The sequence below is a fragment of the Rhizobium grahamii CCGE 502 genome, from assembly GCF_000298315.2.
Taxonomy (GTDB): domain Bacteria; phylum Pseudomonadota; class Alphaproteobacteria; order Rhizobiales; family Rhizobiaceae; genus Rhizobium; species Rhizobium grahamii.
In genome coordinates this window covers 55,019-168,859 of record NZ_AEYE02000013.1, presented here as the reverse complement: position 1 = coordinate 168,859, position 113,841 = coordinate 55,019, and the positions used below count along the sequence as shown (strand labels likewise).

The following is a 113,841-nucleotide window of genomic DNA, read 5'->3' as shown; positions in this document are numbered from 1 at the left end:
TGCATTATCGCGGCGTGCGGGATGTTCCTGCTGTTTACGATCGGCAAGCATCTGTTGTTTGGGTGACCGCAACCAATAGTGGCTTCAGGTTGTGGCGTTAGTAATATTCTCCTTGAAGATGTGTTTAGAGTGTGACTATTCTATCCCCAGGCGCAGGGTTGGGGGATCAGATGGCGGCGGTTTTCGAAAGAACGAACCAGTATTTCAATGCTCGGTCGCAAGCTGCGGAACGCAATCGGCATGCCGTACTGCTCCTCCAAGTAGGAGCAGCTGCAGTGCTTCTAACCCTTGCCTTCGCGGGTATTGCGCAAGCCGGCGGCCCGGTTGGAGGCTTCGGGGTCGGGGTGCTCATCGTCTTTGCGGGGATCGCGATCGGAGGGCTATTGGGGTTCCTCTTCTCCGTTCCTCGCGTTTTGGCGAAAGACAATTCGATAACCCCCACAGTAGCTGCAACCACATCGACGACCGCGGGAACCAGTCCGAGAGCCGCGGCCCTCGACGATCAAAATGTGAGCGGCAAGGAGCGGCTGCTGGGGTCAAACACGAATCTGGAACGCATCTCGGAGTGGCTGACGACGATGCTGGTTGGCGTCGGGCTTACCGAGGTCGACTCGCTTGGAGACAGCTTCCGCAGTTTCAGTGATTTTCTGGCGGAAAGGGCGACACTCGCCGGTGGATCCCAATCTGCCGGCATTTTGCCAACGGTTGGGCCGTTTCTGCTGATCGCAGGTTCCGTGAGCGGTTTTATATTCTTCTATCTGTATACTCGTCTCTATTTGTCGCCGCTGTTCTTATATGTCGAAACTTTGCTAACCAACCCTGGGGCGGCGGAGCTGAAAACGGAAGTAGCGGAAGAGGTCAGGCATCTTGCGACATCCTTGCCGCAGAACGATCCGATGATTAGCTACGCGTCCCGGGCGGCTAGCCTATCGGTCAGTGACAGTCTCAACGTCATTGCGAGCCAGCTCTATCAGAGCGACGGATATGACAAGGCAATAGACCTCGGCAACAAGCTGGCGGCAACGCCCGCCGCCAAGCTGTCGCGCTACTGGTTTTTGATGGCTGCCGCATACGGGCAGAAACATCACTATTTGCCGAGTGATGCATCGGCAGAAGAGCGCAGGACGACCCGAAACTCTGTGTTGAACGCGGCCCACAAGGCGGTTGAGCTGAGCGATTCCGCCAGGTCCAGCCTCAAGGCGCTGACGGACCGGGACGCGATCGACAACGACCTGCAGGACTTCGCGAACGACCCTGATTTCAAGCGGATCGTCGAATAGCGCTACGCAAAACTGCGGCGCTTGCGGGAAACCGCTTGGGTATCCTCGACAGCCGGAACGGTCTGCAGCACGCGCTTGGCAGGCAGGATGGCGATGACTTCGGTGCCTTCGCGCAGCTTCGATTTGAGGATGAACTGGCCGTCGTGCTTGGCGAGGATCGCCTGAACGATCGGCAGGCCGAGGCCGGTCCCTTGTTCCGCGCTCTTGATGGCGATCGAGCCCTGGCCGAAAGCCGACAGGACCACCGGAATTTCATCTTCCGGAATACCGGGGCCGTTGTCCTTGATGGAGATGTATTGGCCGCCACCGGCGGTCCAGCCGACCTTGACGTGGATTTCGCCCGATTGCGGCGTGAACTTCACGGCGTTCGAAAGCAGGTTGAGGACGACCTGGCGAAGCGATTTCTCATCTGCCCAGACGGCGGGCAATTCAGGCTCGAACTGCTGCGAGATGGTGATGTTCTTGCCCCGAGCCCGCAGTTGCACCATGCCGATGCAATCTTCGGAGATGTTCAACAGCGAAATCGCTTCCTCGCTGAGCTCGTATTTACCGGCCTCGATACGCGAGAGGTCGAGGATCTCGTTGATGAGATTCAGCAGATGCTCGCCCGAGCGGTGGATGTCGCTGGTGTATTCCTTGTAGGTCGGGTTGTTGAGCGGACCCATGACCTCGGCGGACATGACCTCGGAGAAGCCCAGGATGGCATTGAGGGGCGTTCTCAGCTCATGCGACATCGAGGCGAGGAAACGAGACTTTGCGAGGTTTGCTTCCTCCGCCCGACGGCGGGCCTCATCCGACATCGATTTTGCGACTTCGAGTTCGGCGATCAGGTCGTCCTTTTCTGCCTGATAGGCGAGGATCTTGAGGTTGGATTGGAAGAGCCGGTCGCCGATGTAGTTGAAGAAAATGACGGTGGTCGTGAAGATGGCGGTCAGGCTGACCTCAAGGATCTCTCGCGACAGACCGGCCTTGGCGACCAGGCCGAGGACGACAGGGGCGAAGGTTATCAGCACCGACGGTGTCAGCATGAAGTTTGACATGGCCGTCACGGAAAGTGCGATCAGTAGCGTGGCGCCCTTGTAAAGCAGGAAGCTCGACGGTTCGCATACGGCGCAGTCCTGCAGAGCGAACACTGCCCAGCAGCAGCCGACCATGAGTTGGCCGAGTAGGAGAATGCGGCGCCAGCTGCGCGCGGTTGTCCCGTTGATTTCCTGGCTGCGGGCGCGGCGCGCGATGAAGACGTTTGCCGCATGGGCTGTCAGTGTCAGCAGTGCCCACAGAAAGATCTGCGTGTCTTCGGTGAAGTAAACCCCGAATGCCGCAATGATGATGACAAAGAGCGGGACGATCGAAGCGCCCTGCAGGACGGCATTGACATACATCACCAATACGTCGCGATCGAACCCGCCGCTCGCGGCGTGGCTCGATTGCAGGCGTTCCCGCGTCAGCCGAACAGCCTTCGATACAGGCTTGTTCCGGTGACTGCGTGACTTGTCGACGATGTTCTTATCGGTCGATGTGCTAACGCCAGTACTCATTGTGCACGTTGAAACTTGATCCGCGGGTCTCTACACCCTAGAGCGCAATCCTTAAGATGATGTTAGCCATCTTTGCGAAGGATTTGTTTCTGAAGGAGGCGAAAGCGTGACGCGCGGTTGGCGGGTGATGCGCGACGGCGTGACGGCGCTGGCTTTGCTGGCGTTCCTGTGGCTGATTGCGGCGAAGTTGAACGACAAGACAGAAACGGTCCATTCCGGCCGATTTCATGCAGCGGATGGTGACAGTCTGAATCTCGGCAATGAGCGGATGCGGCTCTACGGCATCGATGCACCCGAGCTCAGCCAGGCATGCGAACGGGCAGGTGGCGTATGGACCTGCGGTCAGGAGGCGAAGCGGGCATTGCAACGTCTTGTTGGGGCGGCCGATACACAGTGCGCTGGAACGGAGCGGGACCGCTTCGATCGCCTGCTTGTGATCTGCCGGGCTGCGGCGTCGATTTGAACGCCGTGATGGTGCGGAGCGGCATGGCGGTGTCCTATGGCGCTTATGGTGACGAGGAGAGGCAAGCGAGAATGGAGAAGGTCGGGCTCTGGGCTGGGACGTTTGAGATGCCGCGCAGTGTGCGCGAGCATGCGCCAAGATCGAATGTGCGGGGAATTGCGGGATTGCTCGGATGGTGACAGACGAAGGCGCGCCGGACGAGCGCACGCTGGATCGCCTTCGGCAGGAGATTGCCGCCTGTCGGATCTGTCGTGACGCACCGTTTGGTGGGCCTGGTGCGCGCTTGCCACATGAGCCGCGGCCGGTCGCGGTCATCTCTTCCAAGGCGAGGATATTGATCGCGGGGCAGGCGCCGGGGCTCAAGGTCCACGAGACGGGTCTGCCGTTCAACGACGCATCCGGTGACCGCCTGCGCGATTGGCTGCAGGTCGATCGGGAGACGTTCTACAACCGCGATTGTTTTGCCATTGTGCCGATGGGTTTTTGCTTTCCTGGTTACGACGCCAAGGGAAGCGACCTGCCGCCGCGGCGGGAATGTGCGCCGCATTGGCGGAGCAGGGTGATTTCGGCAATGCCGCAGATCGAACTGGTGATCGTGGTCGGCCAATATGCGCAGGCTTGGCACATGGGCCCGGAGCGCCGCGAGAATATGACGGAGACGGTGCGGGCTTGGCACACGGCCCTTTCGCGTCCGGGCTCGCCGGTCATTTTTCCGCTGCCGCATCCTAGTTGGCGAAACACCGGCTGGATCAAACGCAATCCTTGGTTCGCAGCAGAGTTGCTGCCGACGTTGCGCGAGCGGATTGCGGCACTGCTGTCTGAAACAAAATTCTTTTAAACTCCCGGAATCGCGCTATACAGAGAAAATAATTCGAAGGGGCTTTGCTGTATGGACCGTCTCGACCGTAAGATCCTGCGTCTCTTGCAGGAGGATTCGACTTTGGCTGTGGCCGATCTTGCCAAGAAGGTCGGGCTCTCCACGACACCTTGCTGGCGGCGCATCCAGAAAATGGAAGAAGACGGCGTCATCAAGCGCCGTGTGGCCATCCTCGATCCGGAGAAGGTCAACACCAAGGTCACGGTGTTTGTATCGATCCGGACGGCAACGCACTCGATCGAGTGGCTGCGACGCTTTTCGGAGGTCATCGCCGACTTCCCCGAGGTCGTCGAGTTCTATCGCATGAGCGGCGATGTGGACTATCTGCTGCGCGTCGTCGTGCCTGACATCGCGGCCTATGACGCGTTCTACAAGCGGATGATCGCGAAGATCGAGATTCGTGACGTCTCGTCTGCTTTTGCCATGGAACAGATCAAGTATTCGACGCAGTTGCCGCTCGACTATATGATCCTCGACAACGCCAAGTCGAACGAGGACTGAGGGCTCCTCAGCTACTCGCTCTGGCGGAGATTTCTGAGCCGGTCGAACAGAACCGCGAGTACGATCGCGCCACCGATGAAGGTGCCTTGCCAGAAGGCGTTGATCCCCAATAGTCCAAGGCTGTTGCGGATCACTTCGATCAGTGCCGCGCCAACGATGGCGCCGAACGCAGTGCCGACGCCACCGGCGAGATTGGCGCCGCCGATGACGGCTGCGGCGATAACTTGTAGCTCCATGCCCGCACCGATGTTCGTGGTCACGGCGCCAAGCCAGCCCGTCTGGATGATGCCGGCGACCCCAGCCGAGAGTGCCGAGATCATGTAAACGGCGACCTTGATCTTTCTGACGGGCACGCCCGTCAGCGTTGCGGCGTGCTCGTTTCCACCGATGGCGAACACATAACGACCAAACCGGGTCCACCGCAGCACGAAGCCGGTGAGGAGGGCCAGCACTGCCATATAGAGCACCGGATTGGCTATGCCGAAGAACCATGCGCCGCCGCCAAGCGCCAGCAGCTTGTCGTGGTCCGGGCCAAACTGGAAGACAACGGTGTTGTTCGAGGCAACCATCGCGAGGCTGCGGGCAATCGACAGCATACCAAGGGTGACGACGAAGGGCGGGAACCCAAGATAAGCGATCAGGAGCCCGTTGAAGGCGCCGACGACGAGCGCCGTGCCGATCGAAGCCGCAATGCCGGTTCCGATGCCATAGCCGGCATGCATGGTGACTGCCAATACCATGCTGCAGAGGCAAAGCACCGAACCGACCGAGAGGTCGATGCCACCGGTGACAATCACAAGCGTCATCCCGAGCGCGATGATCGCGACAAAGGTGACATTGCGGGTGATGTTGTAGAGGTTGGTGGGGGTGGCAAAGGAGCTCGTGGCGAAGGACAGGAAAATGCAGGCGAGAACGACGGCGATGAGGACCCAGAACGTCTGGCTCGCAAAGACTGACGACAGCCAGTTACGCTGTTTCTGCGCTATCGTTTGATCGAGGGTTATTGCCATGGTCGACCTTCGTTCGCTTGCATCCGGTGCTTGTTCACACCTGTTCGATTGCGCCTGTTATGAGCCCCGTGACTTCCTCCGGCGAGCTTGCCCCGATCTGCTTGTCGGCAACCTTGCGGCCGCGCCGCATAACGATCACCCGATCCGCTACCGAGAAGACGTCGGGCATGCGGTGGCTGATCAGGATGACGGCGATGCCGCGATCGCGCAGTTGCCGGATGAGGGAGAGGACCTCGGCAACCTGACGAACAGAAATGGCAGCCGTCGGCTCGTCCATCAGCACAAGCTTCGCCTCGGCCAGCATGGTGCGCGCGATCGCGACGGCTTGGCGCTGGCCGCCCGACATCTGCTTCACGAGGTCACGCGGGCGCGTCTCCGATTTCAGTTCCTTGAAGATTTCGCCGGCGCGCTTGTACATCGTCCGGTAGTCAAGAATGCGCAGCGGGCCGAGGCCACGGCGGAGTTCGCGGCCAAGGAATACGTTGGCAGCGGCGGTGAGGTTGTTGCAGAGCGCAAGTTCCTGATAGACGATCTCGATGCCGCGCTGTCTCGCATCGATCGGCTTGTGAAGGATGAGATCCTGACCATCAAGCCGCATCGCGCCATGACTCGGCCGAAAGTTGCCGGCGATCATTTTCACGAGTGTCGATTTTCCGGCGCCATTGTCGCCCATGAGCCCAACGACCTCTCCCGCTTCCAGTGAAAACGAAACGTCGTTGACAGCCTGTATGGCGCCGAAGTGTTTTGATATGTTGGCGAGCTCGAGAACTGCCACCAGCCGTCTAGCCTCCTAAAGCCGAAACCCCTATTTCGGGCCGCGATGTGGCTCGCCAGTTCCTCCCTCGCGAGCCGTTGCAACATTACCCAGAACCGCGCGAAACCGTCAATCGGATGCTGCTAATTTACGGGCTCCGTTACAATTATTCGTTTTGTACTACAATTCGATTGACGCGCGTAGGTGTCTGTATATTAGCTATTGGTGGAGGAGAGTATGCTGATCCTTGTCACCGGTGGAACGGGCAAGGTCGGGCAGCACTTCATCGCTGGGCTGCTCGACGATCCGCGATTTTCAAAGGCGCGCATTCGCGCGCTTTGTCATAATCGCTTGTGCCCAGAAACCGAGCGGATCGAAACATTCCGAGGCTCGATCAGCGATCGCGAGACGGTAACCAAGGCGCTTGCCGACGTCACACATGTCGTGCATTTGGCGACATGCAAGGAAACGCCTGAGGACGTCATGGACGTCACCGTCAAGGGACTTTTCTGGTTGCTCGAGGCATTCAGGACGAGCGGCACTGCGCGCCAGTTCATTCTTATCGGCGGTGATGCCGGAATCGGCCATTTCTTCTATCGCCATGAAGCGCCGATCACCGAGACCACGCCGCACCAAGCCTATCCCGGGTGCTACGCGCTGTCGAAGGTTCTGGAAGAGGTGATGCTGGAGCAATTCCAGATCCAGTACGGCATCAATGGCTGCTGTCTTCGTGCGCCCTGGATCATGGAGAAGGATGATTTCAAGTTCACGTTGTCGTTCGGTGATGACGTATTCGGCGGGCCGGACTGGAAGACGCTTGTTCCGGCGAGCGACGCTGTGCGTTATGCGCGGGAACAGACGATCCCGCTCCTGCGTGACGCTGACGGTCGCCCATTGAAGCGCAATTTCGTGCATGTGGATGACCTTGTCTCCGCGATCCTTGCGGCGCTCGACAATCGGCGCGCCAAAGGCCAGCTCTTCAACATCTGCATGGACCGTCCAGTCGACTATGGCGAGGTCGCCGCCCATCTGGCGCGCACGCGCGGGCTCAACTCGGTCGACATCCCAAGCCAGTTCCATTCGAACTGGATGGACAATAGCAAGGCCAAGTACCTGCTGGGATGGCGGCCCGTCTACGATCTGGAAATGCTAATCGACTCGGCCTGGGGGTATATGCGTTCGGAGGAGGATCCTCGCATCGTCTGGTATCCGGGTTGATCATGTGGCGGGCGATGGCGTCCGCCATTTTTAAATGGGAGGAAGCTATGAGGAAGGCATTATTGCTTACAGCCGCGGTGCTGGCGCTGACGGCTGGACAGGCCCTTGCCGCGAAGAAACAGCTGGTCATTGTCGTGAAGGGGCTCGACAACCCGTTCTTCGAGGCAATCAACCAGGGTTGCCAGAAATGGAACAAGGAAAACCCGGACTCCGAATATGAATGCTTCTACACCGGTCCCGCATCGACTTCCGATGAAGCCGGCGAAGCGCAAATCGTTCAGGACGTATTGGGTAAATCCGAAACGGCGGCCATCGCTATTTCTCCGTCAAACGCCAAGCTGATCGCGCAGACGCTGAAGACGGCAAATCCGAAGGTCCCTGTCATGACGCTCGATGCCGACCTTGCTGCCGAGGATTCGGCACTGCGCAAAACCTATCTCGGCACCGATAACTATCTGATGGGCGCCCGCATCGGCGAATACATCAAGAAAGCCAAGCCGAAGGGCGGCAAGATCTGCACGATCGAAGGCAACCCCGGCGCCGACAACATTTTGCGTCGTGCGCAGGGAATGCGTGACACGCTGACCGGCCAGAAAGGCCTGACGGCGCTGAAAGGCGAGGGTGGGTGGACGGAAGTTGCCGGTTGCCCAGTCTTTACCAATGACGATGGCGCCAAGGGCGTTCAGGCCATGACCGACATTCTCGCCGCCAATACCGATCTCGATGCCTTTGGCATCATGGGCGGTTGGCCGCTGTTCGGCGCACCACAGCCCTATCGGGATCTCTTCAAGCCGATGGCCGACAAGATCGGCAAGAACGAGTTCGTGATCGGTGCGGCCGACACGATCGGCGATGAAGTCGCGATTGCCAAGGAGGGCCTCGTTACGGCGCTCGTCGGCCAGCGGCCTTTTGAAATGGGTTACAAGGCACCGTCGGTGATGATGGATCTGATCGCCGGCAAGACCGTCCCGGATCCTGTTTTCACCGGTCTTGATGAGTGCACGAAGGACACGGTCGATACGTGCATCCAGAAATAGTTGGGCAGAAGGAACGGCGGGCGGACGAAGATTCTCCGTCCGCTGTTTTCAACACAAGTGAGGCGCCGGTCATCGGTCGGCGGACTTTCGTTCCACCCTGGCAATGACCTTCTCGCTTGTCAGTTCCCGCACGGCATCCTTCCCGATCCAGCGCGCGGTCCGGTCGCTGGATGCGGCGAGGCTTTCCGCGACCGCAAGTGCCTTCGCGTGGCAATGCGGATTGCGTTTGCCGATGTTCCTCAGCGCCCAGTTCACCGCCTTGCGCACGAAATTGCGTGGATCGCCGGCATGCAACTCAATGAGAGGAAGCCACGCCAACAGGGTTTCGTCCGGTTCCTTCTTCATATGAACAGCAGCGCTCGCGATCATGGCAAAGGCGGTTCGTCGAACAAACTCACGATCGTCGGCCGCGAACTCCGATATCAGCGGCTCGAGACGGGCTTCGACATAGAGGTCCGCCGCCGTGTCGACGATCTCCCACGAGGCGAAGTCATCGGACCATGTTCTTGCGAGGTCCGGCGTAAGCCTCTTCGGTTCGGCCGTATAGAGCGCCAGTAGGCGCGCCTCGCGGATGTTGCTTTGCCAAAGCTCGAGCGAGCGGGGATGACTTCTCTTCACTATCCTCGCGATCTTCTGCAGATCCGGATTGGAGATCCCAAGCGCGGTTTCGGTGACGATCCCGAAACGGGCCATGCCTGATATGCTTTCCTCAGAGCGCAGCGTCCGCAGATGTGCGATGAGCTCCGCTGCGCTGGAGGAGGGGGCGATCATTTCTCCAATCGAGCCAGCAGCGAGGACGTATCCCAGCGATTGCCGCCCATGGCCTGAACGTCACCGTAGAATTGGTCGACGAGGGCTGTCACCGGCAGCTTCGCACCGTTGCGGCGCGCCTCGCTGAGGACGATGCCGAGATCCTTACGCATCCAGTCGATGGCGAAGCCGAAGTCGTACTTGCCCGCGTTCATGGTCTTGTGGCGGTTCTCCATCTGCCATGAGCCGGCCGCGCCCTTGGAGATGACCTCAACTACCTTCTCGATATCGAGGCCGGCGCGCTTGCCGAAATGAATGCCCTCAGCAAGTCCCTGCACGAGACCGGCTATGCAGATCTGGTTAATCATCTTGGTGAGCTGGCCGGCACCGGCCGGCCCCATGAGGCCAACCATGCGTGCATAGGCATCGATCACCGGCTTCGCCTTGTCGAATGTGGTTTCTTCACCGCCGCACATGACGGTTAAAACACCATTCTCGGCACCTGCCTGTCCGCCCGATACCGGAGCGTCGATGAAGGCACAGCCCTTTGCTTTCGCGGCGGCATCGAGCTCGCGGGCAACTTCCGCGCTTCCAGTCGTGTTGTCGATGAGGATAGCGCCCGGCTTCATCGTCAGGAGAACGCCGTCCTCGCCCGTTGTCACCGAGCGGAGATCGTCGTCGTTGCCGACGCAGGTGAAGACGAAGTCCGCATCCTTCGCCGCTTCTGCCGGCGTTGGGGCGGACTTGCCGCCGAATTTCTCCACCCAGGCAGCCGCCTTTTCCGTGGTCCGGTTGTAGACCGTGACATCGTGGCCGCCTTTCACCTTGAGATGGCCAGCCATGGGGAACCCCATCACGCCAAGACCGATGAATGCGACTTTTGTCATGTGTCTATCCTTTCCTGAATGCAGGGCATGAGGATTAACCGAAAGCACGCCGCCCGGAAAGCCGTCGGAAGAGCCCGGCAACCTCGAGACGGAAAAATTTTCCCTGAAAGAGCCGAACGCTGGTTCGGATAATCCCGCAAGCGCCAAAAGATAATAAATATAAAGGTCGATCGATTTAATAGAGTTTATCAAGATTGAAGCATCGAAACGCGGGACCGGCGAGAGACCAGGCCGACTCCTAAGGAGGGAACGACGATGATTTCACGACGTCAGACATTGGGGCTTTTTGGCGCGGCAGCGGCAACGGCGTTGCTGCCCGGGGTCAAGGGTGCACGTGCGGCAGCGACCGAATTTCGGATTGGCTGGCAGAAAAATGGCGTTCTGGCCTTGGCCAAGCGCCGCGGCGCGCTGGAAAAGCGGCTGGCCGACCGAGGCATCACCGTCAGCTGGTCAGAGTTCACCTCGGGCCCACCCCTGCTTGAGGCGCTCGGCGCCGGTGCGCTCGACTTCGGCGCAACGGGCGATGTCCCTCCGCTTTTCGCGCAGGCCGCCGGTGGTCAGCTGTACTATGTTGGACTTTATCGAGGCAGCCCGGCCGGCTCGGCGATCCTTGTCAGAAAGGACGCCCCCTTCAAGTCGCTGGAAGATTTGAAGGGCAAGAAGGTTGCCTTCAAGCGCGGCTCGAGCGCCCACAACGTCACGGTGAAGGCACTGCGCAAGGTTGGGCTGACGCCTGAGGATATCGAGGGCGTCGATCTCAGCCCGGCGGACGCCGCAGCCGCTTTCAAGAATGGCAGCATCGACGCTTGGTCGATTTGGGATCCATATCTCGCGATCGCGGAGGCGGATCCGGAAACGCGCATCCTGACAACGGCCGAAGGCATCGTCGACTCCTACAGCTTTTTCCTGGCGAATGCCGAATTCACCGACGCAAACGGCCAGGTCATCACCGATGTGCTTGATGAACTGAAGCAGGTCGGGCGGTCTGCGCAGGGCAATCTCGATCAGACAGTCAAGGAGCTCTCCGAAATCACCGGCGTGCCGCCCGAAGTGACGCGTGTGACGCTGACGCGAGCTGGGGCCGATCTCGGCAGTGTTTCCGGCATTACGGACGCGGCTGCGGCTTACCAGCAGGGGCTGGCCGATGAGTTCTACAAGCTCGGCATCGTTCCGAAGCAGTTGAACACCGGCGACATCGTCTGGCGCGCCAAGGCAAGCTGATTTCCATTCCGACTAGAAGGCATCATTCCATGACCGGCAAACACGATCCCATCAATTTCCTATGGTTCATCCCGACCTCGGGGGACGGCGCCTATCTCGGTTCGAACGAGCAGACGCGTGCGCCCGAGATCGGCTATCTCACCCAGATCGCCCAGGCGGCCGATCGACTTGGCTACTCCGGGGTGCTGCTGCCGACAGGCGTTGCCTGTGAGGAATCCTTCGTGACGGCAGCAGCACTTGCCGCCAAGACCGAGAGGCTGCAATTCCTGGTCGCCATCCGCCCGGGCACAGCGTCGCCGGCTTACTACGCCCGCCTGGCGACAACGCTGGACCGCATCTCGAATGGACGCCTGCTGCTTAACATCGTCGTCGGCGGCAGTCCGGCGGAGCTTGCCGGCGACGGCATTCATCTCGCCCATGACGAGCGCTATGCCCATGCCGATGAGTTCTTCACGGTCTTCGAAGAGCTGCTCGAGAAAGGTGTCGCAAGCTATGACGGCAAGTACATCAAGGCAACGAATGCGAAGCTTGGTTTTCCCTCAGTCCAGAACCCGCGTCCGCCGCTCTATTTCGGTGGTTCGTCGGATGCCGGCATCGACTTCTCTGTCGGCCGCGTTGACAAGTACCTGACCTGGGGCGAACCACCTGCACAGGTCGCCGAAAAGGTCGAGAAGGTGCGCGCGGCCGCTGCGAAAAAGGGCCGCGAGGTGAGCTTCGGCATTCGCCTGCACTTCATCGTCCGCGAGACAGATGAGGAGGCATGGGCGGCGGCCGATCGCCTGATTTCGAAGCTCGACGATGAGACGATCCGCGAGGCACAGGAGCGCTTCGTCAAGGAATCCGATTCCGTCGGTCAGAAGCGCATGGCAGCATTGCACGGCGGCAGGCGCGACAAGCTGGAAGTTTCACCGAACCTGTGGGCCGGTGTTGGCCTGGTGCGCGCCGGTGCAGGAACGGCACTGGTCGGCTCGCCGAAGACCGTGGCCGCGCGGCTGCGCGAATATCAGGACGTCGGCATCGATACCGTCATCGGGTCCGGCTACCCGCATCTCGAAGAAGCCTATCGCGTCGCCGAGCTGTTGTTCCCGGAACTCGGGATCGCCCGCGACGAGCAACGGCACGGCTTCCAGACCGATTTCGCCAAGCATCAGGCTTTCGGTGGCGGCAGCCATGGCGGAAACCTGAAGGTGGTTTCCGGCTCCTAACCCGCCAGACGGCGCCGCCCGCAATCGGGCGGTGCTTCTTCATTGATGACCACGCCCCCATGCCTCTCCGAAGTTGAGGTGGAGCAAGCCGCGAGGAAAAACCTTCATGTCGACTTTCGATACGCCGATTGGGCGGACACTGACCGACCGCGTTGAACGCAAGGGAAATATCCGTCTGCCTCTTCCGGGGCGAGATAAGCTGTTGCCCTTCCTCGTGCCCGTGGCGATCATCGCCGTGTGGCAACTGGCTTCTTCGGCCGGTTGGATCTCCTCCCGCATCATGCCGTCACCGGCTGATGTAGCCGTTGCATTCTGGTCGACAACCGCCACAGGGCAGTTGCCGCACGATATCCTCGTCAGCGCCGGCCGAGCCTTTGCCGGCCTGTTGGTCGGCGGCTCGATCGGTTTCCTGCTCGGCATCGCCAACGGCGTCTCGAAAATCTCGGAGCAACTGACGGATACGACGCTGCAGATGCTGCGCACGATCCCGCATCTAGCCATGATCCCACTGGTCATCCTCTGGTTCGGGATCGGCGAAGAATCCAAGTTGTTCCTGACTTCGCTCGGCGTGCTCTTTCCGATCTATCTCAACACCTATCATGGCGTCCGCAACGTCGACCGTGACCTGATCGAAATGGGTCGCGTCTATGGTATGGGAAGCTGGACGTTGTTCAGGAAGGTGATCTTTCCCGGCGCCTTGCCGTCCATCTTCGTCGGCCTGCGCTACGCACTCGGCATCATGTGGCTGACCTTGATCGTATCGGAATCGATCGCTGCTTCATCCGGTATCGGTCACATGGCGAACAACGCGCGCGAATTCATGATGACGGACATCGTGGTGCTGGCGCTGGTGATTTACGCCATCCTCGGCAAGCTTGCCGATGTTGTCGCTCGGGCGCTCGAACGTCGGGCGCTCAAGTGGAACCCGGTTTATCAGAAGTAGGAGAGGCGTCATGACCATCATTGCGCATGAACGTTTTCAAGGGACCGCTGGCGAGTTCGAATACGAGTCCGATCGTACGACGCCAGAACGCACCGGGGCCGCGACGATTACCATGAGAGCACTTGAGAAGAGCTTCGGCGGCAATCGTGTGCTGCGCGGCATCAATCTCCACATTCCGGCCGGGCAGTTCGTCGCGGTCATCGGCAAGAGCGGCTGCGGCAAGAGTACGCTCCTGCGCATTCTAATGGGGCTCGATGAGCCGACGAGCGGTGAACTGCACTTTGAAAACGCAGACGGCGCGGATGCCCAAGGGAACGCGAGGATCGTGTTTCAGGAGCCGCGCCTGCTCCCTTGGTTGAGCGTTGCCCAAAATGTGGCGGTCGGGCTGGGGGATGGCGTCGACAAAGGTGTCGCCCTTGGGGAAGCCGAGGCGGTGCTTGCCGAGATGCAGCTTGTCGAAAAAGCAAACGAATGGCCGGCCCGTCTCTCAGGCGGACAACGGCAGCGTGTCGCGCTGGCGCGGGCACTGGTGAGCAAGCCGGGCGTACTGGCGCTCGATGAACCGCTCGGGGCACTCGACGCGTTGACCCGGATCAGCATGCAGGAGTTGCTCAATCGCGTCTGGCGGGAATTGGGCTTTACGGCCGTGCTGGTCACGCATGATGTCAGCGAGGCAGTGCATCTCGCCGATCGTGTGATCGTGCTCGAAGAGGGGCGCATTGCGCTCGATCTGGCGATTCCCTATCCGCATCCGCGCAGACACGGCAATCCCGCACTGGCAGAGATTGAAGGGCGGCTGTTGGCGGCGATCCTGGGAACAGAGACCGCTCGGTGAATTTTGACCACGGCGTCCTCAAGGGCGACTAGAACAAAAATCTAGCGGCGGTAGCAATCACCAGAAAGCCTAGGACGACCCAGGCCGCTGCCCATGCGACCGTGTGGTTGGCCCTTGCCAGGACTTCGGGTCTAGGCTCGCGCTTGGGATTAAACTTGTGCCGCCTTTTCGGGGCGGTTCCGGTTTGGGAAGGCCTCTTTCCTGCGCTCATGCCGTCTTACTCGCAGCCGTGGGATTGCTCGGACGGCAATCTAGCATGAAAGCGGCTTAGTGTGTGGTGCTGCTCTCACGTTCGACATAGGCCTGGATGCGGTCGACCAGAATCTCGGTTCCGTGCCGGCGGGAACCGCCGTCGGTGTAACCGTCAAGGAAGACCACCTGCTCCGTGAAGAGCATGGTTGTCCCTGATGGCGTCGCCTCGAAGGTGATTGTTGCGAGAGATGCCGAAATGCGTGTTTCGCCGAGCTTCATGTCATAGGCGTAGATGATGCGCGCCTGCGGCACGATATCGAGATAGCGCGCCTCATAAACGTGCGGAACTCCATCGCTGTCGGCGACGCGGTTTCGCTCCTGGCCGCCGACGCGGAAGTCGAGGCTGTATTCGAGGGACACCCATTCATCGTGGCAGGCGAACCACTGGCGCTTGGTGTCCGGATCGGCCCAGGCGGCAAAAACGCGTGAGAGCGGCGCCCGCATCTTTCGCTCGATCGCAAATGTCGCATGCATGGCGGAATGCTTCGTCATGTCGTTCTTCACTCCGGTTGCTCATCTGCCAGGAACTGTTCCAGGCGATCGAAAGCCCTGTTCCAACCCGCCTTATGCGCTACGAGCCAGCGCTCCATCTCCGCCAGCGCGTCCCTTTGCAGTCGATATGTCCGCACACGGCCGCTCTTTTCCGATCGGACAAGGCCGCTTCGCTCAAGGACTGCTAGGTGCTTCATGACTGTCGGGAGCGCCATTGACAACGGTTCGGCCAGTTCGGATACCGAGGCAGGGCCGTGCCCGAGACGGTCGACCATGCCGCGTCGACTGCGGTCCGAAAGCGCATGGAACATCTGATCGAGAGCGGCGGGCTCGTGCATCATTTTGCGGCTTCATCTGGCCGGAAGCGGGCAGGCAGCCGTTCACGATAGGGATAGAACTTGAAGAATGGGCGCGCCTCCTCAAGGACCCGGGCGAAGGAGGGGCGGGCCAGAAGCCTGTCATAGTAGCCCTGCAGCCTCGGCTGGTCCACGAAAGGAACCAGTGTCTCGGCGTAGAAGAGGGCGGGAGCGGCCGCACAATCGGCCATGGTGAAGCTGTCTCCGGTGATCCACAGGCAATCGCCAAGCTGTCGCTCGATCATCCCGTAGGCTTTGCGTAGCGCCGCCTCGGCGTCCGCCACGCGGCTCGGATCGCCGCCGCCACGCAGCCGCTCCGCGACGATCTGCTGCATCGGTTCCTGCACGTGCAGGTCGAAGAGCCGATCCCACAGCCTGACTTGGAGCGCTTCATCAAAATCGTTCGGGATAAGCGGTGTTGCGCCCGGATAATAGCGATCAAGATACTCTATGATGATCGTCGTTTCCGGCAAGGTGCGGCCCCGCGTTTCGTCGCGCAGTACCGGCATTTTTCCGAGCGGCCAGACACTGAAGAAGGCCGCTCTGGACGCCTCGCTCCCGAGATCGACGTGCACAGCCTCAAACGGCGTGGCGTTTTCGTAGAAGGCGATCAGGACCTTGTGGCAGAAGGATGCAAGCGGATGACTGTGGAGGAAGAGCGACATGCGGTCAGCCTTTCACGCTGTTTTGAAACTTGCGTAATTGGCTAAGTATCAGGTCGTGGCACTGTATTCAATGACAAAGTTGCGCGTTTAGCTAACTATTGGGGGTGCGGGGACTGCCGGGCCATTGTCCAACCGCTTCGAGCGATTGCCAAGGTCATCCGACATTTCCTGCCAGATGCGGCGCAGGCGACGGACATGGAGATCGTCGGCGATCCATCCGATCAGGTGCTCGACACAAGCCTTCGTTGTCGCTGGATTCTCGGTGATGGTTCGGCAAGCCCAGATAAAGTATTCATCGATAGTTGCCGCTTGGATGGGCGGAAGAGCAGATGCCGAAGGACTGTCTCCTTGTACTGGCGAACTTGTGGGTTCATTGCGTATGATGAACGCGTTCAGGCCGCCGAGTTCGCCGATCTTGCGCGCGTCTGCGGTAACGGCAAAAAGAACGCCCGCATAGATCTTGTCGAATTCGTCAGGCCCTGCTCTTTCCGTAGCCGTAACGTCCCGTCCTCCGTAATCGATCGCGCGTTCCAGATCGAAAACAGTGCGGACGTTTAGTTGCTTCAGCATCAGATACTTAGGGAGGCCGAGCATATTGCACAGCTGCGCCTGACCGACCCAGTCAATCGTCTGATAGATGCCGTAAGGCGACTCGATGTGGAGCTGGATTGGATTGTAGGTGGCAAGGTTCTGGACGTCGTAGATGCCGCACTCTTCAAGCCTGAAACGAGTGGCGTAGTCGATCCCGTCGAGCACATCCAGAGGGGTGACACGCGTCACCGGATAGAAGCGGTCGTCGTCCATCTTTATCCACGAGATGATCGACTGCATCTTGATGAGCAGGAACTTGGTCGCGCTCTGCGGCGCTAGACCCAGCAAGGGAGCAAGTGCCAGCCACACCCAAGAGATATGGGTACAATCGCGTGTTCCGTCGTCGCCCATGCCCAGCGTTCCCAGCAGGCGTGTCGGATCGGTGAAGGCGACATAGAGGAAGATTACGATCGCCACGGAGGCAAATATCTCCGCTGTCTGCCAGATAATTGTGTAGGCGGAGAGGTCAAAGACTGCGAGGCTGCGAATGAACTGGCGGATCGCGGCGATAAAGGCGCCGGCGAATGCCAGCGTGCCTATGATCCGGATCTGGCCCAGGAACGCGTTCGGTGGGCAGCACGTGGTTGTTGCGCCACATATTGGGGCGCCGTCGACACCAGCAACCTGCAGCCCGGTTTCAAGCGCCTTGAGCAAGCTGCCAAAGCCGAAATAGCAAATGACCATAAAGCCGAGCGCGGAAAGAAACAGCCGGAGGTCGCCCGCATTGCCGATGATGCGCGACGACCGCATCCGCCTTTCGATCTCCTTGATCAGGCCCTCGGAACCGAGCCGGATCGGTTGGTCGTCCGGTTCGCGCAGATCGGATAAATATTTCGATGTCACAAACTCGAGGGCTGGATTGCTGCCCGGCCTGTCCGATGGAACGCCGGCCCTCGCTGGGTCCTGGTCCCGCGTCGTCGGATAGGAGGCTATGAAGTCCGAAATGATACGCAGGCGTCGCACGCGGATGTCATTGCGCGCGTAGATGAGCAGCAGGGGGATAAAGACTGCCAAAAGCAAAACCGGCCACTGGATGTCCAAGTCGTGCAATTCCGAATGGAGCCAGTGTAGGAAGTTAGCGATGTTGAATGGTTGCGACTCTCCCATGCGACCTCTCCCCAGGGTTGCCCGGAGAGATTCAGCCTCAAATGGTCACTCGTCTACCAACGAGGTGCAATTAGTGATTGTATTTTACCGCAAAACCACGTGTCGCGTGGACATTTCGCGACTGCCATCAGCCACGTCGCGCAATCACCAGATGGCCTGGGCTCGGAAGGCCTTCTTGCATGCGGACGTTGATCTCCCTCATTTCGACGAGCGTGAAGCCGGTTGCCGCCAGCCTTTCGCGGATATACGTCGCCGAATGGAGGAAGCGCTGGTGAGGTCCGACCATATACGGCTGGCCGTTTCCGGAAGCCTCGGAAAGTTCCTCCGATGAGAAGATGAAGAAACCATCCGGGTTCAGATTTTCCGCCGCGCCGAAGAACAGCGGTTCGAGCGCGCCGAGATAGGGCAGGACGTCCGTTGCGGTGATGAGGTCGAACGGGTCCTCGTCATTGTCGTCCAGGAAATCTTCTACCTCCGCGACGAAGAGCGTTTCGTAGAGCTCCTTTTCGTGGGCGATCTCGACCATGTTTTCGGAGATATCGATCCCAGTCATATCTTCGCAGAGATCAGCGAGCGCACCGCCGGTGAGACCGGTGCCGCAGCCGAGGTCGAGCATGCGCTTGAAGGGACCGAGCTTCAATTCCTGCAGCCGTTGGCGGACCATCATCGGCACGTGGTAGCCGAGCTGTTCCACGAGGACATCCTCGAAGACTTCGGCATGCTGGTCGAACAGGGTCTCGACATAGGCGTCCGGCGCCTTGGTCGGCGTTTCGCCGCGGCCCATGGAGGCGATCCGCACGGCGGCACCGCCATGATCTTCGGGATCGATGGCGAGGACCTCTTCATAGGCCTTCACGGCGGCGTCAACGTCGCCCTCCTTCTCGAGTGCAAGTGCCCGGTCATAGGCTTCCGCGAGTGCGTCTTCGTCGATCTTCTTGGCCATAGCAATTCACCATCGTTTTTATTCCAAAGCTGCGTCTACGGCGACTGAATGTCTTTTGCAATGGCGACGTTGGAGGAGCAAAATAAGCGTCCTCTAATGGATAATAACAAAATGGAGGAAATGCCATGGTCGCCGAAATCAGCAAGGCGAATTTCGAGAAGGAGTTGGATAGTCTGCGCCCGGCGCTGCCGGCAACTCCAGGCGAGATCACGAATACGCTCAGCCACTACTACCGCGGTGAGCTCGGCCGGATGATCAGCTGGCGGGATCGCATCGACCGCACATCGAATTGGGCGATCACCGTGGCGGCGGCGCTGCTTTCGGTTTCACTTTCGACACCGAGTTCGCATCACGGCGTGCTGCTTTTCGGGATGATGCTGATTACGTTGCTCCTTCTCATCGAGGCCCGTCGCTACCGTTTCTTCGACATTTATCGTGCCCGCGTACGGAAGCTTGAGCGAGGCTATTTCGCACAGATCCTGGCGCCGAATGGCGATTTCAAAGCCGATTGGGCCGGCGCGATTGCCAAGAGCTTGCGCAATCCGCAATTTCTGCTGAGTTACTACGGGGCGGTAAAGCGTCGACTGCGGCGAAACTATTGCTGGATGTACCTGATCCTGCTGCTCGCATGGTGCTTGAAAATCACGACGCCCAAGCTACAGACCGAAGGCAATCCGCTGACGCAGACGCATTCCTGGACCTATGTGGTCGAGAACGCGGCACTTGGGCCAATTCCCGGCTGGGCAGTGCTCTGCGTCGTTGGGTTGGCCTATGCCGGCATCCTCTATGGCACACTGCACCGAGAGATGGACGAAGACGAGTTCGTCAAAGGGGAGGCTCATGTCTGACCGGCCGTGCGGCCCGATCAGTTGATTATGAATTCACCCCTGAGCGCGCGCCATTCGGTGGCCGAGATCAGTTTGCGGTGAATGTACCGCACCGAATGCAGCGGCCCGTCAAGCTTCTCCTGCCAGAACTTCAGGAAACTGCGCATCTCGGGAAAATCCGGGGCAAGGTCGTAATCCTGCCAGATATAGGTCTGGAGGATCGTTCGGTGATCCGGCATGCGGTAGATAATTTGGGCCGTCGTCAGGCCGTAGCCTTGCAGCTGCCTTTCCATGTCCTTGTGCATCGTCGTCTCGCTTCTGGTTCCAATGATCGCGTATTAGCGATCCTTGAAATGGAACCACGACAAGCTTAACCCAAGCTTGGCGAATTGCTAGTGTCTCATGGATTTGTCTTTTAATTTCAAGTCGTTGGCAGCTATCGGCGGTGAGTGCTGCCAAGCTCTTCAGCGCTTCAGGTGGCGGGTGAGGCGGCGCTCGATCCAAGCCCAGAGATGGCGCAACGCTTCGACCATGGTGAGGTAGAAGATCGCCGCCCAAAGGTATGTCTGGTAATCGAAGGTGCGCGAGAAGGCGTAGCGCGTTTCACCCATCAGGTCGAGAACGGTGATGATCGCGACGACCGCTGAGCCCTTGATCAACAAGATGATCTCGTTGCCGTAGGGGCGTAGGGCGACAATCAGCGCCTGCGGCAGGATGATCTTGCGGAAGGCGATGACCTTGTGGATTCCGAGCGAAGCCGCGGCCTCGTGCTGGCCGCGCGGAACACTCTGGATGGCGCCGCGCAGAATTTCCGCCTGATAGGCGGCGGTGTTGATGGTCATTGAAAACAGACCGCAAAACCATGCGTCGCGGAAGAACCACCAAAGTCCGACCGCTTCCAATTGCGGCCGGAAGCCACCGAGGCCGTAGTAAATGAGGAAGAGCTGGGCGAGCAGCGGGGTGCCGCGGAACACGTAGACGTAGCAATAGGCGATGCCGTTGACGACCTTGTTCTTCGACATGCGAGCAAAGGCCAGCGGCAAGGAGAGGATGGCACCAAAGAAAACCGAGATCACCACGAGCATGATCGTCGTGTACAGGCCATGCAGATAGCGGGGACCGTAGCGGGTAAATTTTTCCGGATCCCAACCGCTGACCACCATTGCAATCAGCGCGGCGGCAAGAAGGATCCAGAGAGCGACGACGACGTAACCGGTGATCCGTGCAACGGTGATCGGCTTGTGCGCTTGCTTCGGCGCCGGCTGCGCCGGAATGAGGGTCTGGGCATGGCTCATCGGCTGATCTCCGAGCGCTTGGCCCACCGCTCGATGTAGCTGAGCCCGAAGGAGGAAATAACCGCGAGACCGAGATAGAGAGCGCAGGCAACGGTATAGAAGAGGAACGCCTGCTTGGTGACCTTAACTGCGACGCCCGTTTGGCGCAGGATATCCGCAAGGCCGATGATCGAGACGTAGGACGTGTCCTTGAGCAGGATCATCCAGAGGTTCACCAGGCCGGGCAGGGCGATGCGCACCAGCTGCGGCAGCACGATAAGGAACAGGGTGCGGCCGCGATGGAAGCCCAAGGCGTCGCCGGCCTCGTATTGGCCCTTGGGAATGGCGCGGAAAGCCGACAGCAGCACTTCGGAGCAATAGGCGGAGAATACGACCGAAAGGGCAATCATGCCCGCGAAGAAGGCATTGATCTCGATGCGGCCCTCGTATCCGAAGGAGGCGAGGACCGACTGAATCAGGATCTGCATGCCGTAATAGATAATGAATAGCGTCAGCAGTTCCGGCAGGCCGCGGAAGATCGTGGTGTAGATGCCGGCGGCCAGGCGGACCGATTTCTCTTCCGACTGCTGGCCGAGTGCCACGAGAAAGCCGATGATCAATCCGATCGGCAGCGTTACCAGAGCGACTGCAACGGTGACCTTCAGGCCGGCGGCGATCTCATCGCCCCAACCAGTGTCGCCGCAGGCCAGGATCGTCGAAGAGCCGAACCAGGTGAAGAGTCCTGCAGGTCCGCAAAGCGGATCGAAGATATGCCCAATCCAGGCCCACAATGAGCCCAGCGCGGAAAATAATCCGCCCATGCCAGTTTTCCCCTCGCGGTTTGTACCGCTTTGATCTTTCCATCCTTGTCAAACAAAAATGGCGGAAGAGCAAGCCTTCCGCCATCAGCTTTATGAGCGACCTACAGCTTTTCTTATTCGCCGTAAACGTTGAAGTCGAAGTACTTGTCCTGGATCTTCTTGTACTCACCGCTGGTGCGGATCGCAGCGATCGCAGTGTTCAGCTTTTCGCGCAGCGCGTCGTCGCCCTTGCGGACGGCAATGCCTGCACCAACGCCGTTGATTTCCTTGTCGACCGGGAGCGGCGTCAGGATCTTGCAGCATGCGCCGGCATCCGACTTGACCCACTGCGACAGCACGACGATGTCGTCGATGACGGCGTCAACACGGCCGTTCGCGATGTCGAGCTTGTATTCGTCTGCCGTCGGGTAGAGCTTCAGCTCGGTGTCGGGCAGGTGCTTTTCAGCGTAGTTCGAGTGGGTGGTCGAGGTTTGCGCGCCGATCGTCTTGCCCTTCAGGCCGGCAACGTCGGTGATGGTCGAATCCTTCGGCACGGCGATTGCCGGCGGGGTGTTGTAGTACTTGTTGGTGAAGTCGACGAGCTTCGAGCGCTCAGGCGTGATCGACATGGACGAGATGATCATGTCGAACTTCTTGGCCTGGAGTGCTGGAATGATGCCGTCCCAATCGCTGCTGACGATGGTGCAGTCGGCCTTCATCTCGGCGCAGAGTGCGCGGGCGATATCCATGTCGAAGCCCAGGAACTGGCCACTGGCGTCAACATATTCGAAGGGCGGATAGGTCGAGTCGGTGCCGATGACATACTTCTCACCATCAGCCATGGCGGCGCCTGCGAAAAGAGACATCGCGGCGACAGAAGCGGCGGCGAGAATACGGGTGGAGATACGCATGTTAGTCCTCTCTGTTGGTGCTGCCGCTCGTGTTCTTCTTTTGGACGGCGGCTGAGCAGGGCGGCGCTGGGCGCTGCCTTGGCGCGATACTCAAACCTTTTTTTGAGGAATTGCAACTGGAATCGCAGGGGGCGCGGCGAACGGTCAACTATGGCGAAGATGAACAATGCCGCACTGCCACATTCATACCGGGTTAATAGTCCAGTTCCTAAGACTCGTGGAACAAATGCAGTCCCCGCGCGGTTTTCGCCGTGGGTGAATGCCCCAAAATCGGACGCGGCCACGACTGCGTCTCAAGAACATAAAGTACAACGAGGAGCCCCTATGGGAATGAAATCCAGATTGTTTGCCAGTGCCGCCTTTCCGCTGTTGTCGCTGTCGCTCGTAATCCCTCCAGTACATTCCTTTGCAGCAGTTGCCAGCGTTGAACAGGTTCGCACAGCGCCGCAAGCAGTCGCGGGCAGCTTCGAAGTTGCACAGGATGCGCCCTCCGACGAAGAGCTTCTGAAGAAGCACCACAAGCAGCACGGCGGCGGCGGTGAAGAACAGGCGCCGGCCTCCCAGGAGCAGCCACAGCAATCGCAGGAAGCGCCTGCCGAAAAGCCACGCAAGCAGCGCGAGCCGGCAGCAGAAGCACAGCCCGCGCCACAGCAAGAGCCTGTCGTCGAACAGCAGTTGCAGGAGGCAGCCCCCGTAGAAAAACCGCGCAAGAAGCGGCAGCCGGCCGCGGAGCAGGCAGAGCCCGCGGCTCCGCAGGAGCAGATAGCCCCGGCCCAGGAACAGCAGTTGCAGGAAGCAGCCCCTGTCGAAAAACCGCGCAAGAAGCGGCAGCCGGCCGCCGAGCAGGCAGAGCCCGCGGCTCCGCAGGATCAGATAGCGCCGGCGGCCCAGGAACAGCAGCCTGCGGAAAGCCAGGAAAAGCCGCGTCGCAAGCGTGACAAGCAGCCATCGCAGGAAGAGCCAGCGCCACAACCGCAGACCGAACAGGCGGCCCCGCAGCAGGAGCAGGCGCAGCCGCAGGCTGAAGAGCCGCAGCCAAAGGGCAAGGCAAGCAAGCAAGCCACGGATGGCTCGGAACAGCCGGTGAAGCCGCGCAAGAAGTCGGCTCAGCAGCAGGAGGAACCGCAGGCACCGGCCGCGGAAAAGACGCCTGTTCCGCAGGAGTCGCCCGCACCTGAAAAGGCTCCTAAGCCGCAGGAAGCGCCTACGGCCGAAAAGCCGTCTGTTCCCGCACAGGAGCCGGCAACCGAGGCCCAGCCCGGCGGCACGCAGCCAGCTCAGCAGCAGGGTGAGCAGGCTCCCGCGCTTCAGCCAGCTGAGCCCCCTGCGCAGCAGGGCGAACAAATCCCGGCGCAGCCGACTGACCAGCCTGCAGCGGGTCAGGCAGAGCAGGCTATCCCTGCTCCGGAGAAAGTCACGCCTAAGGAGCTTGAGCGTCGTAAGGAGATTGCTGCGGATCCGAGCAAGAGCACGGAAACCGTCGTTCTTCCGGTTGAAAACGGTGCTGCCGTTCTCGATAGCGACAAGGACGCCGATCGCTCCGGTGGGGTCCAGTCGCGCCGTGACCGCGACAGGCAGCGTGGACAGGAGCAGAACTTCCGCGTCCCGAAGTCCGATGCCGACGCCCAGATCATAACCGAAGGCGCCAAGGCCGCTCCGATCAAGATCGAAGCCGTCACCAGCGAAGAGGGCCGGCGCCTCGACAGGCGTCCGCAGTTCGACAGGCCGGAAGGTGCACGTTTCGGTGAGCGCGGCGACGACAATCGCGTGATCATCCAGATCAACAACCAGACGATCGTTCGCGGCGATGACGACAGGCGCTTCCTGCGGGATGGCGAACGTCCGATTTACGAGCAGCTGCCGCGGGATCGCTACCGCGAGACCATCGACCGTGACGGCTATCAGATCGTGACGATCCGCAATCGCTATGGCGATATCATCCAGCGGTCGCGCCTCGACAACCGAGGCCGCGAATCGGTTCTCTACTATTCGCCTGACCTCTACGAAGATCCGGACCGTGGCTACTTCGAAGATCCGGGTCGCGACCTGCCGCCGATGCGCCTGCGCATTCCGCTCGATGACTACATAATGGACACGAGCAGCGATGATGGCCGCGACTACTACGACTTCCTACGCGAGCCGCCGGTGGAACCGGTAGAGCGTGTCTATTCGCTTAATGAAGTGAAGTACTCGGCACGTATCCGCGACAAGGTTCGCCGCATCGACCTCGATACGATCACCTTTGCGACGGGCAGTGCCGAAATCCCGATGAGCCAGGCGCGCAGCCTGCGCAAGGTTGCAGATGCCATCAATGAGGTCCTGCGCAAGGATCCGTCGGAAACCTTTCTGATCGAAGGTCACACGGACGCTGTGGGGTCTGACCAGAGCAACCTCGTCTTGTCGGATCAGCGCGCTGAATCCGTCGCGAACGTCATGACCGACGTTTACGGGATCCCGCCTGAAAACCTGGCAACGCAGGGCTACGGCGAGCGTTACCTCAAGGTAAATACGCAGGGACCGAACCAGGAAAACCGCCGCGTTACCATTCGTCGCGTGACGGCGCTCGTTCGCCCGGTCGCTTCGCGCAACTGAGCTGACAGCCAAGAGCTGATGGGAAGCCGCCGGGAGACCGGCGGCTTTTTTCTTTTGCTCACGCTGCAATGTTGGTGGCGGTTGCCGAGCCTCAGGTCGTAAAGCGAGCGTCGACGATTGGTGTTGCAAGCCCGCAAAGAATACCGGGAACGAGGCGGAGGCTGCAGGCCTCAATCATCCGGCGTGAAATGATGTTGTCAGCGTGGACGAACTCAACCACTTCGTCTGCCCCCAGCGTTTCGAAGGCCGCTCTGACCGCTAGGGCATTGACAAGCCGACCAAGTCCCTTTCCACGCTGTTGCGCCGCGACGGCGATCAAACCGACCCAGGCGGTGCCTGAGTGTTTGCTGTGGGTGTTGAAAGGAATATTCGCATGAGCGGTTGCGACGACATGACCTTGAGCGTCAGCGAGGGCGATGGTGACCGCGGGGACTATGTTGCCAGCCAGCATGGCGCCTGAAAATGGCGCTATGCCATTTTCCGCCATGCATGTCTGCACAGCTCTGACAGCGTCGTCGCCGGGATCGGCCGTCAGATTGACACGCGTTAAGCCACCGGGAATGTCATCCTCCAGGATCGCGGTGCAGGCTCGCGTCGCCGCCGTGCGATCCGCCCTGCAGACACTCCACACGTCAACGCGATAGGACGGCCCCAGCTTCAGACGGATGTCCTCGATGCATGTCGCCGACATCATGCGGAAGCCGAAGACGCCGTCCTGGGCGAGGCGCTCGTCGACAAATGCCCAGTCGATGAGGTCGAAGTTGTCGACCGAGAAGAACCGCCCGGCTTGCACAAGGCCCGGCGTGGCAGCGATTTTAGGCTGCGCCTCGTCGGACTGACGCTGCAAGCGCTGCTGCTTTTCCGTGCCGTAGTAGGTCATTGCTCCCTCGCAACAAGGTTTTCTACTTTGCAGGTAGTTCCACTATGCCCGAAATGAAATCTGCGATCGCCCCGGTGTCGTCCAGATTGAAGACCGGCAGAAAGCCTTCGGCGATCGGGTGATCGGTCGCAATGGCGACGATGAAAGGATCCGTCGGCGCGAGAGGTTCCTGGTTCGCGGAGTCAAAACGACGGGCTTCGATCTTTGGAATCGGCTCGCGCTTATAGCCCTCGATCAAGACGAGGTCACAGGGCGCGATGCGGCCAAGGATTTCTTCGAATGTCGGCTCCGGGGCGCCGCGCAACTCATGCATGATGGCATAGCGCGTCCCGGAAACGATGGTGACTTCTTGCGCGCCGGCCTGCCGATGGCGGTAGCTGTCGGCGCCGACCTTGTCAATGTCGAAGTCATGATGGGCGTGCTTGATCGTGGAAATGCTGTAACCGCGGCTGGTGAATTCCTCGACGAGGCGGACGGCCAAGCCCGTCTTGCCAGAGTTCTTCCAACCGGCGATGCCAAAGACCTTCGGCTTGTCCATCAGACCAGCACCTTCAGCCAGCGTTCCGCCTCTTTGAGGTCGTCGGGCGTGTTGACGTTGAAGAACGGATCGAGGAGGCTCGCCCGTGTCGGACGCAGTGGGAAGTCAACTTCCCTTACGTCATGCCGTAAGAGGAAGTCCCGAACGCGGCGTTTTTCATCGGTGGCAATCCAGGCTTCGAGATCACCGGCAAGCTTAACGGGCCATAAGCCGAACACCGGATGGCTGCGGCCTTCCGAGGCGGCGATAGCAATCTTCAAAGGCGCATCGATGGCGCCGGCAAGCCAATCGACGAGGTCGTTGGGAAAGAACGGACTGTCGACAGAAACGCTCATCACGTGCGTCACCCCCGTCAGCGTTGAGCCGTAGGCCATCGCCGCGTGAATGCCAGCCATCGGTCCCGCTTTGCCGGGAATTATATCAGGAATGAACAAATGCCGGCAATTTTCCGGCGCCGCATCGGCATTGACCGCAAGGGTGCTCACTTGGGGCTCAAGCTGTTCGATGACGCGCTCGAGCAGGCTGCGGCCGTTGAGGCGCACGGAGGCTTTGTCGCGGCCCATGCGGGAAGAGCGCCCGCCCGCCAGGACCACACCCGGTATATTGGATCTATCTAGCGCAAAATCGTTCATGATTGCCTCAGACGGGTGTTCTCGGCTCGGATTCCTGGGCGACGGGCGGCACATGGCGCTTGGCCTCACGATAGAACGTGTAGAGGCCGGACGCTATGACCACTGCAGCACCCGCCAGCGTCCAGAGATCGGGAAACTCCGCGAAGAAGACGAAGCCCAGCAATGTCGAGAAGATCAGGCTGGTGTAGCGGAATGGCGCCACGAAGGAGATTTCCCCCGTTCGCATCGCCATGATCACCGACTGGTAGCCGATCAGCACCAGAATGGCGGCGAGCAGCAGATGGGACAGCGATGTCAGGCTGACTGGCTCCCAACCGCCAAGCAGCGGCGTCAGCAAGGCGCCGACGACCGTCACCGAGACGGCCGTTACCACTGTGATCATCAGCGAAGGGATCTCGCGGCCAATACCGCGGGTGGCGAGGTCGCGGCCGGCTGTGGTGAGGACGCTGCCGACGCAGAGGAGAGCGGCCGCCGTGAAACCGTCCGGTCCGGGCCGGATAATGATCAGCACGCCAATCAAGCCGACGAGGATAGCTGACCAGCGACGCCAACCGACAGGCTCGCGGAAGAATAGCGCCGCACCGAAGGTAACAACCAGAGGAAGCGATTGCAGGATGGCGGATGCGTTCGCGATCGGCATCATTCCAAGAGCGGTAATGTAAGTCACCGCTGCCAATATCTCGCAGATGACGCGGATGATGATCATCGGTTTCAGGATGATGCGCCACGGACGCAGCGCCCCCATGTGACGGGCAATGAAGTAGACGAAAATGCTCGTGAACAGGCCGCGCAGACACATGATCTGGCCGGCATTCATGGAGGCGATAACTGACTTGGAAAGTGCGTCGCTGCAGGAAAATCCGGCCATGGCCGAACTCATGTAGATGGCGCCCTGGGTATTGCGGGACCGCGGCATGTCGATATTCCGATTCTCGTACACGTCCTTTTAGAAGGTGCCTGTCGCCAAGGGAATCGATCGAAAGCCACAGTCGCGATAATTCGATTGCGCAGTGCACAATGACACAGGCGGTGCGGGCAGGCGTGGGCAGGAAACGGGTGGCAGCGCGTCCCGATGTCTGAGATTTGGAATACCGCGAACAACAAGCGGAGGTTCCGACATGAGATATCTGGATGGTAAGGTCGCAATCATAACGGGGGCGAGCTCAGGTATCGGCCGGGCAGCAGCCAAACTCTTTGCAGCCGAAGGCGCGCGGCTCGTCGTTGCGGCGCGGCGCGAGGCCGAACTCGGTATGCTGGTCGAAGAGATCGAGCATGCGGGTGGCGAGGCCGTAGCCGTTGCCGGTGACGTGCGCGAGGAAGCTTTGAACCGGCGGCTGGTCGAGGTGGCGGTCGAGCGCTTCGGCGGTCTCGACGTCGCCTTCAACAATGCCGGCGGCACCGGCGAATCGGCGCCGGTGGCAGACGTGTCGCTAGCTGGCTGGAACGAAATGCTGGCGCTCAATCTGACCAGTGCGTTTCTGGCGGCGAAATACCAGGTGCCGGCGATGATTGACCGCGGCGGTGGATCGATCGTCTTCACTTCGACCTTCGTCGGCCATACTGCGGGGATGCCAGGGATGGGCGCCTACGCGGCGAGCAAGGCCGGGCTGACCGGGCTGGTGCAGGTGCTTGCTGCCGAACTCGGTCCAAAAAACATCCGTGTTAATGCGCTGTTGCCAGGTGGCACCGACACCGCGCTGAATCCGGCCAACTTCGAAAATCCGGATATGCAGCTTGTCGCCTTCATCCATGGCCTGCACGCGCTGAAGCGCTTGGCGCAGCCAGAGGAAATCGCCAGGGCAGCACTTTTCCTGGGGTCGGATATGGCAAGCTTCGTGACCGGAACATCGATGCTGGCCGACGGAGGGGTCTCGATCAACCGGACCTGATTTACCCGAATCCCGTTGGCGTCACCCGCCGGTGACGCTCATGTGGCGGGCAACCGCCGGGCGGTTGTGGGTGCGGTCGATGATGAAGTCGTGACCCTTCGGCTTGCGCGAGATCGCCTCGTCGATCGCCGCATAGAGCAGCCCATCGTCCGGGGTGGCGCGGACGGCGGCGCGAAGATCGGCTGCATCGTTCTGGCCGAGGCACATGTAGAGCGTCCCGGTGCAGGTCAGCCGCACGCGGTTACAGCTCTCGCAGAAATTATGGGTCATCGGCGTTATGAAGCCGAGTCGGCCGCCAGTTTCCTTCACTTCGACATAGCGGGCAGGCCCGCCGGTGCGGTAGCCAATGTCGGAGAGCGTGAACTGTTGTTCTAGATCGGCCCTGAGCTTCGACAGAGGCAGGTAGCGATCCGTCCGGTCTTCCTCGATCTCGCCCATCGGCATGGTTTCGATGACGGTCAGATCCATGCCGCGGCCATGCGCGAAGCGGATCATCTCGGGCATTTCGCTGTCGTTGAAATCCTTCAGCGCCACCGCATTCAGCTTGACCTTCAGACCGGCCTTCTGGGCCGCCTCGACGCCCTCCATCACCTTGTGAAAATCGCCCCAGCGCGTGATCTGATGGAACTTGTCGGGATCGAGCGTATCGAGCGAGACATTGATGCGGCGAACGCCCGACGCGTAGAGCTCATCGGCGAAGCGGGAAAGCTGCGAACCGTTGGTGGTCAGCGTCAGCTCGTCGAGACCGGAGCCGATTTGTTTGCCGAGCTCGCGCACCAGATACATGATGTTCTTGCGCACCAGTGGCTCGCCGCCGGTGAGCCTCAGTTTGCGCACGCCCTTGGCGATGAAGGCGGAACAGAGCCGATGCAATTCTTCGAGGGTGAGCAATTCCTGCTTCGGCAGGAAGGTCATATGCTCAGCCATGCAATAGGTGCAGCGGAAATCGCAGCGATCGGTCACCGAGACGCGCAGATAGGTCACGGCCCGCTGGAAGGGGTCGATCATTGGTTTTGCCTCTGCAACCAGTGGCGATGCGCTGCCTGTCGTTCCGACGTTGCTGTTCACGAATGCCTCCGCAATGCTACTAATGTGCGTATAGGCTATTGCCACGTCAAGGGAAACGCTTTCGGGAGCGGCAAATTGCGCTTGCCTCACCAAGCGCCATTGCCTACTCGTGATTTTGAAGGGGAATGGGATCATGAGCGATATCTGGCCGACCGAACTCAGAGTTTCAAAAGACCGGCAGCACCTCATCGTCACGTTCAACGATGAGCGAAGCTTCGATCTTTCAGCCGAGATGCTGCGCGTGCTTTCGCCGTCAGCGGAAGTGCAGGGGCACGGGCCCGGACAGAAAGTGACGGTGCCAGGAAAGCGCAACGTCGCGATTATTTCCCTGACGCCGACCGGCAACTACGCCGTGCGAATAGGGTTCGATGACATGCACGATACCGGCATCTACACCTGGACCTATCTGCGCGAACTCGGCGAGCGTGGCGAGGATCTCTTTGCCGCCTACGAAGAAGAGTTGCGCGAGAAAGGCATGGATCGCGACACGTCAGAGAAGCCGCGCTGAACGACAATTGCCAGAAGGGGGAATGCATGACGGGAAAGAGCAAACGAAACTGGCTGCGCGCCAAGGGTAGTCCAGGCAGTAGCAGGGTCACCTTTCTCGAATTGTTCTTCGATCTCGTCTTCGTATTCTCGATCTCGCAGCTCTCGCACGCGCTGGCCGCCCATTACACACCGCTTGGGGCTGCTGAAGCCGGGCTGATGACCTTCGCGGTTTGGTGGGTTTGGATATTTACCGCCTGGGCGACAAATTGGCTCGATCCCGACAAGATGCCTGTTCGGATCATGCTCGTGGTTTTGATGTTGCTCGGTCTGGTTCTGTCCGCGTCCATTCCCGAAGCCTTTGCCGACAAGGGACTGCTGTTCGCTGGTGCTTACGTTTTGATGCAGGTCGGCCGATCGCTGTTCACGACCTATGCCTTTAAGGATCGTAGCGCTTCCAATTGGCGCAACTTCTTGCGTATCAGCACCTGGTTCATCGTTTCCGGTGTCTTCTGGATCGTCGGTGGCTTCCTTGAACACGAGGCGCGATTGATCGCGTGGGTCATTGCGCTTGCCATCGAGTATGCCGGGCCGGCGAGCAGCTTCGCAGTGCCGGGGCTTGGCAAGTCGAACGCAACCGAGTGGGATGTGTCTGGCGCACATATGGCCGAGCGTTGCGCGCTTTTTGTTATCATCTGCCTCGGTGAGGCGGTTCTGGTTTCGGGACGGACATTCTCGGAAATGCCGTTCTCAAAATTGACGGCGGTTGTCTTCTTCACCGGCTTTATCGGGACGGTGGCGATGTGGTGGCTCTATTTCCGTTTTGGCCACGAGCGGGCGGCGCATCGGATCGAGCACGAAGAAACGCCGGGAAGTCTGGCACGGCAGGCCTTTACCTATGCCCATATTCCGATCCTGGCGGGCATCATCGTTCATGCCGTCGCGGTCGAGTTCATGTTCTCGCATCCGCACGAAACTGGCAATCTCGGCGTCATGGCTTCGGTGCTCGGCGGCTCAGGCCTGTTCCTTGCCGGCAATCTCTGGTTCAAGGGAGCGACCAGCGGGCGGCTGCCGTTGTCGCACCTAGCAGGCCTCGTCCTGCTGATCCTGCTCGCTTTTGTCGCGCTCTTCATCGAGCTCTACCTTGCCGGCATCCTGGCAACGCTGGTGCTGATCTTTGTGGCTGCATGGGAGTACAGATCTCTTACCGGACCCGCGGTCGGCGAGACGGTGCACTAAGATCAGTCTTCGTCGACAAGGTCGCGCTGCAGCACGCGGATGATCCGTTCCATCGAGCCTGCCATTGCCATACACTGCTCGATCGGCTCGGGTGAAAGCACACGTTCGATGAGGTCGGTCTGGATGACCATGGCCTTCTCGGTGACGTCCCGGCCTTCCGGCGTCAGGAAAAGACGCAGCACGCGCTTGTCCTTCTCATCGCCGCGCCGTTCGATCAATCCGCGCTTTTCCATCTGCGGAAGCAGCATGCTCATGTTCGAGCGCCCGACCAACAGCTTGCGGGCAAGCTCCTGCTGCGAAATGCCTTCAAAGCGGTAGAGATTGATCAGAATGTCGAGATGCGGGGTCTTTATATCCAGTTCGGCTAGCGAGCGACCGAGCGACTGCTGCATCAGCTGGCAGGCGCGTGCGACGGCGATCCAGCTGCGAAAACGCGGATGATCCCAGGGTAGGGATTGATTTTTGTTCATCGTTGTACTTTATTGTTCAGTGTTGAACATTGTTGGATTCCCACTATGACAAACTTTGCGCTGAAGGTCACCCGCCTCGGATTCTCTCTGTTGCAGTCGGTTTCGCCGCGCATCGCCGGGAAGGCCGCATTCCGCCTCTTCTGCATGACGCCCTCGGCAAAGCCGAAGGGTGACAAGGCAAAAGCGGCACATGCCGCCGGCGCCTCGAAGCTTGCCGGAGCGGAGCGGTTCACGCTCCGCCTTGCTGGCGGCGGAAAAGCCCATGCCTATCGATTGAATGGTGGCGCTCTGGGACGCCGCCCTCGTTATCTTGTGACGCACGGCTGGGGATCGAGCAGCGCCTACATGGCGGATCTTTTGGAGACGCTGGCTGCCTCGGGTGCAGAGGTGATTGCGGTCGATTTTCCAGGTCATGGACGCGCGGCCGGGCGGGTTCTGCACATGGGAATGGCGGTGAAGGCCATTGAGGCTGCAGAGCGACGGTTCGGCGCCTTCGACGCGGCGATCGGCCATTCCTTCGGTGGTGCCGCTCTGATGGTGGCCGCGTCCGGCATGCTGCCGGGAGTGCGTGCCGTCGTGCCGGAGAAGCTGACGTTGATCGGCTCGCCGAGCGAGATGCACTGGCTGTTCAAGGATTTCGGCAAGATGATCGGGCTCCGGCGGAAAGCGCAGGATGTGCTGGAGAAAGAGGTACGGCGTGTCACCGGCCGGAGGCTGGAGGAATTCGATGCAAGCAAGGCGGCAGGCGCGATCCGACGTCCGGTACTGATCGTGCATGCCGAGGATGACAAGGAAGTAAGCCACATCCATGCTCGGCGCTATGCGGCGGCAGGCGACACTGTGCGGCTCTATTGGGCGAATGGCTTCGGGCATCGTCGAATCGTCGCGGCGCGGCCGGTATTCGACGCGATCACTGGTTTCCTTGGCGAGGGAGCCGTCGATAAAGATGCTGAGATCATTCCTCTTTTCGAGCTTCCGGCACGGCGCATGTCATTGTAACGTCACGTTAGGCAGCTAAAGGCCGCCCGGACAACATGGCAGGACAATCATGAAAATCATAGAAACGGTAGAGGGACTCGCAGCGATCTACGCTGGCGGGCTGACGCAGGCATCCGTGGCCAAGGTGACGGATTATCTGACGCCTCTCTACCGCGAGATGATCGAAGCATCACCCTTCGTGGCGCTGGCGACAGTGGGGCCCGAAGGACTAGACTGTTCGCCGCGCGGTGACATCGGCGGCGTCGTGCGCATTGTGGACGACAGGACGCTGCATATGCCGGATTGGCGTGGCAACAATCGCGTCGACTCGCTCTCCAATATCGTGCGCGACCCGCGCCTGGCGCTGATGTTCCTCGTTCCTGGCTCGAACACCACGATGCGCATCAACGGGTGGGGCGTCGTGACGAATGACGAAGCCGTTCTGACCAGCTTCGAGATGGACGGAAAGCATCCGCGGACGGTGATCGTCATCACGATTAATGAGGTCTATTTCCAATGCGCCCGGGCGCTGATCCGTTCCGAGATATGGAACCCGGAAACATTCGTTGACCCGAAGAGCCTGCCGACACCCGGGATGATGCTGAAAGCGGCAACAGGGGATTTCGACTACGAAACCTATGATCGCGAGTGGCCGGAGCGCGCAGCCAAGACAATGTGGTAGCGTCAGAGCTTTCGCGCTTGCGGCAGTCTCACGAACGTTGCGAGTGAAGGCTGCCCAGGCTGCCAGGTGCCGAGGTCAGCCCTTGTAGATCAGCCAGCTCTTCGTGAAGTCTTTCTGCATACCGTCTTCGAAAAGGACGCTGCAGTTGCGGCCGGAATTCTTGGCGCCGTAAAGCGCCACGTCGGCCTTATGGTATAGCTCGCCGGCGTCTTCAGCATGGGAGGCCATGCAGACGCCGACCGATACCGTCACTGGCCCGTAGTTGATCCTCGTACGCGAGTTTGTGAAAGGGGTTGTTTCCAGTGTGCGACGGATGCGCTCGGCCGCGCTCATGACTTCCTCGGCGGTGTTGCCCTCGATGATGAGCGCGAATTCCTCGCCGCCGGTGCGGGCGACGAAAACGTCGCGGCGGACATTGGCACGGATGACCGAAGCGACGGTCGCGAGGATCTTGTCACCGACAGGGTGACCATAGGTATCGTTGATCTTCTTGAAATTGTCGATGTCGGCGAGCACCAGCGCGGTGACAGGGCGCATGGCGGGATTGTTGAAGACCCCGGCAAGGCGGTCATCGAAGGCGCGGCGGTTCGACAGGCGCGTCAGGGAGTCGGTATTGGCGATACGCTTATACTCGTCGAGTTCCTTGCGAACCTGGTCCATTTCCTGCGAGCGCTGGACGACGTTCTCGACCGTGCGTTCACCGTGGGCCATCGTGTCGCCAGTTGCTTCGGTCAGCAAGGTAAGGGCGTTTTCGATGAGCTCTACACTCGTATGGTTTTTCGAGCTGATCCGCTTGTAGGTTTCGCCAAGCAGCTTGTTGTAGCTCTCGAGAGATGTCTGCTCCTGGCGCAGGACGCGGAGCAACGTCTCCAACTCGGCGGCGATGCGGCCATGAACGTCGTCGAACACACGGGATGGGTTGTGCGCAAAATATTGTGCACCGAGAGCGTCCAGTTCCTCCTGGGAGGCCTGACTGCCGAGTGCGGCGAGATCCCGTGTCAGCGCCGGGTTGGAGCCGATATAGGCCTCGTAGAAGAGCTCGTAATTGCGGGGGATCGGCGCAACGCCCATGGAGCGCATCGCGAATGTGATCTGACCTGCCACATCGGGAACCTGCGCCCTCGTTGGCGCCGCGGCCGTCGTCATGCGACTACTCCTCAATTGAATGTTTAATGCAGTCTTTAATTGCTTAAACTACAAATATTGGGAAATGATTAAGGGTGGATATACCAATGATTACATGCGAAATCTGGCCATCCTTCACGTTTCTATGTTTATCGCGTTGATTTTTATTCGAGAATTTAGAAGAACGTGACAATTGCCTCGCCTTAAAGGCGAGTAACAAAAATTAAAAAATCCAACCAACCGTTTTGGTTGATCTTTCGACCGCTTCCAATTCGTTGACAGTCGGTCGCGATTGGTCGCTCTATCGCGCATCGGCAAGAGGGTGCACATTCCTTCCAACGAGCGGTACGGCTCCAACGGAAAGCATGAGATCATGGAAACGTCTCGTCACACTTCGCCCATCATCCTCGTCAGCGCAGTCATTGCCGGCTCACTCGCCTTGATCCAGCAGAATGGCTTCTTCGATGGCATATTCCACAAAGAGATTCTTGCCAGCGTGAGTGTGGAGGAGACCGTCGGCGCTGCCAAAGCCACCGCGGTCGACCATGCGACGACCGCGGCGGTCCATTGAGGTCCATCAGCCGAGGTTGAATTCCTGGAAGAAGTCGTTGCCCTTGTCATCGGTGACGATGAAGGCCGGGAAGTCTTCGACCTCGATCTTCCACACTGCTTCCATGCCGAGTTCGGGATATTCCAGCACCTCGACCTTCTTGATGCAGTCCAGTGCCAGCCGGGCGGCCGGTCCGCCGATCGAGCCCAAGTAAAAGCCGCCATGCGTCTTGCAGGCTTCGCGCACCGCGCGCGAGCGGTTGCCTTTCGCCAGCATCACCATGGAGCCCCCGAAAGACTGGAATTGGTCGACATAGGAGTCCATGCGGCCGGCCGTGGTCGGGCCGAAGGAGCCGGAAGCGTAGCCAGCAGGAGTCTTGGCCGGCCCGGCGTAGTAGACCGGATGGTTTTTCATGTAGTCTGGCATGCCTTCGCCCTTCTCCAGGCGTTCACGGATTTTGGCATGGGCAAGGTCGCGTGCGACGATGATCGTTCCCGTTAATGACAGGCGCGTCTTGACCGGATGCTTGCTGAGTTCGGCAAGAATGCCGGACATCGGCTGATTGAGGTCAATGCGGACCATCGATTCCGACAGCTTCGACTCGTCGATCTCAGGCATGTACTTCGAGGGATCCGTCTCCAACTGCTCGATGAAGATGCCTTCGCGGGTGATCTTTCCCTTTGCCTGGCGGTCGGCGGAGCAGGAAACGCCAAGACCGATCGGCAGCGAAGCGCCGTGGCGGGGCAGACGGATGACGCGCACGTCGTGACAGAAATACTTGCCGCCGAACTGGGCACCTACGCCCATCTGCTGGGTCAGCTTGTGGATTTCCTTTTCCATCTCGACGTCGCGAAACGCATGGCCGCTCTCCGAACCCTCGGTCGGCAGATCGTCGAGATAACGCGTCGAGGCAAGTTTGACCGTCTTCAGGTTCATTTCGGCCGAGGTGCCGCCGATCACGATCGCCAGATGGTAAGGAGGACAGGCCGCCGTACCCAGCGTCAGGATCTTCTCCTTGAGGAAGTCGATCATGCGGTCATGGGTCAACAGCGACGGGGTGCCCTGGTAGAGGAAGGTCTTGTTGGCCGAACCGCCGCCCTTGGCGACGAACAGGAAGTCGTAGGAGTCCGTTCCTTCCTCATAGATGTCGATCTGCGCCGGCAGATTGTTCTTGGTGTTCTTCTCTTCGAACATCTTGATGGGCGCGAGCTGCGAGTAACGCAGGTTTTTCTTCTCGTAGGCGTCCATGACGCCCTTGGCGAGTGCCGAGTAATCCTCACCTTCGGTCCAGATACGGCGGCCCTTCTTGGCCATGATGATCGCAGTGCCGGTATCCTGGCACATAGGCAGCACGCCACCGGCGGCAATGTTGGCGTTCTTCAGCAGGTCATAGGCGACGAACCGGTCGTTGTCGGTCGCCTCAGGATCGTCGAGGATCGAAGCGAGCTGCCTTAGATGGCCGGGCCGGAGGAGATGGTTGATGTCGGCGAAGGCCGTTTCGGCGAGCAGGCGGATGCCTTCCGGCTCGACGGTAAGGATGTCCTGTCCCTTGAAGCTGTCCACAGAGACGTAGTCGCTGCTGATCTTGCGGTATTGGGTGGAGTCTTTATGGAGGGGGAAAAGATCGTCAGCCATCGAAGGACCTTTCATGCGGACCGAAATCGCAGATGGTCTATTCGGGCGCCTTCGCAATTGCAATAATTCTAAAACCTGTCTGTTTTAGTCATGAAAATTCGCAAAAACACCGCCGCGCGGGCGACGGTGTCAGCTGCTCGATCGGGCCGGATGGCGGATTCACTTGGGGCCGATCATTGTCTCGGGGCGAACGATCATGTCGTATTCCTCGACGGTGACGAGGCCGCTCGCCAAGGCTTCCTCTTTCAGGGTGGTGCCGTTCTTGTGCGCCGTCTTGGCGATCTTTGCGGCGTTGTCGTAGCCGATTTTCGGAGCGAGTGCCGTGACCAACATCAGCGAGCGTTCGAGCCCCGCCTTGATGTTGTCCTCGCGTGCCTCGATGCCGACGACGCAGTTGTCGGTGAAGGAGACGGCAGCGTCGCCGAGTAGCTGCACCGACTGGAGGAAATTGTAGGCCATCATCGGGTTGTAGACGTTGAGCTCGAAGTGGCCCTGGCTGTCGGCAAAGGTGAGCGCCGCATTGTTGCCGAAGATGTGCACGCAGACTTGGGTCAGCGCTTCGCACTGCGTCGGGTTGACCTTGCCCGGCATGATGGAGGAGCCGGGCTCGTTTTCCGGCAGGGCGAGTTCACCGAGGCCGGCGCGCGGGCCGGAACCGAGTAGGCGGATGTCATTGGCGATCTTGAAGAGCGCCGCCGCGGCCGCATTGATGGCGCCGTGGCTGAACACCATGGAGTCATGTGCCGCCAGCGCTTCGAACTTATTCGGGGCCGTCACGAAAGGAAGGCCAGTAATTTCGGCAATTTCGTCGGCGACTTTCTCGGCAAAGCCGATTGGCGCGTTGAGGCCGGTACCGACGGCGGTGCCACCCTGAGCGAGTTCGCAGAGGCCGGGCAGGGTCAGTTCAATGCGCTTGATTGCGGAGCCAACCTGGGCCGCGTAACCGGAGAATTCCTGACCAAGGGTCAACGGCGTTGCATCCTGCGTATGTGTGCGGCCGATCTTGATGATGTGGCTGAATTCGGTGACCTTCATGTCGAGCGCAGCGTGAAGATGCTTCAGGCTCGGCAGCAGCTGACGCACGATCTGTTCCGCGCAGGCGATGTGCATTGCCGTCGGATAGGTATCGTTCGACGACTGGCTCATATTCACGTGATCGTTTGGATGCACCGGCTTCTTGGAGCCCATTACACCGCCGAGCATTTCGATGGCTCGATTGGAGATTACTTCGTTGGCATTCATGTTCGACTGCGTGCCGGAGCCAGTCTGCCAGACGACGAGGGGGAAGTGGTCGTCGAGCTTGCCGTCGATGACTTCCTGTGCCGCATCGACAATGGCGTTGCCGACGTCCGGATTGAGTTGTCCGAGTGTCATATTCGCGCGTGCAGCGGCCTGCTTGACGATACCGAGTGCGCGGACGATCGAAAGTGGTTGCTTCTCCCAGCCGATCTTGAAATTGCCAAGGGAACGCTGCGCTTGCGCGCCCCAATATCTGTCATTCTGGACTTCGATCGGGCCGAACGTATCTGTCTCGGTACGGGTGGAGGTCATGGCCATGCCTTTCTGTCGCGGTGCCTCTCAGAGATGCGGTCTTATAGGTCCGAAACGGGCCGAAGAAAACCGTTCTGGAAAGAAACATGAATTGGCGGTTCATGTTATTCATGGGGGTCAGTGATCTTTTAGACACGGCTGAATTTTTATCATTCAGCGTCTTTTTGGCCACTGTGTCTAAAGGCGAAAATAAAGTAAAAAATTAACCAATAATTTCAGAATTTTGTGTGAACTGAAGGCTGACGTTGGCGTTATTCGCGTTACTTTGAGTTGAGTAGGCGCAGGCTGGCGGCTTCGACCGCTTTCTGCCATGTGACGCTCGTGCCGGATAAAACGAGTTCTGAGGCGGGCCGCGCCCGTTATTTTGAAGACAGCATGACACTGGGACTGGATAAAAGCATGACATTCCTTTTGAAAGGTGCGGTTTCCGCACTCGCGCTTTCCTGCGGTATGGCCGTGATGGGCGTCGGGCCAGCGAACGCCTACACGCTGATGGATATGATCCGCGGGGATCGCGCTCGGAACCAGGGCACGATTGTCAATCCGAGAGCGTCCGTTCCTTCGTACCTTCAGTCCGCTCCAGATACGCCGCTGCCGAAGGTTTCCAGCCCGCGCTACTACACCTACCAGCCCGACGCGATGCGCTTCGTCGATACCGGCAAGTTTACCGATCCTGTCGTCACCGGTGCAGTTGCCGACGCTTCGGCTGCGACCGAGACCATGCCGTCGGTGCAGCGCCGCTTCCTGATCGAGGCAAAGGTGCGCGCTCCCGTCGAGGTCGCCAAAGCGCTTGAGGCCTACTACGGCGACATCAAGAACCCGCTGGTCTGGCTCACCGGGACGGACGTCAACGATCGCGCCAAGGCAGCGATGGACGTGTTGTCGAATGCCGCGTCGGTTGGTCTCGATCCGGCCGACTATGCCGTCCAGGTGCCGACCGAAGACCCCACCAATCCGGACCCTGCCATTCGCGATCGTGCACTGACCCAATTCGAGTTAGAGCTTTCGGCCAAAGTTCTTGCCTATGTGCAGGATACCCTTCGCGGTCGCGTCGATCCAAACAAGCTCTCCGGCTACCATGACTTCAAGCGCAAGGATGTGAACCTTGCCCCGGTCCTCAAGCTTGCCCGCATGAGCCCGGATGCGGCTGCTTATCTCAAAAGCCGGACGCCGGATGGTCCGCAGTTTGTCGCACTCGAAAGTGAATTGGCGAAGCTGCAGGCGGAAGGCGCAGGCGACGACCGCATCGACATCGCTCTGAACGGATTGCTTCGCCCAGGCGACAACTCTTCCGAAATCCCGAATATCGTGAAGGCGATTGACAAGCACGGTTCGGCAGCGCTGAAGGCCGAGCATGCGGCAACACTTGCCGCATATACCGGCAGCACCGAATATTCAGCGGAGATCGTCGCGCTTGTCGAAGGTTTCCAAAAGGAGCATGGGCTTAAGCCCGACGGCGTCGTTGGCCAGGCCACGGTTCGTATCATGACCGGTGGCGACAGTAACGCTTCGAAGATCGAGAAGTTGATCGTCGCCATGGAGCAGGCGCGTTGGCTGCCTAGCGATCTCGGCTCGCGCTACGTCTTTATCAACCAGCCGGCCTACATGGTTTACTACCACAACGACAACAAGGAGCAGTTGTCGATGCGCGTGGTGATCGGTCAGCCGTCCCACCAGACGTTCTTCTTCCAGGATCAGATCGAAACGGTCGAGTTCAACCCGTTCTGGGGCGTGCCGCAGTCTATCATCATCAACGAAATGCTGCCGCGTCTGCGCTCGGACCCGAGTTATTTGGACCGGATGGGCTACGAGGTAACTGTTGGTGGCCGCGCTGTAGCGTCGTCCAGCGTCGATTGGTACGGCTCGACAACCAACGTCTCGGTGCGCCAGCCGCCTAGCGACGACAATGCGCTTGGCGAGCTCAAGATCCTTTTCCCGAACGCGCATGCGATCTACATGCATGACACGCCCTCGAAGAGCTTCTTCAAGCGGGACATGCGCGCGCTCAGCCACGGTTGCGTCCGTCTCGCCGAACCGCGTGCGATGGCGGCGGCGGTACTGAACACGTCGGCGGATCAGATCGGTAAGGAAATTGCTACCGGCAAGAACCACGCTCTGCAGGTTCCGCAGAAGATACCGGTATACGTCGCTTACTTCACGGCCTGGCCGAATAAGGATGGCGTCGTGCAGTATTTCGACGATGTCTACGGTCGCGACGCTTACGTGCAGAAGGCATTCGACGCCACGACGAAGGCACGTGGCGCGCAGATATGATCGCGCTAAGCGCATGATAAGAAAAGGCGGCCGTTGAGCCGCCTTTTTCGTTCGTGTCAGCCGGCCGCAGCCGTCGGCGTCGCAGCAGTGAAATCCATGATCAGCTCGTCGATGAGCGCTGGCGTAAGTTCCTTGAAGTGCGTGATCACGCGGTTTGGTCCAAGGGTCTCGACGGGCGCGTCGGAATAGCCGAACGGTACCGCGATCGAGGGAACACCAGCATTTCGCGCGACAAGAATGTCGTTGATGCTATCGCCGATCATGACGGAATTGCGGACATCACCGCCAGCGCGCTCGATCGTTCCGAGGAGATGCTGGGCGTCCGGCTTTCTGACCGTGAAGGTATCTCCGCCGGTAATTGCGTCGAAGTAGTGGGTAAGCTCAAGTTTCTCGATCAGGCTGCGTGCCAGGCCTTCGAGCTTGTTGGTGCAAACGGCAAGCTTGCAGCCGGCGCTCTTCAATTGATCCATCGCCTCGACAAGACCGGGATAAGGAGCTGTATGTCCCGGCATGTTATCTGTGTAGTGCGCGATGAAGCGGTCAAGGAGGGCGGGAAGCTGCTCTTGTGACAACGGATGTCCCCGCAAGCTGCACGCCCGCTCGATCATGACCTTGGCGCCGTGACCGACGAGATGCGTCAGATCATCGTAGCTCACCGGCGCCACATCGATTGCGGCGATCGTATAATTCAGGCTTTCGACAAGATCGGCGTGAGTGTCGAGCAGTGTTCCGTCGAGATCGAATACAACTAGGACAGGGGTCAAAGATTGCGCCTTTCGGAAATGATGTCATCAGGCAGTAGGTGATGAGGGCGGGAAAAGCAACGTTTCGCGGCAAAGTCGACGAGTTGTATTACCCACGGCTTTTCGAAAATCATTGCGCTATTTTGGCTTTCGTTTGGCAAGCGAGCCGTGTAAACAGCACATCCAACGCAATAATCGGAGTCAGCGGCGCATGGATGCCCGCGAAATGAAGATCAAGGCCGCTGAGGCCGCACTTGCTCATGTCGAATACGGCATGCGGCTTGGAATCGGAACGGGAAGCACTGCCGAGGAGTTTGTTCGGCTACTCGCGGAAAAGGTTGCCACCGGCTTCAAGGTCGAAGGTGTACCAACTTCGGAACGCACGGCTAGGCTTTGCGTCGAGCTCGGCGTTCCGCTGAAGTCGCTCGATGAGTTGCCGGAACTCGATCTAACGATCGATGGCGCGGACGAGGTCGATTCCGACCTGACACTCATCAAGGGCGGCGGCGGTGCGTTGTTGCGCGAGAAGATTGTGGCCGCCGCATCTCAGCGCATGATCGTTATTGCCGACGAAAGCAAACTGGTCGAGACGCTCGGCGCATTTCCGTTGCCGATCGAGGTCAATCCGTTCGGACTCGTGTCGACGCGTATGGCAATTGAAAAAAAGGCCTCGAAATTGGGATTGAGCGGCGGCTTGGCGCTGCGCCAATCCGGTAGCGAAGACTTCATGACGGACGGCGGCCACTACATCATCGATGCATCTTTTGGCCGCATTCCTGATGCAGAGGCGCTTTCAAACGAGCTGAATTCAATACCCGGAGTCGTTGAACACGGGCTCTTTCTCAATATGGCGGCACTTGCGATCATTGCTGGTCCAGCAGGTGCACGCACGCTGCGGGCGAACAGGTAACAGGAGCATTGAAACTCATGATTAAATTTGCAGGTCTTGGCCGTTTTGCTGCTGCGACCGTTATTCTTTCGGGCGTTGCATTCGGCTCTGTCGCACACGCGCAGGAAGCATCTCCGGAGCAGCTGAAGGCAGCCCGCGCCGCTATCGACGCGATCGGTGCAACTGTGCAGTTCGACAACATCCTACCGGGCCTCGCCGAGCGCCTGAAGGCCGACCTGATCCAGGATTCTCCGAACTACCAGGATGCCATCACGGCTGAGGTCGATAAGCAGGCGCTGGCACTTGCACCGCGTCGCGCCGATCTCGAAAAGGAAGCCGCTCTGACCTATGCCAAGGCATTCTCGGTCGAAGAACTCAACGCAATTGCCGATTTCTACAACTCGGAAGTCGGCAAGAAGCTTCTGAAGGATGGCCCGATCGCATCTCGCGAAACCGTGAAGGCGGCTGATATCTGGGCACAGGGTATCTCCCGTGATCTGCAGAAGCAGACCAGCACCGAGCTTGCCAAGGTCATCAAGGCTCCGCCGCCGGCCGCCGATCCGGCCAACCCGGCCGCAACGACGGCACCGAAGCCCGCCGCGCCGGCCCCGAAGCCGAAGCCGTAAGCTGTACCTGTAAGAGATCGAAAGCCCGGCATCGTCCGGGCTTTTGTTTTTAGTACAGCCAATACTATATCACTTTCACCCTGCCGATTCCTTCCGGAGCTTCTCATGACGTCCTACGATTACGATCTCTTTGTCATTGGTGGCGGTTCCGGCGGCGTGCGAAGCGCCCGTGTAGCGGCATCGCTCGGTAACAAGGTCGCGATTGCCGAGGAGTACCGTTACGGCGGAACCTGCGTGATCCGTGGCTGTGTGCCCAAAAAACTCTTTGTCTATGCGGCCCAGTTCCACGAGCATTTCGAGGACGCCGCCGGTTTCGGCTGGACGGTGGGTGCGAGTTCGTTCGATTGGAAGAAACTTATCGCCGCGAAGGACAACGAAATCGCGCGTCTGGAAGGGCTCTACAAGAAGGGCCTCGCTGGCGCTAACGCCGAGATACTGGAGACGCGCGCTGAGCTGGTTGACGCGCATACGGTTCGACTGGTCAATACCGGCAAGACGGTGACCGCCAAGACCATCGTAATCGCGACGGGCGGTCGGCCTAACCCGCACGCTGCCTTGCCGGGACATGAGTTCTGTATTTCATCCAACGAGGCTTTTCATCTGGAAGAGCTTCCGAAGGCGATCGTCATTGCCGGCGGTGGCTACATCGCAGTGGAGTTTGCCAATATATTTCACGGCCTCGGCGTCGAAACGACGCTGATTTACCGTGGCGCCGAAATCCTTTCGCGTTTCGACCAGGATCTTCGCCAGGGGCTGCACGAGGCGATGGCCGCGAAGGGCATTCGCATTCTCTGCCACGACACTCTGGAGAGCGTCTCGAAGCAGGAGGGGCGACTTTCCATAGAGACGTTGAAGAACGGTACGCTGACGGCCGATGTGGTCATGCTGGCGCTTGGACGCATCCCCAACACGGAAGGCCTCGGCCTGGAAACCGCCGGCGTGAAGACCGACGAACGCGGTGCAGTCGTCGTCGACGAATATTCGCGTACCAGCGTCCCGAATATATATGCGCTCGGCGACGTCACCGACCGGGTCCAACTAACGCCGGTGGCAATCCACGAGGCGATGTGCTTCATCGAAACCGAGTACAAGGGCAACCCAACCAAGCCGGATCACGAGACGATCGCAACGGCTGTTTTCTCGCAGCCGGAAATCGGCACCGTAGGGCTGACGGAGGAAGAGGCGAGCAAGCGCTACAAGGAGCTTGAGGTCTATCGCGCCCAGTTCCGGCCGCTGAAGGCGACGCTGTCGGGGAGGGGCGAGAAAATGATCATGAAGCTGATTGTCGATGCTTCGAGCAGGAAGGTGGTCGGCGCGCATATCCTCGGCCACGATGCCGGAGAGATGGCGCAAATCCTTGGTATTACGCTAAAGGCAGGCTGCACGAAGGACGATTTCGACCGTACTATGGCCGTGCATCCGACGGCGTCCGAAGAACTCGTCACAATGTATGCGCCGAGCTATCGGATTCGGGACGGCGTTCGGGTCTAAGCCGATCAACTGGTGATGCGCGGCATGCGGATGACCTTGAGGAATAGCGCCTGCATCGCATCGGTAATGCCCTGGGTCGGCGTCACCTCGAAATAGAGACCCGGGGAAGCGCAGTTCTGCATCTTCGTCGGGATTTCGTTTTGGAAGGGCTTGATCCAGCTATTGTACCAGCTGTTCTTCGGGAGCGGCAGGTAGGTCGTGTAGAGCACGGCGATCTTGACGCCTCGGTCTTTCAGCGGCTTGCAGAAGGAAACATCGATCGGCTCCTGGCAGCGCTCGCCGGTCTTCGGCTTCGTACAGTTCGACTTCTGGCTGTCGCCGACGCCGTCGGATACGAAGAACAGAATTTTTTGAGGCTGCGCTTCGGTGCTGCCATCGCCCGGCGTTGAGATGATCTTGTTCATCTGAGTAAGCGAGCTGTCGAAGCTCGTTTGCTGGTCGTTATTGTACCCTTGCCTGGGGATCGACATCAGGGTGACTGCATTCGTATAGGTGGCGACCTTGTCGAGGTCGGTGATCGGCGCGGAGATCGTCGTCAGGTTTGCGTCTTCGGCCTTCTTGCCAAAAGTGTAGACACCCATTTTAAACTGGTTCTCGGAAGCCCGCTCGGTCTTGGCTGTCTCGGTGAGTTTCTGCGTAGCCTGGCGAACCACGTCGACGCGTAGCGTTACGCCGTTGTTGCGCGCGATGTTGTAGTAGCTGTTCTTGTCCACGACGCCTGTTTCCGAGACGATATGGCAAGCAAAGGCACAGGTATCGGGGGTTTTTTGTTCCATGAGAGCGACATCGGCCGGTGTCGCGCCGACGCCCATCGACGGTGTATTGTCGATAAGGATGTAGAAATCTATGAACGACGCCGTCTGGAAGGTCGCCGTGGCGGTGCCCGAGATATCGACCGTCTTGCGGCCGAGAACCTGCATGAAGGTGGTCGGAACCGAGGCGGTAAAGCTAACGGAAGAGTTCAACTTGTTGGATGCGCGGCTGACCTGCACATCCACGGCCACCTGACTTGCGGTAAGTTCGCCCTGCATTTGGCTGACAAAAATGTTTCGGGCGTCGTCCTGTCCGGTGGATATCGGCCCGTCAATGGTCATCTTCATGGCGGCGGTAGCTGCAGCCGATTTCGCGGAGATCGCTCCGACGGCCGCGGCGTCTGCTGCCGCATAGAGCTGCGTGCGCAGGCTGAGCGCGTGGGCGAAGTCGACGGCCACGCCCGCCGAGCCGATCAGGGGTACCATCAGGATGGCTGTCAGCATCCCGAAATTGCCAGAACGGTCAGTGCAGAAATGATACAAGCTGCGCACGAAATCAAACCCACGGTTCCACCATGCCATCGGTGATCAAGCGGGGTCGTCATGACGCGCTGTTAGAATTGACGGTGTTTCTACGGTACAAGCTTAAAATAGATACAAACTGTCTTGCTTTATTGACCGTTAAATTGCGCGCCTATGTTTGAAAACGCGGCGCGGAATTCCTTTATATCGGCTGTTGTTGGTCGATTGAATCAGTAACGCCAAAGAGCGGAACGCCGCTATGCAAGATGACGCTAACGGTTTATAAGCCGCCCAACATTTTTAGGACGGAACATCCGGACGGACCGGATGCTGGAGCAGGTGAGTGACATGGCAGAGAATTGGACACCGAGCAGTTGGCGGCAAAAACCGATCCAGCAGGTTCCGGACTATCCGGACCAGGCGGCATTGGCAGCAACGGAAGCCACGCTCGCGTCCTATCCGCCGCTCGTCTTTGCGGGGGAAGCTCGTCGCCTGAAAAAGCACCTTGCAAACGTCGCTGAAGGCAATGGTTTCCTGCTACAGGGCGGAGATTGTGCCGAGAGCTTCGCCGAGCACGGCGCGGATAACATCCGGGACTTCTTCCGTGCATTCCTGCAGATGGCCGTTGTGCTGACGTTCGGCGCGCAGTTGCCGGTGGTCAAGGTCGGACGTATCGCCGGCCAGTTTGCCAAGCCGCGCTCTTCCGGGATCGAGACGCAGAACGGCGTTTCGCTGCCGAGCTACCGTGGCGATATCGTCAATGGCATCGAGTTCACCGAGGAAGCCCGCGTTCCGAACCCGGAGCGGCAGGCGATGGCCTATCGTCAGTCGGCTGCGACGCTGAACCTGCTGCGCGCCTTCGCGATGGGTGGTTACGCCAACCTCGAGAACGTCCATCAGTGGATGCTCGGCTTCGTCAAGGACAGCCCGCAGGGCGAGCGCTACCGCAAGCTTGCCGGCCGCATCAGCGAAACCATGGATTTCATGAAGGCGATCGGCATCAGCGCGGAAAACAATCCGAGCCTGCGCGAGACGGACTTCTTCACCAGCCACGAAGCGCTGCTGCTGGGCTACGAAGAAGCGTTGACTCGTGTCGACTCGACGTCCGGCGACTGGTACGCAACGTCAGGCCACATGATCTGGATTGGCGACCGCACCCGTCAGGCCGACCATGCCCACGTCGAATACTGCCGTGGCATCAAGAACCCGATCGGTCTCAAGTGCGGCCCGTCGCTGCAGGCAGACGACCTTCTGAACCTCATCGACATTCTCAACCCGCAGAACGAGGCGGGCCGGTTGACGTTGATCTGCCGCTTCGGACACGACAAGGTCGCCGACCATCTGCCGCGCCTCATTCGTGCTGTAGAGCGCGAAGGCCGCAAGGTCGTCTGGTCCTGCGATCCGATGCACGGCAACACGATCACGCTGAACAACTACAAGACGCGCCCGTTCGAGCGGATCCTGTCGGAAGTCGAGAGCTTCTTCCAGATCCATCGCGCCGAGGGCTCGCATCCGGGCGGCATTCATATCGAGATGACCGGCAAGGATGTCACGGAATGCACTGGCGGCGCTCGTGCCGTAACGGCCGAAGATCTGCACGATCGCTACCACACGCATTGCGACCCGCGTCTCAATGCCGACCAGGCGTTGGAACTTGCCTTCCTGTTGGCAGAGCGCATGAAGGGCGGCCGCGACGAAAAGCGGATGGCCGCCAACGCCTGATCAAGGCGAATGTGAAAGAAGGAGCCCGGCGATGCCGGGCTTTTTTATTTTGGAACGGACCGACTGCTCGTAGCGGGCATCACATGTCGCGCGGATCCTGAGGTTAAGCGGTTGCGGCGCATTTGCAGGTCGCCAATCCGTGGGGCTGCGGGTTTGTCGCGCGCCGTTCCACCACCACACCGATTGGCAACCCACTAGCGGATTTGGCCAGCGGCCCAGTGGATCGCGCTGTCCAGCTCGGCGAACTTTGCGGATTGCCAGTAGAAGTAGTCCTCGATGAACGTGCGCGAGAGCCAAAGCGCGCCGCGGTTGCGAGGGCTTTCCCAGCCAAGCAGGTTGTCCGTTTCGGCTTTCTTGAACATCCGCTTGAGGTTGGTCAGAGAGATACCGAATTCATTGGCGATTTCGCTTATGCTCACGCCTTTCAACAGAATGCGATGTTGTTCACGCGCGTCGTCCGGGAGGCGGCTTATCAGCTCGTGCAGTACGAGACCGCCGACATCGGACCAGAGGAAGTGACCAATGCTCGCGCGCGGCTCCTTCCACACCGGGTCCTGGATCAGGGCACGGGCGGCGCGCGGCTGTGCCAGACAAAAGAGCCGAGGGTCATCTGCGGTCAGACTGGCGCGGTTGCCACCGTCGAGTTGATCGAGGCAGGCCATATGTCCCTGGAACCAGGAGGCCATGGCCTCCTCGCTGAGTTCCGTCGTCTCGAGGCGGCGGAGGCGCCGATCGGGTGTTTCATCGGCAGCATCCCGCAAAAACTTGTAGGCGATCAGTTCGGCAAGGAACGAGGCCGCCGTGTTCTTGCTGGCGAGATCGAACTCCTTGGCGACCTGCATCATGCGACTGGCCGTAAGGCCCGAGACCGGATTGCTTCTATCGCGTCCAGTGTGCATGGCGAACAGCGTCTGTGTCAGCAGCCACTTCTGGTGCGACGCAGCAAGGCGGGCAAGGCGAGGAGCACGTTTGTGGATGCCGATGAGATGGAGTGCGATCTGGCGTTCTATCGACAGAAATAGAGGGTGATGAAGGATTTCATCGCGAGTATGTGGCCTGCCAGTGAGCATTGTCTTGTACGGTCGGATCGGATTGGTTTCCGTTGCTCCTCTAACATTTGCGTCGATGTTTCAATGCGGGACTTGATTAGCGGATCGTTAATCAGTCGGTATAGTTAAATTCAAGCGGTTCCGCACGGTTGCATCAACTTGGTAGGCGCTGGTGTAGCCGTTCGATATCTTCGCGCAATGCTGCAATTTCCGTGAGCACCCGCATGTCTATCTTCTGATGCAGCGACAGAACTTCGAGTTCTGCTTTGAGATTGACCTCGTAGTCTTTGGCGGCCTCGAAACGATCGCGCTCAGCCTGGCGGTTCTGCGACATCATGATGATCGGAGCCTGGATGGCGGCAAGCATCGACAGCACAAGATTGAGGAAGATGAAAGGATAGGGATCGAAAGCGCGTGTGAGCAGCACGATGGTGTTCACGACGCACCAGAAGACCAGAAAAAGCAGGAACGTGACGATGAAGTACCAGGAGCCGCCAATGCGGGCGATCGAATCCGCCAGGCGTTCGCCGACAGATGATTCGGCCCGCAGAGCCGCATTGATATCGGTCGATATTATCTTGCGCTCATGGGCCTTTGCGAGGACGCGCTTCTCGATCTCGCCGAGTTCGTCGGCCGACTTGTCGAAGTGATGGTGGATGAAGTCCGATAGATTATGCATGGCTGACTCCGAATGCTAGATCGCTCGGGCGCCAGTATTCCGCAATGTTTTCAAATTGCAATGTGGACTTCTGTCGCTCTTTTACGTGCCTTGCGCATAGAGCCAGGCATGCTGTGGGAAGAAGCGATCAAGGGTCTCGGCCTTGCCGAACATGATGTCGTGCTGGAGGTATCGATAGTCCCGCACGAGAGGATCGAGGTTTTTTGGTTTCAACACCCAATCGGGCGACGGCGCGTTGTCGCGTGCAATGAGCTGATAGCGGTCGATGACGCTGTACTTTTTCTGCACGCGACCGAGGAAGCCTGTGTAGTAGGGATGCTCGAAGCCGGCGAACTTCAGAAGATGATAGGGAAGCAGTGACGGGCTGATAGTGCCGACATCCTTCTTGCTGCCCTTCTTGTTCGACCAGATCACGAGCGGGGTCTCGTGCTCCTGTTTCATGACGCTGACCGATGCCTTGCGGGTCGCAACCTGATCCGGCATGTAGCCCGTCGCCATGTAGACGTTGCCGAGCGGAGGCAAGTGGTCGCCCCAGAGCACGATGATTGTTTCGCGGTCGCGCTTCTTAGCCCAATCCATCAGCATCTTGAGGCTATCGTCGGCTTCCTTGATCCCCTGTGTGTAGGTGGCGAGCGTCGCCCGGTCCGCGTCGTTCAGGTTGCCCTGTATATCGATGCTGTTGTGCGCATAGCGGTTAGGCTCGTAAGGGCCGTGTCCCTGAAGAGTGACCCCGAAGAAAAAGAACGGGCGATCAAGGCCGTCGGCTTCGTTCATGATCTCCTTCATGAGGGACTCGTCCGATGCGAAGATGCCCCTTTTCTGCATCGGCGGGAGGGTTTCTTCCGAGCGGAACTGCTCGAAGCCGAAGTCCTTGTAGACTTCGTTGCGGTTCCAGAACCAGCCGCTGAAGGGGTGCAGCGAACGGGCAGCATAGCCTTCGCCGCGGAAGAACGTCGCAAGCGAAGGAAGGTTGCCTCTAATATACTGCTGATACGGGATGCTGCCGTAGGGCAGGAAGGCATTGGAGAATCCCGTCAGCGCTTCGAATTCGACGTTGGCCGTCATGCCCCCGAACTCGGGCGAGAAGACGTAGCCCGACTGCGCGGCGCGGATGTTCGGCATGGGATCGGGCGACATGATGATGTTCCTCAACCTGGTCGGATCCCAGAAGGATTCGCTCATCAGCATGATCACGTCGGGTTTTTCGCGCGGGCCGCTGAGGTAACCGTAGTTACGGCCGGGAATGGCATCGAGCGCCTGCGCACCGAAGCCGGCTGGCGCTGCCACGTCGGCCATCGGAATATTGAAGATGAAGGCCAGGATGAAGCCGTTGCTGCGGTAGTTTTCCTTCTGGTCCCACATCATTGGAACGACCTGAAGACGGTCGCGTATGTAGGAGTATTTGGAATAGTCCATCAGCGTGCCGAACGCGGCGACAACAGGCAGGCCGATGCAGAGGTGACGCAGGCGAGTGGTCTTCGAAAGCCGCGGAAAGTGGCGCCACGCGAAATGCCAGAGTGCGGCAATCGCGGCAACGGAGAGAGTGATGCCAACGAGCATGGCGACGGCGGTCCACGGTCGGTCGCGCACCATCACCGGCAGCAATTCCATGATCTGCCGTCCGAAGAGGACGTCTGACGGATAGAGAGGATCCGAAAGGTAGTGCTGCTTTTGGTTGGAGACGATAGCCGGGACGACAACCAACGGCAGAACGATTAAAGCCGAAATGAATCGCCTTCCCAGGGCTGCATCCAGAGAGAGCATCAGGACGGTCAGCATCGCGACGGTGGTGATACCGGGACGTGCCGGCGACGTCAGGAATTCCCCAACGTCGGCCAGCCCATCGCGCGCAATAATTTCAACTGCGACGGTGGCGAAAACGGCAATGAGAGCGGAAAGGCTGATGGCCAGGGCCGTCCGTATAGCCGGCGATCGTGCGCTTCCCCGGACACCGGTGGAAAGCGACGCAACCCGCGTTGCCGCTGCGGACCTCATTACCAACGCGATCAACTGAAAAACTCCAACGTCATAAAAGCTTCACTGAACTGTCACACCTTCGTCATGAACGCTAGATGAACCGTTAGGTTTCCAGCATTTGTGATTGGTGGATAAGGGGCCGAGGGCCGTGTGCCCGACACCCATCGCTACCCCGCGTCGACTTGTGATCGGTGGCGAGGCATCGTAGGTCAGGGGAAATCGATGTCAGGAGGATTTGGATTGAGAAGTTCCGTCGAGATCTACAACGTCAGAACGGGCGAGGCGCGCGTCGTCTGGCAGACCGCGCAATTGGTGGAAGCGCCGAACTTTTCGCCAGACGGAAGCTATCTTCTGCTGAATGGCGACGGACTTCTTTACCGGCTGGCGCTGGACGGCTCGGGCAAGGTCGCGAAGGTGGATACTGGTTTTGCCAGGACCTGCAACAATGATCATGGCATCTCGCCTGACGGCCGTGAGATCGTCATCTCCGATAAGACGGAATTCGGGAAGTCGACGATCTATGTGCTTCCGGCCGAAGGCGGGACGCCGCGACTTGTGACGCAAAATCAGCCGTCCTATTGGCACGGCTGGTCGCCCGACGGCAAAGAGCTCGCCTATTGCGGCATCCGCAACGACCTGTTCGATATCTACACGATCTCTGTGGCAGGCGGCAAAGAAAAGCGTCTAACGCACGGCGAAGGACGCAATGACGGGCCGGACTATTCGGCGGACGGCCAATGGATCTATTTCAATTCCAGCCGCACCGGCCTCATGCAGATCTGGCGGATCCATCCCGACGGGACCGGGCTCGAGCAGATCACCGACGACAACTATGGGAACTGGTTCGCTCATCCATCGCCCAACAATGACAAGGTTCTGATCCTCTCTTACGACCCTGACGTCTTCGATCATCCGCGCGATCTAGATGTTCGCCTGCGGCTGATGGACATGGACGGCGGAAATCTGACGACGCTCTTCGATCTCTTCGGCGGACAGGGAACGATCAACGTGCCCAACTGGTCGCCGTCAGGCGATGAGTTCGCCTATGTACGTTATTACCCGGTCTCTGCGTAAAGGATTGCTTCGAGCGATTTTTACCGGCATAGACCCTCCGTCGGGTGCCCGTCTCAGGCGGGAGAATCGGGAATTCGGTGAGAGACCGGAACGTGCCCAACGCTGTAAGGCTGACGACTGCCGCAACAGGCCACTGGTCCAGCACCGGGAAGGCGCGGCAGTCGGACGACGCCAAGTCAGAAGACCGGCCCGACATCATAGACTGACCCGCGTGGACGGCGGGCGGTTGTATTGTTGGGGATTGACGATGCGACCAGACCATTCCGGCTCCCTGTCGGGAGCCGCAGCCTTTTCGACCGAGGAACGTGACGCCGTTTACCGTGCGATCTCGACGCGCCGCGATGTCCGTTCGGAATTTCTCCCGGATCCGATACCGGAAGACGTTGTCAGCAGGCTTTTGACCGCTGCGCATCACGCGCCGTCCGTGGGGTTCATGCAGCCCTGGAATTTCATCTTGGTGCGTGATCAGCAGGTGAAGGAGGCGGTGTGGCAAGCCTTCGATCGCGCCAATCGCGAGGCGGGCGAGATGTTTGAAGGGGAGCGACAGCAACTCTACCGGTCGCTGAAGCTTGAAGGCATCCGAGCCGCGCCGCTCAGCATCTGTGTGACCTGCGATCCGGATCGCTGCGGCGATGTTGTTCTTGGTCGGACGCACAATCGGCGGATGGATTCCTATTCGACGGTTTGCGCCGTGCAGAATCTGTGGCTGGCCGCCCGAGCCGAAGGTATCGGGGTTGGTTGGGTGAGCATTTTTCACGAGTCCGATATCAAGCAAATCCTCGGTGTTCCGGATCGCGTCGAGATCGTTGCCTGGCTCTGCGTCGGCTATGTCGATCAGCTCTATGGCCAGCCGGAACTGGCGGCCAAAGGTTGGCGTCAGCGCCTGCCGCTGGAGGAACTCGTGTTCACTGACCGTTGGGATAATTCGCTGGACTGAGGCTGGCTATTGTTGCTGCGGCTGAGGGCCTGGCTTTGCCGGGTTCTTGAGGTCGATCGTGCCTTGGTCGCCGGCCAGGAACTGCGGGCCGATCTGGCGGACCTTGCTGGTCGCCGGATCGTAAGGCCTGTCAGGTGCCTGTGGTTGCGGAGCTGCGGGTGCAACGGACTGGACCTTGGCCTCGGGCTTTTTGGTTTCGATCGTCGTGATTGATCCCTGCTGTGGCGGCTCGCTGATCGATTGGTTTTTCCGCATCCGCTCGTAGTAACCATTTAGGTCGCAACTGCAGGACGATTTTTCGCCAGGCTTGCGGTTCTTGTAGGCGAAGGCATTCGGCATGGCGCTGTAGGGAGCGCCGGTCGCGGCCGAAATCATCTGCGACGTCTCGGTGCTGGAAACGTCATGATAGAAAAGCTCGGTGTCGATGCCGGGACACATCTTCGAGCAGGTATCGGCGTCGCGGGGGAAGTCCTGCGAGGTCGCATTCGAGCTCAACGGGAAGAAGCCGCCGTCGCAGGTTCGGACGCAAACGGTGTTCAGATGAGAGAGAGGCGACATGCCGAAACCGTATCGGCGCTGGTTGAGATCGCCACCTAAAGGTATAAAGGTGTCGTTGCGCATAGCCTGGTCTTCGATGCTCGGAGGCGATGCGTATCCCTCGGGGTCCTCGGGCCACTGCTCGTCATTGCAGCCGTTGTCGTCCAGTGCCGCCAGCAGCTCGTTTCTCGTGCGCACATCCTGGCTCTGGCCACGCAATTCATCGCGTCGCTGCTGCAGATAACGGATGTTGTCGACCATCTTGCTCTCTGCGCGCTCGAGCTCGCCGCAATAGCCGTCGTCATCGCCGACCACGACCATGCTCCCGTTCGTGCAACCGTTCTGGCGCAGATCGCTCCGGAGCTTGCGCAGTTCAAGGTTCTGTTCTGCAATGGCACTGGCAAATTTGCGCACCTCAGGCGTGCTGCCGATGATCTCGGGCAGGTCGGCGAGCCGCGCCCGTAGGTCGCCACAGATTGCCGGTACCTGGGCATGGGCCAGACCGGTGAAGGCAAGGATTGTTGCGAGTGACAGAATCCAGCGGTTCAAGGCACGGTCCCATAGGTGAGCAAATACCAGGGGTCATAGGCGCGGCGTTGTGCCTCGCCTTAGTCGTGAGCCTGCTTGTTAGCAGGCTGCGGTTGAAATCTTAGCGCATTTTCTCCATCGGCCGCAAATCACGCTGGCTGTGAAGCCTCGACGACGGCGAGGGCGGCCATGTTGACGACGCCGCGTGAGGTCACGGACGGCGCCAGGATATGCGCGGGGAGTGCAGCGCCAAGCAGGATCGGCCCCACGTGCAATCCGTCGATCATGGACTTCACGACGCCTAGCGTGATGTTTGCCGCATCGAGGTTCGGGAAGACTAGCAGGTTCGCTTCGTCGTGCAGGGTGGTGTCAGGCATGACACGCTTGCGCAGGGCGTCGGAGATGGCGCTTTCGCCGTGCATCTCGCCGTCCACTTCGAGCTCAGGTGCAGCCTCGCGCACAAGCTGAAGCGCAGCGCGCATCTTCGTTGCACTCTCGGACTCACGCGAACCGAAATTCGAATGGGATACGAGAGCAGCCCGCGGCGTGATGCCGAAGCGCTTGATTTCCTCGGCGGCAAGAACTGTCGACTCGGCAATTTCCTCGGCGCTCGGATTGAAGGTGACATAAGTGTCGGTGAAGAAAGTGGCGCCGCGCTGCGAAATCAGCAGGCTGAGCGCCGAGAAGTCGCAGACGTCATGCCTCTTTCCGATGATCTGACGGACATCGCGGAGATGCTTTTCATAGCGGCCTTCGAGGCCGCAGATCAGTGCATCGGCTTCACCGCGCTTTAGCGCCAGAGCGCCGATGACGGTTGTGTTGGTACGAACGATCGTACGGGCGGCCTCCGGAATTACCCCACGGCGTCCGACCAGCGAGAAGTAGAGATCGACATACTCGCGGAAGCGCGGGTCGTCTTCCGGGTTGATGACGGCAAAATCCGAAAGCGGCCGGATGCGTAGGCCGTAGCGCTGCAGGCGTGTCTCGATGACGGAGGGTCGGCCGATCAGGATCGGCTCGGCAATGCCTTCCTCAAGCAGAACCTGTGCGGCCCGCAGGACGCGCTCGTCTTCACCTTCGGAGAAGATGACCCGCTTGCGCTCGGCATTCTTCGCAGCCGCAAAGATCGGCTTCATGATAAAGCCCGAACGGAAGACGAAGCGGTTCAATTGGTCGAGGTAGGCGTCGAAATCTGCGATCGGACGCAGCGCGACACCGCTTTCCGCGGCGGCCTTTGCAACCGCCGGGGCGATACGTAGGATCAGGCGCGGATCAAACGGCGAGGGGATCAGGTAGTTGGGACCAAAGACAGGCGTTTCGCCCGAATACGCACGGGCGGCGACGTCGGACGGTTCCTCGCGCGCAAGGGCGGCGATGGCGCGCACCGCCGCCATCTTCATTTCTTCGTTGATGGTGACCGCGCCGCAATCGAGCGCACCCCGGAAGATATAGGGGAAGCAGAGGACGTTGTTCACCTGGTTCGGGAAGTCGGAACGACCAGTGCAGATCATCGCATCAGGGCGCGCGGCACGGGCGAGATCGGGCATGATCTCCGGGGTCGGATTGGCGAGCGCCATGATCAGCGGGTTTTCGGCCATCTGCGCCAGCAGTTCCGGCTTCAGCACGCCTGCTGCGGAAAGGCCGAGGAAAACATCGGCCCCACCGATGTTGTCGGCAAGCGTGCGCGTGTCACTCTTTTGGGCGTAAACGCTCTTCCATTCGTCCATCAGTTCGGTGCGGCCCTCGTAGACCAGACCTTCGATGTCGTGGACCCAGATATTTTCGCGCTTGGCGCCGAGCGTGACGAGCAGATTGAGACAGGCGAGGGCGGCAGCACCTGCGCCGGAGGCAACGATCTTGACGTCGTCGATCTTCTTGTTCGCGAGTTCCAGGCCATTGAGGATCGCGGCGGCGACGATGATGGCGGTGCCGTGCTGGTCGTCATGGAAGACCGGGATCTTCATGGTTTCGCGCAGTCGGCGCTCGATCTCGAAACACTCCGGCGCCTTGATGTCCTCGAGATTGATGCCGCCGAAGGTCGGCTCGAGCGAAGCGACAGTCGAGACCATATGATCAACGCTCGATGCCTCGACTTCGATGTCGAAGACGTCGATGTTGGCGAATTTCTTAAAGAGGACGGCCTTGCCTTCCATGACAGGCTTTGAAGCAAGCGGGCCGATATTGCCGAGGCCGAGAACGGCGGTGCCGTTGGAAATGACCGCCACGAGATTGGCGCGCGAGGTGTAGTCGGCGGCCGTTTCCGGATTGTCGCGGATTGCGAGACAGGGTGCTGCAACACCGGGGGAATAGGCCAATGCCAGATCGCGCTGGTTGCCAAGCGGCTTGATCGCCTGGATCTCGAGCTTGCCCGGACGCGGATAGCGATGGAAATAGAGCGCCTGCTCATCGAGGCTTCCACCTACCAAATTCTTTTCCGTCTTGGACTTTTCGTGATGATCCATCATCGCCTCCGGGCTGCCGCATGCTGTCTTGGAGTGTTTTCAATACATCAAACGGCATGGCGGAACAGTCGGAATTTCCATCGAAATGCGAAAACAACGCGAATCTCTCCTGACATCCGTGCGGGTCGGCAGGAGCGGGAAAATCAACCGGGAAAGCGGCATGTCATCTTCCTGAAACACGACTCTGGTTTTGGAGAGGCAGGTGAACGATGGGACACGAGCAGGATGCTTGTGAGGGACAACATGGATACGCGGCACTTCCGTACGCTTTTCATTTCCGATGTGCATCTCGGCTCCAAGGCCGCGAAGGTGGACTTCCTGTTGGATTTTCTCAAGCATCACGACGCGGACACGATCTTTCTTGTCGGCGATATCGTCGATGGCTGGCGATTGAAGCGCAGCTGGTACTGGCCGCAGGATTGCAACGACGTGGTGCAGAAGCTGCTGCGCAAGGCGCGCAAGGGCACGCGGGTCATCTATATTCCGGGCAATCACGACGAGTTCCTTCGCGACTTTCCGGGCACCCATTTCGGTGGCATCGAGGTCGCGGAGCGGATGATGCACGAAACGGCAGACGGCAAGAAATACCTGGTCCTGCATGGCGACGAGTTTGACGTCGTTGTCCGCAATGCGCGCCTGCTCGCCTATCTCGGCGACTGGGCCTACGACATGGCGATCATGATCAACATCGGCCTGGCAGCGATCCGCCGCAAGATGGGAATGCCATACTGGTCGTTTTCAGCGTGGGCCAAGCTGCAGGTCAAGCACGCCGTCAATTTCATCGGCGAGTTCCAGCGCGTCGTCGCCGACGAAGCCCGCAAGCATGGCGCAGACGGTGTGATCTGCGGCCACATCCATCATGCCGTAATGGAGGACATGGACGGTATCCGTTATATCAATACCGGCGACTGGGTCGAAAGCTGCACGGCGATCGCCGAGCATCAGGATGGCACCTTCGAATTGATCGAATGGCGTTCCGTTAGCGGCATGCAACCGATCCCGATGGCGATTGGTCATCGCGAAAAGGAAGTCGCGCCGCAGGCCGCTTAGCCGCGGCCCTTGCTCCCGTCATTCGAAGTATCAATTTAGCCCGTTGTGTCTTTGCGACAGGCCCTATTTATTTTCTAAAACGTTTTCGATGGGCAAGTTCTTGCCATAGTCGCCCTTAGGTTGACGTGCTAGGCAACGTTCAGTTTCCTGCAGGTCCATCATGATTCCCGCTCAAAATCCTCCGGCAAGTGAGGGCGCGCCGCCGCGCTTTCGGCTTCTCAGTGCCTTGTCTTACTGTGCGCCCTTGCTTGTCAATGGCGTTGCTCTGCCGTTCTTCCCGATGTGGCTTGCGCTGCACGAGTTCAACGATCATCAGATCGGCGTCATCCTGGCAGTGCCGATGGTCGTACGCGTGCTCGTTGCACCTATTGTCGCCATGTATGCCGACCGCATGAAGGAGCGGGCGGACGTATTGCTGTTTTCCGGAAGCCTGTCGCTGTTGACGGCGATCGCGCTCTACTGGACGAATACGTTCTGGCCGGTGCTGATTGTCTATACCATTCAGGGCGCGACTTTTGCCTGTTACGTCCCGGTCGTCGAATCGATCGTGATCTCGGGTGTAAGGCGCTGGGGGCTGGACTACGGGTCGATGCGGGTTTGGGGCTCGATCGCGTTTATTGTGTCCACCCTGATTGGCGGCCAGTTGATCGGGCATTGGGGCGGAGAGATGGTGCTACCCGTGATGACCTTTGGTTTCGTCACGACAGTGGTCATGGCGATCTATTGTCCGCGGATTGGTCCGACACGCAGACGTGGCACGCCTGTCGATATCTCGGCGGCGACCGGGAGTTCGTTGCGTCAACCGCATCTGCTGGCCTTGCTGATCGGAGTCGCCATCCAGCAATCGAGCCACGCGGTTCTGCAGGCTTTTGCGTCGCTCTACTGGCGTGAACTCGGTTTTTCCGGCACGCAGATCGCCGTGCTGTGGAGCGCCGGCGTGGCGGCCGAGGTGACGGTGTTCTTTCTCTCGCGCCGGCTGAACCGTCGGTTCAGCGCCTGGACGTTGATCCGCTTCGGTGCGGCCGTCAGCGTCTGCCGCTGGATACTGTTCCCGATGCACTGGGGCTTCTGGGGCTTCTTTCTGCTCCAGTGCATGCATTCCTGCACTTATGCATTCGTGCATACCGGCGTGCAACGACGGATCGTTGCCACCGTCCAGGAGACCCAGGAATCGTCGGCCCAGGGCGCCTATTTCTTCTACAACGGCATGTTCCTGGGGCTGATGACAATTGCCTCCGGCTACCTCTATGCTTGGCTCGGCCTTGCGAGCTATTACGTCATGGCAGTGGTCGCCCTAACGGGCCTCGGTCTTGTGATCGCGGCTTACTATCTTCAGCCCCAAAGAGCGGTCTCCGGCGGCCAAACGAGGGAAGCGGCGTAACGCAATCCGGGTTCCCGATCGCGAGCAAGGAGCAGCGGTCCGTCGAGGTCAACGAATTCGGCATCCTGCGCCAGCAACACAGCTGGCGCCATCGCCAGTGACGTGCCGACCATGCAGCCAACCATGATTTTGAAATCAAGGCGTTGCGCCTCTTTCTTCATGGCCAGTGCCTCCGTCAGTCCGCCGGTTTTGTCGAGCTTGATATTGATCGCGTCGTAGCGGTCGCGAAGGCTCGCAAGATCGCCCGTGTGGTGGACGCTCTCATCCGCGCAGACGAGGACCGGCCGGTGAATCTCTGCAAGAAGTTCGTCCTTGCCTGCCGGCAGCGGTTGTTCGACTAAAGCGATACCCGCCTCGGCAGCGATGCGTAAATGATGCTCCAGCGTGTCTTCCGGCCAGCCTTCGTTGGCGTCGAGGATAATTGCCACATCCGGCGCAGCGGCGCGAACGGCGCGGATGCGGCTTTCGTCATCGCCAGTGCCGACCTTGACTTTTAAGAGCGCCCGACCGGCATTTGCTCGAACCTGGTCCGCCATGACGTCGGGTTCGCCGAGGGAGATCGTGAAGGCGGTCGTCAGCGGTTGGGGCTTGACCAGACCGAGGCTTTTGGCGACCGTATTGCCCGAACTCTTGGCCTCAAAGTCCCAGAGGGCGCAATCCACTGCATTGCGTGCGGCTCCCGGCGGCATGGCGCGCTGTAGCTCCAGGCGCGTCAGGCCACCCTCGATCAACGGCCTTGCCGCTTCGATCTGTGCGGCAACACTCTCCATCGTCTCGCCGTAACGGCGATAAGGAACGCATTCGCCCCTGCCGGCAATCCGGTGCTCCCGGATTGTGCAGAGGATCACGTCCGCTGACGTCTTGGCGCCGCGCGAGATCGTAAACGTGCCTGAAATGGGGAAGGATTCCGTCTGAATTTCAAGTGACCGTGGCATATTTGCAATCCTGCGCGCATGGAAATTTGGTGTGGCTTGGGTATATTGATCCGAAGCGGCGAACCGTTAGTTCGCGAGTCGGCAATGTCGCCGTAAGCCTTGAAAGACACAAGCGTTTTGAAGTCCGAAACCCGTAACGCCGCCTCACTGCATGTGGACGACCAAACCCATGGATCGGGCCAGCTCGTTCACATCGAGGGGAACTGGCGGAGCGCGAACCTGCATCTCGTCTTGCGCGACTTCGAGAAGCTCACCGCCGCTCGATCCGGCGAGGTGACCCTCGATCTGTCGGGCGTGACGGATATCGACACGGCGGGTGTCTGGCTGCTCTGCCGGCTGAAGAAGCAAGTTGAGGGCGCGGGCGGCACCGTGCGCTTCGAAGGCAGCAACGAACATATCGACGAAATGATCGCGGAGTTCTCGGAGGAGCCGCCAAAGCCGGACCAGGAGCCGCAACGACCTCGGGGCTTGGCGGAGCGAATCTTCGCACCGATCGGCAAGATCACCTTTGATATCTGGAACAATCTCGCGGCCGCGATGTATATCCTCGGCTCCGCCGTGCGCGGCGCCCAGATGAAGTTCGGGCGAGGTAGCGGCGTTTCGCCGGCGTCAATCGTCAACCAGATCGACCATATGGGCGTACGCGCGGTGCCGATCATCTTGCTGATGTCGTTCCTGATCGGCGCGATCATCGCCCAGCAGGGCGCCTTTCAGCTCCGTTATTTCGGCGCCGAAGTCTTCGTCGTCGACCTCGTCGGCATTCTTCAGCTTCGCGAAATCGGTGTCCTTCTCACAGCCATCATGATCGCCGGCCGCTCAGGTAGCGCTATCACAGCCGAAATCGGCTCGATGAAGATGCGCGAGGAGGTCGATGCGCTGAAGGTGATGGGCCTCAATCCCGTCGGCGTGCTCATTTTTCCGCGCCTGGTTGCCCTGACGGTCGCGTTGCCGCTGCTGACCGTGATTGCGAACTTTGCCTCGCTCGCTGGCGCAGCCGTGGTCGCCTGGGCCTACTCCGGCATCACCTTTGCGAACTTCATCTCGCGCCTGCATGAAGCGATAACGCTGTCGACGGTCCTTTCCGGAATGATCAAGGCGCCGTTCATGGCGCTGGTTATCGGTATCGTTGCTGCGGTCGAGGGCTTAAAAGTAGGCGGTAGCGCCGAGTCGCTTGGACAGCACGTGACCGCCGCGGTCGTGAAGGCGATCTTCGTCGTTATCCTCATGGACGGGCTTTTTGCCATGTTCTATGCGGCTATCAATTTCTAAGGATTGTACGTGGACGAACAGAATTCAGAGACCAGAAACGGCGAGGGGCGGGATGTCGTGCTGTCGGCGCGCGGCGTGACGGTCGCTTTCGGGTCGAAGGTCGTTCTCGACAATCTGAACCTCGATATCTATCGCGGCGAAATCCTCGGCTTTGTCGGCGCGTCGGGAACGGGCAAGTCGGTGCTGATGCGGACCGTGCTTCGACTGCTGCCGCGGCGCTCGGGAAACATCAAGATTCTCGGCCAGGATTTCGACGAGCTCGACGAGCCGCAGCGCAATGCGCTCGACATGCGGCTCGGCGTGCTCTTCCAGCAGGGAGCGTTGTTTTCGTCGCTGACCGTGAAGGAGAACATCCAGGTGCCGATGCGCGAGTATCTGGACCTGCCGCAGTCGCTGATGAACGAACTGGCAAAATTGAAGATTCGACTGGTTGGGCTCGCGGCAGATGCTGCCGACAAATACCCGTCTGAGCTTTCGGGCGGCATGATCAAGCGCGCGGCGCTAGCGCGCGCCCTGGCGCTCGACCCCGAATTGGTCTTTCTCGACGAGCCCACGTCAGGGCTCGACCCGATCGGTGCTGCGGAGTTCGACGAGCTCATAGCGAGACTTAGGGACACGCTCGGGCTGACCGTCTACATGGTCACCCACGATCTCGACAGCCTCTTCTCGGTCTGTGATCGCATTGCTGTGCTCGGCAAGAAGCGGGTACTGGTCGAGGGAACGATCGACGACATGCTGGCCTACGACGATCCGTGGGTGCAGGCTTATTTCAAAGGCAAGCGGGCGCGTTCGATCGTGCCGCAGAATGGCCACGCCGGCGAGAACAGCCTGGCGCAAGATAGCCGCGGGAAGTGAGCGGATACGATGGAAACAAAAGCGAACTACACGATTGTCGGCTTCTTCACGGTGCTCGTTATCGCAGCGGCGTTCGGTTTCGTGTATTGGATGGCCGAATACGGGCGTGGCGGTCCGACGGCGGAGCTGATCGTCCGCATTCCGGGTTCCGCGAACGGTTTGAGCGTCGGCTCGCCCGTGCGGTTCAACGGCATTCAGGTCGGCTCGGTCAAGTCGCTGTCAATCGACGCCGACGATCCGAGTTTCTCGCTGGCGTTCACCGAGGTGCGCGTCGATGCGCCGATCTATCCCTCTACGAAAGCCATCCTTGAAATCCAGGGTCTGACGGGTGCTGCCTATATCGAGCTCTCCGGCGGCAAGATCGGTGAGAAGAACATCCTTCAGCAGTCGATTGACACAGGGAAGCGAGCGGTGATCGTCGCTGACCAGTCGAGCGTGACCAACCTTCTTGCGACGGCGGACAAAATCCTCGACCGCGCAAACGATGCCATCGGGCAGGTTCAGGGGTTTGTGAAGGACGCACGCGGACCACTGACGAAGACGTTGCAGAATGCAGAGACGTTCTCGGACGCGTTGGCAAAGAACTCCGGCAACATTGATTCATTCCTTCAAAGTGTCGGGCAACTGTCGGATACCGTTCGCAAGGTCTCGGGTCGTGTCGACTCGACGCTGGAGGCGGTCGAAGCGCTCGTGAAGGCCGTCGACGCGAAGAAGATAGATACTATTCTCAGCAATGCCGAGAAGGTCAGTCGCGACGTTGCCGATGCGTCGGGCGACTTCAAGGGAGCGATTCAGACGTTCCGGGAAACGGCAACGACCTACAACGATCTCGGCAAGAAGGCGCAGGCGACGCTCGATCGGGTGGATACTCTGGTAGCGCAGATCGATCCGGCGAAGGTCAAGGGCTCCGTCGACGACATATCGCAGGCGACCAAGGATGCGCGCACCGCTGTCGCTTCGATCAAGGATGTCGCGAACACTGTTGCCGCGCGACAGAAGGACATCGACCAGACAATCCAGAACGTCTCGCAAATGGCGAACAAGCTCAACTCGGCGTCCACGCGCGTCGACGGCATTCTGATCAAGCTGGATGCGCTGCTCGGGACAGACAACACGCAATCGCTCTTTGCGCAGGCGCGTGACACGCTCACCTCCTTCAAGAAGGTTGCCGACAACCTCAATTCTCGGATCGGTCCGATCGCCGACAATCTGCAGAAATTTTCCAGCGGTGGACTGCGCGATATGCAGTCGCTCATCAACGACACGCGCGCCACCGTGCAAAGCCTTGGTAATACCATCAGTGACTTCGACCGCAATCCGCAGCGGCTGATCTTCGGCGGAGATACTGTAAAGCAATATGACGGCCGGACGCGGCGTTAAGAGGGACATTAGGGGAGCGCATATGGCCGTATCGGATCTGGTGCAGCGTCGTTCGTGGCTATCGACAACCGCGATCGCGTTGCCGCTGTTGGCAGGCCTTGCCGGCTGCGGAACCTCTGCGAAGAACGATACCTTCGATCTGTCCGGGTCGGTGACTGGCAGTGGACCAGCGGCGAAAGGCCGGCAAATCCTGGTGCAGCAACCGACTGCCCTGAAGGCGATCGACAGCGAGCAGATCGTTGTTCGGGTGGCTCCTTCGCAAATACAGTATTTGTCGAAGGCACAGTGGGGCGACAAGCTGCCACGCATTGTTCAGGCAAAGCTGGTCGAGGCCTATGAGAACTCCGGCAAGGTCGGTGGCGTCGGCGTACCAGGCCAAGGGCTGGCTATCGACTACCAACTCGTGACGGATATCCGTTCCTTTGAGATCGACACGAGCGGCGGCAGCCGCGCTGTGGTCGAGATCTCGGCCAAGATCCTGAACGATCGCAACGGTACCGTACGAACGCAAAAGGTGTTCAGACAAGTCGTGCCTGCCAGCGGTTCCAACGATGGCCTGGTAAAAGGCCTCGATCGCGCGTTCTCGGCCGTAGCCGGCGAGATCGTCGCGTGGACGCTGCAGTCGATCTAGTCCTTGAAAGTGGAATGGGCGGAAGTGCCGCACGCTTTACCTGGCCGTCGACGCGACAAGTAGGTGGACCAGGTGCAGCTCTCTTGAAGAACAAGCGTCGTAGGGTCAAGCCGGTCACTTTGCCGGATAACGCCCCCGAGATGCAAAAATGGCCGCCTTTGGGCGGCCATTTCTTTTGGTTTAGGTAGGTCTTACTTCAACCGCCCAGCGGCATGGGCGAGCATGGTGTAGACCTTGCCGGTATCCGAGGTCAGATAGGACTGCGTGATCGTCTTGTCGCGGTCGCCGCGCGACACATCGGCGAGCAGCTTCTCGAAGTCAGCGATATAGCGATCGACGGCGGTGCGGAACTCCGGTTCACGATCGTACTTGCGCTTGATCTCGTCGAAGGTCTGCTGGCCCTTGAGCGTATAAAGACGGCGGGTGAATACATCACGTTCGCCGCGCTGATAGCGACGCCACAGATCGACCGATGCGTCGTGATCGATTGCGCGGGCGATATCCACGGATAGCGAGTTCAGTGACTCGACGACGTGACGCGGGTTGCGGCTGTCGGACGTGCGGGCCGGCGCCGGAGCGGGTGTCTCTGCGCGCGGTGCCGGTTGCCGTGCTGGAGCCTCATCGGCTGCCTCTTCACGCGAGGCTCCGCGCAGGAGGTCGCTGATCCAGCCGCCGGTTGCCGGGGAGGCCGGTGCCGGAGCGGCCACGGGTGCCCGCTGCGGTGTTGCGGTGGCAGGCGCCGAGGGTGCCAGCGAGCCGCGGAGACCGAAGTTCTCGATCGGCGAGGGAGTCACGGCAGGAGCCGGAGCCGGGACAGCCGGAGCAGCCGGTTGAGGTGCCTGCTGGGCAACAACGGCCTGAGCGGGACGTGGTGCGGGCTGAGGTTGCGGCTGCGCGATGGCACGCGGCGCAGGTTCGGAAATCTCCAGTTGCTGCGTCGAGCGACCAACGATGTGGGAGATATCCTGCAGCGCCTTGATCTGCTCTGCCACGGCACGGCGCATTGCGGCCGCGCTCTCCTTGGCTTCCTCGGGAAGGTCGAATGCACCGCGCTTCAACTCGCTGCGGGTCATATCGAGTTCCTTGCGGATATCGCCGGCCGAGCGACGGATTTCCTCAGTTGCGCCGGAGAAGCGGGCGACCGCCTCGTCAACTGCTTCGCGGAGCGATTCGCGCATCTGCTGGGCCGCGCCGTCGGACTGGCGGCCGGCTTCGCCAAGCATACGCTCGACTTCCGAGAGGGATGCTGTCAGGCCGCCGCGCAGGCGGTTGGAAAGCTCTCCGGAGCGGCGCTCGGCGTTGCCGAATGCACCGTCGATTGTTGCGTTGGCTTCCTCTCCGGCCTTTTCCAGCGCTGCACGCATGGTCGCGGCTGCTTCCTCCGCACGCTTTTCGGTTTCAGAGAGAACGCGGCCGATATCGGAGAACGAGGACTGCACGCTTTCACGGAGCGTCCCACTGACCTGATTGGAGCGCTGCTCGGCGCGGTCGAAGGCGGATTCGACCATGCCACCCAGAGAGCGCATCGTCTTTTCGATTTCCTCCGAGCGTTGGACGAGACCAACAGAAAGGTTCTGCAGCGCGGTTTCGCGATCCTCGAGTGTAGAGACGAGGTTCGATTGAGCCGCCGCAAGCAGCCCTGATGCCTGGCTGAGCACCTTGGAATGCTCGTCGAAGCGACCGATGATGCCACCGACCTGGGCTAGCGTCTGGCCGGAAATATCGGAGAGGCGATCGACCTTGCCTTCGAGCAGGCGCGTCGATGCAGACACCATCTCAGCGGCCTTCGATGCCGACTCGGTGAAGCGCGAAGTCGTGTCGCCGAGGCGGCCATCGACCGCAGCCAGATTTTCGGTCGCGCGGCTCATCATCTGGCCCATGGCGGAACTGTTGTCCGACAGGCGCTCGATCAGCTGGTTGACGTTTGTAAGCAGGCTGCTCTCCATCGCATCGACGGCCGAAGACGCACTCTCGGTGCGTGCGGCAATCGCGTTGATCAAGGCTTCGTTTTCGCTGCGAAGGCGCTCGGTGCTCCGTTCGGTTGCCGCAGTGATACGAGCGGCGGCGTCCTTGCCAGCCTCAGCATAGCGGTCGATCAGTGGGCGTGCGGTTTCGTCGAGGATGCGCGACAGCTCCGTGGAGCGGCCGGCAAGCATCGAGTTGAGTTCGCGCGTGCGGTCGTCCAGCGTCGTGCGGATGGCGCTGCCGCGTGCCTCGAGCGCCTTTTCGACGTCCGTCAACGTCGAGTCGATTTCGCGTGTGCGATCTTCCAGGCTTGAGCGGATCGCATTCCCGCGCGCTTCCAGGGCGCGTTCCACTTCCGCCATGGTCGAGGCGATTCCCTCGCTTGCGTCGGAAATCGTCGTACGGATGCCGGCGCCATGGTTTTCGAAGGTCGCTTGTGCGTCGCCGAGAGCGCGGGAAATGGCACCAACCTGGCCACTGACCAAGGTCTCGGCTTCCGCGACTTTCTTGATGATTGCGTTGCCAGCTTCCGAGAAGGTTTGAGCGACGGCGGCTGCCTGGCCGGCGAGGCGGTTCTGGGCTTCTGAGACGCGGCCGACGATCTGTTCGGAGCGTTCTTCGATTGCGCGGCTGAACTCGTTGCTTTTGCCTTCAAGGCTTTCGGCAAACTGCTGCCCCGTGCGGCCGAGGTTTTCGGCGGCGCGGGCGGCTTCGTCATCCATTCCCTGTGTCGTTTCAGCGACCGCGCTACGCAGCGACGCAGCGAGGCCGGCGGCCTTGCCTTCAATTGTGCGGTTAACTGCGTCCAGACCGACCGTCAGGGCTCGGTCCATTGTCGACAGGCGTTCTTCGATGCGGGCACTGCCACGTTCCATTGCCTCGCCGATGCTTGCCGCGCGGCTGTCGATGCCAGAGGTCAGGTTGGCCGTGCGGCTGTCGATTTCCGTCGTGAGGTTCGCGGTGCGGCCATCGATCGTTTCGGCAAACTTTGCGGCGCTGTCGTTGAGCGCCGATGCGATTCTGTCGGTTGCCTCCTCGCCAAGCGTTCCGAGGCGCGAGATGCCGTCGGACAATGTGTCGGACAGGCGACCGCCAGCAGCATCGACCTGCTCGGCGACGCCGCCGACGCCGTCACGAATGCGATTCTCGAGAGCGGCAAGGCCGGCTTCGACACGAGAGCCCGTTTCCGCAAAGCGGCCGGTCATGCCCTCGATGGACTGGTCGAGCTGCGAAGAGAAGGTTTCCGCCGACCGCGAGATCTCGCCAGCGGACTCTTGGAACCGACCGGCAATGTGGCCCGTGCTGTCGCGCAGCCGATCTTCGAGCGCCCGGGCGCTGTTGTCGATCGTCTGGCGAAGCGAGACCTCATGGTCTTCCAGCGACATTTCCAGCATGCCGACACTGGTCGCGATCGATGCGCCAATCGTCGTCGCCTGATCGGAGAGCGTGTCACTGATGCGGCTGTGCGCATCGCTGAGCGCCAGATTGATCGCCTGCTCGCGATCAGCGAGCGTCGAGCGAATGCGTTCATGGGCCGATTCCAAGCCCCCTTCGATGCGCGTCGCGGCATTGCCCGTCAGAGCCTCGAAGCGATCGTGGGCGGCGGCAAGGCCTCCTTCGATCCGGGATGCGGCGCTGCCGTGCAGTGTCTCCAGTCGCTGATGCGCATCGCTCAAGCTGTATTCGATGCGGCTGGCGGCGCTGCCGGTGAGTTGCTCGATGCGGTCTCCGCCGGTCGAAAGCGTGCCGGCCAGCGTCGCTGCGTGATCGCTCAGCGAACGCTCGAGACGTTCCTGGCTCTCAGTGTAAGCGCTCCGAATTGCATCGGACTTGTCGACGAGGGCGCCGGCAACGCGAGATTCTGCGCCAGCCACCGTGTCGAGCAACGCATTGGTGCGCGCTTCCAGCGCGTCGTCAAAGCGGCTCTGGCTTTCACTGAAGGAGATCGCGAGCGCCATGGCCTTCTCGTCGAGCGTATCGGAAAGACGGTCCTGAACCGTGGCAATCGAATTGGCTATGGTATCGACGCGCCGCCCAAGCGCGTCCTCGATGCGGCTGTGACCCTCGTTCAGTGATACGGCGAGCGCCATGACGCGATCGTCGAGCGCCTCGGTGATCCGGTCATGACCGCCGGTGAGTGAATTGCTGATCGTGTCGGCATGATGACCGAGCGTGTCTTCGAGACGGGTCTGGCTCTCGTTCAGGGAAATGGCGAGCGCCATTGCCCTATCGTCGAGAGCTTCCGTGAGCTTCTCGTGGCCGCCGGCAATCTGGTTCGCGATCGTTTCGACATGGTGACCGAGCGTGTCGGCAAGGCGGGATTGTCCCTCGTTGAGGGAGATGGCGAGCGCCATCGCCTTGTCATCCAGAACGTCGCTGAGCTTCTCGTGGCTGCCGTTGAGCTGGTTTGCGACCTTCTCGACATGGTGGCTGAGGGTGTCGGCGAGGCGGGACTGCCCCTCGTTCAAGGAGATGGCGAGCGACATCGCCTTGTCATCAAGGACTTCGCTGAGTTTGTCGTGGCCGCCTGCGAGCTGGTTTGCGACGGTCTCAATATGGTGACCGAGCGTATCGGCGAGACGGGCTTGGCCCTCATTGAGCGAAATGGCGAGCGTCATCGCCTTCTCATCAAGAGTGTCGGCGAACCGTTCGTGGCCGCTGGCCATCGAAGCAACGATCGAGTCGGCGCGCTTGGCGATCGTATCCTCGAAGCGGTTCTGGCTTTCGTCCAGCGAGATCGCCAGTGTCATCGCCTTGTCGTCGAGCGTTTCGGCAAGGCGCTCATGGCTGCCCGCGACGGCGTTGATGATTGCTTCGGAGCGGCTCGCAAGGGTGCTCTCGAACCGTTCCTGGCTGTCGGCGAGGGCTGTCGTCAGCGCGCCACCGCGATTAGCCATCACGCCGTCGATCCGTTCGTGCGCCGAGTCGAGCGCCTGCGTGATATCAGCGGCGCGCCTCGAGATCATCGTGTTCAGCTCGTCGGCACGGCCAAAGGCCGAAGTGATCTGCTCGGTTCCGGCCGACACCGCGGAACTCAGGTCGGAGGTCGTGGACAGCAGCGTGTCGCGGAACTCCGTCGCCCGCGCCGAGAGGTTGTTGTGAAGTTCCGACGTGCCGGATGCCAGCGCCAGCGAGATTTCGGAGGTTGCGTGGCTTAGCGCGGACGTCATACCCGTCGTATGGGTATGGATCGCTTCGGTAACCTCGGAAACCTTGCCTGCCAGCGAGCTTTCCATGACTTCCTGGCTGGTCGCGAGAGCGGTTGCCAATGCGAAGGACTGGTCGGTCAGCGACGCGCCAAGCCGGTCGATGCTCGAGCTCAGAATGCCGTTCAGGGACTCCGAGCCACCGGTCATCGTCTCGTTGATGCGGTTCAGGCTCTCCATGAGCTTTGTATCGAGCGAGCCGGCCCGCTTGTCGAAGGCGTTGGCGAATTCAGCAACGCGTTCATCGAACGAGGTCGACAGCTGCGCGACCGTCGCCTGCAGCCTCTCGTCGAAGAAGCCGGAGCGCAGGTCGAGATCCATGATAGTGTCGTCGACACTGGATTGCAGGCTTTGGCGGAAGCTCGAACCCTTCTCGTCGAGAGCACTGTTGAGCTTGGAGAGGACGTCATCAAGCGTGGTGCTGATCGTGCGTTCGCCGCCCGTCAGGCTCTCGTTGATCTCGCGGGTGCGGGCAATCAGGATCTCGTTCAGCTGACGGGCACGGTCGTTCAACGCCGCGTTCAGCTTTTCGGCGTTGCTGTCCATCGTGGACGCACGCGTTTCGAACTGCCGAAGAATCTGATCTCCGTGTTCGCTCAGGCTCGACGTGAGCGAATCCAGCCGTGTGTCGAATTCATTGGTGAGCGCGAATCCAGACGAAGTGAGTGTTTGCAGCAGAGAATCCGTCTTAGCCGCCAACAACGTGCCGAGCGACTGGATCGCCGACTCGGATTTTTCCGTGATCGCGGCAGCGCGCGTGTCGATCATCGACGCGAAGGCTTCGCCAGAGGTTGCGAGGCGTACCGCGATTTCCTCCGTCGCAAGCGACAGGTCTTCCTTGAGCTGATCGTGGACGCCTGAGATCGACGTGCGGATGCGCTCGGCGTGGTTGACGATCGCTTCGCGCTCCGATCCCAGCTCGTGCACGAGGCCGCGCACGCGCAATTCGTTGTCGGCGTAGCTGCGCTCGAGCGCGTTGACCTCGGAGTGGACGAGGGTTTCCAGTTCGGACGCACGGGCAATGGTGCGCTCGATGCCCTCGTTCATTGCCGAGACTTCGCGGCGAACCGCCTGGCCGACCGTCATGATGCGTTCGGAGGCAACGGTCTCAGGCTCCGAGAGACGGAGCGCAACTTCGGCCATGGAGCGTGCGGCGTTGCGCATGTCCTGGGCGCGGGCCATCATGACCGCGAAGGCATAGAACAGCAGCACCGGCACGATAATACCGATAAAGCCGGCGATGACGCCAGGCAGGGCCAAAAGGTCGGCGATCGAGCGGATCTGCCAGATTTGCGGCGAATAGAGCAGGGCCATCAGGCCAAGTCCGGCGACGATCCACAGAAGCGACACGAGGGTTGCATTGCGCATGGCCGATCGGCTGGAGCCGTTCTCCAGGGACTTCAGGAGTGAAGCCGGCGATATGCGGTTGGCGTCGTTGGCGGCGAAGGATGGAGCGCGCGACGGCTGTTCGGGCTGGCGAGGCGTGTTAGCAGCGCGGGCGCGCTTGGCGTCTGTCTGGTTCTGCTGATTGCGGGCACTTGGTGTTTCGGACAATTTGGCCTCCGGGGCGTCGGTCTTGCCGTTGCGAGACAGCGTATCGTCTTCTCCGAAGTCGATCTGGAGCGCTTCGTCCAATGCCTTGAACGCCTTGTCCTCGATCGACTCGTTGTACTTGTTGTTCGCCATTTACGTTACGCCTCGTTACATCCCAGCCGGTTCAACAACGCGTCCGGGCTTCCCGCCGAGCCCGAACAAAACCTTAGCCTCTGAGCCCGCCCGTCCACGCTGCCGAGGACGGATAAGCATATCATTTCAGAGTGGATAGCTGCTTTTTCATACAGACGGTATCAAAACATTACCATTATCCACTTGGCGAGCAAAGGCAGGGACCGGAGAGCTCGCCCAGTAGTATCGTAGTGACACATCCGAGACTGCTAGACAATTAACGCAACCAGTCAAATCCCCTGATATTAAGGTCTTGTTAACACCATTTAACAAACGTGCGCACTTAAAAACCAAAGGGTTAACGACGTTTAGTCGATGTTAACCATATCCCGAGAAATCCGCCCTGAATGTGCCGGAATTTAACGCGATGCCCACATGGTGCCCGCACGATCATCTAACAGCGGGGCTAGACGACCGGAGAATTGGCACATGGCAGCAGTCAGTATTGCGTTTGCGGCACCCGACAATTGCAAGGGTCCGCGCCCATCGCAGGAGCGTCCCGTGGATCTGGTGCATTTGGCAAACCAGACAATGGGCGACAAGAGCCTGGAAATCGAAGTTCTGCAGATGTTTGCGCGGCAGGCGCGGGCTTGTCTGCACGAAATATCGTCCGGCGACTTCAAGGCGATTGAAGCTGCGGCTCACCGCCTGAAGGGCGCGGCCAGCGCGGTCGGCGCGTTCCGCGTTCATGCGGCTGCCGAGGCGCTCGAGGGCAATTGCGGCGACGCTGCCACGATGGCGGCGGTTGGCATTGCGGTGATCGAGGCCGAGAACTTTATCCTCAAGCTCTGCCGTTGAGCGACGCAAGTCTGCCACGGAAGCCGGCCCGCTGATCCATTTCGGAGCAGCGGGTCTTTTTGTGACCGTCGGCGTGACGCATTTTGACAAGCGCGTCGCTTCTCAATCTGTGATGAAGAGCATCTGGCGGTCAATGTTGACTGCCTCGACGATTTGTTGGAAGAAAAATCCAGACCCTCCCATTGACGACCACCGGAAATCACTATGCCCAAACTGACTATTGTCGCCTTCGACGGCACGCACTTCGATCTTGATGTCGACCAGGGATCGACGGTTATGGAAAATGCCGTGCGCAATTCGGTGCCCGGCATCGAGGCCGAATGTGGCGGCGCCTGCGCCTGTGCGACCTGTCACGTCTATGTCGACGACGAGTGGACGGAGCGCGTCGGTCCGCCCGAGGCGATGGAAGAAGACATGCTCGATTTCGCGTTTGACGTGCGTCCGACGTCACGCCTCTCCTGTCAGATCAGAATGAAGGCCGCCTTGGATGGGCTCATCGTCCACGTGCCCGAGCGGCAGGCCTGATCGCCACTCCGCACAAAAAAAGCCTCGCTGGCCGTTAGACGAGCGAGGCGAGGTAGGCGCATTACCTACGGACGAGGGAGGATCGTCCGCGGCTTCGCAACGCGCCAGGAGAACCCAGGAGCGAAAGTTCGGGCTTACGAACCTGAACTTTCGAATGTCTGAATATTAGCGCGTTGTAGTTGATTTAGCTAGACCGAGAAATAACCAGTAAATCACTGGGGCGACTACAGTTTCACACAAGTTTCGTTACGCGGCTAAACTTCTGTGATCGCCTTAGGCTTGAGAATCGGCTATCTTTCGCCGCCGGATATTTTCATCCGATTGTTCAGAAGTCTTAGCATCCGATTCTGAAAATTGACGGCTTCGATTCGGTCGAATCGGGCCTGCAGCCTGTCGTGTTCATCGATTCCGCGTGTCGAGACATCGGTGACGAGTTCCTGCATGCGTTCGCAAGTGGACTGTGGTGGAAGGGCGAGGATCTGCCTTTCCATGATGCGCGCCTGGTTTCGAGCAATCTCGGCATGCCGCTCCTCGTGCCGCCTGATGTCGCTCGACAGAGCGTCCCATATCATCGACAACTGCTTGCTCGCACCTCTGCGGTTGGTCCAGCGTGGCAGTATAATCTGTGTGTGGACCGTGACCTTGGCGCTGCCTACCCGGCATCGCCCTCCCGCCTGGACATAGGTGGCGTCGCCGCCAAAGCGAATCTTGGTGGCTCCTGGGTGACGAGCCGACGAACCGCTCGCGGTCGGTCCGTTGCTGCTCAGTTGCTGATCCAGTTGGTCGGCGGTTTTGCCCTTGATGGTGAAATATGAGTAGCTTCGCGTCGCGATGACAGCAGCGTCAGCTGGACCACAGGCGGCTATGGCCATGGAAAACCCGAGGAGGAGCGGCATATAACGCGGTACGAAAAGCATTCTGCAGATACTCATGTTGAAGTTTGCCGGAGCTTGGGGCATAGCCACGACCAGCGCAATATCGCTGGCGCTTTTTTCGATCGATAGGATGAATGCCGTTGACACAGCTTAGGAGCAGCTTCTGGCGCGTCGGGCATGGTCGTGAGGTCGAACTGGGCGCGCGTTCCGTGCTCATGGCGATCGTCAATGTGACACCGGATTCCTTTTCCGACGGCGGGCGATATATGAGCGTCGAAGGGGCTGTCGCACATGCGTTCGAAGCTGCGAACCAGGGAGCTCACATCATCGATATCGGCGGGGAGTCGACACGCCCGGGCGCTGCCGCCGTTACTCCTTCTGAAGAGCAGGCGCGGGTGCTGCCGGTCATCGAGGCGCTGCGTGGTCAGACTGACGCGCTGATTTCGATCGATACGTATCGCGCCGAGACCGCGCGACTTGCCGTCGGCGCGGGCGCGCACATCATCAACGACGTATTCGGACTTCAGAAGCAGCCGGAAATCGGGAATATTGCTGCCGATACCGGTGCGGGGCTGTGCCTGATGCACACCGGTCGCGACCGGGAGAAGCTTCCGGACGTGATCGCCGACCAGTTTGCTTTCCTGGAGCGCTCGCTCGAAATCGCTTCCGCAGCTGGGGTCCTTAAGGATCACGTGGTGCTGGATCCCGGCTTCGGCTTTGCGAAGGACACGCAGGAAAACATCGAGCTGATGGCCCGTTTCAGCGAACTGCACCGCTTGGGATTTCCGCTGCTTGCCGGAACCTCGCGCAAACGGTTTGTCGGCGCCGTTACGGGCAGGGAAGCCGCCGATCGAGACGTTGGGACGGCGGCGACGAGCGCGCTGCTGCGTCTGGCGGGAGCCAGCATTTTTCGCGTACACGATGTCGCAATCAACAGGGACGCTCTGGCCATCGCCGATGCTATGCTTGCGGCGCGCTGTAGCTTCGAGCAGGGAACCTTGGCATGAGCACCACCTACACCATCACGCTTCAGAACTGTGCCTTCTTTGCCCGGCATGGCGTTCACGACGAAGAGGAGTTTCTCGGTCAGCGTTTCTTCGTGGATGCCGAACTCGACGTTGTCGCCGGCGATGCACTGGAGAGCGATTCGATCAACGATACCGTGAATTACGGCATTGCTTTCACGGTGATCGAGGAGATTGTCACCGGCAAGCGTCGGTATCTGATCGAGGCGCTTGCGCTTGATATCGCCAAGGGGCTGTGTTCGACATTTCCGCAGATCAGGCGTGCAAAAATCACGGTCCGCAAGCCTAACGCACCGGTGCCGGGCGTTCTTGATTTCGTCCAGGTGAGCGTCGAACACTTTGCCTGAGGCTACTTTCAATACCGCGACGCTCGGACTTGGTGGCAATCTCGGCGATCCCGTCCACGCCATGGCCCTCGCGCTGAGGGCACTTGACCAGAGGCGCGATTGTCGCGTTGTCGCCGTCTCGCGGCTTTATCGCACCCCGCCGTGGGGAAAGACCGACCAGTCTTATTTTTTCAATGCCTGTGCTGCGGTCAAGACGACGCTTGGTCCCGAGGCGCTTCTCGATGTCTGCCTTGATATCGAGCGGGACATGAAGCGCGAGCGCATCGAGCGCTGGGGGCCGCGGACGCTGGACATTGATATTCTGACCTACGGCGATGTGGCGCAATCGGCACCGCGGCTGGAGCTTCCGCATCCGCGCATGACAGATCGCGGCTTCGTGCTGATGCCGCTCGCTGACTTCGCGCCGGATCTGCTTGTCAACGGAGCGAGCGTTCGCCAATGGCTGGTGAAGGCAGATGTGCATGGGATTGATGTGGCTGACCAGAACAGCGACTGGTGGCAGACTGCCTGAAACAGAAAAAGCGGCGGAAAATCCGCCGCTTCCGCTGGACTTATGCTGAAGACCTATTCGACGGAGCCGACGGTGATTTCGTCGACCTGACGCGTCAACGTCAGGCCGATCACCGGGATCATCTGACTTTCGACTTTGACCGATACGGTAATGTTCATTGTCTTGTCGTCGCGGACGCGGGCGATCATCGCGCCGTTGAGCTTGGAGCGGTTGAGGCCAACAACCACAGTATCCGGCGTCACCGCACCCGAGACGACGTCTAGCCCCTTGCCCTCGGCGCCATCAAGGAACTTGCCCTTGTAGGAATTGCCGGACTGGGTGATGAGCGCGGTCATGGGTTGCTTGAAGACACCGACCCTGCAGCTCCCGTCGAGCTTGATCCCCGTGCCACCGGCGCTTACCGGTTCGCCAATGAGGTTGCAGGTGAATTTCGTGCCCTTGTACTTGCCAGCGACGATCTCGCCGGGACCTCGCCAGGTGCCGGCGATTGACTCGAAGAAGGCCTTATCCCGTGTTGCCGCCGTTGCGGACGGAGCCATGTCGGCGACCGGTGACAGCGCCACGGCAGCGAGCCCGAAAAGAAGAAGAAACTTGCGCGAATACATGGATTTTCCCTAGCGACACCATCGCTTAACTGGTCCCAAGTTTTGCCGCAGAATGGTTAACGGTTGGTTTCTTGTGGGCCGAAAAGCGCTGAGTTTCAGGGCGTCCCGCAGTTGCTGATCGTCCTGATCAGGGCGCCCGTTGAATTCGTAGCAAGTATTTTCCCATGCCGTTCAACGCCTGGCAAGACTTTGAAAACTGTCAATTCTCAAGAATTCTTGTCACGTGACGTCATGGACGGCGTTAGGTCACCGATGAAGTCGCCGATTCCCGGACGCTTCAGTGCGTGGAATGAAAGCGGACGGCAGAGATCCATGGCCGCGATCCCGATGCGGGCAGTCATAAGCCCGTTGATGACGCCTTCGCCGAGGCGCGCGGACAGTTTCGATGCCAGTCCGTGCCCAAGCACCTGCTGCACCAGACTATCGCCGACGGCGATCGAGCCGGTCACGGCAAGATGCGCCAGCACGTCCCGCATCAGTCGGATCATGCCTAGGGTCCCTGGCCGTCCGCCGTAGAGTTCCGCCATGGCTCGGACCAGACGAGCGGCCTCATAAAGCACGTACAGCAGGTCGACGATCGCGCGCGGGCTGACGGCTGTGACGATGGAGACGCGCTTCGATGCATTGACGATCAACGCGCGTGCCTGCCGATCAAGCGGCGCCAGAAGCTCCCGTTCGGCGAGGCCGATCAGATGCGGTGCGTCGATAATATCGCCCTCCGCCGCTTTCAGTGTCGCTCTGCCTTTCGCCGTCTCAGGTTTGCTGGAAAGCAGGGTCTCGAGGCGCTTGACCAGTGCGCGTGCCTTCGCCGGCTTCGGCTCTGCAATGGCGGCCTCGGCCTCCGTCTTAATTTCCTGCACGGCAGCCAGCCGCATCATTCCGGCTGTTTCACGGACGACAATGGCGACTACCGCCATGATGCCGATCGCGAGTGCGGCAAGCGCGGCATAGCCCAGCCAGTCGGCGCGGCTGAAGAGATTGCGGATCAGGCTGTCAGTCCATAGGCCGAAAGCGAGCGAGAAAAGGATGCCGAATGCGGCAGCCGCAATTTTCCCAAACGACGCGCCACGCTTGCGCGGGATTGCGACCGGAATTGGCGCGACATCCCTTTCGGGACTAAGGAATGGGTCATCCTCGTCGGCGGTCAGCACGACATCGTCGGTGAAGCTGCCGGGCCGCCGCGGGCGGTGTTTGGTCTCGATCATTGGTCGAGCCGGTGTATCCTCTTCATAAGAAAAGGCGGCCGGCGCGCGAGGTGTTGGGTGTTCGGACGGTGGCTTGATCATGCGAGGCGATCTCCGAACAGAAATTGCATGGCACGGTCCAGGCGGATATGCGGAACCGAAAGCTTTATGCCGCCACCCGTTTCCTCAAGGTGGGGCGGACGGAAACGGACGACGCTCACATCGGGCAGGGAAACATCGCTGTCTCCCGATTCGATCCGCTCGAACAGGCTCTCGGGATCCGCCGGCAGGTCGCCGGGAAAGATCGCCGTCTTCTTTTGACCGTCAAAGCGCTCTCCGCCGATGGTTTCGCCTTCGATCGGTGTCCCAACGATGACCGGGAGGTCATGGCCATCGCGTTGAACAGTGGCTTCGCGGGTGGCGCGGACCGATGCGAGCGCCATGACATCAATGCCGGCGCCGGCCATGCCAATCCGGTGCACCGCGCGATCAACCAGGCGGCGGGTGAGGGCGTCGAGCCGGTCATGGCTTTCGTGGTGCAGATGGTCCGCCTTCGTCGCCGCAACGAGGACGCGGTCGATCCGGCGGCCGAGCAATGAGGACAACCAGGAATTCGTGCCTGGGCGGAAGCAAGCCAGAACGTCCGTGAGGGCTCGTTCGAGGTCCTGTACCGCCTCCGGGCCACGGTTGATGGCCTGCAAGGCATCGACGAGCACGATCTGCCTATCGAGGCGAGCGAAGTGCTCGCGAAAAAAGGGCTTCACGACGACGGACTTATAGGCCTCATAGCGTCGCTCCATCATTGCCCAAAGGGACCCCTTTTGGGGCTTAGCTTCCGGCGGAAGTGCCAGTGGTGCAAAGGTTAGGGCCGGCGAGCCATCGAGATCTCCCGGCAGCAGGAAGCGGCCCGGCGGAAGCGTCGAGAGCGAGCGTTCGTCGGCTTTGCAGGCCTTGAGATAATCAGAAAAAGCGGTGGCGAGATCGCGCGCGCGCATCTCGTCCGCCGGAGCAGTGACGTCGGTGGCGTGAGTGAGCGCCAACCAAGCCTGCGAAAGCTCTGCGCGAATGCCGGCTCCCGCCAAGCTGATCGTCTCTTCGCTGAATGTCCGGTAGTCCTTTGCGAGCAGCGGCAGGTCGAGGAGCCATTCGCCGGGATAGTCGACGATATCGATCGATAGTCTGCCTGGCGAGAACAGCCGGTTCCAGCCGCTCGCGCTCTGATAGTCCAACGTGATGCGCAGTTCGGAGATCGCCCGCGTCGAGTCCGGCCATACGCGATCCTTGACGAGGGAGCGAATGTGGTCCTCGTACTGGAAGCGCGGCACTGCATCGTCCGGTTGCTGCTCAAGCCGCACCGCCGAAACACGACCGGACTGGACGGGTTCGAAGAGTGGCAGACGACCGCCGTGCAGAAGGTTGTGGACCAGAGATGAGATGAAGACCGTCTTGCCGGAGCGCGACAAGCCGGTCACGCCGAGGCGCACGGTGGGATTGATCAGGCCCGACGCCCGGTCAGCAAGATTGTCCAGGGCAATGCGCGCGTCGTCGGAAAAGGAGGTCAGGCTGGGCGGCAAGGCGGAATTCCGGTGGATCGTGACAAGCCATATAGGGACCGCAGGTCGACGCGAAAAGACGTTCCGCGAAAAGACCTTAGTCGATCACAAAATCAACGAGGCGCCAGCCTGGCAACCCGCGGTCATAGTCCAGAACAGCAAGGCCGGCCGTCGGAAAGCCAGTCGGCAGCGCTCGACAGAGCTCCTCGTGGCCAATCAACGCTTCGAGCGTCTGTTCCATCGTTGGGTTATGGCCGACAAGCATTACTGAATTGATGGCTTCTTGTGCGTCGATGATCTCAAGGTAGACCTCCGGCGAGGCATTGTAGAGGGCGTCGACAAACCGGAGGTCAAGCGTGGAGCCCATGGCCCGATGCACGGCATCAGCAGTGTCCCGGCAACGCGCAGCTGTGGAGCTCAGAAGCAGATCCGGCCTGTAGCCCTTGTCGGCAGCCTTATCGGCGACGATCTCAGCATCCGCATAGCCCTTGTCGTTCAGGGGGCGGTCGAAATCACGTTGTCCAGGTGCGGCCCAAGCAGCTTCGGCGTGCCGTAGCAGATAAATCCGGGAGGGCGGAGGCGTGATTGCAGCCATAGGAAAATCCACGTCGAAGGGACTTTTTCAGTAGCGGGTGAGCGGCCCACGCGTCAACCGTGCCAGCAGGAGTCGCCGCTAAATCCGAGGTAGGAAAGTATGGGGTTACCGGGAGCGAAACACGTGCCCGGGGGAATAGTGGTGAGAAAATAGTCTGTTAGCGTAAAAATATGACAGATTTAAAAAACTGTTTACCTAGCGTATTTGGCTTGAATCAACCGCAGTGCTCGCGATATACACCCGCCAGATGAGATGTTCTTCAGGAGAATCGCGTTGAGTGAGAAGATCGATCTTAGCAACTACGTACCCTCGGAAGAGGAAGAGTTCATGAACGGTAATCAGCGGGCTTATTTCAGAGCCAAGCTGGTCGCCTGGAAGAATGATATCCTCAGAGAGGCGCGCGAAACCCTCGACCACCTGGCAGAGGAAAGCGCAAACCATCCAGACCTTGCTGACAGGGCATCGTCTGAAACCGACCGGGCCATCGAACTTCGAGCCCGCGACCGCCAGAGAAAGCTGATTTCCAAGATCGACGCAGCACTGCAACGTATCGAAGACGGCACCTACGGCTATTGCGAGGAAACAGGCGAACCAATCGGCCTCAAGCGGCTTGACGCTCGGCCGATTGCAACGCTCTCGATCGAAGCCCAGGAACGGCACGAGCGCCGGGAAAAGGTCTACCGGGACGAATAATCCCGAAATGCCGACAAGAAAAAGGGCACCACGGTTTCCGCGGTGCCCTTTTTTATTTGTCCGTCGATCGATTATTTGTCGCGATTGACGCTCATTTCACCGAAGATGCGTGCGACTTCGTTTTGGAGAGCAGCATCAGCACCGGTAATCGGGGCCATTTCAGGATCGCGGCGAGGTTGGTTGCCGGGTGCTGGACTGGGCCGCGGTGCAGGTGCCTGCGGTGCCGGTACGATGCGCTCAGCGGCAAGCGTGCTGGTCATTTCCTCCTCGAGAATGCGCTGAAAGTCGCTCGGCTGTACTGCTGGCGCCAGTGTTCCCACTTCAACGAACGCCGACGAGGGCTGCACGGGCGCAGGAGCGCTTCGGACGGGCGATGGGGTGATCTGGGGCTCGATGCGCTGTTGCGGCAGCACACGCTGGCGGGCGGAATCAAGGATATCAGCGGCGGCTGAGGCTTCGATCGGGGCAGGTGTTGGTCGTGGCTCGGGGCGTGGTTCGAACGAGGGTGCCTGACGTGGTTCGAACGACGGTGCTGGACGTGGGGCGCGCTCACGTTCGGCAGCAACTGGCGGCGGCGAGGGGGGCGTTGGAGCGGCAACCGGTTCAGGCTGCGCCTCGATCGGCGCGCGCTCGCCGAGAGAAGGGTCGGTCGGCGTGTGACGAAGGACCGGCGGTGCAGTCTCGACTTCGGCAGGCGCAATGCGAGCGGGCGCTAGCGGCTCAGGCACCATCTCGATCTGCGGAGGCGCCAGCTGCGCCGGGGTCGGAACGGCGGCAGATTGATTCGCTATCTCGATCGCTGCTGGCTTGTCTATAACTTCGCCAATGCGGCTCTCGATCACGATATCGGTCGGACCGCCGATCATGATCAGATGCTCGATATCGTCACGACGAACGAGGACGAGGCGCCTGCGCGCATCGACGGCGGCGGCATCAAGAACCTGCAGCCGTGGTTGGCGATTGCGACCGCCACGGACGAAAGGCGAAGGCGCGCGGCTACGGACGATCCAGAGTACGACAATCAGCAGCAATAGAGCCAAGCCGACGCCGCCAGCGGCAAGAAGGAAGCGGCTTCCGTAAGCTCCCATGAGATCATCGAACATCTTGGTTTACTCCCTTCGCGGTTTTGCACCACATCGCGACATTACTACTTCGTAGACACGTCGCGACGGCCTTGTCCAGTCATCCCGACCCGAAGTGGAATTCGAACATGTTTTCTTAACAACGCATTTTAATGGCGAAATTGGCGCTCTTCGCTGTGAATTCAATCAGTCTTCATGGAGACCAGTGTTTTGGCGGAGACCGCAAATTGGTAAGAAGAAAAAGGTGCCTGATTCCTGCTTTGTCTCCTGTTACGACCGAAGCCCGGCAGGCCATGCGAGGGAATAGATGACGAAACCGCGTCAGGCCGACGAGTTTAACGAACCGCTCTTGGACCGCGGGGGCCGCACGGGCACGGCCTTGCGGATCATTCTGCTCGCGCTTGTCTTGATTGGCGCAGCCGCCGGGTTCGTTGTCTTTAAACGCTCACTAGACAACGAGATGGTGCTCGGTGTTCTCGGCGTACTGGCCATGGTGGGGATTTTCTTCCTCGTGTCGTCGGTGATCGGTTTCATCGAGGTCATGCCGCAGCGGCAGTCGGACAGCCTGGCGCGTGCCTTTTTGAACAGCCACCCCGACGGATCTCTGATCACCGATGAGAAGGGTCGCATCGTCTATGCAAACGCGGCCTATGGTCAATTGACCGGCGCGCGCAAGTCGACGGAGGTTCAGACGCTCGAAGCGCTGCTGTCGCGACATCGGGAATCGAACGAGGCGCTCTATCGCCTGTCCAACGGATTGCGTGAGGGCCGGGAGGGCAGCGAGGAATTCCGCCTTTTGCGGTCGCTCGGCCCTGCAACAAGCGGCGCGGGAGCGCATTGGTACCGTCTGAAGGCGCGGACACTCCAGAGCGAGGAGATAGGACGCAAACCGCTTCATATCTGGCAGATCAGTGACATCACATCAGAACGCGACGATCAGGAGCGGTTCTTCAAGGAATTGCAGAATGCCATCGACTATCTCGACCATGCGCCGGCTGGGTTCTTTTCGGCGGGGCGCAAGGGCGAGATTTTCTACCTCAACGCGACGCTTGCCGAGTGGCTCGGCATCGATCTCACGAAATTCGTGCCCGGTTCGGTCACGATTGGCGACTTTGTCGCGGGCGAGGGGCTTGCGCTGATCCAGTCGGTGCAGGCGGATCCCGGCCTGAAGAAGACGGTGACGCTCGATCTCGACCTAAAGAAGATGAACGGGCAGAGCCTGCCTGCACAGATCGTTCACAGCGTCACGTCGACGCGTGACGGCGCGCCCGGAGAAAGCCGGACGATTGTGCTGACCCGCCAGAAGAGCGGAGAAAGCGACCAATCCGCCTCGGCCGCGGCGATGCGGTTTACGCGTTTCTTCAACAACACACCGATGGCGATCGCCTCGGTGGATGGCGAAGGCCGCATCCTGCGCACCAACGCGCCCTTCCTGAAGCTGTTTTCCGGAATCGTCTCCCGCAATGACGTTGAGAACGGTGCCTTGCTTGAGGTCATTGTGCAGGACAGCGACAAGGCAAGGCTGCAAGACGCGCTTGCGGCGGCCAAGGACCGGCAGGGCGATATCCCGCCGATCGATTCGCGCACGCCGACGGATGAAGCCCGCCACTTCCGCTTCTACGTCAATGCGGTAATCGACCAGAGCGACGAGGCGCCGGAGGAGGCCGCGATCGTCTATGCCGTCGAGGTGACAGAGCAGAAGGCGCTCGAGGCGCAGATGGCCCAGACGCAGAAGATGAATGCGGTTGGCACGCTGGCAGGTGGGATCGCGCACGACTTCAACAACGTTCTGACGGCGATCCTGCTGTCCTCCGACCATCTACTGCTGCAGGCGCGGCCTGCCGATCCAGGCTTTGCGGACCTGATGGAAATCAAACGCAACGCTAATCGTGCCGCCGTGCTTGTGCGGCAACTGCTGGCGTTCTCACGCAAGCAGACGATGCGACCGACCGTGCTCAATCTGACCGATGTGGTGGGCGACCTCAGGATGCTTGTCGATCGCCTGCTGTCCGGTACGAATGTGAAGCTCGACGTTGAGTATGGTCGTGATCTCTGGCCCGTGAAGACGGACCTTTCGCAATTCGAGCAAGTGCTGATCAACCTCTGCGTCAACGCGCGCGACGCCATGCCGCAAGGCGGCAAGCTGACGCTTCGCACGAAGAACGTGACGGCGGAAGAGGTGGCCGCGTTCAACTATTCCTACATGCCACACGAGGACATGGTCCTTGTCGAGGTCTCGGACAACGGGACGGGCATCGCGCCTGAGATCATGGACAAGATTTTCGAGCCCTTCTTCACGACCAAGGAAGTGGGCAAGGGAACGGGGCTTGGCCTCGCTATGGTTTATGGCATCGTCAAGCAATCGGGCGGATTCATCCAGCCCGAGTCCGAAGTTGGCAAGGGGACGACGTTCCGGGTGTTCCTGCCGCGCCATATTGTCGAGCCGGCGGTTGCCGCGGAGGCGGACGCCGTCACGCCAGCGGCTGGTACACCGATCGAAGCCGTGCCGGCAGCTGTGGAGCAACCTGAGGATCTGACCGGGTCAGCCGTCATTTTGTTGGTCGAGGATGAGGAAGCGGTACGTCGGGGTGGCAAGCGCATGCTCGAGACCCGCGGCTATACGGTTTACGAGGCGGGATCCGGCGTCGAGGCGCTGGATATCATGGACGAACTCGAAGGCAAGGTTGACATCGTCGTTTCGGATGTCGTGATGCCGGAGATGGATGGTCCATCGCTGCTGCGCGAACTGCGCAAGAATTATCCGGACCTGAAGTTCATTTTCGTTTCGGGCTATGCCGAGGATGCGTTCGCGCGCAACCTGCCGCCGGATTCGAAGTTCGGCTTTCTGCCGAAGCCGTTCTCCCTCAAGCAGCTTGCCGTCGTCGTCAAGGAAACGCTTGACAGCTAAGGGGCGCCTTGGCGCCCCTCCTTCAAACAATCAGCCGGCTAGCGCGACGGCAATTTCTGCCGCCAGTCGCGCATTGTTCTCCACTAGCGCGATGTTGGTCTTCAGGCTCTGGCCGTCGGTCAGGTCAAAGATCGTGCTGAGCAGGTAAGGCGTCACTTCCTTGCCGCTGATTTCCTCGCGCTCGGCACTGTCGAGCGCGCGCTCGATGTAGATTTCCATTTCCTCCCGCGGGATCTCGTCTGCCTCCGGCACCGGGTTGGCAATCAGCATGCCGCCGTCAATTCCGAGCTGCTCGCGCACCGCCTGGAAATTGGCGATGGCTGCCGGGCTGTTGAGCGTCAGCGGGCTGCGCAATCCAGAAGCACGCGACCAGAAGGCTGGAAATTCCTCGCTTTCATAGGTGACGACAGGCACGCCAGCGGTTTCGAGCACTTCCAGAGTTTTCGGAATGTCGAGGATTGCCTTGGCGCCGGCGCAAACGACGATGACGCCGGTGCGGCCGAGTTCTTCGAGGTCAGCGGAGATATCGAAGCTTTCCTCCGCCCCGCGGTGGACGCCACCAATGCCACCCGTGGCGAAGACTTTGATGCCGGCACGCTCGGCGGCGATCATTGTAGCTGCCACGGTTGTCGCACCGTGACGGCGCTCGGCGATCGCGAAGGCGAGGTCGGCGCGCGAGACCTTCATGACATCCTTGGCCTGAGCCAACTGCTCCAGCTGTTCGGCCTCAAGGCCGATATGGAGGGTCCCATGAATCACAGCGATGGTAGCGGGAACCGCACCCTGCTCACGAATGAGCGCCTCGACGCTGCGAGCCATCTCGATGTTGCCGGGGTAAGGCATGCCGTGGGTGATGATCGTCGACTCGAGCGCCACGATCGGCGCGCCGCGCTGTTTTGCGCTTGCGACTTCCTTGGAATAGGCGATCGGCAGGAGGGGGGAGATCGGTTTTGTCATTGTCTCTTCCATTTCGTCGGTATTGGCTTCAATGCAAAATTCTCGCTGGCGGAACAAGGGCAAGCGTCTCCCTCACCAAATCCGGAGAAAGATTTTCATTGACCGCGTGTGGGGACTGCACAGTCAGGGCTGCCGCGGCCGCACCCTCGCGCACTGCCTCGGCCAAGGGCATTCCGCGCATAAGCCCTGATATGACGCCGGCTGCAAGCGAGTCGCCGGCGCCGGTGACATCGGCTACGCCCTCGAGATCTACCGGCTGCAGGGCAACAACGCGGCGATCTGCAAACGCAATCAGCTCGCGTTGGCCGCGCGTGACGACACCGCCGCGCAGGCCGATGTCGCCTAACAGTGACGGCCAATGTGCCGGGTCGTTCGGCCGCTCTCCCGTAAGCGCGGCAGCCTCGGCTTCATTGAGGAATAGATAGTCGATTCCGTGGATGCATGGTTTCAGCTTGATCGCCTTCGCAGGCGAGATCGCGATCGCGCCAACCGGCTTGCTAAGAGCCTTGGCGCGCTCGACGATCGATGCCAGCGTTTCTGCCGGCAGATTGGCGTCGAAGAGGATAAAATCAGTCGCGGCAAAGGTCTCGCGCACCGCACGGATCGAAAGCCGGCGCGGCACGAACATGCGATAGAGATCCATGTCGGCAAGCGCAATCACTAGATTCCCGTCGTTCTCGATGATTGCCGTATAGCTCGGCGTCTTTCGGTCGAGAAAGACAAAGGGCCGGTCGTGAACACCCGCGAAGTCGGCTGCCTCGCTCACCATATCGCCGATCGGATCGCCGCCACGGGGCGAAATCATCGTCACCTCGAACCCCAGTCTGGCCAGGTTGCGCGCCGCATTGAAGCCGCCGCCGCCTGGCTCCTCGAACCATGAGCCAGGATTGCTGGCACCGGCCACGGTATCCCCGGAAATGCGTCCGCGCCTGTCGATGTGAGCTCCGCCAAGGACAAGTATCTTCTGTTTCATCTCATCGTCCCGCAGTGCCGGAAGACGCGAATCGTCCCGCTGCCGCTACCCGGTTGTCCGCCAGCGCCCTATTTCTAAGCTGTTGCTTTTCATAGCTAAAACAAATGCAGAACACAGGCCATTTTACCTTTTTCTTTCAATTATTTGAAGGCAGCTTGCGCAATGAGAACAAATGCGGTACAAAATCCGCATTGGCGGCGACATTGCTTGAGCGGCTTCAATAACCTAAAGGTGGATCGAATGTCACAGAATACATTGCGGCTTGTAGAGGACAAATCGGTGGACAAAAGCAAGGCACTTGAAGCGGCACTCTCACAGATCGAGCGGTCGTTCGGCAAGGGCTCTATCATGAAGCTCGGCTCGAACGAGAATGTCGTCGAGATCGAAACGGTTTCGACGGGTTCTCTCGGGTTGGATATCGCGCTCGGCATCGGCGGCCTTCCGAAGGGCCGTATCATTGAAATTTATGGACCGGAGAGCTCGGGTAAGACGACGCTGGCGCTGCAGACGATTGCGGAATCGCAGAAGAAGGGCGGCATCTGCGCCTTTGTTGATGCAGAGCACGCTCTTGATCCGGTCTACGCCCGCAAGCTCGGCGTAGATCTGCAGAACCTCCTTATTTCGCAGCCGGATACGGGCGAACAGGCGCTCGAGATCACGGACACGCTGGTCCGTTCCGGTGCCGTCGACGTTCTCGTTGTCGACTCTGTCGCCGCGCTGACGCCGCGGGCCGAAATCGAAGGCGAGATGGGCGACAACCTGCCGGGTCTCCAGGCTCGTCTGATGAGCCAGGCGTTGCGCAAGCTGACGGCTTCGATCTCGAAGTCGAACACCATGGTTATCTTTATCAACCAGATCCGCATGAAGATCGGCGTCATGTTCGGCTCGCCGGAAACGACGACTGGCGGTAACGCGCTGAAGTTCTATGCGTCCGTTCGCCTCGACATCCGCCGCATTGGCGCGGTCAAGGAGCGCGAAGAGGTGATTGGCAACCAGACCCGCGTCAAGGTCGTCAAGAACAAGATGGCGCCTCCCTTCAAGCAGGTCGAATTCGACATCATGTATGGTGAGGGTGTGTCGAAGACTGGCGAGCTCGTAGACCTCGGCGTCAAGGCGGGTATCGTCGAGAAGTCGGGCGCCTGGTTCTCCTACAATAGCCAGCGTCTCGGCCAGGGTCGCGAAAATGCGAAGCTTTTCCTACGCGACAATCCGGATCTCCTGCGCGAGATCGAGACCGCGCTTCGTCAGAATGCCGGTTTGATTGCCGACCGCTTCCTGCAGAATGGCGGGCCTGATGCAAACGACGGTGACGAGGCCGCAGACGGCTAATTCCGTCTGACGGTTGCCAAGAGTTCAAAACCGGCCGCATTCCTTGATGAGAATGCGGCCGGTTTTGTTTGTCTGCTGGACAGTGGTTAAGGCGAGCGATAAAAGCCACTGGATTTAAGTTTTGACCTGCCTCCCGGCAGCATTGAAGGGCATAGCATGAGCGGTGTGAATGATATCCGGTCGACCTTCCTCGACTACTTCAAGAAGAACGGCCACGAAATCGTTCCGTCGAGCCCGTTGGTGCCGCGAAACGATCCAACGTTGATGTTCACCAATGCCGGCATGGTGCAGTTCAAGAACGTTTTTACCGGCTTGGAGCAGCGGCCGTACAAAACCGCCTCGACGGCGCAAAAGTGCGTCCGCGCCGGCGGCAAGCATAACGACCTTGATAACGTCGGCTACACTGCACGCCATCACACCTTCTTCGAGATGCTTGGGAACTTCTCCTTCGGCGATTACTTCAAGGAGCGGGCAATCGAACTTGCCTGGAACCTGATCACCAAGGAATTCGCCCTCGACGCCAAGCGTCTGCTGGTTACCGTCTATCATACGGATGACGAGGCCTTTAATCTCTGGAAGAAGATCGCCGGCCTGTCCGACGACAAGATCATTCGCATCGCGACCAGCGACAATTTCTGGGCGATGGGCGATACCGGCCCCTGCGGTCCGTGCTCGGAGATCTTCTATGACCACGGCGATCACATCTGGGGCGGTCCTCCCGGCTCGCCGGAGGAAGATGGTGACCGCTTCATCGAGATCTGGAATCTCGTCTTCATGCAGTACGAGCAGCTCACCAAGGAAGAGCGCGTCGACCTGCCGCGTCCGTCGATCGATACCGGCATGGGTCTCGAGCGCGTGGCGGCAGTGCTGCAGGGCAAGCATGACAACTACGATATCGATCTTTTCCGCGCCCTGATCGAGGCCTCGGAAGAGGTGACCGGCGTCAAGGCCGAAGGCGAGCAGCGGGCCAGCCATCGCGTCATCGCCGACCATCTGCGCTCGTCGGCCTTCCTGATCGCCGATGGCGTTCTGCCCTCGGCCGAAGGCCGCGGTTATGTACTGCGTCGCATCATGCGCCGCGCTATGCGCCATGCCGAACTGCTCGGCGCCCGCGAGCCGCTGATGTGGAAACTCCTGCCGGCGTTGATCCAGCAGATGGGCCGCGCCTATCCGGAGCTGGTGCGCGCCGAAGCGCTGATCACCGAGACGCTGAAGCTTGAGGAAACCAAGTTCCGCACGACGCTGAAGCGCGGCCTGTCGCTTCTCTCCGACGCGACGACGACGCTCGGCAAGGGCGACATGCTGGATGGCGAGACCGCCTTCAAGCTCTACGACACCTACGGGTTCCCGCTCGACCTGACGCAGGACGCGCTGCGCGCCCGCGAAATCAGCGTCGATCTCGCCGGCTTCACCGATGCGATGGAGCGCCAGAAGGCGGAGGCCCGTTCGCACTGGGCCGGCTCCGGCGACAAGGCGACGGAAACCATCTGGTTCGAGCTGCGCGACAAGCACGGCGCAACCGAGTTCCTCGGCTATGACACCGAGACGGCCGAAGGCGTCGTACAGGCGATCGTCAAGGACGGTGTTGCCGTCGACGCAGCCGCCAAGGGCGACAAGGTCCAGATCGTCGTCAACCAGACACCGTTCTACGGCGAATCCGGCGGACAGATGGGCGATACCGGCATCATCTCCTCCGACACCGCGAAGATCGAGATCTCCGATACCCAGAAGCGCGGCGAGGGGCTGTTCGTCCATACCGGCACCGTCGTCGAGGGCAGCGTCAAGGCCGGCGACGCGGTTGCCATGACCGTCGATCACGCCCGCCGTTCGCGCATCCGCGCCAACCACTCGGCGACCCACCTTCTGCACGAAGCGCTGCGCGAGGTTCTCGGCACGCACGTCGCGCAGAAGGGCTCGCTGGTCGCGCCGGAGCGCCTGCGCTTCGACGTTTCCCATCCGAAGCCGATAACGGCGGAAGAGCTGAAGCGCGTCGAGGACATGGCCAACGAGATCATCCTGCAGAATTCGCCGGTGACGACACGCCTGATGAGCGTCGATGACGCGATCGCAGAAGGCGCAATGGCGTTGTTCGGTGAGAAATACGGCGAGGAAGTACGCGTGGTCGCAATGGGCCGCGGGCTGCATGGCGCCAAGGCGGGCAAGGCCTACTCGGTCGAACTCTGCGGCGGTACGCATGTGTCGGCGACTGGTGACATCGGCCTTGTGCGCATTCTCGGCGACAGCGCGGTCAGCTCCGGCGTGCGCCGCCTTGAGGCAGTGACCGGCGAGCCGGCGCGTGCCTATCTGGCCGAGCAGGACGAGCGCGTTAAGGCTCTTGCCGGGGCGCTGAAGGTGCAGCCGGGCGAGGTGCTGTCGCGCGTTGAGGCGTTGATGGATGAGCGCCGCAAGCTGGAGAAGGAACTGGCCGATGCCAAGCGCAAGCTCGCCATGGGCGGCGGGCAGGGCGGCTCCGACGACGCTGTGCGTGAAGTCGGCGGCGTGAAATTCCTCGGCAAGGCGATCTCGGGCGTGGATCCGAAGGATCTCAAGGGCCTTGCCGACGACGGCAAGGCAAGCCTCGGCTCCGGCGTGGTTGCTCTGATCGGCGTGTCTGACGATGGCAAGGCAAGCGCCGTTGTCGCTGTCACGCCTGACCTGACCGGCCGTTTCAGCGCTGTTGATCTCGTCCGCGTCGCGTCGGCTGCATTGGGCGGAAAGGGCGGCGGCGGTCGTCCCGACATGGCCCAGGCCGGTGGGCCCGACGGGGCGAAGGCCGATGAGGCGATCGAAGCCGTGGCGCTTGCGCTGGCAAGCTGAGCGCACGGAACTGCATCGAGTTTTGGAAAGGCGGGGCAATCCCGCCTTTTTCTTTGCGCGGTCGTCGAAGTCCGCAGGATTTGTCAAATCAGGCTATGGTTCTGTGTGGCCGATCGGTTTGCAAGAGGTTCTGACATGAATGGCGCAACGGCTTGGACGCTCTATGAAGCCCGGCTTCGGCGGGTATCGGCCCATATCCACAATCATCTCGACGAGGAGTTGGATATGGACAAGCTTGGGGAGATCGCCTGCATGTCGAGCTATCACTGGCATCGGGTCTACCGTGCCATTCATGGCGAGACGCTTGCCGCGACCGTAAAGCGGTTGCGGCTGCAGCGTGCCGCTGGCGATATTGTCGGTACGCATCTTTCAGTTGGGGAAATTGCAAAGCGATCAGGCTATCCCAACCTCCAGTCATTCAACCGTATTTTTAAGTCGGTCTACGGCATGCCGCCGGCGCAATACCGGAAGAAGGGTAGTCACACAGCGTTTGAACCTTCACCTAACGGAAAGATCGCAGCGATGTTTGATGTTACCTTACGCAAGATTGAGCTAATTCAATTGATTGGCGTACCGCACCTCGGTTCGTACATGCAGATCGGCCAGGCATTCGAGACGTTGTTCGGCACCCTGCATGTCCGCGGGCTGGCCCGGCCGACGATGCGGATGATCGGAGTCTATTTCGATGATCCCGATATCGTACCCGCGGAAAAGCTGCGCTCCATCGCGTGCGTCAGCACTGACGGTGATGTTGCCGCCGCGCCTCCGCTGCAGGCCCAGATGCTGGATGGCGGTGAATATGCGGTCCTGCGTCACAAGGGGCCATACGCTGATATGCACAAGGCTTACCAGTGGCTCTACGCGGAGTGGCTGCCTGCTTCCGGCCGGCAGTTGCGCGACAGTCTCATGTTCGAGGAATACCTGAACAACCCTCGCGAGGTGCCACCGACCGAGCTTCTGACCGACATCTACATGCCGCTTGACTAGCCTATTCAGCTGCCTTCATGGAGGCGTCGTCTATTTCCGACGCCCGCTTGTAGCCGGGGCGCGCCATCAGGCGGCCGTAGTAATCGACGAATGCCTGGCGCTTCTCGATCGTGCCGAAGCTCATGCCCCAGCCGATATGCGAGCCGACATAGACGTCGGCCGCAGTGAAGCGATTGCCGGCGATGTAGGGCGAGGCGCCGACTGCCTTCTCCAGCGTGTTCATGACATCCGAGAAGCTGCCGTAGCCCGCCATACGGCTCTTGTCGGCTGGCGTATCGAAGCCCAGCGCCTTGTTGGTCGCTGCGGCTTCAAGTGGCCCGGCTGCGAAGAACATCCAGCGATAGTAGTTGCCGCGTTCATCCGGCTCCGGCGCGAGGTTCGCTTCCGGGAAGGTGTCGGCGAGATAGGCGCAGATCGCGGCGCATTCGGTGACGATCGTCTTGCCGTGACGGATCGCCGGCACTTTTCCCATCGGGTTCACCGCGAGATATTCCGGTGACTTCATCCCCCCGTCGAAGCCAATGATCTTGGTCTCATAGGGGACGCCGGTCTCTTCCAGCATCCAGCGGGCGATGCGGCCTCGTGACATGGGGTTTGTGTAGAGTATCAGTTCTTCAGCCATTCATTCCTCCTCCTGTTCTCGTCGATACCCTCGACGCAGCTATCCACTGCCGGGAAATAGGACAGTGCTGGTTGAAGCAAAGTCCGCCTGTTCGATCAAAGCGCCTTGCGATACTGGATGAAGCCGGAGCGCGCTGCGATCCGGTCGTACAGCTTTCGGGCAGTGGCGTTGGTTTCGTGGGTCATCCAGTAGAGCCGTCCCGCACCGTTTGCCCGCGCAAGGTCGGCGACCGCATCGATCAGGAGCGCACCGATGCCAAGGCCGCGCTGATCGCTTTCCACGTAGAGATCCTGGAGGTAGCAGGTCCATTTTGGCAGCCAGGTCGAGCGGTGGAAGATAGCGTGAACGATGCCGACCAGTTTTCCCTCGGGATCGAATGCGCCGAGCGCATGCATCTCCTCCGCGGGGTCGTGGAAACGGCTCCAGGTCAGCTCGGTCGTCTCGTCGGGAATGACGACTTCATAGAAGCGCTGGTAGGCAAGCCACAGCGGCTCCCATGCGGCGCGCTCGGAAGGCTGAAGTGGTCGAATGGTGGCGGTCATTCCAGTTGTTCCCTGATTGTCTTGTCCTGAAACGAAAACGGCGGGGAAATCCCCGCCGTCCATTCTGATATTTGCGTCTGGCTTATGCCATCGCCTTCTGCAGGTTCTGGTCGATCTTGTCGAGGAAGGCGGTGGTGGAGAGCCACGGCTGATCCGGGCCGATCAGCAGTGCCAGATCCTTGGTCATAAAGCCGGATTCGACGGTGTCGACGCAGACTTTTTCCAGCGTCGAAGCGAACTTCGCGAGTTCGGCGTTGTCGTCGAGCTTGGCGCGATGTGCGAGGCCGCGGGTCCAGGCGAAGATCGAAGCGATCGAGTTCGTCGAGGTTTCCTGACCCTTCTGGTGCTGGCGGTAGTGACGGGTAACCGTGCCGTGCGCAGCTTCAGCTTCGACCGTCTTGCCATCGGGCGTCAGCAGAACCGAGGTCATCAGGCCGAGCGAGCCGAAGCCCTGGGCAACCGTGTCGGACTGAACGTCGCCGTCGTAGTTCTTGCAGGCCCAGACGTAACCGCCGGACCACTTCAGAGCGGATGCGACCATGTCGTCGATCAGGCGGTGCTCGTAGGTGATACCGATTTCCTTGAACTGATCCTGGAATTCAGCTTCGTAGACTTCCTGGAAGATGTCCTTGAAGCGGCCGTCATAGGCCTTGAGGATGGTGTTCTTGGTCGACAGGTAGACCGGCCACTTGCGCATCAGGCCGTACATCATCGAGGCGCGGGCGAATTCACGGATCGACTCGTCGAGGTTGTACATGGCCATCGCCACGCCGGCGCCCGGAGCGTCGAAGACTTCCTTTTCGATAACCTGGCCGTCCTCACCGACGAACTTGATCGTCAGCTTGCCCTTGCCGGGGAATTTGAAGTCGGTTGCGCGGTACTGGTCGCCGAAGGCGTGACGGCCGACAACGATCGGCTTGGTCCAACCGGGAACGAGGCGCGGAACGTTCTGGCAGATGATCGGCTCGCGGAAGATGACGCCGCCGAGAATGTTTCGGATGGTGCCGTTCGGGCTCTTCCACATCTGCTTGAGGTTGAACTCCTTCACGCGGTCTTCGTCAGGCGTGATCGTCGCGCACTTGATGCCGACGCCGTGCTTCTTGATGGCGTTGGCAGCGTCGACCGTCACCTGGTCGTTGGTGGCGTCGCGGTTTTCAACGGAGAGGTCGAAGTAGTCGATGTCGAGGTCGAGATACGGATGGATCAGCTTATCCTTGATGAGCTGCCAAATGATGCGAGTCATTTCATCGCCGTCGAGATCCGCGACGGGATTGGCGACCTTGATCTTCTTCATGTATCTGCCTCGTTAAGCTTTTGAGGGACATGCGTCCCGGGTGGGTGATATAAAATCCCGTGGGCTATAGCATTGTGCGCCGGGAGTGCAAAGCCGGAAGCAGAAGGGGACGGTGTTTTTGCGGCCATTGCCAAGCAGAGGAAAATGGCTAGTCTCCGGCGCAAAACCATTGCCCCGGATGCTCGTCATGAAGAAGACTTCCCTTGCCCTTGCGGTCCTGCTCGGTTCAGCCTCGCCGATGTTTGCCGCCGACGTTACGGCGCCTGTGAAAGAGATCATGGACGCGACCATCAAGAATTGGTCTGGTGCAGACAGCGACTGGATCGACATCTTCGATCCAAGCAGACTTTCGCGGCTCTACAGCAAGGACTTCGTGACGAAATACCAGGCGGCCATTCAGAACCCAGCTGCCGACGAGGACGGTGTCTCGCCGTTCGACTACGATGTGATCGTCAATGGCGAGGATGCATGTCCGCTTGAGGATCTGACCTACACGCCGAAGCCCTCCGCCGATAGTGCAACGGAAGTTGTCGTCACCTTCAAGAAGGCGACCTGTATGGATGACGGATCGGACAAGCAGGCGATCACGACGGTCCGCTTTGAGATGCTCGACGAGGCCGGCAAGCCGGTCATCGACGACATCATCACTGAAGGCGATCCGGGCCAACCTCCGAACTCGCTCAAAAACACCATGGTGCAGATCGCCAAGGGACAATGATGGCTTGGATGGCTCCGACCGGCACTTTCCCGGGCTGACGAATGCGCTAGTTTCCAACTTCCGAATGGCGGTTGTGCGAGGGATGGCGGGCCGTCCCTCGAAGGAATACGAGGCTTCCCTCATCAACGACTGCTCGACGTCACGAACAAGGGGCGGGGACGCGTGCTTTCCAGTTTTGACTTCCGTGACTGGCTGCTCGCGCACGACCCGGCGCTGTCGCGTCTGCGCATCGCGTCCCGGGTAACGCTAACGATGGCTCTCTCGTTTGGAGCGTTATTGGCAATCCACCATCTGCTGTTTCCGCTCCCGGCGGCGGCCTACGGTCTCGGCATTGTCCTCTCGATCGAAGGCGGGGTTGCGGTAAAGGACAAAGGCGGTGCCTCCCAGCTCGTCACACGCTTATTGGGCTGTGTGGCAAGCGTCTGTGTCGTCGGCCTCGCCGCGGTCCTCGAAACAAACCGCTATGTGTCGGATGCAGCGTTCCTGCTCATCATCTTTCTTGCCTCGGCCGGACGTGTGTTCGGGCCGCGTGGGCATGCGGTCGGTATGTTTGCCTTCACCTCCTATTTTCTCGGGGCCTACTTCCGCCCGCACATCGCAGACCTTCCGCTGATTGCAATCGGGCCGGTCGCTCCGGCTTTGATCGGGCATGCCGTACGTTCTCTGGTGCTTCCCGATGATTGGCGTCGGGATCTCTTGCGCTCGCTGGAAAGCGTTCGCGGCCGGATCAACCAGATTTTATTCAAGATCGCTGCCCTCGCGTCCGTGGGGCGAATGGCGGACAAGGATGCACAGGAATTGAGGCAGCTGGAGGAGCGGCTGAAAGAGGTCGTGTTGATGGCCGAGGGTTTCATACCACGACCGCCGGCGGGCGTCTTCGAGGGCACGGAGCCGGCGGCGGTGTTGGCCATCCGCCTGTTCGACGCCCACCTTGCCGCCGAGAGCGTCATCGTGCTCAGTTCGCAAAGCCTGCCGCCATTTCCTCTCGTTCACGCGATCATAGACGGCTCTCCGCCGCCAACAATGCTGGAAACACTGGACGAATTAGAGGCAGAAACAAGCCAGGCTTTGATCCGCCTGGGAGAGGCAAGAGCGTTGCTCGCAGAGACGATCGAAATGGGCTATGCGACCGGATTTGCCGAGGTCGCTGCCGTGACAGATGAAGTTTCCGCTCCTGCGAAGATCGACTTTTCGCTCAACAATCCGCTGATCCGCTCCGCGCTGCAGGTAACGCTGGCATCGGCGATCGCGATGACATTCGGACTTATGATTTCGCGAGAGCGTTGGTTTTGGGCGGTGCTTGCCTCGTTCCTGGTGTTCACGAACACCAATTCCCGTGGCGATACCGCTATGAAGGCGCTGCAGCGTTCACTTGGGACGCTTCTCGGGATCGCCATGGGGCTGGTTTTGGCGACCGTTCTCACGGCGCATGTGGTGGCTGCGCTTGCCGTCACGACGATCACCATTTTCCTCGCCTTCTACTTCTTGCAGACATCCTACGCGACGATGACCTTCTTCGTGTCGATCGCACTCTGCCTCGTCTATGGCATGATGGGATCGCTGACAGTCGATCTCCTGTTGTTGCGCATCGAGGAAACCATGCTGGGCGCAGCGGCCGGCACGTTCGTTGCGTTTGTCGTCCTTCCGTCGCGGACGCGGGGAGCGTTGGATATGGCAGTTGGCAAGTGGTTCTCGGCTTTGGAAGAACTTCTTGGTGCCGCTGGTGCGAAGAACGCGACGGACTCCTTGATCGCCTTTTCGCAGAAGCTCGACGCCGCATACCGGGATCTGGCCACCGCCGCACGTCCTTTCGGTACCTCCTGGTCGATTGTCACCAAACCGGGACATATTCGGCAAACGCTGGCAATCTTTCTCGCCGCGACCTATTGGGCACGGGTTATGGCCAGAGACCAGGAAGCAGCCGCCAGCGATGTGGAGAGCCCGAAGTTGATTGACGCAGAGCTTCAGCGCGTAACGCTTCTGGCAAAGCGTCAATCGGAGTGCTTCTTCGTCGATAGAAAGACCGGCGGCACGCCCGGACGACGTTTGCCGCTCTCGCGTGCCGGCTCGCGCCTTGGGCTGGAGATGATCGGTTCTACCTTGGAAAGGCTCTACGCTGGTGCCTGACCCTTGCCGTTTCGGTCCGGCTTGGCTATTCCCGCGCTTAGCAAAAGGATCCAGCGTTATGGCAGGCACGAACAGCGAGCGGCAACTTCTCAGGGAAGGTCCGGTTATCATCCTCGTCGAACCCCAGATGGGCGAGAACATCGGCATGGTCGCGCGTGCCATGGCGAACTTCGGCCTGGCGGAACTGAGGCTCATCAATCCGCGCGACGGCTGGCCGAACGACAAGGCGCAGGCGGCCGCTTCGAAAGCTGATCACGTGATCGAAGGCACGAAGGTTTACGAGACGCTGGAACAGGCGGTTGCCGACCTGAATTTCGTCTATGCGACGACGGCCCGACAGCGGGATGGCTTCAAGCCCGTACGCTCGCCCGTGGCGGCGGCAGAAACGCTGCGAGCGAAATTCCGCGCAGGTGAGGGCACCGGTATACTCTTCGGCCGCGAACGCTGGGGGCTCAACAACGAAGAGGTAGCGCTGGCCGACGAGATTGTGACTTTCCCTGTCAATCCCGCCTTTGCCTCACTCAACATCGCTCAAGCGGTGCTCTTGATGTCGTACGAGTGGATGAAGTCGGGCATGGAGGATGTCTCGGCCGTTCCCTTCCAGGCGATGTCGCAGACGCAATCCACGAAAGAGCAACTTTTCGGTCTCTACGATCAGTTGGAAGAAGCGCTCGAAGCACGCAATTATTTCCATCCGCCCGCGAAAAAGCCGAAAATGGTGGACAACCTGCGCGCAGTCCTTTCACGCCGCGCCTTCACGGAACAAGAAATCAGCGTGTTGCGCGGCGTGATTTCCTCCCTCGACCGCTTCTCGCGGAAATATCCGCGCGGCAGCCGGCCGCCCGTAGACGCCAAGGAACAATCGGAAGATGACAGCAGCGCCGAATGAGCTGAAACCGGTTCTGGTCTTCGATTCCGGCATCGGGGGGCTGACCGTGCTCCGCGAGGCGCGCGTGCTGATGCCCGAGCGCGGGTTTGTCTATATCGCCGACGATGCCGGCTTTCCCTATGGCGGCTGGGAAGAACAGGCGCTGAAGGAACGGGTCATCGGCCTTTTCGCCAAGCTGCTTGTCGACTATGATCCTGAGGTCTGCATCATCGCCTGCAACACTGCCTTCACGCTTGTCGGGGCGGACTTGCGTGCGGCGTTTCCCCGGATGACCTTTGTTGGCACTGTACCGGCGATCAAGCCTGCCGCCGAGCGGACGCGCTCAGGGCTGGTCTCTGTGCTGGCGACACCGGGGACCGTCAAGCGCGCCTATACGCGCGACCTGATCCAATCCTTCGCACAACAGTGCCACGTGCGCCTGGTCGGGTCCGAAAACCTGGCGCGGATGGCAGAGGCCTATATCCGCGGCGATGCTGTGTCTGACGAGGCTGTGCTTTCTGAGATAGACCGGTGCTTCGTGGAGAAGGACGGTTCGAAGACCGATATCGTGGTTCTCGCCTGCACGCATTATCCCTTCATGGCCAACGTGTTCCGTCGGCTCGCACCCTGGCCCGTCGATTGGCTCGATCCGGCGGAGGCAATTGCCAGACGTGCCCGAAGCCTCGTTCCGCATGTCGCCGATGCCGTGCATCCCGACAACTTCGACTTTGCGGTCTTCACCTCGGGCAATCCCGATTTTGCAACGCGGCGGCTGATGCAGGGATTTGGGCTGAGGGCTTGACATACGGTGCTGTCGCGCGACGCGGGATCGATCTTGATGCAATAGGGGCTATCGCAAGCCTATACGACTGCGCAAACTGGGGTTGTGATTCGCATCCATCCCGCAGAGCTCCGCATGTCCTTTCAAAAGCTTGTAATGGCTATCTTTTTCCTGCAGCCGATAGCATTCGGCAGTTGGCTGCCGCGCATCCCTGAAATTCAGGCCCGGCTGGAGCTTGGTCCAGCCGATCTTGCGTTGGCGCTGCTCGGCATGCCGGTGGGGATTCTCGCGACGCTGCCCTTTGCCGGGCGAGTCGTGGCGCGGATAGGGGGTAAAACCACCGTTCTAGCCGGGTTCGTCGTCTTCTCGGTGATCGTCTGTCTTCCAGCTTTCTCTCGCACACCGATCGAGCTCTTCATTGCGCTGGCTTTGCTCGGCGTCGCGATGTCGACGTTGGAACTGGGATTGAATGTCGAAGCGGACCGCGCCGAAAAGGACACTGGCTCCATCATCATGAACCGCTGTCATGGTTTCTGGAGCCTCGGCATCATGGCGGGCAGCCTGCTTGGTTCGGGAATGGTCGCGATTGCTGCGCCTGCCGAATGGGCAATCATGACAGCCGCCTTCATCGTTCTGCCGTTTGCCATCGTCGCAAGCCTTCGTCTGCCGCCCGATCGCGAGGCAGGTGCGGCGCCGCCGGACATGCCGTTCAAGCTGCCGAGCAGCGCGCTTCTCGGCATCTGCGCCTTCGTCTTCGGGATCACCATGACGGAGGGCGCCATCGCCGACTGGTCCGCCGTCTATCTCAAGGACGTCTTCCAGACAGACGGCATGATGACGGGTATCGGATACACGATTTTCGCAATGATGGTGGCGACCGGACGCTTCAGCGGCGACCATCTGAAGCAGCGTTTCGGGGCAATTGCACTGGCCCGTGGTTGTGGGGTGGCGGCTCTTACAGGAATGCTGATTGTCGTCTTTGCCTGGCATAGCCTGGTGACCCTGGCGGGGTTTGCCTTGGTCGGGATCGGCGTGTCGGTCGGCTTTCCCCTGGCTGTCACTGCAGCGGCGAGCCTCAAGGACCGACCGGCGGCAGCCAACGTCGCGATCCTGTCCTTCATGGCTCTCACGGGTTTTCTGATCGGGCCGCCGTTGATCGGTTTCATCGCCGAGGTCTTGGGGTTGCGCGTCGGGCTTGCCATTTTGCTGGTTCCGCTGCTGACCAGCTTGGTTTTCACAAGGATGCTGAAGCCCAGGTTCTGACGTTTTCTCCTGTGGGTTTGTGTTGCCGTGTTGCCAAAGACACGGTCTGATCTGCTAGGACGCCGTGTTTGATTGAAAGAGGAATGTGACATTGCAGGTTGGTATCGATATGGGATCGGCGTCGGGAGGCAATCCGGCCACGCTCGATATCGAGGAGCTTCTGGCTACCCGTCTTCTGGTGCAGGGCAATTCCGGCTCCGGCAAGTCGCATCTGCTCCGCCGTCTGCTGGAGCAATCCGCGCAATGGGTGCAGCAGGTCATCATCGATCCCGAAGGTGATTTCGTCACGTTGTCGGACAAGTTCGGTCATGTCGTCGTCGATGGTGAACGCACCGAGGCGGAACTTGCCGGTATCGCCAACCGTATCCGGCAGCATCGCGTTTCCTGCGTTCTCACGCTTGAAGGGCTTGAGATCGAGCAGCAGATGCGCGCCGCTGCAGCCTTCCTCAACGGCATGTTCGATGCCGATCGCGAGTTCTGGTACCCGGTCCTCGTGGTGGTCGATGAAGCGCAGATGTTCGCGCCGTCGGTCGCTGGCGAAGTTTCCGACGACGCGCGAAAGATGTCGCTTGGCGCGATGACGAACCTGATGTGCCGCGGTCGCAAGCGCGGCCTTGCCGGGGTGATCGCGACGCAGCGCCTGGCAAAGCTCGCCAAGAACGTGGCCGCCGAAGCTTCGAACTTCCTGATGGGCCGCACCTTTCTCGACATCGACATGGCCCGCGCCGCCGATCTGCTCGGCATGGATCGCCGCCAGGCGGAAATGTTCCGCGATCTCAAGCGCGGTAATTTCGTTGCTCTCGGGCCGGCTTTGTCGCGTCGCCCGCTGCCCATCCAGATCGGCAATGTCGAGACCTCGGCGCGTTCGTCGAGCCCCAAGCTGATGCCGTTGCCGGATGCCCCGCAGGACGTCGAAGACCTGATCTTCACGCCGGATCCAGAGGAGTTTCAGAGGCCGATCGTCCGCCGTGCGCCGCCCGCGCCACGGCCGACCACCGATATCCTTGCGGAGCTGTCGCGGTCTGCGCCTGCCGCCTCGGCGCCCGTCTCGGAACCGCGTTCGTCTCAGCCCGAATTGTCCGCCGAGGAGCGGGAGGAACGGCTGGCGGCGGTGCTGCACGAGATACTCGACGATCCTAGCTCCGGATTCCGAACGGATTCGGTGCTTTATCAGGAATTCCTTGTGCGCCTTCGTATGCGCCGGGTTCCCGGTACTCCGATGTCCCTGCCGGAGTTTCGGCGCCGCGTGGCGATTTCCCGCTCCGGCGTGGATGCGGCGACGGCAGAGACCGAGGCTTGGGGAACGGCGTTGTCGCTCTCTTCCGGTGTCACCGACGATCTGCAGGGTGTTTTCCTGATGCTGGCAAAAGCCGCCGTCTGCGGCGAGCCATGCCCATCCGATGCGCGGATTGCCCGGGCTTACGGGACGCATTCGGCCCGGCGTGCGCGACGCCTGCTTGGCTATTTCGAGGAGCAGGGGACGGTGGTGGTCCACACGGATTTCGCCGGCAAGCGCATCGTTGCTTTCCCCGACATGAATTGCCAGACAGCCCCCGGCGATGCCAACGCCACCGATGCGGATGAAATGCGCTCCGCAGCGGAATGAAGACCAGACCGAGCGCTAACTATCGGCTCGGTCTATAGTCGATCTCTAATGTCACACGAAGAAGTTGCTTTGTCACAAGAGCTTCATTCGGGTGGTGGATAAGGCGCCCGACCCGTGCGGTCGATGCGGATTATCAAAAGGAGATCTCGGTCATGAGAAACAACGTTCGTCACCAGCTGCTGCGCCTTGTCGTCGGCGGCCTGCTTGCAACCGTTGCCATTCAGCCCGGCTATGCCGACGAAGCGGCGAACAAGCTTCTGGAACGCGCAGCGAGCGCGGATCTCAGCGCTCCCGGTGGCGCGCGCCGGCTTTCGGGCGACATCACCGAGGCCTATCGTGCCGCGCTCAGCGATACTCGCCCGAAGAACGTCATCCTTTTGATCGGCGATGGCATGGGCGATTCCGAAATCACCATCGCACGCAACTATGCGGTTGGCGCCGGTCAGTATTTCAAGGGCATCGATGCGCTGCCAATCACTGGCCAGTACACGCACTACTCGCTCGACAAGAAGACCGGCAAGCCGACCTATGTGACCGACTCTGCTGCCTCCGGTACCGCCTGGGCGACCGGCGTGAAGTCTTACAACGGTGCGATCGGCGTCGACATTCACGAGAAGGCTCACGAAACCCTGCTCGAGAAGGCAAAGGCTGCCGGCATCGGCACGGGCAACGTCTCGACCGCCGAACTGCAGGATGCAACGCCTGCGGTCCAGATCGCGCATGTGACGCAGCGTAAGTGCTACAGCCCGTCGTCCACGACCGAGAAGTGCCCGACGAACGCGCTTGAAAACGGCGGCAAGGGTTCGATCAGCGAGCAGTTGCTGAATGCACGCGCCGACGTGACGCTCGGCGGTGGCGCCAAGAGCTTCGCCGAAACCGCAAAGGCCGGCGAATGGAAAGACAAGACGCTTCGCCAGCAGGCCGAAGAGCGCGGTTACAAGATCGTCTCCAACCTCGATGAGCTGCAGGCGGTCAAGCAGGCAAACGACAGCGCTCCGGTGCTTGGCCTGTTTGCAGAAGGCAACATGCCGGTTCGCTGGGAAGGCCCGAAGGCCAGCCACTACGGCAACGTCGAGAAGGAGCCTGTTGTCTGCAAGCCGAACGAGAAGCGCACGGCCGCAACGCCGACACTGGCACAGATGACGGCGAAGGCGATCGAGTTGCTTCGGACGAATGAGAAGGGCTTCTTCCTCCAGGTCGAAGGCGCCTCGATTGACAAACAGGATCATGCCGCTAATCCGTGCGGACAGATTGGCGAGACGGTTGATCTCGATGAAGCCGTTCAGGAAGCGCTGAAGTTTGCGCAGGAAGCCGGCGACACGCTCGTTGTCGTTACCGCTGACCACGCGCACGCTAGCCAGATCGTCGACGCCGATACCAAGGCTCCGGGCCTGACGGAAGCACTGATGACGAAGGATGGTGCTGTCATGGCGGTGAGCTACGGCAACTCCGACGATGCTGACGACCAGGGTCACACCGGCTCGCAGCTTCGTATCGCTGCCTTTGGACCGCGTGCTGCCAACGTCACGGGCCTGACTGACCAGACGGATCTGTTCTATACGATCAGCGACGCACTTGGCCTGAAGACCGAAACGGCGAGCGCCAAGTAAACTCCCGAGCCCGGAATATCGGGGTTATTGCGGGGCGAGAGCGCGGAATTGTGATTGACATTCCAGCGACTTCGCCCTAAAGACCGCCCCAGCACCGGGCAGAGATGTCCGGTGTTTCATTTGACATGTCCCGTGGATTTGTCCTGTTCGCGTAATAGGATGATCCTGTCGGATCCTCGAAAGAAGATCAAAGGAGGGCGTGTTTCCTTCACGCGGTTTGGCAACAAACCGTTCTAACTTTCTGAAAGGAAATACGATGAGCAAGCGCGAATCGTCCAAGTACAAGATTGACCGCCGTATGGGCGAAAACATCTGGGGCCGTCCGAAGTCCCCGGTGAACCGCCGCGAATACGGCCCGGGCCAGCATGGTCAGCGCCGCAAGGGCAAGCTCTCTGACTTCGGTGTGCAGCTGCGCGCCAAGCAGAAGCTGAAGGGTTACTACGGTGATCTGCGCGAAAAGCAGTTCCGTGCAATCTTCGCTGAAGCCTCCCGCCGCAAGGGCGATACCTCTGAAAACCTGATCGGTCTTCTGGAGTGCCGTCTGGACGCGATCGTCTATCGCGCCAAGTTCGTTCCGACCGTTTTCGCTGCCCGCCAGTTCGTGAACCACGGCCACGTGACCGTGAATGGCGTCCGCGTCAACATCGGTTCCTACCGTTGCAAGGCTGGCGACGTCATCGAAGTTCGTCAGAAGTCGAAGCAGCTCGTTTCCGTTCTGGAATCGATTGCCCTGGCTGAACGCGACGTTCCGGACTACATCGAAGTCGACCATAACAAGATGGTTGCGACCTTCGCTCGTGTTCCGGCGCTCGGCGACGTACCGTATCCGGTCGTCATGGAGCCGCATCTGGTGGTCGAATTCTATTCGCGTTAATCGCGAGGCGTTTTCGCATACGGAAAAGCCGCCTCTTTAGGCGGCTTTTTTGTTACCTGGGGAAGTACAATGACGGACTTGCAAGCAGTTCTTGACAGCATCCACAAGGAGCTGACGCCCCGGATTGGCGAGGGCGCGGTTGCGGACTATATTCCAGAACTCGCCAAGGTTGATCCGGAACAGTTCGGCTTGAGCGTAATGACGGTAGACGGCAAGGTCTACAGCGTCGGCAATGCTGATATCCCGTTCTCCATCCAGAGCATTTCGAAGGTTTTCATGCTGACGCTTGCGCTTGGCAAGGTCGGCGAGGGCTTGTGGAAGCGTGTCGGCCGTGAGCCTTCGGGTTCCGCGTTCAATTCGATCGTCCAGCTCGAACATGAGCAGGGCATTCCGCGCAATCCCTTCATTAATGCGGGTGCGATCGCGGTAACCGATGTCGTCATGGCCGGCCACGCGCCACGCGAGGCGATCGGCGAGCTGCTGCGATTCGTCCGCTATCTCGCGGACGACGAGTCGATCACGATCGATGATCGCGTTGCAAGGTCCGAAACGCAGACGGGCTACCGCAATGTCGCGCTTGCCAATTTCATGCGCTCCTATCGCAACCTCGATCATCCCGTCGACCACGTGCTTGGAGTCTATTTCCACCAGTGCGCCTTGTCGATGAGCTGCGAGCAACTCGCGAAAGCCGGCCTCTTCCTCGCCGCACGCGGCAGCAATCCGATGGCCGGCCACTCGGTCGTATCGCCGAAGCGGGCCCGTCGCATCAATGCACTGATGCTGACGTGCGGCCATTATGACGGCTCCGGTGACTTCGCCTATCGTGTCGGTCTTCCCGGCAAAAGCGGTGTCGGTGGCGGCATCTTTGCCGTGGCGCCGGGCATCGCGTCGATCGCGGTCTGGTCGCCGGGCCTCAACAAGGTCGGTAACTCGCAGCTCGGCGCCGTCGCGCTCGAAATGCTGACGGCTCGGACCGGCTGGTCGGTTTTCGGCGATTGACGCTGGGTTGTCTTGGCGGTTTCTGCTAAGGCGGAGGCAGACTCTGATTGGACGAGAGAATGAATATCGCAGCTGACATTGCCGATGAGCTGGAAAGGCCGAACGCGGATAGCGCGATCGCGCACGCGCTCTTTGCCGAGGCTCCGAATTCGGTGTCGTTCAACAAGCTGCGCAAACGGTTGTTACGGAACGTCAGGCAGGCATTCGATGATTTTGCCATGCTGAAGGGGCAGAAGCGCTGGCTAATCGGTCTCTCCGGCGGCAAGGACTCGTATGGGCTGCTTGCGCTTCTCCTTGACCTGCAGTGGCGCGGTCTGCTGCCGGTGGAACTGATCGCCTGCAATCTCGACCAGGGCCAGCCGAACTTCCCGAAGCATATCCTGCCTGAATATCTCACCAAGGTCGGTGTCAAGCACCGGATCGAGTATCGCGATACCTATTCGATCGTAAAAGAGAAGGTTCCTGAGGGGGCAACATATTGCTCGCTCTGTTCGCGTCTTCGTCGCGGCAATCTTTACAGGATTGCCAAGGAAGAGGGCTGCGACGCACTGGTGCTCGGTCACCATCGCGAGGACATTCTCGAAACCTTCTTCATGAACTTGTTCCACGGCGGGCGGCTTGCCTCCATGCCGGCGAAACTGCTCAATGACGAGGGCAACCTGATGGTGCTGCGCCCGCTCGCCTACTGCGCCGAAGACGATATGGCGAAGTTTGCGGTTGCCATGCAGTTTCCGATCATCCCCTGCGATCTCTGCGGCTCCCAGGACGGGTTGCAGCGCAATGCGATGAAGGACATGCTCGCCGATATCGAGCGTCGCATGCCGGGCCGCAAGGACACGATGTTGAGAGCACTCGCACATGTAAACCCGTCGCATCTGCTCGATCCAAAGCTTTTCGATTTCGGCGGCCTCATGGCTGGAGAGACCGTGCCGAAAAGCGAATAGTCGGCGCTCACGCCAAAGAAGGAAAGTCCATGAGTTCCACGATAGATGTAACGACGCTTGCCGATCTCCTGAGGCGGGCGGCGAAGGCAGAGATATTGCCGCGTTTCCGTCGCCTTGGGAGCGATGACGTCCGCGCCAAGAGCGAGGCGACCGACCTGGTGACGGAAGCCGACCTGCACGCGGAGCGGATGATCAAGGCGGAAGCCGCAGCCCTTTGGCCAGATGCGGTGTTCATCGGTGAGGAGTCAGCCGCGGCGGATCCCGATCTGCTCGGTAAGCTCGAGGGAGCGGACCTTGCCATCGTCGTTGATCCCGTGGATGGTACGTTCAATTTCGCTTCCGGCATTCCGGCTTTCGGAGTCATGGCCTCCGTAGTGTTCAAGGGTGAAACCGTTGCCGGCATCATCTACGACCCGATGGGCGACGATTGGGTGATTGCGGAGACAGGCGGCGGCGCATGGCTTCGACGTCCTGACGGGGAGGCAGAACGGCTCTCGGTCGCGGCGCCCGTCGCGCTGGAGGACATGGTTGGCATGGCGTCCACCGGCTTTCTGCCGAAGCCGAAGCGCAGTGAGATCCTTGCGAATTTGGCCAAGGTTCGATTTCTTGCCAACTATCGCTGCGCGGCTCACGAATACCGCGCCTTTGCTGGCGGCCACGTGCACTACCTGATGTATAACAAGCTGATGCCCTGGGATCATCTTGCGGGCACACTTGTCAGCATCGAGGCTGGCGCCCATGCGGCCCGTTTCGACGGTTCGCCCTACCTCCCGCATCATACCCGCGGCGGCTTGCTGATTGCCCCTGACCAGGACAGCTGGGACATTCTGCGGCGTGAAATCTTCACCATCTGATATCGAGGCTGCCGCCTTACGCGGACTGCCACCACTGACGTCGCGCTTCGTGGGTGCGATATTCGCGCTCCCAACAGAACGCCGTGCGCACAGACGTACAATACGGATAGGCACGCCTATCGTAGATATCCTCTCGCTTTTGAAATGACGAGGAGGGAGTGATGGATATCGCGCAGGCGCTGGCTTTCTTGCTGTTTGCGTTTATCGCGGCGGTTACGCCGGGACCCAGCAACACGATGATCCTGTCCACCGGTGCCGCTGTCGGCACCTTGAGAGGCATCGGCTGTCCGCTCGGCGCATCGCTGGGCATGGGCGTGATGATCGTTCTAAGTGCCTTTGGCGTCGGAGAAATTGTCGCCGCCGCGCCGGCCATCGTAATAGCGATGAAGATGGCGGGATCTCTGTTTCTGCTGTGGCTGGCTTGGAAGATCGCCAATGCCGGCACGGTCGAAGCGAATGGACAGAGGCGGGCGGTCGGATTCCGGCAGGCTTTTCTATTTCAATGGCTGAACCCGAAAGGCTGGCTGGTCGCGCTGAGCGCAGGTAGCACCTTCCTTGTATCCCCGCAGCAGGCTCAGACTAGCGGCGCTTTGTGGATGGGTGTGCTGTTTGCAGCAGCCGCATTTCCGGCCGGGTTCCTTTGGCTCGTCCTGGGTGCTCTCGTGGCCCAGGTTCTGCGGACCTCGCGCGCGGCGAGGTTCTTCAATATCGCCATGGCGTTTGCGCTGGCTCTGTCGGTTGCCCTTGTGTGGCGCTAACTCCTGAAAGAATTGCGCCCGCAACGACGTGTCGCGGGCGCTAAGGAACGCTCTACGCGTTAGAAATGACCGGCGCCCGGATCGAGCTGCGGGCTGTCGCCTGGGTGCGTGAAGAGCTTGCCGCCTTCCGCCCAGAGCGTCGCCGCGATGCTGATCGCGCCGAACACGGCAAAGCCACCGAAGAGCGGCTGGACAGTGCCGTTGAAGAGCTGGCCAACCGTGCCGCCGAGGATCGCGCCGAAGGTCGTCGACACGAAGCCGGTGATGGCGGTTGCTGTGCCAGCGAGGTTGCCCATCGGCTCCAGGCTGATGGCTGTGAAGTTGGTCGCGATGACTGCGAACATCATCAGCAGGATCGTGAACAGCGCATAGGCGAAGGCGAAATCGGGCCGACCGCCCAGCGCTTTGACGTAGCCGATTGCCGAAACGATCGTGAAGACGATCATGGCGACATGCGAGATACGGCGCATGCCGAACTTACGCACGAAGAAGCCGTTGGCGAAGTTTGCGACCGCGATGCCGCCTGCCGTTGCCGCAAAGGCAATCGGCAGCCAATCGCCAAGGCCGTAGACTTCACCGAAAACCTGCTGGACCGAAATGACGTAGGCGCTGATGACAGCCGTGAACATTGTCAGGCCGATCATGTAGCCGCACGTGATCTTATTCGTCAGAACGGTTTTGAAGCCATCGACGACGGAGCCGACCGATAGCGGAATGCGCTCTTCCTTCGGCAGCGATTCCTTCAAGCGCAGTGATGCCCAGACAAACAGGATCCCACCAACGAGACCGAGCAGGATGAAGATCCAGTGCCAGTTGGCATAGGTGATGATCAGCTGACCGACGGAAGGTGCCACGATCGGAACGATCATGAAGACGATCATCACATAGGACATGACACGGGCCATCTCGCGGCCACCAAAGCAGTCACGAACGATGGCCATGGTGGTGATGCGAACCGCTGCGCCGCCGAGGCCTTGTATAAAGCGCATGACAAGCAGCATTTCAAAACTGCCCGTGGCTGCCGCGCCGAACATGGCGAGCACGTAAACCGCCAAACCGCCGAGCAAGATGTTGCGGCGGCCGAACGTGTCGGACAGGCTGCCGAAAATGATCTGCGAGACGCCGAAGCCCAGGAAGAAGACGCCGATGACCAGCTGCGCATCGTTGGCGTTGGCGACGCCGAGCGAATGGCCGATTGCGGGCAGGGCCGGCAACATGCTGTCGATCGCCATGGCAATACTGGCGGTCATGATGGCTATGGTCACGACGAATTCGACAAAGCCCATGCCTATTCGGCGGGAGCCCTGGTTTTCAACATGCGGTTTATGATGTGGCGTCATAATGGAAATCCTGAAATACGAGCGAGCGACGCGATCAGACCGCAGGATTGTGCGGCTGGAAGAGGCGCCCCTTTTCTGCGATCAAAACGAAGATCAGACCGATGATCGAAACGGTGAAATATCCCGCGACCATCGGCAATGCTGTCCCGTTGAAGGCCTGGCCGATGCCGGCGCCGATCAACGCGCCGCCGACCGTACTCATGAAGCCCAGGACGGACGATGCCGTGCCCGCGACATGGCCAAGCGGCTCCATCGCAAGCGAATTGAAATTGGATCCGATCCAGCCGAACTGGAACATTGCCAGACCGAAGAAGCCGATGAAGAACGGGAAGGGTAGCGGCTGCGGGCCGAGGATGAGGGATGCGAGCCAGATGGTGTTGACGGCGATGAAGCCGGCCAACGCACCATGCGACAGCCGCCGCATCCCGAACTTGCCGACGAGCCGCGAATTCAGGAACGACGACAGCGACATGAAAACCGCGACGCCGGCGAAAGCCACGGGGAAATAAGCGCCGAGATCATAGATGCCGACATAGATCTGCTGGGCGGAATTGATGAAGCCGAACAGCGAGCCGAAAATGAAGGTGCTGGCGATCGTATAGCAGAGAGCTGTCCGGTTCGTGAGCACGAGCTTGAAGCCGCCGATGACCGAGCGAGCGGTAAATGGGCGAATATTCGAGGGGTGCAGGGTTTCGGGAAGCCGCATATAGGCCCAGACCGAGATCAGGGCCGCCATGAGCGCGATGAAGACAAAGATCAGATGCCAACTGCCGAAGAACATGATGATCTGGCCGCTGCCTGGCGCGATGACAGGGACAATCATGAAGACCATCATGATCAGTGACATGACCTCTGCCATCTGCCGGCCCCCGTAGATGTCACGGACAATGGAGATGGTGATGACGCGCGTAGCAGCCGAACCGACGCCCTGAACGAATCGAAGCGCAAGCAGACCAGCAAAGGACGGCACCAGCGCAATGCCGAGGGCGGAAGCGATATAGATGGCAAGGCCGATCAGCAGAGGTAGGCGACGGCCGAAACGGTCGGAAAGGGGACCGTAGAAAAGCTGTGCGAGGCCGAAGCCGAGCAAATAGGCGGAGACGACGAACTGACGATGATTTTCGCTTTCGATACCAAGACTTGCGCCGATCTGCTGCAGCGCCGGAAGCATGATGTCGATGGCAAGGGAATTGACCGCCATCAGGAAGGCAGCAAGCGCGATGAACTCCCCTTTGCCCATGGGCAATTGGCCCGCGTGCACGGCTTGTGATGAATTTGTCACAATGAAATTCCCATAAACGGGCCAAGGCGCTGTTCAGCACAGCGCCTCGGACTCAAAATACAGATTTGGAAACCGGGCGAAACGCCCGATGACCGGACAGGTCAGGCGGCGCCGCGAACGGTCACGCCATGTTCCTGCAGGTGCTGCTGCAACTCACCGGCCTGGAACATTTCCCGGACGATGTCGCAGCCGCCGACGAACTCGCCCTTTACGTAAAGCTGGGGGATCGTCGGCCAGTTGGAATAGTCCTTGATGCCCTGGCGGATTTCGGAGTCAGCGAGCACGTTGATGCCCTTGTAATCGACGCCGATGTAATCGAGAATCTGCACGACCTGGCCGGAGAAACCACACTGCGGAAACTGCGGCGTGCCCTTCATGAAGAGGACGACGTCGTTGCTCTTGATCTCGTTGTCGATGAATTCGTTGATACCGCTCATAGGGACCTAATCCTTTCCACAGGCGAGTTAAAGGCCCGCCGTTTCAATCGTTAAGCTTAGATAGCATGTGATCGCGCGAATTCCAGCAGGCGCCGGCAAAAAAAGAGCACCCTATCGGTTTGCGGGAGGCGGATTGTTGCGCTTGCGTTACGCCGGTTGCTGAGCCGACGCGAGAAGGCATTCGGCGCGACCGGTCTCGGGGCAACTTACCCGGATTTCGCCACAATTGTCGCGGAATGCGTCGCAGCAATTATCAGCCGCGTGCGCGGCAACGAAAGAAAATAATGACATTGATTTCGAAGAGGGTGGTTCTCCATTTTCCGGGGTTCGAGCCACTTGATGCGCGCGCTCACAGGGCGCGCTACGAACGATCCGCAAAGCAAAGCATGGCCGTCTGGGACTTTGGAGTGACCATCGGCGGGCCCAAATGCATGTCGGATTCGACAAGTTTCAAGGTGACGTCGATTGCGGATGGTTGGGAAACCAACAGCCATATTCATGTCTTTGATCACAATGCTCTCGTGGAGCGGCTTGGAGCCGACAGCCGGGCGTGGCAAATTCTCGCGGGCTTTTGGGCCGCTGTGCAGGTTATCGGTTACGGCGGGATGGCCGGCTATTTCAGGCATGCATGGCGATTTGGACTGTTCTTCATCTTCCCGTTTCTGATGATGATCCTCGGCTTCTCGCTAAGCGCAACGATCGCCGTCATCCCGGTTGGAATGGAATTGCCGGCCCCTCATCTCTTCTGGAGCGTAGGGTTGGCGTCGTCCTTCTTCATCTTCGCGTTCCTGCCCTTTGCTGAACGCTTCTACACATTGCATCTCTTCGCGGACTGGCGCATGGCGGTGGCGCTCGCTCGCATGAGCCGTTCGGAATTCAATGAATGGCTCGATCGCTGTGCTGTGGCAGCTCGTGCCGCTTTGTCGGAACCGGCGGATGAATACGTGATCTCGTCTCACAGCATGGGTTCGAGCGTTGCCGCGCATGTGATCGGACGCCTTATCGAGGAGCAACCAGATGTCTTCGGCGATAAGAGAGTGGTGTTTGCAACGCTCGGGTCGGCGCTTCTGCAATGCGCGCTGTTGCGTCCGGCGAAATTGTTGCGGTCACGCGTGGGCTTGATCGCCGGCTGCGAGAACGTCCATTGGCTCGACGTCCAGTGCCTGACGGATGCAATTCACTTCTACAAGGTGCCGGTCGTGGCCGTTTGCGGACATGGCGATCTACGCCCGGCCAAGGTGGTGTACATCCGCGTCAAGCAAATGCTGACGGCCGAACATTATCGCAAGATCAAGAAGGACTTTCTGCGCGTGCACCGACAGTATGTCCTGGGGCCGGATCTGCGGGCGCCGTTTGATTTCACGCTGCTGACGGCCGGCCCGCGCTCGGCATCCATGCTTGCCGAGGCTGGCTACAGCAAAATGCCCGGCTTCTAACCGGGCATTTTGCGTTCGACATCAATCAGGCGCCGATGTCTGCAGGGCCAGAGCGTGCAATATGCCGCCCATGTTTCCCTTGAGAGCCTCGTAGACCATCTGGTGCTGCTGCACACGGCTCTTGCCGCGAAAGGCTTCCGCGACGACTTCAGCCGCGTAGTGATCGCCGTCGCCGGCGAGATCGCGGATTGTGACCTTGGCGCCGGGAATTCCGGCCTTGATCATGTCTTCGATATCACCGGGTTTCATAGGCATGATCGTTACTCCTTGCGCATTATTCCGTGGCAGCCAGTGTGCCATGGCCTTCCATGTAATCAGGGAACCATGATTCATGGGCGTCGCGCAATTGCTGAATCGGCAGGGAGAGCAGATCGTCGACCACGAGCTTATCGCCTTCAACGGTGCCGAGCCGGCGGAACGGTACACCCGCACCTTCTGCATTTGCGCAGACGAAGCTCGCAACGTCCGCCGGCACCGTCAGGACATAGCGGGCCTGATCCTCGCCGAACAGCAATGCGTGTGGTGCGCCCCTGCATTCATTGAGGCTAATCTTGAGGCCCTTGCCGGATGCCATCGCCATTTCGGCGAGCGCAAGGACGAGACCGCCGGACGAGATGTCGTGGCAGGCAGTTGCCTGGCCGTTGCGGATGGCGGAGCGTACGAAGTCGCCATTGCGGCGCTCCGCAAAGAGATCGACTTCAGGGGCGGGGCCTTCGAGGCTGCCAGCAATGTCGCGCAGGTAGGCCGACGAACCGAGATGGCTGCCGTCGGTGCCGATCATGATGACCTTGTCGCCATTGGAGGCGCTGCCGATACGCGCCATCTTCTTCCAGTCAGACAGAAGACCGACGCCAGCGATCGTCGGGGTCGGTAGGATCGCGACGCCGTTGGTCTCGTTGTAAAGCGAGACGTTGCCCGACACGATCGGGAAATCGAGGACGCGGCAGGCTTCGCCGATGCCTTTTACTGCCAGGACGAACTGGCCCATGATCTCCGGCTTTTCGGGATTGCCGAAATTCAGGTTGTCGGTGGCCGCCAACGGCTCTGCCCCTGTGGCGGTGATATTGCGCCAGCACTCTGCGACCGCCTGTTTGCCGCCTTCAAAAGGATCGGCCTCGACATAGCGCGGTGTGACGTCAGAGGAGAACGCGAGGGCTTTGGTCGGATGGTTCTCGACGCGAACGACGCCGGCATCGCCACCCGGAAGTTGGAGCGAATTGCCCTGGATCAGGGTGTCGTACTGCTCGTAGACCCAGCGGCGGCTTGATTGATTCGGAGAACCGACAAGCTGCAACAGCGCCTGACCGTAGTCTGCCGGTTCGGCCACGAGATTTGCGGGCAGGGGCGCGCGCTTATCCGACTCGCGCCACGGACGATCATATTCGGGCGCCTGGTCGCCGAGATCCTTGATCGGCAGGTTTGCGACTTCCTCGCCCTGATGAACCACGCGGAAACGAAGGTCGTCAGTCGTCTTGCCGACGATCGCGAAATCGAGGCCCCACTTGACGAAGATCGCCTTCGCGACGGCTTCCTTTTCCGGCTCCAGAACCATGAGCATGCGCTCCTGGCTTTCCGACAGCATCATTTCATAGGCCGTCATCTGCTCTTCACGCACCGGCACGGTATCCAGATCGAGCAGAATACCCAGATCGCCCTTAGCGCCCATTTCGACGGCCGAGCAGGTGAGGCCGGCAGCGCCCATGTCCTGGATGGCGATGACGGCGCCGGTTTGCATCAGCTCGAGGCAGGCTTCCAGCAGGCACTTTTCGGTGAAGGGGTCACCGACCTGAACGGTCGGGCGCTTTTCCTCGATAGACTCGTCGAATTCGGCCGAAGCCATCGTCGCCCCGCCGACGCCGTCGCGCCCGGTCTTGGCGCCGAGATAGACGACCGGCAAGCCGACGCCCTTGGCTTCCGACAGAAAGATCGCGTTCGACTTTGCGAGGCCAGCCGCGAAGGCGTTGACCAGGATGTTGCCGTTGTAGCGGGCGTCGAATTCGACCTCGCCGCC

102 protein-coding genes, 1 pseudogene and 1 riboswitch (2 of these 104 only partly in view) are annotated in these 113,841 nt (G+C 60.0%); of the genes and pseudogenes, 55 read left to right on the top strand and 48 right to left on the bottom strand.

Annotation, left to right across the window (positions count from 1 at the left end):
* Together RGCCGE502_RS10970 and RGCCGE502_RS10965 are read left to right on the top strand one after the other, a co-directional pair.
* Window positions 1-66 carry the final stretch of a diacylglycerol kinase gene (locus RGCCGE502_RS10970; protein ID WP_016554232.1) on the top strand. 315 nt of this gene lie to the left of the window's left edge, so the window shows 66 of its 381 coding nt (coding positions 316-381); its start codon lies off the left edge, out of view; the stop codon is at window positions 64-66.
* Window positions 67-275: 209 nt separating this feature from the next.
* Window positions 276-1,280 (top strand): hypothetical protein, encoded by a 1,005-nt coding sequence (locus RGCCGE502_RS10965; RefSeq protein ID WP_141652316.1) that lies wholly within the window; start codon window positions 276-278, stop codon window positions 1,278-1,280.
* Between the two features lie 2 nt (window positions 1,281-1,282).
* Here the strand turns inward: RGCCGE502_RS10965 and RGCCGE502_RS10960 are convergent, their stop codons facing one another.
* Window positions 1,283-2,818, bottom strand: coding sequence for a sensor histidine kinase (locus RGCCGE502_RS10960; RefSeq protein WP_016554230.1), 1,536 nt, complete (start codon window positions 2,816-2,818; stop codon window positions 1,283-1,285).
* Between the two features lie 106 nt (window positions 2,819-2,924).
* On the opposite strand from RGCCGE502_RS10960, the pseudogene RGCCGE502_RS10955 reads away from it, so the two are divergent.
* The 3 genes and pseudogenes from RGCCGE502_RS10955 to RGCCGE502_RS10945 all read left to right on the top strand — a co-directional run bounded on the left by RGCCGE502_RS10955 (window position 2,925) and on the right by RGCCGE502_RS10945 (window position 4,659).
* A pseudogene (locus RGCCGE502_RS10955) lies at window positions 2,925-3,460 on the top strand (thermonuclease family protein).
* Entirely contained in the window at window positions 3,454-4,119 is a 666-nt protein-coding gene (locus RGCCGE502_RS10950) for a uracil-DNA glycosylase family protein (protein ID WP_016554229.1), read from the top strand. The pseudogene RGCCGE502_RS10955 and the gene RGCCGE502_RS10950 overlap by 7 nt, the downstream one beginning before the upstream one ends.
* Before the next feature lie 51 nt (window positions 4,120-4,170).
* Entirely contained in the window at window positions 4,171-4,659 is a 489-nt protein-coding gene (locus tag RGCCGE502_RS10945) for an Lrp/AsnC family transcriptional regulator (RefSeq protein WP_016554228.1), read from the top strand.
* An 11-nt stretch (window positions 4,660-4,670) separates the two neighbouring features.
* Here the strand turns inward: RGCCGE502_RS10945 and RGCCGE502_RS10940 are convergent, their stop codons facing one another.
* Entirely contained in the window at window positions 4,671-5,669 is a 999-nt protein-coding gene (locus RGCCGE502_RS10940) for an ABC transporter permease (protein WP_016554227.1), read from the bottom strand.
* 34 nt (window positions 5,670-5,703) lie between these two features.
* Window positions 5,704-6,447: an ATP-binding cassette domain-containing protein gene (locus RGCCGE502_RS10935; protein WP_040674400.1), complete on the bottom strand. Its 744-nt coding sequence runs from the start codon at window positions 6,445-6,447 to the stop codon at window positions 5,704-5,706.
* A gap of 213 nt (window positions 6,448-6,660) precedes the next feature.
* Here RGCCGE502_RS10935 and RGCCGE502_RS10930 point away from each other — a divergent pair, with 213 nt between their 5' ends.
* Together RGCCGE502_RS10930 and RGCCGE502_RS10925 are read left to right on the top strand one after the other, a co-directional pair.
* A complete protein-coding gene (locus tag RGCCGE502_RS10930) occupies window positions 6,661-7,641 on the top strand; it encodes an NAD-dependent epimerase/dehydratase family protein (protein ID WP_016554225.1) in 981 nt (326 codons plus the stop codon).
* A gap of 47 nt (window positions 7,642-7,688) precedes the next feature.
* Entirely contained in the window at window positions 7,689-8,678 is a 990-nt protein-coding gene (locus tag RGCCGE502_RS10925; RefSeq protein WP_019279868.1) for a sugar-binding protein, read from the top strand.
* A gap of 69 nt (window positions 8,679-8,747) precedes the next feature.
* Here the strand turns inward: RGCCGE502_RS10925 and RGCCGE502_RS10920 are convergent, their stop codons facing one another.
* Together RGCCGE502_RS10920 and RGCCGE502_RS10915 are read right to left on the bottom strand one after the other, a co-directional pair.
* A complete protein-coding gene (locus RGCCGE502_RS10920) occupies window positions 8,748-9,449 on the bottom strand; it encodes a DNA alkylation repair protein (RefSeq protein ID WP_016554223.1) in 702 nt (233 codons plus the stop codon).
* Entirely contained in the window at window positions 9,446-10,339 is an 894-nt protein-coding gene (locus tag RGCCGE502_RS10915; RefSeq protein ID WP_280114295.1) for an NAD(P)-dependent oxidoreductase, read from the bottom strand. The genes RGCCGE502_RS10920 and RGCCGE502_RS10915 overlap by 4 nt, the downstream gene beginning before the upstream one ends.
* Window positions 10,340-10,570: 231 nt before the next feature.
* Here RGCCGE502_RS10915 and RGCCGE502_RS10910 point away from each other — a divergent pair, with 231 nt between their 5' ends.
* The 4 genes from RGCCGE502_RS10910 (at window position 10,571) to RGCCGE502_RS10895 (ending at window position 14,519) form a co-directional block, all read left to right on the top strand.
* The gene (locus RGCCGE502_RS10910) at window positions 10,571-11,536 is read left to right on the top strand and encodes an aliphatic sulfonate ABC transporter substrate-binding protein (RefSeq protein ID WP_016554221.1); all 966 of its coding nucleotides are present in this window, start codon (window positions 10,571-10,573) and stop codon (window positions 11,534-11,536) included.
* Between the two features lie 29 nt (window positions 11,537-11,565).
* The gene (ssuD, locus tag RGCCGE502_RS10905) at window positions 11,566-12,741 is read left to right on the top strand and encodes an FMNH2-dependent alkanesulfonate monooxygenase (protein WP_016554220.1); all 1,176 of its coding nucleotides are present in this window, start codon (window positions 11,566-11,568) and stop codon (window positions 12,739-12,741) included.
* Between the two features lie 106 nt (window positions 12,742-12,847).
* Window positions 12,848-13,684: an aliphatic sulfonate ABC transporter permease SsuC gene (ssuC, locus tag RGCCGE502_RS10900; RefSeq protein ID WP_016554219.1), complete on the top strand. Its 837-nt coding sequence runs from the start codon at window positions 12,848-12,850 to the stop codon at window positions 13,682-13,684.
* Window positions 13,685-13,694: 10 nt separating this feature from the next.
* Window positions 13,695-14,519: an ATP-binding cassette domain-containing protein gene (locus tag RGCCGE502_RS10895; protein ID WP_016554218.1), complete on the top strand. Its 825-nt coding sequence runs from the start codon at window positions 13,695-13,697 to the stop codon at window positions 14,517-14,519.
* Window positions 14,520-14,786: 267 nt separating this feature from the next.
* Here the strand turns inward: RGCCGE502_RS10895 and RGCCGE502_RS10890 are convergent, their stop codons facing one another.
* From RGCCGE502_RS10890 to RGCCGE502_RS10870, 5 genes are all read right to left on the bottom strand, one after another.
* Window positions 14,787-15,263 (bottom strand): SRPBCC family protein, encoded by a 477-nt coding sequence (locus RGCCGE502_RS10890; protein WP_016554217.1) that lies wholly within the window; start codon window positions 15,261-15,263, stop codon window positions 14,787-14,789.
* 8 nt (window positions 15,264-15,271) lie between these two features.
* A complete protein-coding gene (locus tag RGCCGE502_RS10885; protein ID WP_016554216.1) occupies window positions 15,272-15,604 on the bottom strand; it encodes an ArsR/SmtB family transcription factor in 333 nt (110 codons plus the stop codon).
* Window positions 15,601-16,284 carry a glutathione S-transferase family protein gene (locus RGCCGE502_RS10880; protein WP_016554215.1) on the bottom strand — a complete coding sequence of 228 codons (684 nt, stop codon included), beginning with the start codon at window positions 16,282-16,284 and terminating at the stop codon, window positions 15,601-15,603. Before RGCCGE502_RS10880 ends, RGCCGE502_RS10885 begins: the two co-directional genes overlap by 4 nt.
* An 87-nt stretch (window positions 16,285-16,371) precedes the next feature.
* On the bottom strand, window positions 16,372-17,982 hold the full coding sequence (locus tag RGCCGE502_RS10875) for a hypothetical protein (RefSeq protein ID WP_016554214.1): 1,611 nt from the start codon (window positions 17,980-17,982) through the stop codon (window positions 16,372-16,374).
* Window positions 17,983-18,109: 127 nt separating this feature from the next.
* Window positions 18,110-18,925 (bottom strand): class I SAM-dependent methyltransferase, encoded by an 816-nt coding sequence (locus RGCCGE502_RS10870; RefSeq protein WP_016554213.1) that lies wholly within the window; start codon window positions 18,923-18,925, stop codon window positions 18,110-18,112.
* Between the two features lie 125 nt (window positions 18,926-19,050).
* On the opposite strand from RGCCGE502_RS10870, the gene RGCCGE502_RS10865 reads away from it, so the two are divergent.
* The gene (locus RGCCGE502_RS10865; protein ID WP_016554212.1) at window positions 19,051-19,773 is read left to right on the top strand and encodes a DUF2270 domain-containing protein; all 723 of its coding nucleotides are present in this window, start codon (window positions 19,051-19,053) and stop codon (window positions 19,771-19,773) included.
* Between the two features lie 17 nt (window positions 19,774-19,790).
* Here the strand turns inward: RGCCGE502_RS10865 and RGCCGE502_RS10860 are convergent, their stop codons facing one another.
* From RGCCGE502_RS10860 to RGCCGE502_RS10845, 4 genes are all read right to left on the bottom strand, one after another.
* On the bottom strand, window positions 19,791-20,057 hold the full coding sequence (locus RGCCGE502_RS10860) for an usg protein (RefSeq protein WP_016554211.1): 267 nt from the start codon (window positions 20,055-20,057) through the stop codon (window positions 19,791-19,793).
* A 159-nt stretch (window positions 20,058-20,216) separates the two neighbouring features.
* Window positions 20,217-21,047 carry an ABC transporter permease gene (locus tag RGCCGE502_RS10855; RefSeq protein WP_016554210.1) on the bottom strand — a complete coding sequence of 277 codons (831 nt, stop codon included), beginning with the start codon at window positions 21,045-21,047 and terminating at the stop codon, window positions 20,217-20,219.
* A complete protein-coding gene (locus RGCCGE502_RS10850) occupies window positions 21,044-21,847 on the bottom strand; it encodes an ABC transporter permease (protein ID WP_016554209.1) in 804 nt (267 codons plus the stop codon). Before RGCCGE502_RS10850 ends, RGCCGE502_RS10855 begins: the two co-directional genes overlap by 4 nt.
* Window positions 21,848-21,960: 113 nt before the next feature.
* On the bottom strand, window positions 21,961-22,737 hold the full coding sequence (locus RGCCGE502_RS10845) for an ABC transporter substrate-binding protein (RefSeq protein ID WP_016554208.1): 777 nt from the start codon (window positions 22,735-22,737) through the stop codon (window positions 21,961-21,963).
* Window positions 22,738-23,061: 324 nt separating this feature from the next.
* Here RGCCGE502_RS10845 and RGCCGE502_RS10835 point away from each other — a divergent pair, with 324 nt between their 5' ends.
* Window positions 23,062-25,329, top strand: a complete 2,268-nt coding sequence (locus tag RGCCGE502_RS10835) for an OmpA family protein (RefSeq protein WP_019279866.1) — start codon at window positions 23,062-23,064, stop codon at window positions 25,327-25,329.
* 91 nt (window positions 25,330-25,420) lie between these two features.
* Here RGCCGE502_RS10835 and RGCCGE502_RS10830 read toward each other — a convergent pair whose 3' ends face one another.
* From RGCCGE502_RS10830 to RGCCGE502_RS10815, 4 genes are read right to left on the bottom strand one after another with little or no spacing between them, the layout of a single operon-like run.
* Entirely contained in the window at window positions 25,421-26,209 is a 789-nt protein-coding gene (locus RGCCGE502_RS10830) for a GNAT family N-acetyltransferase (protein ID WP_016554205.1), read from the bottom strand.
* A gap of 22 nt (window positions 26,210-26,231) precedes the next feature.
* Entirely contained in the window at window positions 26,232-26,747 is a 516-nt protein-coding gene (gene mobB / locus RGCCGE502_RS10825) for a molybdopterin-guanine dinucleotide biosynthesis protein B (protein WP_016554204.1), read from the bottom strand.
* The gene (gene mobA / locus RGCCGE502_RS10820) at window positions 26,747-27,379 is read right to left on the bottom strand and encodes a molybdenum cofactor guanylyltransferase MobA (RefSeq protein WP_040674397.1); all 633 of its coding nucleotides are present in this window, start codon (window positions 27,377-27,379) and stop codon (window positions 26,747-26,749) included. The genes mobB and mobA overlap by 1 nt, the downstream gene beginning before the upstream one ends.
* A gap of 7 nt (window positions 27,380-27,386) precedes the next feature.
* Window positions 27,387-28,295 carry a DMT family transporter gene (locus RGCCGE502_RS10815; protein WP_016554202.1) on the bottom strand — a complete coding sequence of 303 codons (909 nt, stop codon included), beginning with the start codon at window positions 28,293-28,295 and terminating at the stop codon, window positions 27,387-27,389.
* Between the two features lie 202 nt (window positions 28,296-28,497).
* On the opposite strand from RGCCGE502_RS10815, the gene RGCCGE502_RS10810 reads away from it, so the two are divergent.
* Window positions 28,498-29,268, top strand: a complete 771-nt coding sequence (locus RGCCGE502_RS10810) for an SDR family oxidoreductase (protein ID WP_016554201.1) — start codon at window positions 28,498-28,500, stop codon at window positions 29,266-29,268.
* A 21-nt stretch (window positions 29,269-29,289) separates the two neighbouring features.
* Here RGCCGE502_RS10810 and moaA read toward each other — a convergent pair whose 3' ends face one another.
* A complete protein-coding gene (gene moaA, locus RGCCGE502_RS10805; RefSeq protein WP_040674427.1) occupies window positions 29,290-30,336 on the bottom strand; it encodes a GTP 3',8-cyclase MoaA in 1,047 nt (348 codons plus the stop codon).
* A 133-nt stretch (window positions 30,337-30,469) separates the two neighbouring features.
* On the opposite strand from moaA, the gene RGCCGE502_RS10800 reads away from it, so the two are divergent.
* Entirely contained in the window at window positions 30,470-30,844 is a 375-nt protein-coding gene (locus RGCCGE502_RS10800) for a gamma-butyrobetaine hydroxylase family protein (protein ID WP_016554199.1), read from the top strand.
* 26 nt (window positions 30,845-30,870) lie between these two features.
* Window positions 30,871-32,061 (top strand): low temperature requirement protein A, encoded by a 1,191-nt coding sequence (locus RGCCGE502_RS10795; RefSeq protein WP_016554198.1) that lies wholly within the window; start codon window positions 30,871-30,873, stop codon window positions 32,059-32,061.
* 2 nt (window positions 32,062-32,063) lie between these two features.
* On the opposite strand, the gene RGCCGE502_RS10790 is transcribed toward RGCCGE502_RS10795, so the two are convergent.
* Window positions 32,064-32,531 carry a MarR family winged helix-turn-helix transcriptional regulator gene (locus tag RGCCGE502_RS10790; protein ID WP_016554197.1) on the bottom strand — a complete coding sequence of 156 codons (468 nt, stop codon included), beginning with the start codon at window positions 32,529-32,531 and terminating at the stop codon, window positions 32,064-32,066.
* A 45-nt stretch (window positions 32,532-32,576) separates the two neighbouring features.
* Between RGCCGE502_RS10790 and RGCCGE502_RS10785 the strand changes: the two genes are divergently transcribed.
* Together RGCCGE502_RS10785 and RGCCGE502_RS10780 are read left to right on the top strand one after the other, a co-directional pair.
* A complete protein-coding gene (locus RGCCGE502_RS10785) occupies window positions 32,577-33,530 on the top strand; it encodes an alpha/beta hydrolase (protein ID WP_016554196.1) in 954 nt (317 codons plus the stop codon).
* A 49-nt stretch (window positions 33,531-33,579) separates the two neighbouring features.
* Window positions 33,580-34,191 carry a pyridoxamine 5'-phosphate oxidase family protein gene (locus tag RGCCGE502_RS10780; protein WP_016554195.1) on the top strand — a complete coding sequence of 204 codons (612 nt, stop codon included), beginning with the start codon at window positions 33,580-33,582 and terminating at the stop codon, window positions 34,189-34,191.
* 75 nt (window positions 34,192-34,266) lie between these two features.
* Here the strand turns inward: RGCCGE502_RS10780 and RGCCGE502_RS10775 are convergent, their stop codons facing one another.
* Entirely contained in the window at window positions 34,267-35,337 is a 1,071-nt protein-coding gene (locus RGCCGE502_RS10775) for a GGDEF domain-containing protein (RefSeq protein ID WP_016554194.1), read from the bottom strand.
* 352 nt (window positions 35,338-35,689) lie between these two features.
* Here RGCCGE502_RS10775 and RGCCGE502_RS10770 point away from each other — a divergent pair, with 352 nt between their 5' ends.
* Window positions 35,690-35,887 carry a hypothetical protein gene (locus tag RGCCGE502_RS10770; RefSeq protein ID WP_016554193.1) on the top strand — a complete coding sequence of 66 codons (198 nt, stop codon included), beginning with the start codon at window positions 35,690-35,692 and terminating at the stop codon, window positions 35,885-35,887.
* 6 nt (window positions 35,888-35,893) lie between these two features.
* On the opposite strand, the gene RGCCGE502_RS10765 is transcribed toward RGCCGE502_RS10770, so the two are convergent.
* Entirely contained in the window at window positions 35,894-37,501 is a 1,608-nt protein-coding gene (locus tag RGCCGE502_RS10765; RefSeq protein ID WP_016554192.1) for a fumarate hydratase, read from the bottom strand.
* Window positions 37,502-37,660: 159 nt separating this feature from the next.
* Window positions 37,661-39,052 carry a class II fumarate hydratase gene (gene fumC / locus RGCCGE502_RS10760; protein WP_016554191.1) on the bottom strand — a complete coding sequence of 464 codons (1,392 nt, stop codon included), beginning with the start codon at window positions 39,050-39,052 and terminating at the stop codon, window positions 37,661-37,663.
* 399 nt (window positions 39,053-39,451) lie between these two features.
* On the opposite strand from fumC, the gene RGCCGE502_RS10755 reads away from it, so the two are divergent.
* Complete coding sequence (locus RGCCGE502_RS10755) at window positions 39,452-41,326, top strand: L,D-transpeptidase family protein (RefSeq protein WP_016554190.1); 1,875 nt, start codon at window positions 39,452-39,454, stop codon at window positions 41,324-41,326.
* 56 nt (window positions 41,327-41,382) lie between these two features.
* On the opposite strand, the gene RGCCGE502_RS10750 is transcribed toward RGCCGE502_RS10755, so the two are convergent.
* On the bottom strand, window positions 41,383-42,090 hold the full coding sequence (locus RGCCGE502_RS10750; RefSeq protein ID WP_016554189.1) for an HAD family hydrolase: 708 nt from the start codon (window positions 42,088-42,090) through the stop codon (window positions 41,383-41,385).
* 190 nt (window positions 42,091-42,280) lie between these two features.
* On the opposite strand from RGCCGE502_RS10750, the gene rpiA reads away from it, so the two are divergent.
* The 3 genes from rpiA (at window position 42,281) to gor (ending at window position 45,075) form a co-directional block, all read left to right on the top strand.
* Window positions 42,281-42,979 carry a ribose-5-phosphate isomerase RpiA gene (rpiA, locus tag RGCCGE502_RS10745; protein ID WP_016554188.1) on the top strand — a complete coding sequence of 233 codons (699 nt, stop codon included), beginning with the start codon at window positions 42,281-42,283 and terminating at the stop codon, window positions 42,977-42,979.
* A gap of 17 nt (window positions 42,980-42,996) precedes the next feature.
* Window positions 42,997-43,584 carry a DUF2059 domain-containing protein gene (locus RGCCGE502_RS10740; RefSeq protein WP_016554187.1) on the top strand — a complete coding sequence of 196 codons (588 nt, stop codon included), beginning with the start codon at window positions 42,997-42,999 and terminating at the stop codon, window positions 43,582-43,584.
* Between the two features lie 105 nt (window positions 43,585-43,689).
* Entirely contained in the window at window positions 43,690-45,075 is a 1,386-nt protein-coding gene (gene gor, locus RGCCGE502_RS10735) for a glutathione-disulfide reductase (RefSeq protein ID WP_016554186.1), read from the top strand.
* Between the two features lie 5 nt (window positions 45,076-45,080).
* Here the strand turns inward: gor and RGCCGE502_RS10730 are convergent, their stop codons facing one another.
* Window positions 45,081-46,409 carry a TadE/TadG family type IV pilus assembly protein gene (locus RGCCGE502_RS10730; protein WP_051158673.1) on the bottom strand — a complete coding sequence of 443 codons (1,329 nt, stop codon included), beginning with the start codon at window positions 46,407-46,409 and terminating at the stop codon, window positions 45,081-45,083.
* Between the two features lie 288 nt (window positions 46,410-46,697).
* Between RGCCGE502_RS10730 and RGCCGE502_RS10725 the strand changes: the two genes are divergently transcribed.
* Window positions 46,698-48,071, top strand: coding sequence for a class II 3-deoxy-7-phosphoheptulonate synthase (locus tag RGCCGE502_RS10725; protein WP_016554184.1), 1,374 nt, complete (start codon window positions 46,698-46,700; stop codon window positions 48,069-48,071).
* A gap of 194 nt (window positions 48,072-48,265) precedes the next feature.
* Here RGCCGE502_RS10725 and RGCCGE502_RS10720 read toward each other — a convergent pair whose 3' ends face one another.
* The 3 genes from RGCCGE502_RS10720 to RGCCGE502_RS10710 form a co-directional block, all read right to left on the bottom strand.
* Window positions 48,266-49,141 (bottom strand): hypothetical protein, encoded by an 876-nt coding sequence (locus RGCCGE502_RS10720; RefSeq protein ID WP_016554183.1) that lies wholly within the window; start codon window positions 49,139-49,141, stop codon window positions 48,266-48,268.
* Between the two features lie 133 nt (window positions 49,142-49,274).
* Window positions 49,275-49,799, bottom strand: coding sequence for a DUF1003 domain-containing protein (locus RGCCGE502_RS10715; protein ID WP_016554182.1), 525 nt, complete (start codon window positions 49,797-49,799; stop codon window positions 49,275-49,277).
* 81 nt (window positions 49,800-49,880) lie between these two features.
* Window positions 49,881-51,809, bottom strand: coding sequence for an LTA synthase family protein (locus RGCCGE502_RS10710; protein WP_016554181.1), 1,929 nt, complete (start codon window positions 51,807-51,809; stop codon window positions 49,881-49,883).
* Between the two features lie 207 nt (window positions 51,810-52,016).
* On the opposite strand from RGCCGE502_RS10710, the gene RGCCGE502_RS10705 reads away from it, so the two are divergent.
* Window positions 52,017-52,850: a TolB family protein gene (locus RGCCGE502_RS10705; RefSeq protein ID WP_016554180.1), complete on the top strand. Its 834-nt coding sequence runs from the start codon at window positions 52,017-52,019 to the stop codon at window positions 52,848-52,850.
* A gap of 25 nt (window positions 52,851-52,875) precedes the next feature.
* Window positions 52,876-53,057: riboswitch (cobalamin riboswitch) on the top strand.
* A gap of 40 nt (window positions 53,058-53,097) precedes the next feature.
* On the top strand, window positions 53,098-53,787 hold the full coding sequence (bluB, locus tag RGCCGE502_RS10700) for a 5,6-dimethylbenzimidazole synthase (protein WP_016554179.1): 690 nt from the start codon (window positions 53,098-53,100) through the stop codon (window positions 53,785-53,787).
* A 6-nt stretch (window positions 53,788-53,793) separates the two neighbouring features.
* Here the strand turns inward: bluB and RGCCGE502_RS10695 are convergent, their stop codons facing one another.
* Together RGCCGE502_RS10695 and RGCCGE502_RS10690 are read right to left on the bottom strand one after the other, a co-directional pair.
* On the bottom strand, window positions 53,794-54,873 hold the full coding sequence (locus RGCCGE502_RS10695) for a DUF2865 domain-containing protein (protein WP_016554178.1): 1,080 nt from the start codon (window positions 54,871-54,873) through the stop codon (window positions 53,794-53,796).
* A gap of 128 nt (window positions 54,874-55,001) precedes the next feature.
* The gene (locus RGCCGE502_RS10690) at window positions 55,002-57,314 is read right to left on the bottom strand and encodes an NADP-dependent malic enzyme (RefSeq protein WP_016554177.1); all 2,313 of its coding nucleotides are present in this window, start codon (window positions 57,312-57,314) and stop codon (window positions 55,002-55,004) included.
* Window positions 57,315-57,539: 225 nt separating this feature from the next.
* Between RGCCGE502_RS10690 and RGCCGE502_RS10685 the strand changes: the two genes are divergently transcribed.
* Complete coding sequence (locus RGCCGE502_RS10685; protein ID WP_019279861.1) at window positions 57,540-58,364, top strand: UDP-2,3-diacylglucosamine diphosphatase; 825 nt, start codon at window positions 57,540-57,542, stop codon at window positions 58,362-58,364.
* Window positions 58,365-58,524: 160 nt separating this feature from the next.
* Complete coding sequence (locus tag RGCCGE502_RS10680) at window positions 58,525-59,745, top strand: MFS transporter (protein ID WP_016554175.1); 1,221 nt, start codon at window positions 58,525-58,527, stop codon at window positions 59,743-59,745.
* Here the strand turns inward: RGCCGE502_RS10680 and dgcA are convergent.
* Window positions 59,697-60,680, bottom strand: coding sequence for an N-acetyl-D-Glu racemase DgcA (gene dgcA / locus RGCCGE502_RS10675; protein ID WP_016554174.1), 984 nt, complete (start codon window positions 60,678-60,680; stop codon window positions 59,697-59,699). The two genes, RGCCGE502_RS10680 and dgcA, sit on opposite strands and share 49 nt — an antisense overlap.
* Window positions 60,681-60,779: 99 nt before the next feature.
* On the opposite strand from dgcA, the gene RGCCGE502_RS10670 reads away from it, so the two are divergent.
* From RGCCGE502_RS10670 to RGCCGE502_RS10655, 4 genes are read left to right on the top strand one after another with little or no spacing between them, the layout of a single operon-like run.
* Entirely contained in the window at window positions 60,780-61,949 is a 1,170-nt protein-coding gene (locus tag RGCCGE502_RS10670) for an MlaE family lipid ABC transporter permease subunit (RefSeq protein ID WP_176705687.1), read from the top strand.
* A gap of 9 nt (window positions 61,950-61,958) precedes the next feature.
* Window positions 61,959-62,804: an ABC transporter ATP-binding protein gene (locus RGCCGE502_RS10665; protein WP_016554172.1), complete on the top strand. Its 846-nt coding sequence runs from the start codon at window positions 61,959-61,961 to the stop codon at window positions 62,802-62,804.
* Between the two features lie 9 nt (window positions 62,805-62,813).
* A complete protein-coding gene (locus tag RGCCGE502_RS10660) occupies window positions 62,814-64,184 on the top strand; it encodes an MlaD family protein (RefSeq protein WP_016554171.1) in 1,371 nt (456 codons plus the stop codon).
* A gap of 22 nt (window positions 64,185-64,206) precedes the next feature.
* Complete coding sequence (locus tag RGCCGE502_RS10655; protein ID WP_016554170.1) at window positions 64,207-64,815, top strand: ABC-type transport auxiliary lipoprotein family protein; 609 nt, start codon at window positions 64,207-64,209, stop codon at window positions 64,813-64,815.
* Window positions 64,816-65,006: 191 nt separating this feature from the next.
* On the opposite strand, the gene RGCCGE502_RS10650 is transcribed toward RGCCGE502_RS10655, so the two are convergent.
* A complete protein-coding gene (locus RGCCGE502_RS10650; RefSeq protein WP_016554169.1) occupies window positions 65,007-71,672 on the bottom strand; it encodes an apolipoprotein A-IV repeat region-like domain-containing protein in 6,666 nt (2,221 codons plus the stop codon).
* A 468-nt stretch (window positions 71,673-72,140) separates the two neighbouring features.
* Between RGCCGE502_RS10650 and RGCCGE502_RS10645 the strand changes: the two genes are divergently transcribed.
* A complete protein-coding gene (locus RGCCGE502_RS10645; RefSeq protein ID WP_016554168.1) occupies window positions 72,141-72,509 on the top strand; it encodes an Hpt domain-containing protein in 369 nt (122 codons plus the stop codon).
* Window positions 72,510-72,713: 204 nt separating this feature from the next.
* Entirely contained in the window at window positions 72,714-73,034 is a 321-nt protein-coding gene (locus RGCCGE502_RS10640) for a 2Fe-2S iron-sulfur cluster-binding protein (protein WP_016554167.1), read from the top strand.
* 290 nt (window positions 73,035-73,324) lie between these two features.
* Here RGCCGE502_RS10640 and RGCCGE502_RS10635 read toward each other — a convergent pair whose 3' ends face one another.
* Window positions 73,325-73,951 (bottom strand): DUF922 domain-containing Zn-dependent protease, encoded by a 627-nt coding sequence (locus RGCCGE502_RS10635; RefSeq protein WP_016554166.1) that lies wholly within the window; start codon window positions 73,949-73,951, stop codon window positions 73,325-73,327.
* Between the two features lie 98 nt (window positions 73,952-74,049).
* Here RGCCGE502_RS10635 and folP point away from each other — a divergent pair, with 98 nt between their 5' ends.
* The 3 genes from folP to folK are packed head-to-tail and all read left to right on the top strand — an operon-like array spanning window position 74,050 to window position 75,792.
* Entirely contained in the window at window positions 74,050-74,916 is an 867-nt protein-coding gene (gene folP / locus RGCCGE502_RS10630) for a dihydropteroate synthase (RefSeq protein WP_040674422.1), read from the top strand.
* Window positions 74,913-75,281 (top strand): dihydroneopterin aldolase, encoded by a 369-nt coding sequence (gene folB / locus RGCCGE502_RS10625; RefSeq protein WP_016554164.1) that lies wholly within the window; start codon window positions 74,913-74,915, stop codon window positions 75,279-75,281. The genes folP and folB overlap by 4 nt, the downstream gene beginning before the upstream one ends.
* A complete protein-coding gene (folK, locus tag RGCCGE502_RS10620) occupies window positions 75,274-75,792 on the top strand; it encodes a 2-amino-4-hydroxy-6-hydroxymethyldihydropteridine diphosphokinase (protein WP_016554163.1) in 519 nt (172 codons plus the stop codon). The genes folB and folK overlap by 8 nt, the downstream gene beginning before the upstream one ends.
* A 53-nt stretch (window positions 75,793-75,845) precedes the next feature.
* Here the strand turns inward: folK and RGCCGE502_RS10615 are convergent, their stop codons facing one another.
* The 4 genes from RGCCGE502_RS10615 to RGCCGE502_RS10600 all read right to left on the bottom strand — a co-directional run bounded on the left by RGCCGE502_RS10615 (window position 75,846) and on the right by RGCCGE502_RS10600 (window position 79,729).
* Window positions 75,846-76,397: a hypothetical protein gene (locus RGCCGE502_RS10615; protein ID WP_016554162.1), complete on the bottom strand. Its 552-nt coding sequence runs from the start codon at window positions 76,395-76,397 to the stop codon at window positions 75,846-75,848.
* A gap of 206 nt (window positions 76,398-76,603) precedes the next feature.
* Window positions 76,604-77,683, bottom strand: a complete 1,080-nt coding sequence (locus RGCCGE502_RS10610) for a YcjF family protein (protein WP_016554161.1) — start codon at window positions 77,681-77,683, stop codon at window positions 76,604-76,606.
* The gene (locus tag RGCCGE502_RS10605) at window positions 77,680-79,155 is read right to left on the bottom strand and encodes a YcjX family GTP-binding protein (protein ID WP_016554160.1); all 1,476 of its coding nucleotides are present in this window, start codon (window positions 79,153-79,155) and stop codon (window positions 77,680-77,682) included. The genes RGCCGE502_RS10610 and RGCCGE502_RS10605 overlap by 4 nt, the downstream gene beginning before the upstream one ends.
* A gap of 76 nt (window positions 79,156-79,231) precedes the next feature.
* On the bottom strand, window positions 79,232-79,729 hold the full coding sequence (locus RGCCGE502_RS10600; RefSeq protein WP_016554159.1) for a SixA phosphatase family protein: 498 nt from the start codon (window positions 79,727-79,729) through the stop codon (window positions 79,232-79,234).
* A 273-nt stretch (window positions 79,730-80,002) separates the two neighbouring features.
* Here RGCCGE502_RS10600 and dksA point away from each other — a divergent pair, with 273 nt between their 5' ends.
* Window positions 80,003-80,422 (top strand): RNA polymerase-binding protein DksA, encoded by a 420-nt coding sequence (dksA, locus tag RGCCGE502_RS10595; protein ID WP_007532954.1) that lies wholly within the window; start codon window positions 80,003-80,005, stop codon window positions 80,420-80,422.
* 71 nt (window positions 80,423-80,493) lie between these two features.
* On the opposite strand, the gene RGCCGE502_RS10590 is transcribed toward dksA, so the two are convergent.
* Window positions 80,494-81,525, bottom strand: coding sequence for a flagellar biosynthetic protein FliO (locus tag RGCCGE502_RS10590; protein WP_016554158.1), 1,032 nt, complete (start codon window positions 81,523-81,525; stop codon window positions 80,494-80,496).
* Window positions 81,526-81,811: 286 nt separating this feature from the next.
* Between RGCCGE502_RS10590 and cckA the strand changes: the two genes are divergently transcribed.
* On the top strand, window positions 81,812-84,412 hold the full coding sequence (gene cckA / locus RGCCGE502_RS10585; protein ID WP_016554157.1) for a cell cycle histidine kinase CckA: 2,601 nt from the start codon (window positions 81,812-81,814) through the stop codon (window positions 84,410-84,412).
* Window positions 84,413-84,442: 30 nt separating this feature from the next.
* Here cckA and RGCCGE502_RS10580 read toward each other — a convergent pair whose 3' ends face one another.
* The gene (locus tag RGCCGE502_RS10580; protein WP_016554156.1) at window positions 84,443-85,369 is read right to left on the bottom strand and encodes a pseudouridine-5'-phosphate glycosidase; all 927 of its coding nucleotides are present in this window, start codon (window positions 85,367-85,369) and stop codon (window positions 84,443-84,445) included.
* A 28-nt stretch (window positions 85,370-85,397) separates the two neighbouring features.
* Complete coding sequence (locus RGCCGE502_RS10575) at window positions 85,398-86,342, bottom strand: carbohydrate kinase family protein (RefSeq protein WP_016554155.1); 945 nt, start codon at window positions 86,340-86,342, stop codon at window positions 85,398-85,400.
* Between the two features lie 240 nt (window positions 86,343-86,582).
* Between RGCCGE502_RS10575 and recA the strand changes: the two genes are divergently transcribed.
* The 3 genes from recA to RGCCGE502_RS10560 all read left to right on the top strand — a co-directional run bounded on the left by recA (window position 86,583) and on the right by RGCCGE502_RS10560 (window position 91,475).
* Entirely contained in the window at window positions 86,583-87,671 is a 1,089-nt protein-coding gene (gene recA / locus RGCCGE502_RS10570; RefSeq protein ID WP_016554154.1) for a recombinase RecA, read from the top strand.
* A 156-nt stretch (window positions 87,672-87,827) separates the two neighbouring features.
* The gene (gene alaS / locus RGCCGE502_RS10565; RefSeq protein ID WP_016554153.1) at window positions 87,828-90,488 is read left to right on the top strand and encodes an alanine--tRNA ligase; all 2,661 of its coding nucleotides are present in this window, start codon (window positions 87,828-87,830) and stop codon (window positions 90,486-90,488) included.
* 135 nt (window positions 90,489-90,623) lie between these two features.
* The gene (locus RGCCGE502_RS10560) at window positions 90,624-91,475 is read left to right on the top strand and encodes an AraC family transcriptional regulator (RefSeq protein WP_016554152.1); all 852 of its coding nucleotides are present in this window, start codon (window positions 90,624-90,626) and stop codon (window positions 91,473-91,475) included.
* Between the two features lies 1 nt (window position 91,476).
* Here RGCCGE502_RS10560 and RGCCGE502_RS10555 read toward each other — a convergent pair whose 3' ends face one another.
* The 3 genes from RGCCGE502_RS10555 to RGCCGE502_RS10545 form a co-directional block, all read right to left on the bottom strand.
* Entirely contained in the window at window positions 91,477-92,097 is a 621-nt protein-coding gene (locus tag RGCCGE502_RS10555) for a glutathione S-transferase family protein (RefSeq protein WP_016554151.1), read from the bottom strand.
* A 95-nt stretch (window positions 92,098-92,192) separates the two neighbouring features.
* Window positions 92,193-92,639, bottom strand: a complete 447-nt coding sequence (locus tag RGCCGE502_RS10550; protein ID WP_016554150.1) for a GNAT family N-acetyltransferase — start codon at window positions 92,637-92,639, stop codon at window positions 92,193-92,195.
* A gap of 82 nt (window positions 92,640-92,721) precedes the next feature.
* The gene (locus RGCCGE502_RS10545) at window positions 92,722-93,933 is read right to left on the bottom strand and encodes an NADP-dependent isocitrate dehydrogenase (RefSeq protein WP_016554149.1); all 1,212 of its coding nucleotides are present in this window, start codon (window positions 93,931-93,933) and stop codon (window positions 92,722-92,724) included.
* 187 nt (window positions 93,934-94,120) lie between these two features.
* On the opposite strand from RGCCGE502_RS10545, the gene RGCCGE502_RS10540 reads away from it, so the two are divergent.
* From RGCCGE502_RS10540 to RGCCGE502_RS10485, 12 genes are all read left to right on the top strand, one after another.
* Window positions 94,121-94,651, top strand: a complete 531-nt coding sequence (locus tag RGCCGE502_RS10540; RefSeq protein WP_040674421.1) for a hypothetical protein — start codon at window positions 94,121-94,123, stop codon at window positions 94,649-94,651.
* A 162-nt stretch (window positions 94,652-94,813) separates the two neighbouring features.
* Window positions 94,814-96,778: an FUSC family protein gene (locus RGCCGE502_RS10535; protein ID WP_016554147.1), complete on the top strand. Its 1,965-nt coding sequence runs from the start codon at window positions 94,814-94,816 to the stop codon at window positions 96,776-96,778.
* Between the two features lie 58 nt (window positions 96,779-96,836).
* Window positions 96,837-97,667 carry an RNA methyltransferase gene (locus RGCCGE502_RS10530; RefSeq protein ID WP_016554146.1) on the top strand — a complete coding sequence of 277 codons (831 nt, stop codon included), beginning with the start codon at window positions 96,837-96,839 and terminating at the stop codon, window positions 97,665-97,667.
* Entirely contained in the window at window positions 97,648-98,448 is an 801-nt protein-coding gene (murI, locus tag RGCCGE502_RS10525) for a glutamate racemase (RefSeq protein ID WP_016554145.1), read from the top strand. Before RGCCGE502_RS10530 ends, murI begins: the two co-directional genes overlap by 20 nt.
* Before the next feature lie 114 nt (window positions 98,449-98,562).
* Window positions 98,563-99,690, top strand: coding sequence for an MFS transporter (locus RGCCGE502_RS10520; protein WP_016554144.1), 1,128 nt, complete (start codon window positions 98,563-98,565; stop codon window positions 99,688-99,690).
* Window positions 99,691-99,781: 91 nt separating this feature from the next.
* Complete coding sequence (locus RGCCGE502_RS10515; protein ID WP_016554143.1) at window positions 99,782-101,296, top strand: helicase HerA domain-containing protein; 1,515 nt, start codon at window positions 99,782-99,784, stop codon at window positions 101,294-101,296.
* Between the two features lie 152 nt (window positions 101,297-101,448).
* On the top strand, window positions 101,449-102,906 hold the full coding sequence (gene phoA / locus RGCCGE502_RS10510) for an alkaline phosphatase (RefSeq protein ID WP_016554142.1): 1,458 nt from the start codon (window positions 101,449-101,451) through the stop codon (window positions 102,904-102,906).
* A gap of 256 nt (window positions 102,907-103,162) precedes the next feature.
* Window positions 103,163-103,780, top strand: coding sequence for a 30S ribosomal protein S4 (gene rpsD, locus RGCCGE502_RS10505; RefSeq protein ID WP_016554141.1), 618 nt, complete (start codon window positions 103,163-103,165; stop codon window positions 103,778-103,780).
* Window positions 103,781-103,849: 69 nt separating this feature from the next.
* Window positions 103,850-104,779 carry a glutaminase gene (locus tag RGCCGE502_RS10500; RefSeq protein ID WP_016554140.1) on the top strand — a complete coding sequence of 310 codons (930 nt, stop codon included), beginning with the start codon at window positions 103,850-103,852 and terminating at the stop codon, window positions 104,777-104,779.
* 59 nt (window positions 104,780-104,838) lie between these two features.
* The gene (ttcA, locus tag RGCCGE502_RS10495; protein ID WP_016554139.1) at window positions 104,839-105,723 is read left to right on the top strand and encodes a tRNA 2-thiocytidine(32) synthetase TtcA; all 885 of its coding nucleotides are present in this window, start codon (window positions 104,839-104,841) and stop codon (window positions 105,721-105,723) included.
* A 29-nt stretch (window positions 105,724-105,752) separates the two neighbouring features.
* Entirely contained in the window at window positions 105,753-106,577 is an 825-nt protein-coding gene (locus RGCCGE502_RS10490; RefSeq protein ID WP_016554138.1) for an inositol monophosphatase family protein, read from the top strand.
* 161 nt (window positions 106,578-106,738) lie between these two features.
* Window positions 106,739-107,335 (top strand): LysE family translocator, encoded by a 597-nt coding sequence (locus RGCCGE502_RS10485; protein WP_016554137.1) that lies wholly within the window; start codon window positions 106,739-106,741, stop codon window positions 107,333-107,335.
* A gap of 59 nt (window positions 107,336-107,394) precedes the next feature.
* Here RGCCGE502_RS10485 and RGCCGE502_RS10480 read toward each other — a convergent pair whose 3' ends face one another.
* The 3 genes from RGCCGE502_RS10480 to grxD form a co-directional block, all read right to left on the bottom strand.
* Window positions 107,395-108,675 (bottom strand): multidrug effflux MFS transporter, encoded by a 1,281-nt coding sequence (locus RGCCGE502_RS10480; protein ID WP_016554136.1) that lies wholly within the window; start codon window positions 108,673-108,675, stop codon window positions 107,395-107,397.
* Window positions 108,676-108,709: 34 nt separating this feature from the next.
* On the bottom strand, window positions 108,710-109,915 hold the full coding sequence (locus RGCCGE502_RS10475; RefSeq protein ID WP_016554135.1) for a multidrug effflux MFS transporter: 1,206 nt from the start codon (window positions 109,913-109,915) through the stop codon (window positions 108,710-108,712).
* A 143-nt stretch (window positions 109,916-110,058) separates the two neighbouring features.
* Window positions 110,059-110,394: a Grx4 family monothiol glutaredoxin gene (grxD, locus tag RGCCGE502_RS10470; protein ID WP_016554134.1), complete on the bottom strand. Its 336-nt coding sequence runs from the start codon at window positions 110,392-110,394 to the stop codon at window positions 110,059-110,061.
* Between the two features lie 284 nt (window positions 110,395-110,678).
* On the opposite strand from grxD, the gene RGCCGE502_RS10465 reads away from it, so the two are divergent.
* Entirely contained in the window at window positions 110,679-111,830 is a 1,152-nt protein-coding gene (locus RGCCGE502_RS10465) for a hypothetical protein (RefSeq protein WP_016554133.1), read from the top strand.
* Between the two features lie 21 nt (window positions 111,831-111,851).
* Here RGCCGE502_RS10465 and RGCCGE502_RS10460 read toward each other — a convergent pair whose 3' ends face one another.
* Both RGCCGE502_RS10460 and purL read right to left on the bottom strand, forming a co-directional pair.
* On the bottom strand, window positions 111,852-112,085 hold the full coding sequence (locus RGCCGE502_RS10460) for a BolA/IbaG family iron-sulfur metabolism protein (RefSeq protein ID WP_007789538.1): 234 nt from the start codon (window positions 112,083-112,085) through the stop codon (window positions 111,852-111,854).
* Window positions 112,086-112,104: 19 nt separating this feature from the next.
* Window positions 112,105-113,841: the 3' portion of a phosphoribosylformylglycinamidine synthase subunit PurL gene (gene purL / locus RGCCGE502_RS10455; RefSeq protein ID WP_016554132.1), read on the bottom strand. Its footprint extends 498 nt past the window's final position; the window shows 1,737 of its 2,235 coding nt (coding positions 499-2,235); its start codon lies beyond the right edge, outside the window; it ends in the stop codon at window positions 112,105-112,107.

Coding starts and splice junctions, on each gene's coding strand:
- RGCCGE502_RS10775 (WP_016554194.1), bottom strand. CDS start 35,337: ATGACGACGGCCGCGGCGCCAACGAGGGCGCAGGTTCCCGATGTGGCA.
- rpiA (WP_016554188.1), top strand. CDS start 42,281: ATGGATGCCCGCGAAATGAAGATCAAGGCCGCTGAGGCCGCACTTGCT.
- recA (WP_016554154.1), top strand. CDS start 86,583: ATGTCACAGAATACATTGCGGCTTGTAGAGGACAAATCGGTGGACAAA.
- RGCCGE502_RS10655 (WP_016554170.1), top strand. CDS start 64,207: ATGGCCGTATCGGATCTGGTGCAGCGTCGTTCGTGGCTATCGACAACC.
- RGCCGE502_RS10690 (WP_016554177.1), bottom strand. CDS start 57,314: ATGGATCATCACGAAAAGTCCAAGACGGAAAAGAATTTGGTAGGTGGA.
- RGCCGE502_RS10580 (WP_016554156.1), bottom strand. CDS start 85,369: ATGACAAAACCGATCTCCCCCCTCCTGCCGATCGCCTATTCCAAGGAA.
- RGCCGE502_RS10480 (WP_016554136.1), bottom strand. CDS start 108,675: ATGACGCCACATCATAAACCGCATGTTGAAAACCAGGGCTCCCGCCGA.
- grxD (WP_016554134.1), bottom strand. CDS start 110,394: ATGAGCGGTATCAACGAATTCATCGACAACGAGATCAAGAGCAACGAC.
- ssuC (WP_016554219.1), top strand. CDS start 12,848: ATGTCGACTTTCGATACGCCGATTGGGCGGACACTGACCGACCGCGTT.
- RGCCGE502_RS10660 (WP_016554171.1), top strand. CDS start 62,814: ATGGAAACAAAAGCGAACTACACGATTGTCGGCTTCTTCACGGTGCTC.
- RGCCGE502_RS10545 (WP_016554149.1), bottom strand. CDS start 93,933: ATGAAGAAGATCAAGGTCGCCAATCCCGTCGCGGATCTCGACGGCGAT.
- RGCCGE502_RS10460 (WP_007789538.1), bottom strand. CDS start 112,085: ATGCCTATGAAACCCGGTGATATCGAAGACATGATCAAGGCCGGAATT.
- RGCCGE502_RS10845 (WP_016554208.1), bottom strand. CDS start 22,737: ATGCGTATCTCCACCCGTATTCTCGCCGCCGCTTCTGTCGCCGCGATG.
- RGCCGE502_RS10795 (WP_016554198.1), top strand. CDS start 30,871: ATGACGGGAAAGAGCAAACGAAACTGGCTGCGCGCCAAGGGTAGTCCA.
- RGCCGE502_RS10755 (WP_016554190.1), top strand. CDS start 39,452: ATGACATTCCTTTTGAAAGGTGCGGTTTCCGCACTCGCGCTTTCCTGC.
- RGCCGE502_RS10640 (WP_016554167.1), top strand. CDS start 72,714: ATGCCCAAACTGACTATTGTCGCCTTCGACGGCACGCACTTCGATCTT.
- RGCCGE502_RS10815 (WP_016554202.1), bottom strand. CDS start 28,295: ATGCCGCGGTCCCGCAATACCCAGGGCGCCATCTACATGAGTTCGGCC.
- RGCCGE502_RS10770 (WP_016554193.1), top strand. CDS start 35,690: ATGGAAACGTCTCGTCACACTTCGCCCATCATCCTCGTCAGCGCAGTC.
- rpsD (WP_016554141.1), top strand. CDS start 103,163: ATGAGCAAGCGCGAATCGTCCAAGTACAAGATTGACCGCCGTATGGGC.
- RGCCGE502_RS10880 (WP_016554215.1), bottom strand. CDS start 16,284: ATGTCGCTCTTCCTCCACAGTCATCCGCTTGCATCCTTCTGCCACAAG.
- cckA (WP_016554157.1), top strand. CDS start 81,812: ATGACGAAACCGCGTCAGGCCGACGAGTTTAACGAACCGCTCTTGGAC.
- folB (WP_016554164.1), top strand. CDS start 74,913: ATGAGCACCACCTACACCATCACGCTTCAGAACTGTGCCTTCTTTGCC.
- RGCCGE502_RS10550 (WP_016554150.1), bottom strand. CDS start 92,639: ATGACCGCCACCATTCGACCACTTCAGCCTTCCGAGCGCGCCGCATGG.
- RGCCGE502_RS10730 (WP_051158673.1), bottom strand. CDS start 46,409: ATGGCATGGTGGAACCGTGGGTTTGATTTCGTGCGCAGCTTGTATCAT.
- RGCCGE502_RS10500 (WP_016554140.1), top strand. CDS start 103,850: ATGACGGACTTGCAAGCAGTTCTTGACAGCATCCACAAGGAGCTGACG.
- RGCCGE502_RS10860 (WP_016554211.1), bottom strand. CDS start 20,057: ATGCACAAGGACATGGAAAGGCAGCTGCAAGGCTACGGCCTGACGACG.
- RGCCGE502_RS10890 (WP_016554217.1), bottom strand. CDS start 15,263: ATGACGAAGCATTCCGCCATGCATGCGACATTTGCGATCGAGCGAAAG.
- RGCCGE502_RS10635 (WP_016554166.1), bottom strand. CDS start 73,951: ATGCTTTTCGTACCGCGTTATATGCCGCTCCTCCTCGGGTTTTCCATG.
- RGCCGE502_RS10925 (WP_019279868.1), top strand. CDS start 7,689: ATGAGGAAGGCATTATTGCTTACAGCCGCGGTGCTGGCGCTGACGGCT.
- RGCCGE502_RS10945 (WP_016554228.1), top strand. CDS start 4,171: ATGGACCGTCTCGACCGTAAGATCCTGCGTCTCTTGCAGGAGGATTCG.
- RGCCGE502_RS10875 (WP_016554214.1), bottom strand. CDS start 17,982: ATGGGAGAGTCGCAACCATTCAACATCGCTAACTTCCTACACTGGCTC.
- bluB (WP_016554179.1), top strand. CDS start 53,098: ATGCGACCAGACCATTCCGGCTCCCTGTCGGGAGCCGCAGCCTTTTCG.
- mobA (WP_040674397.1), bottom strand. CDS start 27,379: ATGAACGATTTTGCGCTAGATAGATCCAATATACCGGGTGTGGTCCTG.
- RGCCGE502_RS10650 (WP_016554169.1), bottom strand. CDS start 71,672: ATGGCGAACAACAAGTACAACGAGTCGATCGAGGACAAGGCGTTCAAG.
- RGCCGE502_RS10555 (WP_016554151.1), bottom strand. CDS start 92,097: ATGGCTGAAGAACTGATACTCTACACAAACCCCATGTCACGAGGCCGC.
- RGCCGE502_RS10850 (WP_016554209.1), bottom strand. CDS start 21,847: ATGGGCGGATTATTTTCCGCGCTGGGCTCATTGTGGGCCTGGATTGGG.
- RGCCGE502_RS10765 (WP_016554192.1), bottom strand. CDS start 37,501: ATGGCTGACGATCTTTTCCCCCTCCATAAAGACTCCACCCAATACCGC.
- RGCCGE502_RS10950 (WP_016554229.1), top strand. CDS start 3,454: ATGGTGACAGACGAAGGCGCGCCGGACGAGCGCACGCTGGATCGCCTT.
- RGCCGE502_RS10485 (WP_016554137.1), top strand. CDS start 106,739: ATGGATATCGCGCAGGCGCTGGCTTTCTTGCTGTTTGCGTTTATCGCG.
- RGCCGE502_RS10530 (WP_016554146.1), top strand. CDS start 96,837: ATGGCAGGCACGAACAGCGAGCGGCAACTTCTCAGGGAAGGTCCGGTT.
- RGCCGE502_RS10960 (WP_016554230.1), bottom strand. CDS start 2,818: ATGAGTACTGGCGTTAGCACATCGACCGATAAGAACATCGTCGACAAG.
- RGCCGE502_RS10560 (WP_016554152.1), top strand. CDS start 90,624: ATGAATGGCGCAACGGCTTGGACGCTCTATGAAGCCCGGCTTCGGCGG.
- RGCCGE502_RS10810 (WP_016554201.1), top strand. CDS start 28,498: ATGAGATATCTGGATGGTAAGGTCGCAATCATAACGGGGGCGAGCTCA.
- fumC (WP_016554191.1), bottom strand. CDS start 39,052: ATGACCTCCACCCGTACCGAGACAGATACGTTCGGCCCGATCGAAGTC.
- RGCCGE502_RS10940 (WP_016554227.1), bottom strand. CDS start 5,669: ATGGCAATAACCCTCGATCAAACGATAGCGCAGAAACAGCGTAACTGG.
- RGCCGE502_RS10590 (WP_016554158.1), bottom strand. CDS start 81,525: ATGTTCGATGATCTCATGGGAGCTTACGGAAGCCGCTTCCTTCTTGCC.
- RGCCGE502_RS10885 (WP_016554216.1), bottom strand. CDS start 15,604: ATGATGCACGAGCCCGCCGCTCTCGATCAGATGTTCCATGCGCTTTCG.
- ssuD (WP_016554220.1), top strand. CDS start 11,566: ATGACCGGCAAACACGATCCCATCAATTTCCTATGGTTCATCCCGACC.
- RGCCGE502_RS10785 (WP_016554196.1), top strand. CDS start 32,577: ATGACAAACTTTGCGCTGAAGGTCACCCGCCTCGGATTCTCTCTGTTG.
- RGCCGE502_RS10575 (WP_016554155.1), bottom strand. CDS start 86,342: ATGAAACAGAAGATACTTGTCCTTGGCGGAGCTCACATCGACAGGCGC.
- RGCCGE502_RS10715 (WP_016554182.1), bottom strand. CDS start 49,799: ATGCATAATCTATCGGACTTCATCCACCATCACTTCGACAAGTCGGCC.
- RGCCGE502_RS10465 (WP_016554133.1), top strand. CDS start 110,679: ATGACATTGATTTCGAAGAGGGTGGTTCTCCATTTTCCGGGGTTCGAG.
- RGCCGE502_RS10720 (WP_016554183.1), bottom strand. CDS start 49,141: ATGCTCACTGGCAGGCCACATACTCGCGATGAAATCCTTCATCACCCT.
- RGCCGE502_RS10930 (WP_016554225.1), top strand. CDS start 6,661: ATGCTGATCCTTGTCACCGGTGGAACGGGCAAGGTCGGGCAGCACTTC.
- RGCCGE502_RS10490 (WP_016554138.1), top strand. CDS start 105,753: ATGAGTTCCACGATAGATGTAACGACGCTTGCCGATCTCCTGAGGCGG.
- RGCCGE502_RS10680 (WP_016554175.1), top strand. CDS start 58,525: ATGATTCCCGCTCAAAATCCTCCGGCAAGTGAGGGCGCGCCGCCGCGC.
- alaS (WP_016554153.1), top strand. CDS start 87,828: ATGAGCGGTGTGAATGATATCCGGTCGACCTTCCTCGACTACTTCAAG.
- RGCCGE502_RS10920 (WP_016554223.1), bottom strand. CDS start 9,449: ATGATCGCCCCCTCCTCCAGCGCAGCGGAGCTCATCGCACATCTGCGG.
- RGCCGE502_RS10830 (WP_016554205.1), bottom strand. CDS start 26,209: ATGACCTACTACGGCACGGAAAAGCAGCAGCGCTTGCAGCGTCAGTCC.
- RGCCGE502_RS10645 (WP_016554168.1), top strand. CDS start 72,141: ATGGCAGCAGTCAGTATTGCGTTTGCGGCACCCGACAATTGCAAGGGT.
- phoA (WP_016554142.1), top strand. CDS start 101,449: ATGAGAAACAACGTTCGTCACCAGCTGCTGCGCCTTGTCGTCGGCGGC.
- RGCCGE502_RS10540 (WP_040674421.1), top strand. CDS start 94,121: ATGAAGAAGACTTCCCTTGCCCTTGCGGTCCTGCTCGGTTCAGCCTCG.
- RGCCGE502_RS10475 (WP_016554135.1), bottom strand. CDS start 109,915: ATGGGCAAAGGGGAGTTCATCGCGCTTGCTGCCTTCCTGATGGCGGTC.
- RGCCGE502_RS10685 (WP_019279861.1), top strand. CDS start 57,540: ATGCTTGTGAGGGACAACATGGATACGCGGCACTTCCGTACGCTTTTC.
- dgcA (WP_016554174.1), bottom strand. CDS start 60,680: ATGCCACGGTCACTTGAAATTCAGACGGAATCCTTCCCCATTTCAGGC.
- RGCCGE502_RS10520 (WP_016554144.1), top strand. CDS start 98,563: ATGTCCTTTCAAAAGCTTGTAATGGCTATCTTTTTCCTGCAGCCGATA.
- RGCCGE502_RS10780 (WP_016554195.1), top strand. CDS start 33,580: ATGAAAATCATAGAAACGGTAGAGGGACTCGCAGCGATCTACGCTGGC.
- RGCCGE502_RS10865 (WP_016554212.1), top strand. CDS start 19,051: ATGGTCGCCGAAATCAGCAAGGCGAATTTCGAGAAGGAGTTGGATAGT.
- mobB (WP_016554204.1), bottom strand. CDS start 26,747: ATGGACAAGCCGAAGGTCTTTGGCATCGCCGGTTGGAAGAACTCTGGC.
- RGCCGE502_RS10800 (WP_016554199.1), top strand. CDS start 30,470: ATGAGCGATATCTGGCCGACCGAACTCAGAGTTTCAAAAGACCGGCAG.
- RGCCGE502_RS10615 (WP_016554162.1), bottom strand. CDS start 76,397: ATGTATTCGCGCAAGTTTCTTCTTCTTTTCGGGCTCGCTGCCGTGGCG.
- RGCCGE502_RS10610 (WP_016554161.1), bottom strand. CDS start 77,683: ATGATCAAGCCACCGTCCGAACACCCAACACCTCGCGCGCCGGCCGCC.
- RGCCGE502_RS10790 (WP_016554197.1), bottom strand. CDS start 32,531: ATGAACAAAAATCAATCCCTACCCTGGGATCATCCGCGTTTTCGCAGC.
- RGCCGE502_RS10870 (WP_016554213.1), bottom strand. CDS start 18,925: ATGGCCAAGAAGATCGACGAAGACGCACTCGCGGAAGCCTATGACCGG.
- RGCCGE502_RS10600 (WP_016554159.1), bottom strand. CDS start 79,729: ATGGCTGCAATCACGCCTCCGCCCTCCCGGATTTATCTGCTACGGCAC.
- RGCCGE502_RS10855 (WP_016554210.1), bottom strand. CDS start 21,047: ATGAGCCATGCCCAGACCCTCATTCCGGCGCAGCCGGCGCCGAAGCAA.
- RGCCGE502_RS10740 (WP_016554187.1), top strand. CDS start 42,997: ATGATTAAATTTGCAGGTCTTGGCCGTTTTGCTGCTGCGACCGTTATT.
- RGCCGE502_RS10910 (WP_016554221.1), top strand. CDS start 10,571: ATGATTTCACGACGTCAGACATTGGGGCTTTTTGGCGCGGCAGCGGCA.
- murI (WP_016554145.1), top strand. CDS start 97,648: ATGACAGCAGCGCCGAATGAGCTGAAACCGGTTCTGGTCTTCGATTCC.
- gor (WP_016554186.1), top strand. CDS start 43,690: ATGACGTCCTACGATTACGATCTCTTTGTCATTGGTGGCGGTTCCGGC.
- RGCCGE502_RS10895 (WP_016554218.1), top strand. CDS start 13,695: ATGACCATCATTGCGCATGAACGTTTTCAAGGGACCGCTGGCGAGTTC.
- RGCCGE502_RS10725 (WP_016554184.1), top strand. CDS start 46,698: ATGGCAGAGAATTGGACACCGAGCAGTTGGCGGCAAAAACCGATCCAG.
- RGCCGE502_RS10835 (WP_019279866.1), top strand. CDS start 23,062: ATGGGAATGAAATCCAGATTGTTTGCCAGTGCCGCCTTTCCGCTGTTG.
- ttcA (WP_016554139.1), top strand. CDS start 104,839: ATGAATATCGCAGCTGACATTGCCGATGAGCTGGAAAGGCCGAACGCG.